Below are 82,276 nucleotides of genomic sequence, written 5' to 3'. Positions count from 1 at the left end.
CCCGGTGCCGGGCGCCCGCCCCCCGGGCGAGGCGCCGCCGCCCGACGCCGCCCCCCGGCCCGCGCCGGCGCCGCCGGCGCCGCCGAAGCCCGTGGTGCTGAAGACCCCCAACGACGACGCGGTCCTCGGCCAGGACCTGCAGCAGAACGGCAATGCCGGGTCCTTGCGCCTGGAGCGGGCGGGCGGCGGCTTGACCGCGCGTCTGACGCTCGCCGGCACCAAGGTCTCTCAGCCGACCGAGGCCTGCAAGGTCGCGATCGGTGACGGGCAGCCGCTGGCGCTGTCCGACCAGGGCAAGCCCAACGGCGTCACCCAGCTCGCCTCCTCGGGCGCCTCCTGCCCGCTGCGGTTCGAGATCCTGGAGGGCAGCGTGATGGTCACGCCGCTGGCCGAGGCCGATTCGTGCGTGTTCACGGCCTCCGACTGCGCCACCACCCCTAAGGGCCTGTGGGGACCGGGCGCCGCCGCGCTGCTGCCGCGGGCGCAGGAATTCGACACGGCCCGCGGCGTCGCCGACAAGGCGGTGCGCGAGAACTACAAGGTGATGACCCGGCGCGCCTCGCGCGAGGACGTGCGGCCGATCGTGACCGAGCAGGCCGCCTTCTCGGCCGACCGGGAGCAGTTCTGCCGCGCCTACGTGCGCGAGGGCTCGCACGGCTTCTGCCACCTGCGCTTCTCGGAAGCGCGGGCCCTGTCGCTCGCCACCCGCCTCGGCCTGTCGGGCGCCGCCCCGACCGCCAGCAACGCGCCGCGTCCCGCCGCCCGCAAGCGCCCCGCCCCGGCCGTCGACGGGATGAACCCGGGCTTCGAGGCCGGCGCGCAGGACCAGTAGCGGGCGATCCGCCGGATCCGTCGCCGGTCAGGCGTGGCCGGCGGTGGCCGAGAGCATGGCGGGCTCGATGCCGATGCCGCGCAGCGCCCGGTCGTACTTGGTCTCGAGCGCGCTGTTGAAGATCAGCTCGGGGTCGGCCGGGCAGTGCAGCCAGCCATTGGCCTGGATCTCGCTCTCGAGCTGGCCGGCCTGCCAGCCGGCATAGCCGAGCGCCAGCACGGCGCTCGCCGGTCCCTTGCCGATCGCGATCGCCCGCAGGATCTCGATCGTCGCGGTGAGGCAGATGCCGTCGTCGATCAGCAGGGTCGACTGGTCGATGTGGAAGTCGGGCGAGTGCAGGACGAAACCCCGGCTCGCCTCGACCGGCCCGCCCATCAGTACCGGCATGTGGCCGATCCGGCTCGGCAGCCGGATCGCGTCGTCCTGGCCGATGATGTCGAGCTGGACCAGGAGGTCCGGCATGTTGAGGTCGGCGGCCGGCTTGTTGACGATGATCCCCATCGCCCCCTCCGCCGAATGCGCGCAGAGATAGATCACCGAGCGCGAGAACCGCTCGTCGGCCATGCCCGGCATCGCCACCAGCAGCTGCCCGTCGAGGTAGCTCGGCCCACCGCCGGCCGGCTCCTCCCGGTCGCCGTGGCCGGGGTCCGGGGAGAGGAGGTCCTGTGGAAATCTGCTGCGCATGAAGCCCATGCTACGCTCCGCCCCGGCGTTGTCCATAGTGTGCCTGAGCGGGAACGCCCGGGGAGGCCGCGGGGTCCCGTCGCCCTCGTCGCGGGGCGGGATGGCCGGGGGTGCGACCGTCTCCCTCAATCCGGGCTCGCCGGGGCCGCCGCACCGGAGCATTGTCCGACGAAGCGGGTTCCGGTTCGTCGAAGAAAATGCGGAAAATCAAAGACCTAGAGCACTTCCCGATTGCAACGTGATCGGGAAGTGCTCTAGACCCCGCCCGACTTCCTGCGCGAGGAGAGCCACGATGACGATCCAGGTCGGCGATCACCTGCCCCAGGCGACCTTCCGGGTCATGGGCCCCGACGGCCCGACGGCGAAGACCACCGACGACGTGTTCAAGGGCCGCCGCGTGGTGCTGGTGGCGGTGCCGGGCGCATTCACGCCGACCTGCCACCGCAACCACCTGCCGGGCTACGTCACCCACCGCGGCGACATCCTGGCCCGCGGCATCGACGCGATCGCGGTGACCTCGGTCAACGACGTGTTCGTGCTCGACGCCTGGTCGAAGGCCGCCGGTGCCGAGGGCATCGAGTTCCTGGCCGACGGCAACGGCGACTTCGCCAAGGCGATCGGCCTCGACATGGACGGCACCGGCTTCGGCCTCGGCGTGCGCTCGAAGCGCTACGCCATGGTTGTCGAGGACGGGGTGGTGCGGGTGCTCAACGTCGAGGACACGCCATCGAAGGCGGATCATTCGGGTGCCGAGACGCTGCTGAAGGCCCTGTGAGCCAGGGACCGGAGGACGTCCGGATCCTGGCTCGCTAGCCCTCACGGCGCCCGAGCTGCGGAACGGCGGCGGCGCCGTCACCGCCGCGCGGTCGACCCCCGGGCGATCAGCCGCCCGCTGAGCACCACCTTGCGCACCGGCTGGCCGGGGGTCTTCAGCCGGTCGAACAGCAGCCCGATCGCCTGGGCGCCGATCTCGGCGACGGGCTGCTCGATCACCGTCAGGCCGGGCTCGACCAGCTCGGTCCAGGGCTCGTTGTCGAAGCCCGCGAGCGCAATCCCGCCGGGCCAGGCGATGCCCGCCGCGCGGGCCGCCCGCACCGCCCCCATCAGGATCAGGCCGTTCGAGACGATCAGGGCCTCGGGGACCCCGGGCTCTCCGAGCCAGCGCGCCACCTCGGCTTGCGCCGGCTCGGCCTCGGGCGGCACGGTGCGCATCTGCGGTTCCAGCCCGTGCCGGCGCATCGCCGAGAGATAGCCGTCGCGGCGCTCCTCGGCGGTCGAGCTCGTCGAGCCGAACAGGCCGGCGATGCGGGAATAGCCCTGCTCCACCAGGTGGTCGACCAGAGCCGCGCCGGCCGCGACGTTGTCGAGCACCACCCCGTCATGGCCGCCGGGCGGGCCGGTACGGTCGATCAGCACCAGGGGGAACGAGAAATCCTCCGGCCGCAGCCGCTCGGCGGTGCGGCGGGTCGGCGCGAAGACGACGCCGGTGACCCGCTCCTCCTGCATCAGGCGCAGGTACAGCGCCTCGCGCTCGGGGTCCTCGCCGGTGTTGCACAGGATCAGCCGCATCCCGGCCTGGTAGGCCGCATCCTCGACGGCCCGGCTGACCGCGGTGAAGAACGGGTTGCGGATGTCGGCGACGATGAGACCGATGGTCTGGGCCGATTGCGAGCGCAGGCGGCGGGCCGACAGGTTCGGCCGGTAGCCGGTCGCCCGCACCGCCGCCTCGACCTGCTCGCGGAGGGCGTCGCTGACCGGGCCTTTCCCCAGGGCCCGCGACACGGTCGCGGTGGAAACGCCCGCGGCGCGGGCGACGTCACGGATGCCGACGGTCATCGCCTCGAAAACGTTTTCAGACTCGTTCCATCATTTGTGACAGCCGGACGCCTCCCGTGCAAGCCCTGACACTCACCAGCAGTCGATGATCGCTTGACGTAACGACTGAAAACGTTTTCATAAGCGTCAAGGAAAACTCGATCGCCTTCCCGGAGGAAGCCCCATGCTCGCGCCGACACCGCCGCTGACGCCGCGCATCCTGATCCGCACCGCCGCCGCGCCCGCGACGAAGGAGGCCGCGATCCGCGAGGCGGCCCAGCTCCTCGTCGCCGCCGGCTGCATCGACCCGGCCTACGAGGCGAGCATGCTGCGCCGGGAGAACGTGGCCAACACCTATCTCGGCCACGGCGTGGTGATCCCGCACGGCATGGTCGACGATCGCGCGCTCGTCCGCGAGAGCGGGCTCGCCGTGCTCCAGGTCCCCGGCGGCGTCGCCTGGCACGACGGGCAGGACGCCCACCTCGTGGTGGCGATCGCCGCCCAGTCCGACACCCACATCACGGTCCTGCGCCGCCTCACCCGCCTGATCCAGGACGAGGCCCGGCTGGAGCGCCTGCGCACCACGACCGACGCGGGCGAAATCGCCGCGGCGCTCGCCGAGGATGCCGCCGCTCCCGGCCGCGCCGGCCCGGCCGCAGACCTCGGCCAGAGCTTTGCCTGGACCGTCGACTACCCGACCGGCCTGCACGCCCGCCCGGCCTCCGCCTGGGTCGAGGCGGCGCGGTCGAGCCCCGCCCGGATCCAAGTCCGCCACGGCGCCGAGGTGGCGGACGCCAAGAACCTGATCGCCCTGCTCCAGCTCGGACTGCGGCCCGGGGACGAGGCGGTGATCTCCGCCGAGGGTGAAGACGCGCCCGCAGCGCTCGCCCGGCTCAAGGCCGTGGTCACCGGTCTCTCGGCCGGCGAGAAGGCGGCGGCCGCCCGCGCGGCGGAGGCCGCCGCCAGGGCCGCGGCTCCGGTCGCGGGCTGGAACCCGGCCGATCCCTGCCAGGTCATCCCGGGCATCGGCGCGAGCCCGGGCCTCGCCATCGGGCCGATCCACGTGCTCGGGCCCACCGAGGTCGCGGTGCCGGACGAGCCCGAGCCGCTGACCCGCGGCGGCGACCGGCTGCACGCGGCGCTCGAATCGACGACGGCGCAGCTCAAGGCACTCGCCGACGATACCGGCCGGCGCCTCGGCAAGGCCGATGCGGGGATCTTCAAGGCGCAAGCCGACCTCATCGCCGACACCGACCTCATCACGCTCGCCTGCCAGCTGATGGTCGAGGGCCACGGCGTCGCCTTCGCCTGGCACCGGGCGGTGGAGCGGATGGCGGGCCAGCTCTCGGCGCTCGGCAACCCGGTGCTCGCCGCCCGCGCGGCGGACCTGCGCGACGTCGGCCGCCGGGTGCTGGCGCAGATCGACCCTGCGCTCCAGTCCGGCCACGCCCTGCCGGACGAGCCCTGCATCCTGCTCAGCCCCGACCTCGCGCCCTCCGACACCGCCGGGCTCGACCCCGCCCGGGTGCTCGGGCTCGCGACGGCGCAGGGCGGTCCGACCTCCCACACCGCGATCCTCGCTCGCACCCTGGGTATCCCCTCGGTGGTGGCGGCCGGTCCCGGGCTCCTCGCGCTGGCCGCCGGCAAGACGGCGATCCTCGACGGCTCCGCCGGGCGGCTCTACGTCGATCCGAGCGAGCGCGACCTCGCCTCGGCGCGAGGCTGGCGCGAATCGCTGCGGGCGACGCAGGAGGCCGAGGCGCGCGAGCGCGGCCTGCCGGCCCGCACCCGCGACGGTCACGCGCTCGCCATCGGCGCCAACGTCAACACGCCCGACCAGGTGCCCTTCGCCCTGTCGCAGGGCGCCGAGGGCGTCGGCCTGATGCGCACCGAGTTCCTGTTCCTGGAGCGCGGCGACACCCCGGACGAGGACGACCAGTACGCCACCTACCGGGCGATGCTGGAGGCGCTCGGGGGCCGCCCGCTGATCGTGCGCGCTCTCGACATCGGCGGCGACAAGCAGGTGCCCCACCTCGCCCTGCCGAAGGAGGAGAACCCCTTCCTCGGCGTGCGCGGCGCCCGGCTGCTCCTGCGCCGGCCCGACCTGATGGAGCCGCAGCTGCGCGCCCTCTACCGCGCCGCCAGGGACTGCGTGCCGGCGGACGCCCCGACCGGCAAGGACGCCCCCCTCTCGATCATGTTCCCGATGATCACCTCGGTTCCCGAGGTCACGGCCCTGCGCGCGGCCTGCGAGCGGATCCGGGCCGAGATCGGCGCCCCGCAAGTGCCGCTCGGCATCATGATCGAGGTGCCGGCCGCGGCGATCCAGGCCGACGCCCTGGCTGCCCATTGCGACTTCTTCTCGATCGGCACCAACGACCTGACTCAGTACGCGCTCGCCATCGACCGCCAGAACACCGAACTGGCGCCCGAGGCCGATTCGCTCCACCCGGCGGTCCTGCGCCTGGTGCGGATGACCTGCGAGGGCGCGGCCCGGCACGGGCGCTACGTCGGGGTCTGCGGCGGCATTGCCGGCGATCCGTTCGGGGCCGGGCTGCTCGCTGGCCTCGGCGTGCACGAACTGTCGATGACGCCCCGCGACCTGCCGGCGGTGAAGGCGCGGCTGCGCGCCGCATCCCTCGCCGACCTCAAGGCGCTCGCCCTCGAGGCTTGCGCACAGCCCGACGCGGCTTCGGTGCGGGCCCTCGACCGTTCGGAGACCCACCGGTGACCCGCGTCCTCACCCTCACCCTCAACCCGGCGATCGACCGCACCGTCACCCTCGACCGGCTGGCGCCGGGCGAGGTCCACCGCGCCCGCGCCGTGCGGGACGATGCCGGCGGCAAGGGCATCAACGTGGCGAGCTGCCTTGCCGACTGGGGCTTGCCAGTCGCCGCCGCCGGGGTGCTCGGCTCCGGCAACGCCGCCGCCTTCGAGGCTTTGTTCGCCGCCAAGGGCATCGAGGATCGCTTCGTCTGGGTGCCGGGCGAGACCCGCACCAATCTCAAGCTCGTCGATCCCGCCGGCACCACCGACGTCAACCTGCCGGGCCTCGCCCTCGAGCCAGCGACCCTGCGGGCGGTACGGGCGCTGATCGCCGAGGCGGCCGGTCCCGATACCCTCGCCGTTCTGGCCGGCAGCCTGCCGGCGGGGGCGGCACCGAGCCTCTACGCCGAGCTGACGGCGGAGCTGAAGGCCCGCGGCACCCGGGTGCTCCTCGACGCCTCAGGCCCGGCTCTCACCGCCGCCCTCGCGGCAGACACCCTGCCCGACGCGGTCAAGCCCAACCGGCACGAGCTGGAGGAATGGGCCGGACGCCCCCTCCCCGTCCTCGCCGACGTGGTCGCGGCGGCAAGCGGCCTGGTGCGCCGCGGCATCCCGCTCGTGGCGGTGTCGCTCGGGGCCGAGGGCGCGGTGTTCGTCCGCGGTGCGGAAGCCCTGCACGCGCTCGCCCCGGCGATCGACGTGGCGAGCACCGTCGGCGCCGGCGACGCCCTGGTGGCCGGGCTCGTGGCCGGGCTCTGCGCAAACTCGAGCCTCGCCGACACCGCCCGCCTGGCGCTCGCCTTCGCGGCCGGCAAGCTGACGCGGGCCGGGGCCAACCTGCCGGGGCGCGAGCCGGTCGAGGCGATCGCCAGGACGATCGAGGTTCGCGCGCTGCCCACTCGATGAGGCTTGGCGTACCGCCCCGGCCAGTCGATCCGACCACAGTTCCGCTTCTCCGGGTCATCCCGGGGCTCGTCGAAGGCGAGAGCCCGGGATCCAGAACCGCAGGTGGTGCAGGACGCAGCGGAATGCTTTCCGCTTCATTCTGAACGTCCCGAGGTTCTGGATTCCGGGCTCCGCTGTCGCGGTCCCGGAATGACGATGGAGGGAGTCAAGACCAGCAGCCAGATCAAGCAGAAGATCCCAGGAGGAACACCCCATGACCCACTTGGTGGCCGTCGTCGGCAGCGATCTCAGCACCCACGCGGTGCTGGCGGCCGAGGCCCTGCGCCGGGCGGCGGGCCGGCGCAACCAGCGCCTCGACCTCGAACTGCGCGGCCGCGGCGCGACCGGCGCGCCGTTGAGCGAGGGCGCGATCCAGGGCGCCGACGCGGTGCTCCTCGTCGGCACCGGCGATCTCGGCGAGGGCCGGTTCGGCGCTTTGCGCCGCGCCAAGGCGGCGATCGAGGACGTGCTCACCGACGTCGACGGGGTGATCGACCGGGCGCTGGCCGGCAAGGGACTCGGAGCATCCGGGCTCGGAGCATCCGGGCTCGGTGGCGAGAAGCCGGGCGCCGCGCCGGAGATTGACGCTCCTCAGCGCATCGTCGCCATCACCTCCTGCCCGACCGGCATCGCCCACACCTTCATGGCGGCGGAAGGGATCCAGGCCGCCGCGCAGGCGCTCGGCCACGCGGTGCGGGTCGAGACCCAAGGCTCGGTCGGCGCCCGCGACGCGCTGACGCCGGACGAGATCGCCGCGGCCGACATCGTGCTGATCGCCGCCGATACCGGGGTCGACCGCGCGCGCTTCTCCGGCAAGCGGGTCTACGCCACCACCACCAAGGCGGCGATCCGCGACGGCAAGGGGCTTATCGCCATCGCCCTCAAGGACGCCGAGCTGCAAGGGGCCGAGGCGACGCAGGCCGGCCCCGCCCGCCCGGCCGCCGCCGAGACGAAGGCCGGCGCCTACAAGCACCTGATGACCGGCGTGTCGTTCATGCTGCCCTTCGTGGTGGCGGGCGGCCTCCTGATCGCGCTCGCCTTCGCCTTCGGGGGCATCGACGCGATGGCGCCGGAGAACAAGGGGACCCTCGGCTTCGCGCTCGGCGAGATCGGCGCCAAGGCGGCCTTCGCGCTGATCGTGCCGGCGCTCGCCGGCTACATCGCCTACTCGATCGCCGACCGGCCCGGGATCGCACCCGGCATGATCGGCGGGATGCTGGCGGCGAACCTCAATGCGGGCTTCCTCGGCGGCATCGTGGCGGGCTTCATCGCCGGCTACACCGTCTCCACCTTGAGCCGCACGATCCGCCTGCCGAAGAACCTGGAGGGCCTGAAGCCCGTCCTGATCCTTCCGCTGCTGGGCACGCTCGTGACCGGCCTCCTGATGGTCTACGTCGTCGGCGTGCCGGTGGCGGCGCTTCTCGCCGCGCTCACCGGCTGGCTCAAGGGCATGCAGGGCGCGAGCGCGCTGCTGCTCGGCCTGATCCTCGGCGCGATGATGGCGATCGACATGGGCGGACCGATCAACAAGGCGGCCTACGCCTCCTCCGCCGCCCTGATCTCGTCGGGGATCTACGCCCCGATGGCCGCCGTGATGCTCGCCGGCATGACCCCGCCGCTCGGCATCGCGCTCGCCACCCGGCTCTTCCCGGGCCGCTTCAGCGCCGCCGAGCGCGAGGCCGGCAGCGCCGCGGCGGTGCTGGGCGCCGCCTTCATCACCGAGGGCGCGATCCCCTTCGCGGCCGCCGATCCCTTGCGGGTGATCCCGGCGCTGGTGGCCGGCTCGGCGGTGGCGGGCGCCCTGTCGATGACCCTCGGGGTGGCGCTGCGAGTCCCCCATGGCGGGCTGTTCGTGCTGCCGATTCCCAACGCCATCACGCCGGTGCTCGGCGCCGTGGTGGCCCTCGTCGCCGGCACCGTCATCACGGCCGTGCTGGTCGGCGTGTTCAAGAAGCGGGCGGCCTGAGGGGCCGTCCCGCGGCGGCGATTCGGCACGGTTTCGACCATCCCGATCATCGCCGCCCGCGAGATTTCCTGCTAGACGTCGGGGCTCGCCCGCGAATCCCGCGGGTGGTTCGATTGACTTCTCGTCGGAATGGACTGCGCGGCGGCATGACGATGATCGGGCAGGTCACGCTGGACCTGGTCAAGGAAGTGAAGGCGGCACGCGAGCCGGACGAGATCGTCGCTGTGCTGACCCGCGCCGGCCGGATCTTCGGCTACGAGCACTTCGCCATCGCGGGCCTGCCGCGGAGCGCCGGCGAGAACCTGCCCGGGCGGCCGCTGGTGATGCACTGGCCGGCGGAATGGGCGTCGCGCTACGTCGCGCGGGGTTACGTCCGGCACGATCCGGTGGTGGCCGAGGCGCGGCGCACCACCGCGCCGTTCCTGTGGTCGGAGATCGCGATCGACCGCGACGCGGCCCGACGGATCATGGACGAGGCCCGCGCCTTCGGCCTCGGCGATGGCTTCTGCGTGCCGATCCACGACCTCGACGGCACCGAGAGCGTCGTCTCGTTCGGGGCGCCGCGGATCGACCTGTCGGAGGAGGCCAGGTCCGGGCTGCACCTGCTCGGGATCTACGCCCATCTCGCCGCGCGCCGCCTCGGCCCCGCCGGCCCGGCGACGCAGGCCCGTCCGGGCGGTAGTACCCGGGCTTGAGGGCAAGGCCGCGCCGCGTGGCGGCCTACTCGACCCCGGCCGGGGGCTTGAGCGTCGCGCCGATGCGCGAGGAGACGATCACCGCCTGGGTGCGGCTCTCGACACCGAGCTTCTGGAGAATCGCCGAGACGTGCGCCTTCACGGTGGCCTCCGAGACACCGAGCTCGTAGGCGATCTGCTTGTTGAGCAGGCCCTCGGACAGCATCATCAGCACCCGCACCTGCTGCGGCGTCAGGGTGGCCAGCCGCCGCATCAGGTCGGCCGTTTCCTTGTCCTCGGAGGCGTTGAGTTCAATGTCCGGCGGCGACCAGTTGCCGCCGGCGAGCACCTGGCCGATCGCCTCGCCGATGCGGTCGACCTCGAGGGATTTCGGGATGAAGCCGGCGGCGCCGAAATCGAGGGCGCGGCGGATCACCACCGGGTCCTCGTTGGCCGAGACGATCACCACGGGGATCGCCGGGTGCTGCGCCCGCAGGTAGATCAGGCCGGAGAAGCCCTGCACCCCCGGCATCGTGAGATCGAGGAGCACGAGGTCGATCTCGGGCTCCCGGTCGAGGATCGCCGTCAGCGGCTCGAGCCCGCTCGCCTCGATGATCCGGGCGCCGGGCATGATCGCCGTCACGGCGCCGCGCAGCGCACCGCGAAAGAGCGGGTGGTCGTCCGCGACGACGATGGTGGTCTCGGAACCCAACTCACTCCCCGCCACGGCACCCGCGCTCCTTCGGCGCTTCTCGGCCTGCTTTTGTCTCTATAGCTTTTTTTGGGCGGGTTGAAACCAAAGCGCGTGCGCTATCCACGCCGGTGCGAGGACCGGCAGACTGCGCAGGGGGAGACCGGTCTCCGCTGCGGTGCCGCCGTCGCCGGGAGCGGGCCGGCGCGGCGAACCCGACCATGCTCATCGATGGCGCGTCGGAAATGACCCTGATCTTAAGTCCAGATTAACCATACCTGCAATTTATTCGCGGTGAGCCAACCAGCGTCCGAGGCACCCGTGAAATCTTTTCTCGTCGTGGTTCCGGCCCTCGCCGCTCAGGTCGCGGTCGCGAGCGCGGCGGACCTCCCGTTCCGCGAGGCCGTGCTGCGGCCGGCCCTGCCAGTCGAGACGGTCGCAGGTCCCGACTGGACCGGCGTGTATGTCGGCGCGCAGGTGGGGGCGGCGGTCGACGGCGGCTTCCAGGGCCGGACGCTGGCTCCCCTGCCGGCGGTGAGCGTGCGCACCTCGCTCGGCGGGTTCACCGGTGGCGGCACGGTCGGCTTCAACTACATGCTCGCGCGCGACCTGCTGCCCGGCCTGTTCGGCGGCGGCGGCCTCGTGGTCGGCATCGAGGCCGACGGCGGCTACGCGTCGTTCCGCTCGCAAACGTCGGTCTCGGTCCCGAAGCCCGGCTTCTCGGCGGAGGGCGGACTCGGCACCGACACCTACTTCGCGACCCTGCGCGGGCGGCTCGGCTACGCCTTCGGCCCACTCCTCGTCTACGCGACCGGCGGCTGGGCCGCCTCCGAGATCGGCGTGAACGCCGGCGTCACCGTCCCGGGCTTCTCCGTGCCGCTGCCGGTCAACAAGCTGCCCGCCGGCCTGCCGGTCGACAAGCTGCCGTTCGCGATCCCGAGCGCGGTGTCGTTCCCCGGCTTCTCGACCGCGGCTGCCCGCTCGATGCCGGTCGACGGCTACGTCGTGGGTGCGGGCCTCGAATACGCCGTGCGGCCGAACTGGACCATCAAGTCGGAATACCTCTACGCCGACCTCGACCGCACGGTCACGGTGCGGGCCGGGCCGTACAACGCCCGCTTCAACGCCGGCTTCGACGTGCATCAGCTCCGCATCGGCGTGAACCACCGTCTCAGCTGGCTGTGAGCCGGCGCGCGGGGCGTGCTGCCGGCCGGTCGCCTCAGCCGCCGACGAGGTGCAGCACGATCTCGCGCCGGTGCGGCCGGTCGCGGTGCTCGATCAGGTAGACCCCCTGCCAGGTGCCGAGCGCGAGCCGCCCTTCGACCAGCGGGATCGTCAGCGCCGCGTCGGTGAGCAGCGTGCGGATATGCGCCGGCATGTCGTCCGGCCCCTCGATGCCGTGGACGTAACCGGCGTCCCGCGGCGCCAGGCGGTCGAGGGCGGTCATCAGGTCGGTGCGCACGTCAGGGTCGGCATTCTCCTGGATCGTCAGCGAGGCCGAGGTGTGGCGGCAGAACACCGTGAGCAATCCGTGCCGCAGGCCCGCCTCGCGCACGAAGCCCGCGACCTCGGCGGTGATCTCGGTGAAGCCCGGCCCCTTCGTGTCGACCACGAGGCGCCCGCTGGCCTGGCGGGCGAGCGGTCCTTGCGCGATCATCTCGACGCGTCTCATCCGGCGATCTCCCGTCCGGGGTGAACCTCTGTCTCGCCGCGGGCCAGGATGCGCTCAAGCGCCTCGATCCGGTCGGCCTCGGCCGGCGGCTTGTCCCAGCGGATGCGGCTGACGCGGGGAAACCGCATCGCCACGCCCGACTTGTGCCGGGTCGAGCGCTGCACGCCCTCGAAGGCGATCTCGAGCACCAGCCCCTTGCCGATGCCGTACTCGACCTCGCGCACCGGGCCGAAGCGCTTGGTGGTGTGGTTGCGGACGTAGCGGTCGAGCTTGGCCAGCTCCTCGTCGGTGAAGCCGTGATAGGCCTTGCCCACCGGCACCAGCTCCTCGGCCCCGTCCGGCGCCTCGCGCCAGACCCCGAACGTGTAGTCGGAATAGAACGACGAGCGCTTCCCGTGCCCGCGCTGGGCGTACATCATCACCGCGTCGACGAGGTAGGGCTCGCGCTTCCACTTCCACCACGGGCCCTTCGGGCGGCCGGGCTGGTAGGGGCTGGTGACGCGCTTCAGCATCACGCCCTCGATCGCGTCCGCGTCCGGCCCGGCGCCGACGGAAGCCGGATCGGCGCGGGCCGCGGCGAGCGCCGGCCAGTCGGCGAAGGGGACCACGGGCGAGAGGTCGATGCGGGCGTGGTCGAGCCCGGCGACGAAGCGCTCCAGCCGGGCCCGGCGCTCGGAGAAGCCCAAGGGGCGCAGGTCCTCCCCGTCCTCGGCCAAGAGGTCGTAGGCGCGGACATGGGCCGGGAAATCCTGGAGCAGTTTCGGCGTCACCGCCTTCCGGTTGAGGCGCTGCTGGAGCACGTTGAAGCTCTGCACCCGCCCCTCGCGCAGGATCAGCAATTCACCATCGAGCGCCCCCGAGAAGGTGATCGCCTCGGCGAGATCGGGAAAGGCGCCGGAGATATCCTCGCCCGTGCGCGAGTAGATTTTCTGGACCTGCCTGCCGTCGCCGTCGCGTCCGCCGGCGAGCTGGACCCGGATGCCGTCCCACTTCCACTCGGCCGAGAACGCGTCGGGATCGAGCTTGTCGAGGTCCGCCTCCTCCTCGATCGGGTGGGAGAGCATGGGCGGCCGGAACGGCGCCGGGTTGACCGATTCCGGCGGACCCGCCCGGCCCTCGACCCAGGCGAACAGCTCGGGGTACGGCGCGGCGAGCCCGTGCCAGACCTCCTCGACCGCGTCGGCCTCGTGCCCGCCGAGGCTCGCGACTGCGGTCTTGGCGAGTCGCGCCGAGACGCCGACCCGCAACTCCCCGGTGATGAGCTTGAGGAGCGCCCAGCGCCCGGTCTCGTCGAGGGCATCGAGCCAGGCGGCGAGGCGGGCCGGCAATTCGCCCTTGCCGATGGTGCGCAAGCCCTCCACCACCTCGGACAGGGTCGGCACCGGCGGGTTGTTGTGGCCGGGGCCCGGCGCATCCCCTCTCCCGGGCCAGATCAGCGCCGTCGATTCGGCGAGGTCGCCGACGTAATTGTGCGACATCCGAAACAGCACCGGATCGACCCGCTCCTCGACGAGGCCGCGGATCAGGCCGGGCTTGGCTTCGCGAAAGCTCAAGGAGCCGGTCATGGCGGCGAGCGCGTAGCCGCGGTCCGGGTCGGGGGTGTGGCGGAAGAAGTCCTGGAGCAGGCGCAGCTTGGCGTTGCGGCGCGGCTCGTAGGCGAGGCGGTCGAGGAGATGGGCGAAGTCGTTCACGCGGCCGTCTCCGCACCTTTGCTTTCCGCTTCCTGGACTTCCGGCTCGGCCTCGCCCTCGTCGCCGTAGCCCAGCATGTGCAGGGGCTTGGCGCGGATGCCTTGCGTGCCGCACCAATGCACCAGGGCGTCCTCCTGGCCGTGGGTGACCCAGACCTCGCCGGCGCCGGTCTCCTGGATGGTGCGGCAGAGGTCGTCCCAGTCCGAGTGGTCGGAGATGACGAGGGGCAGCTCGACGCCCTTCTGGCGGGCGCGGGCCCGCACCCGCATCCAGCCCGAGGCGAAGCCGGTGACCGGATCGGGGAATTTGCGCGACCACAGGTCCTGGATCGCGGAGGGCGGGCAGATCACGATCCTGCCCCCTAACTTCGGCCGCTCCGCCGCCACGACCTTGATCGTCTCGCCCAGCGGGATGCCCTCGCGCCGGTAGAGCTCGGTCAGCTTCTCCATCGCGCCGTGGAGATAGATCGGCTCGGAAAACCCCTCCTCGCGCAGAAGCGCCATCACCCGCTGCGCCTTGCCGAGCGCGTAGGCGCCGACGATGTGGGTGCGCTCGGGGAATAGCCGGACCGAATCGAGCAGCTTCTTCACCTCGTCGCGGGCGACCGGATGGCGGAAGACCGGCAGGCCGAAGGTCGCCTCGGTGATGAACACGTCGCAGGGCACGACCTCGAACGCTGAGCAGGTCGGGTCGCGCGCCCGCTTGTAGTCGCCCGAATTGACGATCCGGCAGCCGCCCTGCTCGATCGCGATCTGGGCCGAGCCCAGCACGTGGCCGGCAGGATGGAAGCGCACCGTGACGCCGCCCATACGGATCGCCTCGCCGAGCCGCGCCTCCTGGCGGGTCTCGCAGAAATCCTCGCCGTAGCGCACCGCCATGATGCGCAGGGTCTCTGGGGTCGCCAGCACCGCGCCGTGGCCGGCCCGGGCGTGGTCGGCGTGTCCGTGGGTGATGAGCGCGCGCGGCACCGGGCGGACCGGATCGACGTGGAAGTCGCCCGAGGGGCAGTACAGCCCCTCGCGGGTCAGGGTGAGCAGGTCGGTGGGGCGCGGCGCCATTGCGTCTCGTCGGCGGACGAAGCCTCTCGACGGAGGCGGAGGGGGGTATATAGGCGGCCTGGTCCGTCCGTCCCGCCCCGGAAAATCCCCCGATGCCCGCCCCCGCCCGCTCCTCCGGCGACCTCCTCGCCGACCGCCGCTACGCCTGGGCCGAGGCCGCCCTGGCCGAGGGCGACGCGGGCGCCGCCGCCGACCTCGCGGCCCAGGTGCTGGAGCGCGCCCCCGGCTACGCCCCGGCCTGGCTGCTGCTCGGCCGCGCCCGCGCCGCCGATCCGGCCGCGCGGATGCAGGCCGCCCAGGCGTTCCGGGCAGCCCTCGCCCACGACCCGGAGGATTCGCTCGGCGCCCGCCTGCACCTGGCCGAACTCGGCGAGGGTCTCGAGGAGGCGATCTCGACGGCCTATGTCCGGGCGCTGTTCGACGGCTATGCCGGCCGCTTCGAGCGCCATCTGGTGGAGGGGTTGGGCTATTGCGGCCCGGCGCTGATCCGCGCCGCCCTGGAGCGGCTGCGCGGGGCGGAGGTATTCTTCCCGCGCGTACTCGACCTCGGCTGCGGCACCGGCCTGATGGCCCGGGCCCTCGACGGGATCGCCGGCACGCTCGCCGGCATCGACCTTTCGCCCGGGATGCTGGCCGAGGCCCGCCGCACCGGCCTCTACGCCCGCCTGCACGAGGGCGACCTGCGCGACATCCTGCGGGCCGAGCCGCCGTCGAGCGCCGACCTCGCGGTGGCGGCGGACGTGTTCATCTACCTGCGCGAGATCGGCCCGGTGCTGCGCGAGACCGCCCGGGTGCTGGCCACCGGCGGCCTGTTCGCCTTCACGGTGCAGGGCCATCCGGGCGCGCACGGCGCGGTGCTCGGGGCGGATGGCCGCTACGCCCACGGGGTCGAGACTGTGCGGGAGGATGCGGCAGCGGCGGGCTTGGCGGTCGCGCTGCTGGAGCCGGCGGAGATCCGGCGGCAGAACGGGGCGGGCGTGCCGGGGTGGCTGGCGGTCCTGGCGCGGTAGCGCAAGTCAGGCCCTGAACGGCAGAACGCCGCGGATCGTCCCCGGTCCGCGGCGCAGGATCTCAAGTTTTCGAAAGGTTACGCCGCCTGGCGGCCCAGATGGGCCGCAACGGTCGAGACCCGCGAGCCGACCAGCTTGACGGCGCTGCGCAGTTCATCGCCGCTCACGCCGAAATGCCCGGCCCAGTAGGCGCGGTCATCGGGGCAGTGGATGTCGATGTGCTGCGCGAAGCGCGGCTTGAGAGCGTCCTGGGAAGCGGACATGATCGGTTCCTGAACTGTCGAGTGTACCAGTCACCGCTGGCACGGGACGCATCGCGTCATGTAACAGGAGAACGCTTGATTCTTGGAAAAGTTGCCGGCCCGGCCGCCGCACCGCTGCGGCAATCCTGCGCCCGAACGCTGGCGGGGGACGCGCGAGGCTGGTACCCGCTCCAGGCCTCGATTCCTCATCGGAAGGACCCGACCATGCGCCGTCCCGGCCCTGCACTCCTGCCCGCCCTCGCGGCCGTGATGCTCGCGAGCGTGCCGCTCGCCGGCCCCGCCACCGCCCGCGAGATGCCGACGACCGCCACGACGGCGCCGGCCGCGGCCCGAAAGGCCAACGTGGTGATCCTCGCCACCGGCGGTACCATCGCGGGTGCAGGCGCCGACGCCAGCAACAGCGCCACCTACCAGGCCGCCAAGGTGCCGGTGGACAAGCTGATCGCCGCGGTGCCGTCCTTGGGCGAGCTTGCCAACGTGCGCGGCGAGCAGGTGTTCCAGATCGCCTCCGAGAGCTTCACCAACGCGCAGCTGGTGCAGCTCGGCAAGCGGATCTCGGCGCTCCTGAAGCAGGACGACGTCGACGGCGTAGTGGTCACCCACGGCACCGACACCCTGGAGGAGACCGCGCTCTTTCTCGACCTCGTGGTGAAGAGCGACAAGCCGATCGTGGTCGTCGGCTCGATGCGGCCCTCGACCGCGATCTCGGCCGACGGCGCCCTCAACCTCGCCGACGCGGTCGCCACCGCGGCAAGCCCGGCCTCCCGGGGCAAGGGCGTGCTGGTGACGATGAACGACGAGATCCAGGCCGGCCGCGACGTGACGAAGCGCGTCAACATCAAGCCGAGCGCGTTCTTCAGCCAGTGGGGCCCGCTCGGCATGGTGGTCGAGGGCAAGACCTACTGGTTCCGCGCCCCCGTCAAGCGCCACGGCACGTCGTCGGAGTTCGACATCGACACGATCGATACCCTGCCAGAGGTCGCGATCGTCTACGGCTCGGGCAACATGAACCCGGCGCCCTACACCGCCGCCGTGCAGGCGGGCGCCAAGGCGATCGTGCATGCCGGCACCGGCAACGGCTCGGTGGCGGGCTACCTCGTCGATACGCTGAAGGACCTGCGCGCCAAGGGCACGATCGTCATCCGCTCCTCGCGCGTCGGCGACGGCTTCGTGCTGCGCAACGCCGAGCAGCCCGACGACCAGTACGACTGGGTCGTCGCCCACGACCTCAACCCGCAGAAGGCCAAGATTCTGGCCGCGGTCGCGCTCACCAAGACCAGCGACACCAAGGAATTGCAGCGGATCTTCTGGGAGTATTGAGCGAATTACCAAATTACTTTGCGTTCATTCCCATCCCTAGCCTCATCCTGAGGCGTCAGTCGATCTAAAATCGACTGACCTCGAAGGAGGGCTCCAGAGATCTCGACGATTTCTGGAGCCCTCCTTCGAGGCTCCCGCTGGTCGCACCTCAGGATGAGGTCGCAGGTGGGAGGCAAGCTTCGCGTCCAGTGGAACCCCAGCCATCGGACGCCGATGCCCTCCACTGAATCCCGACCCCCGATCATGGCACGGCCACCGCCCCCGTCGAGCCACGCGGGCAGCGCACCTCCGATGCGCGATCGAAGCTGGACAAGCCCCGGCCCGCCCTGCCACTCTCCCGCGAAATAACGTTTCGCAGGGTGGAAACTCCAATGATCAATGCGGATCTACGCGGGCGTCGCGTGCTCGTCACCGGCGGCGCCTCGGGCATCGGGCTCGCCGCCGTCACGCTGTTTGCCCGCTGCGGCGCCGAGGTGGCGCTCAACCACCTCGCCGATGATGCCCGCGGGCCCGATGCCGCCGCGCGGCTCTCCGCCGAGGGGCTGAAGGTCCGGGCGCTGCCCGGCACCGTCTCGGTGCCCGGCGAGGCCGAAGCCATGGTGGCGCGCGGGATCGACGCCCTCGGCGGCCTCGACGTGCTCATCAACAATGCCGGCACCCCGGCCACGACCACGCCGATCGCCTTCTCGGACCTCGACGCGATGACCGAGGAGTTCTGGCAGACGATCCTCGCGACCAACCTGATCGGCCCCTTCCGCTGTGCCCACGCGGCGGCGCCCGCCCTGCGCCAGGCCAAGGGCGCCATCGTCAACACCGCCTCGGTGGCCGGGCTCGGGCAGCGCGGCTCCAGCCTCGCCTATTCGGCGAGCAAGGCGGGGCTGGTGAACCTCACCCGCAGCCTCGCCCGGGCGCTCGCCCCGGAGGTCCGGGTCAACGCCGTGGCGCCGGGCCTGGTCGAGACGCCGTGGACGGAGCAATGGTCGGCCGAGCGCAAGGCCGAATCGGTGGCGCGCACCCTGCTGGCGCGGATGGCAAAGCCCGAGGACATCGCCCAGGCGATGCTGTTCCTCGCCGCCGGCGCTGCTTACGTCACCGGCGAGACCCTGGTGGTCGACGGCGGCATGCTCTGAAGCGGGAGGCACCCATGTCACGCAAGACCGTCATCACCTGCGCCCTCACCGGCTCGTTCGACACCGCCTCGAAGAACCCGGCGGTGCCGGTGAGCCCGCAGGCCATCGCGCAATCGGCCCTGGAGGCGGCGGGAGCCGGCGCGGCGATCGTCCACATCCACGTGCGCGACCCCGCCACGGCCAAGCCCAGCATGGAGCTGTCGCTCTACCGCGAGGTGGTGGAGCGGATCCGCGAGAAGAACGCCGACGTCGTCCTCAACCTCACCACCGGCGCGGGCGGGCGCTACGTCGCCGGCGATCCCGACCCGGCGGTCGCGGGCCCCGGCACCACGCTGGCCTCGCCGGAGGCGCGCACCCGGCACGTCACGGCGTTGCGTCCCGAGATCTGCACCCTCGACGTCGCGACGATGAATTTCGGCGAGCACGCCTTCATGAACACGCCCGCGCACCTGCGGGCGATGGCGGCGCTGATCCGCGAGGCTGGGGCGAAGCCGGAGATCGAGGTGTTCGACCTCGGCCAGATCGAGCTCGCCCGCCACCTCCTGGCGGAGGGGCACCTCGACTCGCCGCCGATGTTCCAGATCTGCCTCGGCATCCCGTGGGGCGCGCCGGCGACGCCCGAAACCCTGCTTCAGATGCGCGACCGCCTGCCCAGGGACGCGGTGTGGTCGGCCTTCGGTATCTCGCGGGCCGAGTTCCCGATGGTGGCGCTCGCCGCCACTGCCGGCGGACACGTCCGGGTCGGGCTCGAGGACAACCTCTACCTGTCGCGCGGGCAGCTCGCCCCGAGCAACGCCGCCCTGGTCGAGAAGGCCGTGAGCCTGCTGGCCCATCTCGACTGCGTCCCCGCCAGCCCGGCCGAGGCGCGGACGATCTTCGGGCTCTCGGCGTGATCCGGTCGCGTGGCTGAGCGCCACGCACGCTGATCCGTCAGCGTGGCCTTTCGGCCACGCTCGCGGATCGTTTTCCTGTCGCGGCCGCCCTCGCCCTACATGTCGATCGACGAATCCGGCCCCGCTCGCGGGTGAAAGGCCGGAATCGGCGCACGTTGCAGTTCCGCCTTAAAGATTCCGCAGACGGCGGCCCTGTAGCGTCGCCCCACGGGCAGGCATGGATTGCCGGTAATGGGAGCCGCGGCGGCCCGACGTCCCGAGGCCTGCGGCTCCGAGGGAGTGTAGTTCGATGATCGGAAGCGGTTACGGGAGGGCCCTGATCGCCGCGGGTCTCGCGGTGCTGGCCGGCGGCGCTCAAGGAGCGCAATGCGGCAACTCGGCCGCCGGGTTCGAGGCCTGGAAGCGGGAATTCGCCGACGAGGCCCGCGGGCGCGCCAGCCCCGCCGCCATCTCGGCCCTGATGGGCACCTCGTACTCGTCGGCGACCATCGCGGCGGACCGGGGCCAGAAGAGCTTCAAGCTCTCCCTCGATCAGTTCATGGCCAAGCGCGGCGCCGCGTCGATCATCTCCCGCGGCCGGGCGATGAAGCGCTCGCAAGGCGCGCTGTTCGACTCGATCGAGCAGCGATACGGCGTGCCGCCGGGCCCGCTGCTCGCGATCTGGGGCATGGAGACGGCGTTCGGCGCCGTGAAGGGCAACGTCAACACCCTCTCGGCGGTGGCGACCCTGGCCTATGATTGCCGCCGCTCGGCCTACTTCACCGACCAGCTCTACGCGGCCCTGACCCTGGTCGACCGCGGCGTGCTGAGCCCCAGCACCCGCGGCGCCGCCCACGGCGAGATCGGCCACACCCAGTTCCTGCCGAAGAACGTGCTGAACTACGGCACCGGCGGCAGCCTCGACAACGCCTCGGTCGCGCTGAACTCGACCGCGAACTTCCTCAAGGCCCATGGCTGGCGCGCCGGCGCCGGCTACCAGCCCGGCGAGCCGAACTTCGCGGCGATCCAGGGTTGGAACGCCGCCTCGGTCTACCAGCGCGCCATCGCGATCATCGGCGCGAAGATCGACGGCGAATGATCGCGACGTGAGCACAGGGCCTCCGGGAGTTCCGGCTTCCGGGGGTCGAAGCAACCTCGATGGAACGCGCGGAGAGGCGTGCACTGCGTCTCGTCCCACCCGCGACCTCATCCTGAGGTGCCGCGTGAAACGAGCCTCGAAGGAGGCCTCCTTCGAGGCCAATGACCTCCGGTTGGCCGGCACCTCGGGATGAGGCCGCGGGCAGACCAGGGTGCCCGGACCGGGTCTCGAACTACCGTCAGCCCCGCGTCGCCCGATCCGACGGCCCACCGCGACCGATCCGCGGCAGGTCGCTCGCGCCGCTGCCCGGCACCACGACGAGGCGGCGGACCTCGCCGCGCAGGAAGGCCTGCAGGAAGCGGTCGTAGTTGCGGAACGAGACGCAGCCGTTCGAGGCGCCGCTCGGGCCCAGCATGTAGGTATGGGCGAGGAGCCCGACGCGGTTGTGGATGGCGCCGCTGCCGCCGACCGGGTTGAGCCGGATCGCCCGCACGCCGTGGAACAGCGCCTCGCGCTCGGTGAGGTCGTAGGTGCCGGGCGGCGTGGCGCCGCGCATCTTCAGGTGGACGTTGCGCGGATCGTCCATGTGCGGCCCGAGGCCGGAATGCGCCTCGAGCGACTCGCCGCTCGGCAGGGTCACGGTGCGGGCGCTGATGTCGTAGACCGCGATGCCGGGGCTGGCGCTCAGGCGCGGGCGCGGGCTCGGATCGAGGCCGCCGGGAGCCGCGTAGGCGAGGGTCTGCGACGGGGCGCTCGTTCCCCCGCCTCCGAAGATCCGGTCGAACAGCGACGGCTCCTCCGGCAGCGCCGCCTTGAACACGCTCTGGGTCGAGGCCATCGCCTGGACCGGGCGCCGCGGCACGCGGGTCGCCAGCACGGTCGGCGCGGGCCGCAGCTCGGGCGGGCGCGGCACCGGCAGGGGAACGGCGACGAGCGGCGTGGTGGCGGGCTGCACCGCGGCCGAGGGCTCGGCTGCGGCCGGGTCGGCCTCGGGGCGCAGGGCCGCGAGCGGGGAGAGGTCGCGGTCGACGAGGGCCGCCGGTGCGGCCCCGGCGAGGCGCTGCGGCCCCGGGACCGGGATCGCGGCCGCAGCGAGCGGGTTCGCCTCGACCGGGGCCTCGCGGGTGAAGCCCGCCGCGTCGCGCCCGTAGGTCGGCAGCGGCGCGAGCATCCAGCCGAGCTCGGCCGGGGAGATGCGGGCCTCGCGCAGTCCCGGGCCTTCGGGCGCAGCCGGACCCGCCGCGAGGCCCGCCACCGGCGGTCGGGCCTCCTCGCGCGGCATCAGACCGGCGGCGGCCCCGATGCCGCCGAGCAGCGCGGCGATGCCGAGGAGCCGCCGGTTGCGACGGCGGCGGCGGAGGGAGCCCGGGGCGAGGCGACCGGACGAATACGCGACGAGGTCCATGCGGCCTGTACTCGATGGCTTGTCCCGCACGGACCCGCCCGGCCGGCCGCCGACGCGCGAGCGCAGGACGGGCCGGTGAGTTCGGCCGTTTAGGAAAGGATCAACCTTAAGCCCTCGTATTGAGCGGCCTCTTGGTTAATCCCGACTAAATGACCTCGGCAGAATTAAAAGAATTCGTGGCACGCTGATGGCGGGCAGGCCCGAGCCTCGGGCGGGGCGGGAGGATCGCGGCCGCACGACGTCCCTGCGCAGGGCGCGACGGGTTGTCAGGGGATGAATCGCGGGTGTGGGTGCAAGCCCCGCCACGCCGGAGGTGCGCCCTCCGGCGGTCGGGGTGCGATTATCCGGGCAGGACATGCATCCCGGCGACGTCCGCTTCGCCTGGTTGCTGGAAGAGGCCTCGATCGCCGGGAGACCACCTCGCGCGTCGCTCGCGACGGGGGCCGGCGCCTGCGAGGAAGGCCTCCCGTCCCGGGATCACCATCTCCGCCTGGCCCGGTCCCGCCGCCAAGCCTGCTCGGCCCGGACGCAGCCTGGAACGCCGATGCGGCGGCCCATCCCCCACCTCGTCCGCGCCCTGCCGTCGGGGGGAAAGTCCGCGAATCGGGATGCGTGAACACGCCGGCTGCCCGCGGGGAGAGAGGACACCCGCGCCGTGATCGTGTTCGGGCCGCCCTACGCCACCAACCCGCCCACCGGCCGCAACGCCTCGGTCCCCGGGAACACGCTGCGGCCGAGGACCGCCGGCGACAGCCCGAACAGGTCCGCCGCCACCCCCTTGGCGACCGCCCGCACGTCGGTGGTCGGGGCGAGGTCGCGGCCCTCGTGGAGCTGGGCTGGGCCGAGGCCCGGCCAGTCGGCCAGCACCCGGCCGCCGCGCACCGCGCCGCCGAGGAGGAACGCCACCGTGCCGGTGCCGTGATCGGTGCCGGTGGTGCCGTTGACCCGGGCGGTGCGGCCGAACTCGGTGACGACGAGCACCGCGGTATCGGCCCAGCGCGGGGCCAGGATCTCGGAAAAGGCTGAGAAGACGCCGTCGAGGCCGCCGAGCAGACCGGCGAGGCGGCCGGTGGCGCCGCCCTCGTCGGCGTGGGTGTCCCAGCCGTCGAGGGCGAGCGCCGCGATGCGCGGTCCGTCATCGGCGGCGATCAGCCGGGCGGCGCCCTCGGCGATGCCGCGCACGCCGCCCGCGCCCTTCGGCCCGCCCTTCGCCAGGGCATCGGCATCGAGGCCGCGGGCGAGGGAGGAGGCGAGCGCCGGATCGCGGGCCTCGTAGAGGCCGAGCACCCGGCGGGCGAGCTCGTCGCTCGCCCGCGGCAGGCGCGGCGGCGCCCAGCCGAGGACCGGGGCCGGACCGCGCAGGATCAGGGGCGGCACCACCCCGACGCCGAGAGCGGTGCGGGGCGCGACGCCCTCCCCCGCCGGCAGGGCGGCGACAAGGCGGTTGAGCCAGCCGCTCGCGGTGTGGCCCGGTCCGGGCTGGCCGCTCTCCAGCACGTCCTGCCCGTCGAAATGCGAGCGCTCGCGGTAGCCGGTACTCGCGGCGTGCACCACCATCGCCTGGCGGGCGGCGTAGAGCCGCGCGAAGGTCGGCAGCGCCGGATGCAGGGCGAAGAAGCCGTCGAGGGGGAGCGCCGCCCCCGGCCCGTCGCGGGTGAGCGCGATGCGGGGGCGAAGATCCGCGTAGGCCGGATCGCCGAGGGGCGCCACCGCCGAGAGCCCGTCGAGGGCGCCGCGCAGGATCACCACGACGAGGCGGGCGTCACGGGCGCCCGGCGCCGCGTAGGCGGTGCGCGGAATCGCGCCCCAGGCGAACAGGGCCCCGGCGGTGCCGAGGATCGCCCGGCGGCTCGGATGGGCTTGGCAGAGATCGCTCATCGGGACGTCCTCGTGGGTTTCACCGCCGCTGGAATTCGGGGGCCATCAGCACGAGGGCGATGGCCTGCGCCCGGCTCTCGGCCCGGCGGATCGCCGTGCGGGTCTCGTCGGTCGCGAGCGGCCCGAGCACGGCGTCGGCGAAGGCGGCCGGGTCGGTGCCGGCGGCGAGCTGGCCGGTCCGGGCGGCGAGGTCGAGGCGGGCGTGCAGGCCCTCCGGCGAGGCCCAGGCCTCGGCCTCGTCGGGATAGCCGTTCGGCGCCGGCGCCGACCAGTACGGCTGGCCTAGCGCCGCGAGCGCGCCCATCACCATCCGGGGATCCGGCGCGAGGGAGAGGCCGCGCATCGCCGCGACCACGAATTCCTGCGGCGAGCGGATCTTGCGCTGCACTGGGTCCCAGGCCTCCGGCGCCTCGACGAGCGCCAGCGCCACCCGCGACAGGTCCCCGTCCTGGTCGAGGAAGGTCCGGGCGAGGCGCGCCACCAGGGCGGGAGGCGGATCGTCGGCGACGAAGTGGCGGGCGAGCCGCAAGGCGACGTGGCGGGCGGTCGCGGGGTGGCCTGCGAGGTCGTCGAGGGCCATGCGCAGCTGCTCGGGCCCGACGTCGAGATAGGTTCGGCCGAGGAGCGTCACGGCGCCGGGCTCGTGGGCGCCTCGCCGGAAGGTGGTCGTGCCGGGCAGGCCCTCGGCATTGCCGTCGCGCTGGAGCGACCAGCCGGTGAGGATGCGGGCGAGCGCCGTCACGTCGGCTTGCGTGTAGCCGCCATCCGCCCCGAGGGTGTGCAGCTCCAGCAGCTCGCGGCCGAGATTCTCGTTGAGGCCCTTGCCCTGGCGCTGGCCCGCCGGCGAGTTCGGGCCGACCGAGGCGACGTTGTCGAGGTAGATCAGCATCGCCGGATGGGTGGCGGCGGCGAGCAGCAGGTCGCGAAAGCGGCCGAGCACGTGCGGGCGGATCGCCTCGCGCTCGAAGGCGCCGGCGCTGACCCGCAGGCGCGGCCCCCGCGCCGCCGAGACGGTGAAGTGGTTGGCCCAGAACCAGACCAGGCGCTCGACGACCCCGAGGGGGGCGTGTTGCGCCAGGGCGAGGCGGGCGGCCACCTCGGCCCGGTAGACGCGCTCCTGGATTGGCGGCGCCGGCGGGCCCTCCGGCATCGGCGCGTCCGGATTGCCGGCCCGGGCGAGCTTGCGGCCCTGCTCCTCGCTCTGGAGGGCGGTGAGCAGGGTCGGGGCGGGGGCGAGGTCCGGCCCGCCCGGCAACGGGACGGTGCCGGCCAGGATCTCGCGGCGCAGGGCCTCCTCGACCGGCTCCTCGCGCGCGAGGTCGCCCGGCCGGGCGCCGAGCCCGAACCGCCCGAGGCCGAGCGCCGTCCGACGCGGATCGACCGCCATGCCCGTGCCCTCCCCTTTCGTCAGCCACCATGACGCGCCGGCATGACACGCTCTGCGGGCTTAACCGATGCTGAGCGGGAGATGACGGTTTCGTAAGGTGAGCCCGGCTCGACGGGCGGTGACCGAGGCGATAGGGTGCGCCGACCTCGCGTGACTGACGCTGGAGATGGGGCACCATCGGGGAGCGCGGGCGATCGGAGCCGCGCGTCTGGGCATCCTCCTGCAAGGGAACGGCGATGCCTGACCTCGGCAACCTCCTGGCCTTCGCGGCGATCGCGCTCGGCATGGCCCTGACGCCCGGGCCGAACATGATCTACCTGATCTCGCGCTCGATCTGCCAGGGCAGCAGGGCGGGCCTCGTCTCGCTCGGCGGCGTCGCCCTCGGCTTCGTCGTCTACATGCTGTGCGCGGCGCTCGGCCTCACCGCGCTCGTCCTCGCGGTGCCTTACGCCTACGACGCGATCCGGTTCGGCGGCGCGCTCTACCTGCTCTGGCTCGCCTGGCAGGCCGTCCGGCCCGGCGGCCGCTCGCCGTTCCAGGTCAAGGACCTGCCGCAGGACGGCCCGCGCAAGCTTTTCCTGATGGGCTTCCTGACCAACCTGCTCAACCCGAAGATCGCGGTCGTGTACCTGTCGCTGCTGCCGCAATTCATCGATCCGGCGGCCGGCGACGTACTCGGCCAGGCGCTGGTGCTTGGCACGGTACAGATCGCCATCAGCGTCCTGGTCAACGCGACGATCGCGGTCTCGGCCGGATCGATCGCGCTGTTCCTGGTCCGGCGGCCGTCCTTCGCGGTGGTCCAGCGCTGGGTGATGGGAACGGTGCTGGCCGCCCTCGCCGTCCGGATGGCGACGGAGGCCCGGCGCTGAGGCGCCGCTCAGCGCCGGGCGCTGCCCGCCAGAGCCAGCAGCCGGTCGCAATCGACATGCGCCTCGAGGTGGTCGGCGAGCCGGTCGAGCACGCGCTCGATCACCGCCTCGTAGGCCTCCGGCCCCGGCGCGGCACCGAGGCGGGAGAGCCATAGGCCCCGCTGGCCCTCGTCGGCGAACAGGCCGTGGACGTAGGTGCCGCAGACGAGCCCGTCGGCCGAGACCGCGCCGTCGGGGCGCCCGTCGGCGAGGCGCAGGAGCGGCCGGGCAGCGTCGGGCCCGTCGGTCTCGCCGACATGCATCTCGTAGCCGGTGAACGGGGTCTCGTCCGGCAAGCTCACGCCCGTCGCCGCGGCGAGCCGCTTCTCGGCGGTCAGCACCGTCGCGACGTCGAGGAGGCCCAAACCCGCCACCGTGCCGGGCGGTCCCTCGATGCCGCGCGGGTCGCTCAAGGTGGTGCCGAGCATCTGGTAGCCGCCGCACAGGCCGAGCACCCGCCCGCCGCGGCGGCGATGGGCCAGGATGTCGATGTCCCAGCCCTGCTCGCGCAGGAAGGCGAGGTCGGGGATCGTGGTCTTCGAGCCCGGCAGAAGCACGAGGTCGGCCTCGGCGGGAATCGGCTGGCCGGGCTCGACCAGCACAACGCTCACCCTGGGCTCGGCCCGCAGGGGATCGAGGTCGTCGAAATTGGCGATGCGAGGCAGGACCGGCACCGCCACGACCTTGCCGCCGGGCCGCTCGGCGCCCTTCAATCCCAGCACGTCCTCCGCCGGCAGGCGCGCGGCCTCGGGAAAGTGCGGGATCAGCCCCAGCGCCTCCCAGCCGGTGCGCTCCGCGATCAGGCTCATGCCGTCGGAGAACAGCGCGGGATCGCCGCGGAAGCGGTTGACGAGGAAGCCGCGCACCATCGCGGCATCCTCCGGGTCGATCACGGCCCGCGTGCCGACGAGGCTCGCGATCACCCCGCCGCGGTCGATGTCGCCGAGCAGCACCACCGGCGTGCCGGTGGCGCGGGCAAACCCCATATTGGCGATGTCGCCCCGGCGCAGGTTGACCTCTGAGGCCGAGCCGGCGCCCTCGACCAGTACCAGGTCGGATTCCGCCCGCAATCGCCCAAAGCTCTCGACCACCGCCGCGAGGAGCCGCGGCTTCCAGGCCTGGTACTCGCGCGCCCGCGCGGTGCCGACCATCCGCCCCTGCACCACCACCTGCGAGCCGGTCTCGCTCTGGGGCTTGAGCAGCACCGGGTTCATGTGCACCGAGGGCGCCACCCCGGCGGCCCGGGCCTGGAGCGCCTGCGCGCGGCCGATCTCGCCACCATCACTGGTGACGGCGGCGTTGTTCGACATGTTCTGCGGCTTGAACGGCCGCACCCGCAGGCCCCTTCGCGCGAAGGCACGCGCGAGACCGGCGACGATCAGCGACTTGCCGACGTCCGAGCCGGTGCCCTGGATCATCAGGGCCCTGGCCCCCTCTCCTTCGGGCATGGCGCCTCACCCCCACGTCGACCGCCCTGTGCGGCAGCGCACGGAAAAAATTCGGAAACCCGGCCGGTCCGCGGCCAGGTGTGGCGCGGCGGTCATAGGCGCCCGGTCACGCTCAAGCTAGCCTGCGGCCACAATTTCGCTCAACCGGGGCGTCCTCCAGTGCTCAAGAAGTTCATGCTCGCCGGCGCCGCCACGTCGCTCCTCGCCGGGGCGGCCTCGGCCGCAGACCTGCCGCGCCGCGTCGCCCCGCCGCCGGTCTTCACGCCGGTGCCGGTCTTCACCTGGACCGGCTTCTACGCCGGCCTGCACACCGACTACACCTTCACCGACCGCCAGCGCATCACCACGATCGGCAACGACCTCGTGCCGACCAACACGATCGGCAACGTCGCGACCCTGCGTCGCCCGCCGGTGGTCCGCAACGAGCAGGACGGCCTCGCCAACATCGGCGGCGGCTTCGGCTACAACTACCAGTTCACGCCGGGCTCGGGCTTCGTGGTCGGCGTCCAGGCCGACTGGGCCTGGACCGACATCCACAAGAACACCTTCTACCTTGGCCCGCAGCTCGCCGCGAACGGCGGCTTCCCCGACCCGAGCGCCTTCCGTCAGGAGCTGTCCTGGCTCGGCACCGTCGTCGGCCGCGCCGGCTACGCCTTCGATCGCCTCTTCGTCTACGGCATGGGCGGCTTCGCCTATGGCGGCGTCGACTACCGCGCCAACTTCTACACCACGGCCGGCGCCACCCCGCCGCTGGCGCTGGCCTATACCGGCCGCTACAACGACATCGCGACCGGCTACGCCTATGGCGGCGGCATCGAGTACGCCCTGCCGACCGACTCGTTCCTGGCCCGCTACAGCCTGCTGGGGCTGCTGGGCATCCAGTCCCAGGCCGTGACGATCAAGGCGGAGTACCTGCATTACGACCTCGGCAGCCGCAACGTGCAGGTGAACAACACTGCGCTCCTGGTGAACGGCGGCGTCGGCGCCCAGCCGCGCGGCTCCTACACCTCGCGCTTCACCACCGAGGGCAACCTCGTCCGCGCCGGGTTCAGCTACAAGTTCAACGGCCTCTGATCCTCGGATCGGCTGAGCCGGCATCGGCGGGCCGCACAGGCCCGCCTCTCTCGACGGCCGCGGGGCAGATGCCCGGCGGCCGTTTTTCGTTGCCGGACGGGTTGCAACGGTCGGCGGGCGATCGCGTCGGGGGCCGATACCGGGGAGCGATCCATTCCGCAGGAGAGAATCATGCAGGACGAGCCCGTCCGCGCAGCGGTCGTCCGTCGCGCCGTCCCGGGTGACGCGGAGGCGCTGGCCGGGCTGATCGGCCAGCTGGCCGCGCATCACGGCGACCGCGCGACGACCGATGCGGATAGCCTGCGGGCCGACCTGTTCGGGTCACTCCCCTGGGCCACCGCCCTGGTGGCGGAGGATGCGGGAAAACTCGTCGGCTACGCTCTGCTCGTGCGTCTGTACCGCGGACAATACGCGGCCCGCGCCCTGGACCTGCACCATCTCTTCGTCGTGCCCGAGGCGCGGAACGCGGGCATCGGGCGAGCCCTGGTGCGGGCCGCGCGGGCGGAGGCCGAGGCACAGGGGTGCGACCGGCTGATGGTCGGCACCCATCCCGACAACCGCCGCGCGCAATCCTTCTACCGGACGCTGGGTTTCGCGGACCGCCCGCCTGGAGGTCCGCAATTCGAGCTTCCGCTCGGCGGGGATCGGGTCGTCGTGCGGGAGCCGTCCTGACGTCGCAATTCAGAGCACCAATAGGACGCGCGGCGACAGCGGCGAATTCCTCGTCTACTCCCGCCCCGCCTCGCGCAGGTGGCGCACGATGCCCGAGAAGTCGGTGCCCCCCTGCCCCGCCGCCTCGAAGGCGGCGTAGATCGCCTCAGCGTGGGCCCCGAGCGGCGTCGCGGCGCCGGCATCCGCGGCGGCCTCCTGCGCCAGGCGCAGGTCCTTCAGCATTAGGGCGGCGGCGAAGCCCGGCTTGTAGTCGTTGTTGGCCGGCGAGGCCGGGACCGGGCCGGGAACCGGGCAGTAGGTGGTCAGCGACCAGCACTGGCCCGACGAGGTCGAGGCGACGTCGAACAGAGCCTGGTGCGACAGGCCGAGCTTTTCGGCCAGCACGAAGGCCTCGGCGACGCCGATCATCGAGATGCCGAGGATCATGTTGTTGCAGATCTTGGCCGCCTGGCCGGCACCGGCCTCGCCGCAATGCACCACCTTGCGGCCCATCTTCGCGAGCACCGGCTCCGCGCGGGCGAAGGCCTCGGGAGTTCCGCCCGCCATGAAGGTCAGGGTCGCGGCCCTGGCGCCGCCGACGCCGCCCGAGACCGGCGCATCGAGGCCCGCGAGCCCCTTGGCGCGCGCCTTCTCGTGCGCCCCCCGGGCGCTGGCGACGTCGATGGTCGAGCAGTCGATCATCAGGGCGCCTGGCGCGACGTGCGGCAGCACCGCGTCGTAGACCGAGAGCACGTGACGGCCCGCCGGCAGCATGGTGACGACGATCTTGGCTCCCGCCACCGCGGCCTCGGCACTCGACGCCACCGCGACGCCGGCGGCGCGGGCGGCGTCGAGCGCCTCCGGCACCAGGTCGAAGCCCGTCACCGCGTGACCCGCCGCGACGAGGTTGGCGGCCATCGGCCCGCCCATGTTGCCGAGGCCCAGGAAGGCGATCTGCGTCATCGTTGTATTCCTTCTTGCCCTATGGTTGGTTGAACCGCCTGCGGAGCATCCGTACATCCATGGCAGAGCGCTTCAGCTGGGATGAGCGGAAGGCGGCATCGAATCTGCGCCGTCACGGCATCACTTTCGAAACCGCGCTGAAAGCTTTTCGGGACCCCTTCGCCGTCGAGCAGATCGACGACAGGGAAGCCTACGGAGAGGAGCGCATCAACATGCTCGGCATGTGCGACGGCGTCATCCCGTTCGTGACCTATACTGAGCGAGGCGAGGCGATCCGGCTGATCTCCGCGCGACGGGCAGAGCGACATGAGCGAGACCATTATTTCCGCGAGAATTCGCCCTGACGGCACCATCGTGCGGTGCCATCCGGATGGAAGCGAGGCGCCGTTCGCACCGACACCGCCGCGACCGATGACCGACGCGGACGTCGCAGCCGCTGCGGCGACCGATCCCGACGCGCAACCGACCACTCCAGACGGCTTGGCCGGCGCCCGACGCCTGCCCCGCATCCGAACCTTGCGGCGGGCCCTCGCGCTGACCCAGAAGGAGTTCGCCGCACGCTACCACATCCCGCTCGATACCCTGCGGGACTGGGAGCAGGGCCGTACCGTCCCCGACCAGCCCGCCCAGGCCTATCTCACGGTCATTGCGCACGATCCCGAGGGGGTCCGCCGGGCCCTCGCGGCGCGCCTGGCGTGACGCAGCCACGTCTCAGCTCCCCACCAGACCCCGCGCCACGATCACCCGCATGATCTCGTTGGTGCCCTCCAGGATCTGGTGCACCCGCAGGTCGCGGACGATCTTCTCGATCCCGTATTCCGACAGGTAGCCGTAGCCGCCGTGGAGCTGGAGCGCCTCGTTGGCGACCCGGAAGCCGGTATCGGTGGCGAAGCGCTTGGCCATCGCCGAGCGCTGGGTCGCGTCGGGGTCCTTCCGGTCGAGGCTGGCTGCCGCGCCGTAGAGGAGCGCGCGGGCGGCCTCGAGCTCGGTCGCCATGTCGGCGAGGCGGAATTGCAGCGCCTGGAACGAATCGAGCCGCTTCCCGAACGCCTTGCGCTCGGCCATGTAGGCGAGGCTCCTGTCGAGGGCGGCCTGCGCGCCCCCGAGCGAGCAGGCGCCGATGTTGAGCCGTCCGCCGTCGAGCCCCGCCATGGCGATGCGGAACCCGATCCCCTCCTCGCCGAGGCGGTTCTCGACTGGCACCCGGCACTCCTCGAAGATCACCTGGCGGGTCGGCTGGGCGTTCCAGCCCATCTTGCGCTCGTTCGGCCCGAAGGACAGGCCGGGCGCGTCGGAGGGCACCACCAGGGTCGAGACGCCCTTCGGCCCCGCCTCGCCGGTGCGCACCATCGTGACGTAGAGGTCGGCGGCGCCGGCGCCGGAGATGAACTGCTTGGCGCCGTTGAGGACGTAATGGTCGCCCTCGCGCCGGGCGGTGGTGCGGAGCGCCGCGGCGTCCGAACCCGAGCCCGGCTCGGTCAGGCAATAGGCCGCGACCGTGTCCATCCGGCAGAGCGAGGGCAGGAAGCGCTCGCGCTGGGCGTCCGAGCCGAACCTGTCGATCATCCAGGCGGCCATGTTGTGGATCGACAGGAACGCCGCGACCGTCGGGCAGCCGAGGCTCAGGGCCTCGAAGATCAGCGCGGCGTCGAGCCGGGTCAGCCCCGAGCCGCCATGCTCCTCCGCGATATAGATCCCGCCCATGCCGAGGCTTGCTGCCTCCCGCAGCACGTCGAGGGGGAAGTGCTTGCGCTCGTCCCAGTCGAGGGCATGCGGCGCGATCCGCTCGGCCGCGAAGCTGCGCGCCATGTCGCGGATGGCGACCTGGTCCTCGGGCAGGGTGAACAGGGTCATGGCGGCTCCTCCGAACTTCTCTCCTCCCCCTTGTGGGGAGGAGCCGGAGGTGGGGGTGGTGCCGGATGAGGCTCAGTGGTGCCTCCTGAACCACCCCCACCCCTGACCCCTCCCCACAAGGGGGAGGGGAAATGGTGCTTACTGCATCACCGGCATCGAGAACTGCGCGCCTTCCTTCACGCCCGACGGCCAGCGCTGCGTGACCGTCTTGGTCTTGGTGTAGAAGCGCACCGCGTCCGGCCCGTGCTGGTTGAGGTCGCCGAAGCCCGAGCGCTTCCAGCCGCCGAAGGTGTAGTAGGCCAGCGGCACCGGGATCGGCACGTTGATGCCGACCATGCCGACCTGCACCTTGGCGGCGAAGTCGCGCGCCGCGTCGCCGTCGCGGGTGAAGATCGCGACGCCGTTGCCGTATTCGTGCTCGTTGGGCAGCCGCAGGGCCTCGGCGTAGTCCTTGGCCCGCACCACCGACAGCACGGGGCCGAAGATCTCCTCCTTGTAGATCCGCATCTCCGGCGTCACGTGGTCGAATAGGCAGCCGCCCATGTAGAAGCCGTTCTCGTAGCCCTGCATCCTGAAGGCCCGGCCGTCGACCGCGAGCTTGGCGCCCTCGTTGACGCCGATCTCGACGTAGTTGCGCACCCGCTCCAGCGCCGCCTTCGTCACCAGCGGGCCGTAATCGGCGCTCGGGTCGGTCGAGGGGCCGATCTTCAGGCTCTCGACCCGCGGGATCAGCTTGCTCATCAGCGCGTCGGCGGTCTTCTCGCCGACCGGCACCGCCACCGAGACCGCCATGCAGCGCTCGCCGGCCGAGCCGAAGCCGGCGCCCATCAGGGCATCGACGGCCTGGTCCATGTCGGCGTCCGGCATGATGATCATGTGGTTCTTGGCGCCGCCGAAGCACTGGGCGCGCTTTCCGGTCGCGGTCGCCCGGGCGTAGACGTACTGGGCGATGTCGGAGGAGCCGACGAAGCCGACTGCCTGAATGATGTCGTCGTCGAGGATCGCGTCGACCGCCTCCTTGTCGCCGTTGACGACGTTGAGGATGCCGGCCGGGAGCCCGGCCTCGATCATCAGCTCGGCGAGCCGCATCGGCACGCCCGGGTCGCGCTCCGACGGCTTGAGGATGAAGGCGTTGCCGCAGGCGATGGCCGGCGCGAACTTCCACATCGGGATCATCGCCGGGAAGTTGAACGGCGTGATGCCGGCGACCACGCCGAGCGGCTGGCGCATCGAGTAGATGTCGATGCCGGGGCCGGCGCCTTCCGTGTACTCGCCCTTCTGGAGGTGCGGGATGCCGCAGGCGAACTCCACCACCTCGACGCCGCGCTGGATGTCGCCCTTGGCGTCGGGAATGGTCTTGCCGTGCTCGCGCGCCAGGAGGTCGGCGAGGCTGTCCATCTCGCGGGCAACGAGGTCGAGGAAGCGCATCATCACCCGCGCGCGGCGCTGCGGGTTGGTGGCGGCCCACGCCACCTGCGCCTTGGCGGCGTTCTCGATGGCGGCGCGCATCTCGTCCCGGCTCGCCAGCGCCAGGCGCCCGATCACCTCGCCGGTCATCGGCTGGTAGATGTCGGAATACCGGCCCGAACGGCCGGGAACGTGCTCGCCGCCGATGAAGTGCCCGACTTCGCGCGCCATGAGGGATCCTCCCTGGATCGATCGTGTGTTGGGGCCACCTTGCCCTGGCGAACCGCATAGCGGAAGGGGCGTGGGAGCGGAACGGGTGTGCGCGGATGCGGGAACCGGATGGGCCGAGAGGCGACGTGTGGGACGATTACCGGTTCGTGCTGGCGGTGCACCGGGCCGGCACGGTCTCGGCGGCCTCGCGCCGGCTCGGGGTCGACCACGCGACGGTGATCCGGCGCATCGACCGGCTGGAGCGGCGCCTCTGCGAAAAGCTCTTCCATCGCCGCGCCTCCGGCTACACCGCGACGCAGGCGGGCCTCGCGCTGGTCGCCACCGCCGACGCGATCGAATCGGCGATCATCCACGGCGAGGCGGCGATCGGCCGCGCGGGCTCGGGGCTCGTCGGCACGGTACGGATCGGCGCGCCGGACGGATTCGGCAGCGCCTTCCTGGCGCCCCGCCTCACCGCGCTCATCGAGCGCCATCCCGAGCTCGACATCGAGCTCGTCGCCACAGCCCGGCTGTTCAGCCTGTCGAAGCGCGAGGCCGACATCGCGATCGGCCTGAGCCTGCCGCCGGAGGGCCGCATCGTCGGGCGCAAGCTCACCGACTACACGCTCAAGCTCTACGCCGCCCCGGCCTATCTCGCCCGGCACCCGCCGATCGCCGAGCGCCGCGACCTCGCCGGTCACCGCTTCATCGGCTACATCGACGAATTGCTGTACTCGCCGGAACTCGACTACCTGCACCAGGTGGCGCCCGGCGCCGGCGCGCGGCTGCGCAGCGCCAACCTGAACGCGCAGTTGCAGGCGACGGTGGCGGGTCTCGGCCTGGCGGTGCTGCCCTGCTTCATGGCCTCCGGGCGCCCGGACCTCGTCTGCGTGCTGCCGGACGAGATCACCCTCACCCGCAGCTTCTGGCTGATGATGCACGCCGACAGCCGCGACCTCGCCCGCATCCGCGCGGTGGCGGAGCACATCTACGCGGTGGTGGAGGCGGAGCGGGAGTTGTTCGCCCCCGGGGGGTGAGGCTGCCTCGCACATCGCGCAACGCGCGTCAGAGAGCAGGCCGCGCCGGACCTTGCCTCAAGCTCCGCCCCTTTCCCGGACGATCGGAGCGACAGCGGAGGGAGATCCGGGATCCAGCACGAGAACTCGCGAAGCGACCGCCTGTCTGCAACGTTGCAAGAGGCAGAGCCGCTTCGCGGCACTTCTCTCCTGGATCCCGGATCTCCTTCCGCTTCGCTCCAGTCGTCCGGGAAAGGGCGGAGGTGCTGATCGAAGGCGGCTCTGCGGCACAGGCCGGACGCCTTACACCGGATGCCACCACCGCCCGCGCAGCACCACGCCCTCCGAGGTGATCCGCCGGTTCCCCGTCATGTGCTCACCGAGCACGTCGACGTAGTCGAACTCGCCCTCGCGCACGGCCAGCACCGTCGCGTCGCCGAGCGAGCCGACCTTCAGGCTGCCGTACTCCATGCGCTGGAGCGCCACCGCGGCGTTCACCGTCGAGGCGGCGATGACCTCGTTCAGGGACATGCCGAGGCAGAGCATCTTCGACATCGTGGTGACCTGGTCGAAGGCCGGGCCGTCGATGCAGAGCGCGTGGACGTCGGACGAGATCGTGTCCGGCAGGAAGCCGCCGGCCATCATGGCGCGGGCGGTCTTGAACGCGAAGGAGCCCTTGCCGTGGCCGATGTCGAACAGGATGCCGCGCGCGCGCGCCTCGCGCACCGCCGGCTTCACCGCGCCCTGCGCCGTCACCGGCGAGTTCGGGAACGGCCGGAAGGCGTGGGTGAGCACGTCGCCGGGACGCAGCATCGCCAGCACCGCCTCGTAGCTCGGCGGCGGCTCGTCGATATGGGCCATCAGCGGCAGGCCGGTTTCCTCCGCGACCTGGAGGGCGATCTCCAGCGGCGCCGTCCCTTGCGTGCCCGAGGCGTGGGCGCCGACCCGGACCTTGATGCCGATGACGACGTCGCGGTTGGCCTCGGCCACCGCCACCGCCTCTCGGGGCGCCATCAGGCGCATGTCCTGGCTCTCGCCGACCATCACGGTCTTCGAGAAGCCGTAGATGCCGGCGAACGAGACGTGCAGGTAGGCGAGGATGCGGGCCTCGGACCGCTCGATCACGTGCTTGCGGAAGCCCGGAAAATTGCCGGGCCCGGCGCTGCCGGTATCGACCGATGTGGTGACGCCGGACAGCCGGCAGAACTCGTCGGCGTCGATCCCGAGCGAGGTGCCGCCCCAGTAGACGTGGGTGTGCAGGTCTATGAGGCCCGGGGTGACGATCGCCCCGTTCATCTCGCGCACCACCGTGCCCTCCCCCGCCGGCAGGTCGCGGCCGAAGCCCGAGACGCGACCGTCGCGGAAGGCGACGTCGGCGATGCCGTCGTGGTTCTGCGACGGATCGATGATGCGGGCGCCCCGCAGGATCAGCTCGTGCTGCATGGTTTCTTCCTTCTCGAACGGGGGCGAAGCACAGGTCAGGCGGCCTGCGCCGGCGTGGCGGCGCCGTCGAGGTGGCAGGCGGCGAAATGATGGTCGGCGCCGACCGGGTCGAGCCGCGGCTCCTCGGTGCGGCAGCGCTCGAAGGCGTGCGGGCAGCGGGTGTGGAAGCGGCAGCCGCTCGGCGGATCGATCGGGCTCGGCACGTCGCCGCGCAGCACGATGCGGGTGCGTCCGGCACCGGGCTCGGGGATCGGCACGGCGGAGAGCAGGGCCTGGGTGTACGGGTGCCGCGGCGCAAGGAAGATGTTTTTCCGCGGGCCGATCTCGACGATCTTGCCGAGATACATCACCGCGACGCGATGGGTCATGTGCTCGACGATGGCGAGGTCGTGCGAGATGAACAGCAAGGCCAGGTCCAGCTCGCGCTGCAGGTCCTGGAGCAGGTTGACGATCTGCGCCTTGACCGAGACGTCGAGCGCCGAGACCGCCTCGTCGCAGATGATCAGGTCCGGCTCGGCGGCGAGCGCCCGGGCGATGCCGATGCGCTGGCGCTGGCCGCCGGAGAACTCGTGCGGAAACCGCGACAGGGCCTCCCGCGGCAGGCCGACACGCTCCATCAGGGCGGCAAGGCGCCCGTCGAGATCGGCGCGATTCTTCGCGAGGCCGAAATTGCGGATCGGCTCGGCCAGGATGTCGCGCACCCGCATCCGCGGGTTGAGCGAGGAGAACGGGTCCTGGAACACCATCTGGATCCGCCGGCGCAAGGGACGCAGCGCACCGGCCGAAAGGTCGTCGATGCGCTTGCCGCCCAGCACCACCTGGCCGGAGGTCGGCGGGAACAGCCGCATCAGGCTGCGGGCGACCGTCGACTTGCCGCAGCCGGACTCGCCGACGAGGGACAGGGTCTCGCCCTTCTCCAGGGTGAAGGAGACGCCGTCCACCGCCTTCAGGCTGCGGGCATTGCGGCCGAGGAGGCCGCCGCCGAGGGTGAAGTGCTTGCGCAGGTCGTTGACGGCGAGCAGGGGCTGGCTCACGCGGCGAGCGCGTCCTTCGGCGCGTAGTGGCAGGCGGCGAGGTGGCCCGGCGCCTTCGGCTCCAGGGCCGGCGCGTGGCTGCGGCAGAGGTCGGTGACGGACGGGCAGCGGCCGGCGAAGACGCAGCCGTCGATGCGGGTCTTCAGGCTCGGCACCATGCCGGGGATCTCGGCGAGCCGCTGCGGCGCACCCGGCAGCTCGGCGGCACCGAGCCGCGGCACCGCGCCCATCAGGCCGCGCGTGTAGGGGTGGCGTGGTGCGCGGAAGAGGTCGCGGACCGCCGCCTCCTCGACCTTGCGGCCGGCATACATGACGACCACCCGGTCGGCGACCTCCGCCACCACGCCGAGATCGTGGGTGATGAGCATGATCGCCGCGCCGACCCGGCGCTTGAGGTCGCGCATCAGGTCGAGGATCTGGGCCTGGATCGTCACGTCGAGCGCCGTCGTCGGCTCGTCGGCGATCAGGAGCTTGGGCGAGCAGGCGAGCGCGATGGCGATCATCACCCGCTGGCGCATGCCGCCCGACAGCTGGTGCGGGTATTCCCGCACCCGCCGCCGCGGCTCCGGGATGCCGACGAGGGCCAGCATCTCGACCGCCCGCTCCTCGGCCTGCTTGCGCGACAGGCCCTGGTGCAGGCGCAGGGTCTCGCCGATCTGGCGGCCGACGCTGAGAACCGGGTTAAGCGAGGTCATCGGCTCCTGGAAGATCACACTGATGGCGTTGCCGCGGATGCGGCGCATCTCGCGCTCGGGGACCTGGAGGAGGTCGCGGCCCTCGAACCGGATCGCGCCGGCGAGCCGCGCCGGCGGCTCGGGCAGGAGCCGCAGGATCGACATCGAGGTCACCGACTTGCCGCAGCCGGATTCGCCGACGATCGCCAGGGTCTCGCCGGACCGGATCGCGAAGGACACGCCGTCGACGGCGCGGTTGACCCCGTCGGGGGCGCGGAAATGAACCTGGAGGTTCTCGACGGAGAGGAGCGTCATGGGCGTCGTCTCCGGGGGAGGTTCTCGGACAGGAACAGGATGTGACGATCCCCGGACCTGCCACCCTCCGCGTCATCCCGGGGCTCGGCGCAGCCGAGAACCCGGGATCCATAACCGCTGACGGAGCAGGATGAGGTGGATCGCGTTCCGGTCTCTTCCAGGACCTCGGCGGTTATGGATCCCGGGTTCCGCTGCGCGGCCCCGGGATGACGGCGGAGGGTGGCAGAGCCATCGGCGGAGACGCAATGCTCACGCATCCTTCGCCATCCGCGGATCGAGGGCGTCGCGCAGGCCGTCGCCGACGAGGTTCACGGCGAGCACGGTGAGCGACAGGAAGATCGCCGGGAACAGGATGATGTAGAACTTCACCTGCCAGAGCGCCCGGCCCTCGGCCATGATGTTGCCCCAGGACGGGGTCGCGGGCGGCACGCCGGCGCCGATGAACGACAGGATCGATTCGGCGATCATCGCGGACGCGCAGATGTAGGTCGCCTGCACCGTCATCGGCGCGAGGGTATTGGGCAGGATGTGGCGCCAGATGATCATCGGCATGCGGGTGCCGGTCGTCACCGCCGCCTCGACGTAGGGCTGCTCGCGCAACGAGAGCACCACGCCACGCACCAGCCGGGCGACGCGGGGGATCTCCGCCACCGTGATCGCCAGGATGACGTTCTCGACCGAGCCGCGGGTCAGCGCCATCAGGGCGATGGCGAGCAGGATCGGCGGGATCGACATCAGCCCGTCGACGATCCGCATGATGATCCCGTCGGCCCAGCGCACCATGCCGGAGACGAGGCCGATGGCGAGGCCCGCGAGCGAGGCGAGCAACGCCACCGCGAAGCCGACGAGGAGCGAGACACGGGCGCCGTAGACGACGCGGGAATAGATGTCGCGCCCGAGCATGTCGGTGCCGAACCAGTAGAGCGCCGAGGGGACCCGCGTGCGCCGCGACGGGCTGATCGCCGTCGGGTCGACGGTCCAGAGGAACGGCGCGAGGATCGCCATCAGGGCGACGAGCACCAGGATCGCGCCGCCGATCACGATGGTCGGGTGGCGCTTCCAGGTCCGGCGGATCGGCCCGAGCGCCTTGCGCGGCGGGTAGAGGTCGGGCAGCGGCGCGGCGACCGCGAGGCCCGCCTCCGGACCCAGAGGTTGGGCGGCGCTCAATAGCGGATCCTCGGGTCGATGAGGGTGTAGAGGAGGTCGATCGCGAGGTTCACCAGCACGTAGGTGAAGCTGAACAGCAGCACGACGCCCTGGATCACCGGGTAGTCGCGCCGCAGGATCGCGTCGACGGTGAGGCGGCCGAGGCCGGGGATCGCGAACACCGTCTCGGTGACGACGGCGCCGCCGATCAGGAGCGCGATGCCGATGCCGATCACCGTGACGATCGGCACCGCGGCGTTCTTCAGCGCGTGGACGAACAGCACGCCGCCCTGCGCCACGCCCTTCGCCCGCGCGGTGCGGACGTAATCCTGCTGGAGCACGTCGAGCATCGTCGCTCGCGTCACCCGGGCGATGAGCGCGATGTAGACGAGGCCGAGGGTCAGCGCCGGCAGGACGAGGTTGGCGAGCCAGGGCCCCACCCCCTGCTCGATCGGCGTGTAGCCTTGCGCCGGCAGCCAGCCGAGCTCGAGGGCGAAGACGTAGGCAAGGAGATACCCGACGACGAAGACCGGCACCGAGAAGCCGAGCACCGCCGCCCCCATCACCAGCCGGTCGACGAGGCGCCCCGCCTTCCAGGCCGCGACGACGCCAAGCGGCACCGCCACCAGCACGGCGAAGATCAGCGTGACGAGCATCAGGGACACGGTCGGCTGCACCCGCTGGCCGATCATGGTGGTGACCGGCAGGTTGGTGAAGATCGAGGTGCCGAGATCCCCGTGCAGGATGCGCCAGGCCCACTCGCCGAAGCGGACCAGGAACGGCCGGTCGAGGCCGAGCGAGGCGCGGATGCGCTCGATATCGGCCGGCGAGGCCTGGTCGCCGGCGATCAGGGCTGCCGGATCGCCCGGCGCCAGCGACAGCAGGCTGAACACGAACAATCCGACCACCGCCATCACCGGGATGACGGCGAGGACGCGCCTGACGAGGAATCCGAACACGGGAGGATCCTTCAGGCCTTGGACACGCCCCAGGTGAAGGGCAGCGGTCCCTTGCCGACGCCGGTCACGGTCTTGCGCCAGGCCTGGTAGCCGAGGAAGTAGCCGGTCGGCACGTAGACGCCGCCACTCACCGCCGCCGCGTTCACCTTGTCGATCGCCGCCTTCTCGGCCGCCGGATCGGCGGCGTCGAACCACTCGGTGATGCCGGCCTCGACCGGCGGCAGGTCGGGCCAGCCGAACCAGGCCTTGTCGCCGTTGGCGCGGATCGCCGGGTAGACCGCCGGGTTGATGCAGTCGGCACCCGCGTGCCAGGTGTGGAACATGTTCCAGCCCCCCTGCGAGGGCGGCGCCTTCGAGGCGCGGCGCGTGCCGACGGTACCCCAGTCGGTGGCGACGAAATCGACCTTCATGCCCATCTGCTTGAGCAGGTCGGCGGTCACGTCGCCCATGTTCTTGGTGATCGGCTGGTCCTGCGCCACCACGCAGACCACCGGCTCGCCCTTGTAGCCGGCCTCGGCCAGGAGCTTCTTCGCCGCCGCGATGTCGCCCTTGCCGATTTTCTGGCCGCCCGCCTCGCTGTAGAGCGGCGTGCCGGGCGTGAAGAAGCCGGGCAGCGGCTTCCACAACTTGTCGTCGTCGCCGATCAGCGCCCGCATGTAGTCCTCCTGGTTCATGCCCATGAGGACGGCCTGGCGCACCTTCGGATTGTCGAAGGGCGGGTGCAGGTGGTTCATCCGGAACGCGCCGATATTGCCGAGCGGATCGGCGATATCGACGTTGATGTTGGAATTCTTGCGCAGCAGCGGGACGAGATCGGGGATGGGGTTCTCCCACCAGTCGACCTCACCGTTCTGGAGCGCCGCCGAGGCGGTGGCGGGATCGGGCATGATCACCCACTCGACCCGGTCGAGCAGCATCCGCTTGCCGCCGGCGAGCCACGACGAGGGCTCGTCGCGCGGCTTGTAGTCGGCGAACTTCTCGAACACCGCGCGGGCGCCGGGCACCCATTCGGAGCGGGCGAACTTCATCGGGCCCGAGCCGACATACTCGGTGATCTGCGTGAACGGGTCGGTCCTGGCGATCCGCTCCGGCATGATGAAGGCGCAAGGGGCGTTGTTCTTGCCCAGGGCGAGCAGGAGCTTGGGGAACGGCTTCTTCAGCTGCCAGCGGAAGGTGCGGTCGTCGACCGGCGCCAGCTCGGCCTGGATCGCCCGGATCATGATCCCCATCGGGTCGCGGGCCATCCAGCGGGTCAGGCTCGCCACCACGTCCTTCGACAGCACCGGCTCGCCGTCGTGGAACTTGAGGCCGGGCCGCAGGCGGAAGGTCCAGGTCAGGCCGTCGGACGAGACCTCCTCCGACTCGACCATCTGGCGCTGCGGCTTCAGCTGCGCGTCGACGCCGTAGAGCATGTCCCAGACGAGGGCGGCGGCGTTGCGGACGACGTACTGCGTCCCCCAGATCGGGTCGAAATTGGCGAGGTTCGCTTGCGGCACGAAGCGCAGCACCTTGGCCGGCTGCGCCAGCGCCGGGGCGGCGAGCTGGGGCGCCATGCCGGCAGCACCAAGCGCGGCCGAGCCTTTCAGAAACGTCCTGCGGTCCATGGCGTGTCCTGCCTGCGGGGCCTGTGGTCGTGAGCCGTGCCCGGGCCCCGTGAGGGCCGGCTCTCCCGCGAGGTTCGCCCCGGTCCGATCCCTCGGTCAAGGCGGTTCGCGGGTTGTCAACGGTCACGCTCGGCCGGGGAGCAAGCTTCGCGCCAGACGCGGCGCAGTGGAGATGCGCATTGGTACGACGGCGCGGAGCCAGGCGCCTTAAGCCCTCGTGCCTATCGCCTTCGGTCGATGTTCGGGCACGAGCAATCGGTCATGTTGAGCAATCATCGCTCTTCGTGTGAGAGTCCGGAAGCTGACTATGGATGTGTCTTCGGCATCGATGGCTGGGCCGATGGGACGCGACGGTGAGATCATCCTCGATGCCCCGTCGCCTGCGGTCGATTGTCGGGTCTCGAACATTACGGCAGCCGGCGCCGTGCTCACGATGCCGGCCGGGCTCGCGGTGCCGGACGCGTTCACGCTGGCGATCGCCGGCGAGTTCGTGATGCGCCGCTGCCGCGTGGTGTGGCGCCGGCGCGGCCGCGTCGGCGTGGCGTTCGAGATGCCGGCCTGACCCCGCGCGAGATGTCCTCGTGTCCGGCCTCACGCGAACCGGCCTAGAATCGGCACGTTGAGGCCGGCGCGATCAACCGATCCCGCCGGGTGAACACAGGACATCCGGCGGGTCTCGAGCGACGCGCGAGCGCGAGGATCGTCGATTTACCTTGACCATGACCGTATCTCACGCCCGACGAGCGAGCCCGATGCGGCGCGCTCCCGCCGACCCGACGCGAAGCACGCCCCGATGCTGAGCCAATCCGACGACACCGCGACCGAGATCCGGACGTTTCCGGTATTCGAGCGGCGCTGGAACTGGTTCCAGACCGGCGTGCAGAGCCTGATCGGCTTGGTGATCGCCGCCGGCCTCGCCGGCCTGTTCGGCGACGGGCCCCTGGCGCATGTCGAGCGCGCGGTGCCGGGCACGCCGATCGTGCTGCGCTACGACCGCTTCCTGCGCGCCGGCTTCCCCTCGCGGATGCGGATCGGGATCACCCGGCCGCTCGACGCGGAGCACGTCTCGATCGACCTCGACGCCGATTTCCTCGCTCACGTCTCGATCGACGCGACCCAGCCGCGGGCCGAGGCAGTGGACGCAACGCCCGCCGGCGTCACCTACCGCTTCCGCCTCGGGCCCGAGCGCCGGGGCGACATCAGCCTGATGCTGTCGCCGCGCGAGATCGGCCCGGTCGCGGCCCGGGTCTCGGCCCTCGGCCGGCCGGTCGACGTGCCGCTGCTGATCTATCCCTAGAGCACCGCCCGAGCGCACTGCGATCAGGCGGCGCTCCAGGCCATTGATTTTGCTGCATTTTCTACCACGAACCGGCATCCGCTTCGTCGGAAAACGCTGTAGCCCGAGGTTCCGCGATGCGCACCGTGCTGACCGCCGCCCTGATGTACGGGGTCGTCCTGCTCCTGCTGCGGGTCACCACGCGGCGCATCATGCGCTCGGCCACGCCGCTCGACATGGCGGTGGTGTTCCTGTTCGGCGGCATGGCGGTGCAGCCGATCCTCGGCGCCGACCGCTCGATCACCGGGGCGCTCCTCGCCGCCTGCACGGTCGCGGGCATGCACCTGGCGGTCTCGCGGCTGAAGCTGTGGTGGCCGGTGGTCGGGCAGGTGGCGGAGGGCACGCCGGTGGTGATCTACTCCAACGGCACCTGGGACTGGAACCAGATGCACCGCCTGCGCATCGACGAGCGCGACGTGGTCGCCGAGATGCGCCAGAACGGCGTCCGCAGCTTCTCCGAGGTGCAATCGGCAATCATCGAGCACACGGGTGGCATCACCATCGTGCCGAAGGAGAAGCCGTGACGCCTGGAATCAGGGCAGATGACGGGACCGCGACGGCGGAATCCGGGATTCTTCACCGCTGAGATCCCGGGACGAAGCGGTGGTCCGGCGCGCCACGACCGCGAAACGCCGGAGCCCCCTGCACCGGCAGCGCTTGTCGCGACCCCGTCCCCGTGCTCCGCTGCCGCGATGCCGCTCCAGGACGCCTCGATGCCCGCCACCTCCGATCTCGTGACGATGCGCGCCACCGACCTCGCGCGGGCGATCCGCGACCGGGCGGTCTCGGCGCGCGAGGTGATGCAGGCCCATCTCGACCAGATCGCCCGCCACAACCCGGCGGTGAACGCGGTCGTCTCGCTGCGCGATCCCGACGCGCTCCTCGCGGAGGCCGAGGCCGCCGACCGGGACCTGGCGGCGAACGGCCCGCGCGGGCCGCTCCACGGCCTGCCGCACGCGGTGAAGGACCTCTCGGCCACCGCGGGCATCCGCACCACGCAAGGCTCGCCGCTGTTCCGCGACACGGTGCCCGAGACGGACGCGCTCCACGTCGCGCGGCTTAAACGCGCGGGCGCGATCCTGATCGGCAAGACCAACGTGCCGGAATTCGGCCTCGGCTCGCATAGCCACAACCCGGTCTTCGGCACGACCCGCAACGCCTACGACCCAGCGAAGGCCGGCGGCGGCTCGAGCGGCGGGGCGGCGGTGGCGCTGGCCTTGCGCATGGTGCCGCTCGCCGACGGCAGCGACCATGGCGGCTCGCTGCGCAACCCGGCCGCCTGGAACAACGTGCTGGGCCTGCGCCCCGCCGCCGGCCGGGTGCCGGGCCAGACCGACGAGGTGTTCCTGCCCGCGCTCGGCGTCAACGGGCCGATGGCGCGCTGCACCGCCGATCTCGGCCTGCTGCTCTCGGTCCAGGCCGGGTACGATCCCCGCACCCCGACCGCGATCCGCCAGGATCCGGCGGTGTTCGCCTCGGTCCGGCCGCGGGAGCTGAAGGGGCTGCACATCGGCTGGATCGGGGATTTCGGCGGTCACCTGCCGTTCGAGCCAGGCGTGCTCGATCTCTGCGAGGCGGGCCTGAGCGTGTTCTCCGCCCACGGCGCCGCGGTCGAGCCGGTGCTCCCCGCCTTCGATCCGGAGGCGATCTGGCACGCCTGGCGCGTGATGCGCCAGTGGATCACCGGCGCGACCCTCTCGGCGCATTGGGGCGACCCGGGCAAGCGCGCCCTGATGAAACCGGAGGCGGTCTGGGAGGTCGAGCAGGGCCAACGGCTCTCGGCCTTCGACGTGCACGCCGCCAGCGTCACCCGTACCGCCTGGTACCATTGCGTGCGCGGCCTCTTCGAGCGCTTCGACGTGCTGGCTCTGCCCAGCGCGCAAGTCTTCCCGTTCGACGCCGGCGAGACCTGGCCGCGCCACGTCAACGGGCGAGAGATGGACACCTACCACCGCTGGATGGAGGTGGTGGTGCCGGGCACGATGTCCGGCTGCCCGGTGATCAGCCTGCCGGTCGGCTTCAACCCGGCCGGGCTGCCGATGGGCATCCAGCTCATCGCCCCGAACCAGGCCGAGGCCGAGCTGCTGGCCATCGCGGCGGCCTACGAGGCGGTGACGGGCTTCGACCGGATCGTCCCGCCGGCCCTGCGCGGCTGAGCCTTTCGCCGATCACGCCGGCGTGATCGGCCTAGGCGTCCTGCCGTGCTTGCCGGTCGCGGGGGCTGGCGGCATACATGGCGGGCAACAAGCTCGGCCACGCCACAACCGGCCGACACCCGAGGAGACCCCGATGAAGCCCTTCCTGATGGCGGCGCTCGCCGCCAGCGTGTCCTTCGCAGGCGTCGCCTTCGCCCAGGACACCACCGCCGGCGACACCAAGGCCAAGGTCGACAACCTGGAGAAGCTCGGCAGCTTCAAGCAGACCGGCGTCGCCGAGCCGCCGCCGATTCCGCAGACCGGCCGGCGCGCCGACGCGATCAACCGCACGCTCCAGAAGATCAAGGTGCCGGACGGGTTCAAGATCGAGCTCTACGCCGTGGTGCCGGATGCCCGCGCCATGGCGGTCGGCCCGAATGCCGGCGTGGTCTTCGTCGGCACCCGCAAGTCGAAGGTCTACACCGTCACCGACCGCGACAAGGACCGCGTCGCCGACGAGGTCAAGGTCTACGCGCCGGGCGTCGACTTCAAGATCCCGAACGCCGTCTGCTTCTCCCGCGACGGGGTGCTCACCATCGTCGAGCAGAACCGCGTGCTGGCCTTCCCGGCGGCCGAGTTCTTCTACGAGGGCACGGACGGCCCGGCGGTCGTCGTGGTCAAGCAGGGCGAGCTGATCCCCCCTAGCGAGGAGAGCTACAACCACACCGCCCGGATCTGCCGCATCGGGCCTGACGGCAAGCTCTACGTCTCGCTTGGCCAGCCCTACAACGTGCCGCCGAAGGACAAGGCCGACCTCTACGCCAAGACCGGCATCGGCGGCATCATCCGCATGGACGCCGACGGCAAGAACCGCGAGGTCTACGCCACCGGCATCCGCAACTCGGTCGGCATGGACTTCGCCCCCGACAAGACCCTGTGGTTCACCGACAACCAGGTCGACGGCATGGGCGACGACCAGCCGCCGGGCGAGTTGAACCAGATCACCAAGCCCGGCCAGAACTTCGGCTTCCCGTATTACGGCGGCGGCAACGTGCGCACCGTCGAGTACAAGGACGACAAGGTCCCGGCCGACGTGGTGCCGCCGAAGGCGGAGCTGCCGCCCCACGCCGCCGATCTCGGCATGATCGTCTACAAGGGCAAGCAGTTCCCCGAGAAGTTCCGCGGCGGGATCTTCACCGCCGAGCACGGCTCCTGGAACCGCACCACGCCGATCGGCGCCCGGGTGATGTTCGTGCCGGTCAACAAGGACGGCACCGCCGGCAAGCCCGAGCCCTTCGCCGAGGGCTGGCTGACGGAAGGCGGCGAGTATCTCGGCCGCCCGGTCGACGTCGCGACCCTGCCCGACGGCTCGCTGCTCGTCTCCGACGACACGGCCGGCGCGATCTACCGCATCTCCTACGAGAAGTAGGTTCTTTGGAAGGGGGCGGCCGCTGCCGCCCCCTTCCCTTCAGGAGACGTCCATGACCCGCGCGCTTGCCCTCCTGCTCCTCCTCGCCGCGACCGCACCGGCCGCGGCCGGCGACGCCAAGGCCGGCCGGGCCAAGGCGGTCGGCTGCCAGGCCTGCCACGGCCTCGACGGCCTCTCGAAGCTGCCCGACGCCCCCAACCTCGCCGGCCAGGTCGAGCCCTACCTCGTCAAGGCGCTGACCGAGTTCCGCAACGGGACGCGCAAGAACGAGGTGATGTCGGTGGCGGCGCAGGACCTGTCGGATGCCGACATCGCGAACCTGGCGGCGTATTACAGCGGGATCCAGATCGACGTGATTCCGCCGGGCTGAGGGTTGTTGGCCGCGAGCCCTATCGATCGACCTCCGCGGACCTACCATGCTCCGCATCTCGTAGCCCGCTTCCCTGGGCCAGGAGAATGGAGGGGAAGAGAGCGGGAAGGAAGAGAACGACGAGCCGGACGGGATCAAGCCCCCACCCGCCCGATCACTGCCACCGGCCCGCCCCCATCCGGCCCCTGGTGCTCGGCTCCCCCTGAGATGAACAGGTCCGTCCGCCCGATCGCCGCCGCCGCGACGCCCCCGACCAGCGCCCGGGCGTGGCGGGTGGCGTTGATGTCGCTGTCGTCGTTCATGATGTGGCGCTGCCCGCGGATCAGGCCGTCGCCCGAGGGCTCGGCCTTGGCGAGCAGGGCGACCACCCGGGCGGCGGCCTCCGGCGGGAGCTGGCCGGTCGCGGGAAAGCCGAGATCGGCGAGCGCCCCCTGGATCGCCGGGAGGTCGATGCCGTCGCGCATCACCCGGTGGGCGATGCGCAAGGGGCCGTTCCAGCCGGGCGCGTTGCCGAGCACGATGACCTCGTTGCGCATCAGCTCGATCCCCGCCGAGGCGCTGGCGCGGCCGGAATAGAGGTCGCTGCGGGTGCCGATCACCGCGTCGTCGAGCACGGATTCCGGGATCTCGCCGAGCGCCAGCCCGATCCCCAGCGCCGAGGCGCCGCGCGACAGGCCCATCGAGGCGTAGGTGTCGTGGGTGGCCACGGTCTCGCCCCGGGCGGCCGCCTCCTGGATGCGGGCGCTGGTGAGAAGCGGGCACTTCACCTGCACGAAGTGCACGTCGGACGCCTCCTCCAGGCCCGCCGCCGCCATGGCGCGGCGCACGGCGGAGGCGGTGGCGCGCACCTGCGCCATCCGGCCGATCTCCTCGGGGAGAAAATCGTCGGTAAAGGCGGTGCCGACCGCGAGCGCCCGGCCGGTCCCCGCCGGTCCCTCGCGCCGGGCGAGGACCAGGAGGTGGGGCGAGAGCCCGCCCTCGGTGCCGCCCGACATCACCAGGGCGACCCGGGCGCCGATCGCCGCCGGCGGGACCCCGAGCCGGGCGCCGAGCGAGGCCTCCAGCGCCATCACGGCGAGCGAGCGGGTGAAATCGTTGACGCAGCCGTTGCCCTCGGTCTTGCCGAACACCGCCACGATCTCGTGCGGAGCGACCGCGCCGGACTCGATCAGGGCGTCGAGGCCCGAGACGTCGGCGGGGTGCCGGGTCGGCACGCGAAAGACGAGGCATTCGGGCATCGGGGACTCCGTGGAACCATCTCGCCGTCCCAGGGACATTCGGCCGGGGAGCGGCGGGGCCGCCCTTGCAAATGCGCCGCCAACCCAGGCCCTGGTGCCGCGCCGCCACAAGCCTGGCCATAACTGCCCGGGCCCGGGTAGCCGGGCCGGGGGCGGATGCGCTAGTCTAGGCTCCCGCGCCCGGGAGGTCGACAACCCGATGCCGATACCGTTGAGCCGCACCCGGCCCGCCGTGTCCGCACGGGCCTCCCTGTTCGTCCGGGCCGGAATGCCCGCCCGGATCGAAGCGTCCGCCGGATGAGTTTCGTCTCGCCCGTGCCCGGCGGCGCCCCGCAGCGGGTGCTGATCTACTCGCACGACACGTTCGGGCTCGGCCACCTGCGTCGGGCGCGGGCGATCGCGCACGCCCTGGTGGCGGAGGCGCCGGAGCGGCGGGTGGTGATCCTGTCGGGCTCGCCGGTGAGCCACGCCTTCCGCTTCGCCCCCGGGGTGAGCTGCCGGCGCCTGCCGGGCGTGACCAAGCTCGCCAGCGGCGAGTACCAGAGCCTTGGCCCCGGCCACGGCCTCGACGAGGTGGTGGCGACCCGCGCCGCCCTGATCCGCCACGTCGCCGAGCGCTTCGATCCCGACCTGTTCCTCGTCGACAAGGAGCCGGCGGGCTTCCACGGCGAGGTGCTGCCGGCGCTCCACCGCCTCAAGGCCCGGGGCTGCCGGCTGGTGCTGGGCCTGCGCGACGTGCTCGACGCGCCGGAGCTGCTGGCGCCGGAATGGGAGCGGAAAGGGGCGCTCGCGGTGCTGCCGCTCTACGACTCGCTCTGGGTCTACGGCCTGGAGGAGATCTACGCCCCCCTCGACGGGCTGGCGCTGCCCGCCGGCGTCGGGAGCCGCCTGACCTATACCGGGTACCTGCGCCGCGAGGCGCCCGATGCGGGCCCGCCCGACGAGCCGGTGGAGGAGCCGTTCCTCCTCGTCACCCCGGGCGGCGGCGGCGACGGGGTCGAGCTGGTCGAGGCGGTGGTGCGGGCCTACGAGGCGCAGTCGCTTGAGCACCGGGCGCTCGTGGTGTTCGGCCCGTTCTTCCCGGCCGCCGAGCAGGCGCACCTGCGCGCCCGCATCGCGGCGCATCCGCGCCTCGCCTCCCTCGATTTCGATGCGCGGCTGGAGCGGCTGATGCGCCGCGCCGCCGGCGTGGTGGCGATGGGCGGCTACAACACGTTTTGCGAGATCCTGTCCTTCGACCGCCCGGCCCTGATCCTGCCGCGGGTGCGGCCGCGGCGCGAGCAGCTGATCCGCGCCCGCGCCGCCGCGCGGCTCGGCCTCGTCGGCGTCATCGAGCCCGGGGCGGACGAGGATACCGCCCGCATGGCCGCGGCGCTCGACGCCCTGCCGCAGCAGCCGCCCCCCTCGTCCCGGCCGATCCCCGGCCTCCTCGACGGCCTGCCGGCAATCCGTCGCCTCACCGCCGCATCGGACGCGGCTTGCGTGGCCGCCGAGTAAGCCAGTCCCTCTATGCCCCCGCTCCGCATCGCCGTCCTCGTCAAGGGCTACCCGCGCCTGTCCGAGACCTTCATCGCCCAGGAACTCCTCGGGCTCGAGGCGCGGGGCCTCGACCTCGCGATCTGGTCGCTACGCCAGCCGCATGACGGCGCGGTGCACCCGATGCACCGCCAGATCCGCGCCCCCGTCGCCTACCTGCCGGAATACCTCCACCAGGCGCCGCTGCGGGTGCTGCGCGGCGCGCTCGCGGCGTTGCGCCGGCCGGGCCTGTGGGCGCTGCTCGCCCTCGTGCGGCGCGACCTCGCCCGCGACTTCACCCCCAACCGGGGCCGGCGCCTCGGCCAAGCCCTGGTGCTCGCCCGTGAGCTGCCGGCCGGGATCGGGCACATCCACGTCCATTACCTGCACACCCCGGCCTCGGTGGCGCGCTACGCCGCGCTCCTGAGCGGGCGGAGCTGGAGCGCCTCGGCGCATGCCAAGGACATCTGGACCACGCCGGACTGGGAGCTCGCCGAGAAGCTGGACGACCCGCGGCTCGCCTTCGCGGTCACCTGCACGGCGGCGGGTGCGGCGCGCCTGCGCGAGGTCGCGACGGATCCGGGGCGGGTCTCGCTCGTCTATCACGGCCTCGACCTGTCGCGGTTTCCCGCGCCGCCGGAATCACGCCCGCCCCGCGACGGCTCGGACCCGGCCGATCCCCTGAGGATCGTGACGGTCGGCCGGGCCGTGGCGAAGAAGGGATTCGACGACCTCCTCGACGCGCTCGCCGCCCTGCCCCCGGACCTGCACTGGCGCCTCGCCCATGTCGGCGGCGGCGAGGCGCTGGCGGCGCTGCGCGCGAAGGCGGCGGCGCTCGGCCTGTCGCAGCGGGTGATCTTTCTCGGCGCGAAGCCCCAGCCGGAGGTGGTGGCGCTCCTGCGCGAGGCCGACCTGTTCGTGCTGCCGGCCAAGCGCGCGCCGTCCGGCGACCGCGACGGGCTGCCCAACGTCATCATGGAGGCGGCCTCGCAGGGCCTGGCCGTCGTCGCCACCGACTTCGCCGGCATCCCGGAATTTCTCCGCGACGGGGTCGAGGGCCGGCTGGTGCCGCCGGGCGACTGGGGGGCGCTGTCGAACGCCGTCAACCTGCTCGCCCGCGATCCCGCCGAGCGAGCGCGCCTCGCGGCGGCGGCGCTCGCCCGGCTGCGATCCGAGTTCGGTGCCGAGGCCGGGTTCGCGACCGTGGCGCGCCTGCTCGCGGATGCGGCCAAAGGTGCGGCGATGCGATGAGCCGGGTCGCCTTCTACGCCCCCCTCAAGGCCCCCGACCACCCGGTGCCCTCCGGCGAGCGCACGATGGCCCGGCTGCTGCTGCGGGCGCTGGCCGTCGCCGGGTTCGCGCCGGAACTCGCCAGTTCCTTGCGCACCCGCGATCCCGACGGGTCGCGGCATCCGGCGTTGCGGGCCGAGTCGCGGGCCGAGGTCGGGCGGATGCTCGCGGCCTACCGGGACGACCCGCCCGCCCTGTGGTTCACCTATCACGTCTACTACAAGGCGCCGGACTGGATCGGCCCGGCGGTGTCCCGGGCGCTGGGGATTCCCTACGTGGTGGCGGAGGGCTCGCGGGCGCCCCGGCGCGCCTCCGGCCCGCACGCGCTCGGCCATGCCGGGGCCGAGGCCGCCCTCGACGCCGCCGACCTGATCCTCGTCATGAACCGCCGCGACCGGCCGGCGCTCGAGGCGGCGCGGCCAGGGCGGCAGGTGCTCGCCGACCTGCCGCCGTTTCTCGACCCGGCGGAGTGGCCGCTATCTGGCATCGAGCCGGGCTTCTCAGGAATAAGCCCTGGAAGAGAATGGCGGGGGATCCCCTCTCCAGGCGATGCCGGGCCTGCCCGGTATCGCTACAAGGTTTGGGAGGGGGGTAGGGGTGAGGGTGACACGGTTCCGATCGAAACACTGACCGTCCCGCTACCAGCACGACCGCCACAGCTTTTCGCGGAAGCGTGTCACCCTCACCCCCGACCCCTCTCCCACACGGGAGTGGGGGGATCCCGCGCCTCTTCCTTTCATCGATCACCTCTGCAGCCCGCATCCTCACCCGCTCCCCTGCGCCTCCTCACCGTCGCGATGATGCGCGAAGGCGACAAGCTCGCCTCCTACCGCCTTCTCGCCGAGGCGCTGGCGCAACTCGGCGACCGGCCCTGGACCCTCGACGTCGCCGGCGACGGCCCGGCATCGGCGGAGGTGGATTCCCTGCTCGCACCGTTCGGCGACCGGGTGCGCCGCCACGGCGCCGTCGCGCCCGCCGCCCTCTCGACCCTCTACGCCACCGCCGACCTCCTGGTCTGGCCGGCGGTCAACGAGGCCTACGGCATGGCGCTCCTGGAGGCGCAGGCCCATGGCTGCCCGGTGGTGGCCGGCGGCTACGGCGGCGTGCCGGACGTGGTGCAGGACGGCGCGACGGGCCGGGTGACGCCGCCGGGCGATGCCGCCGCGCTCGCCGCCGCGATCCGCGACTTCGCCGGGGCACCCGCAACCCTCGCGGCGATGCGGAGCACCGCCCTCGCCTTCGCCCGCGAGGAGCGCGGCCTCGACAAGGCGGCCGCCCGCCTGCGCGCGGCGCTCGGCCCGCTCGTGCGGAGGCATGCGTGAGCCGGATCCTGATCGCCGTCACGCATCTCCTCGGCGCCGGGCATCTCACCCGGGCGGCGGCCCTGGCGCGGGCCTTCGCGGGCGCCGGACACACGGTCACGCTCGTCTCCGGCGGCATGCCTGCGGCCCTGCCCCGCCTCGACGGCATCCGCCTGGTGCAACTGCCCCCGGTGCGGATCACCGGCACCGCCTTCACGGCGCTCCTCGACCCCGACGGCGCGCCGGTGACGGCCGAGCGGCTGGCGGCGCGCCGCGACGCACTCGTCGCCACCTTCGCGCAGACCATCCCCGACGCGGTCATCACCGAGCTCTACCCCTTCGGCCGCCGGGTTCTGGCGCCGGAATTCGAGCCGCTGGTCGAGGCCGTCCGCGCCGCCGCGCCGCGCCCGCTGCTCCTCGCCTCGATCCGCGACATCCTCGCGACCCCGAGCCGCCCGGATCGGATCGCCGCCACCCACGCCCGCCTGGACGCCTACGACGCCGTGCTGGTCCACGGCGATCCCGCCTTCCTGCCGCTCGACGCGTCCTGGCCGGTCGATGCGAGAATCGCGCGGCGGCTGCGCTACACCGGCTACGTCGACGACGCCGAGGCGATCCCCGCCCCGGATCGTCCCCGCGCCGGCATCGTGGTCTCGGGCGGGTCCAGCGCCGCGGGATTGCCGCTCCAGGAGGCGGCGGTCGGCGCGGCGCTCCTCACCCCCGGCCTGTCCTGGCGCATCCTCGTCGGTCGCGCCGTGCCCGAGCCCGCCTTCGCGGCGCTGGCCGCGGCGGCACCCGGGAACGCGGTCGTCCAGCGGGCGCGGCCGGACTTTCGCGCGCTCCTGACCGGCGCCGCCCTGTCGGTGAGCCAGGCCGGCTACAATACGGTGCTCGACCTGCTGCATGGCGGCTGTCCGGCCCTGCTGGTGCCGTTCGAGGCCGGCCACGAGACCGAGCAGCGCCTGCGGGCCGAGACCCTGGCCGCCCACGGCCTCGCCCGGGTGCTGCCGGAGAGCGAGCTCACGGCCGAACGCCTGGCAGAGGCGGTCCGGGCCGCACCCCCGCCGGGCGCGGACCACGCCATCGCGCGGGACGGGGCGCGGCGGAGCGTGGCGATCGTGGAGGCGATGCTACGAGATGCCGGCCTGCCCGCATCCTTATCGGATGAAGCGCTGATCTCCCCTCTCCCCGACAGATCCCGGGCTTGCCCGGGATCTGCAGGCGACAGACGAAGTCGGGCAAGCCCGACTTCTCGCGGGGAGAGGCCTGAGCTCCGAAGGGGCTCAGGGAGCAGCGAACCGCAGGTTCGCCGCGAGGGTGAGGGGGTCTCGACGCGTGAGACTCCTCCGGGCGCCCCCCCTCACCCTCGCTCCGGCTTCGCCTCCGCTCGCTGCGTTCCCTGGACGGGAACGCAGCCCTCTCCCCGCCCGCCGGGAGAGGGGGAATCCGCGCATGCTGAATTGCGACCGGAGACAAGAAGCCCGGCCGTACTCGCCGCCCCTCTCGACCTCACCCCCCTCACCGATGCCCTCGCCCGCGCCGCGGACGAGGGCCGCATCACCACCTTCTGGTGGCGCGACGACGACGCGACCGCCCATACCCCCGCCCTCGACCGCCTGCTCGCCCTCGCCGCCAGGACCGGCTGGCCGGTGGCGCTCGCGGCGATCCCGGCCCGGGCCGAGCCGTCGCTGGCGGCGCGCATAGCCGACGAACCGGGCGTGGACCTCCTCGTCCACGGCCTCGCCCACGCCGACCACGCGCCGCCTGAGGCCAAGAAGGCGGAGTTCGGCCCGCACCGCGCCCTCGCGGCGCTGCGATCCGACGCCGCGGAAGCGCTGGGACTCGCGAAAATCCGCCTCGGCCCCCGCCTGCTGCCGGTGCTGGTGCCGCCCTGGAACCGCCTCGCCCCCGACCTGCCGGCGGTCCTGCCGGCCCTCGGCTATCGCGGCGTCTCGGCGGCCCATCCCCTGCCCCCGGTCCCCGGCCTCGCCCAGGCCCACGCCGCGGTCGACCCGGTCGCCTGGCGCGCCGGCGGCGGGCTCGCCGATCCGGAAAAAATCGTCGCCCGCGCCGCTCGGGCGGTGGCGGAGGGCGGTCCGGTCGGGCTCCTGACCCACCACCTCGTGCAGGACGCGGCGACCTGGGCGTTCTGCGAGCGCCTGCTCGACCATCTCGCCGCCCACGCAGCGGCGGACCGGGGATCAAGAATATCGCGTGCCGCCGCTTTGTTTGCGCCCGCGACGTCGCCCGTGTCACAAACGGACCCTATCTTCCCGTGAAGATCCGGGGACGCTCGCCCCGAGAGGACCGCACGGCACCAGGATGACGGCACCGCTCCTGTCGATCCGCGACCTCACGGTCGACTTCACGACCGATTCCGGCTCGTTCCGGGCAGTCGACGGCCTGTCCCTCGACGTGCCGGCGGGCCGCACCGTCGCCCTCGTCGGCGAATCGGGCTCGGGCAAGTCGGTCACCGCGCAGGCGATCCTGCAGATCCTGCCCAAGGTCGCCGGGATCACCGGCGGCCAGATCCGCTTCGCCGACCCCTCGGGACCTCCCGGCGGCACCGACATCGCGGCGCTCAAGGCCGATTCGTCGCGGATGCAGGCTCTCCGCGGCGGGCGGATCGCGATGATCTTCCAGGAGCCGATGACCTCGCTGTCACCGCTCCACACCGTCGGCGACCAGGTCACCGAGGCGCTGCGGCTGCACGCCGACGTGTCGGCCGAGCAGGCGAAGGCCCGGGCGATCGAGGTGTTCGAGCGCGTCGGCTTCCCGGACCCGAAGCGGGCGCTCGTCACCTACCCGTTCGAATTGTCGGGGGGCCTGCGCCAGCGCGCGATGATCGCGATGGCGCTCATCACCCGCCCCGCCCTCCTCATCGCCGACGAGCCGACCACGGCGCTCGACGTCACCACCCAGGCGCAGATCCTGGAGCTGATGCGCGACCTCCAGGCCGAGACCGGCATGGCGATGCTGCTCATCACCCACGATCTCGGCGTGGTCGCCAACATGGCCGACGACGTGGTGGTGATGTATCGCGGCCGGGTGATGGAGGCGGGCTCCCGCGAAGAAATCTTTCGCCGCCCCGGCCACCCCTACCTCAAGGCGCTGATGCGGGCGGTGCCGCGCTTCCACATGGCGCCCGGCGAGCGCCTGACCCCGATCCGCGAGGTCAAGAGCGCGGTGCTCGCCCGCAAGGCCGGCGAGCCGCACCGGCCCGATCCGGCCGGACCGCTGCTCGCCATCGAGGGGGTGCGCAAGTCCTTCACCCTGCGCTCGGGCTGGTTCAAGGGGAAGACCCGCACCATCAACGCCGTCAACGGCGTGTCGCTCCAGCTGCATCCGGGCCGCACGCTCGGCCTCGTCGGCGAGTCGGGCTGCGGCAAGACCACGCTCTCGAAGGTGGTGATGCGGGCGCTTCGCCCCGATTCCGGCACCGTCACCTTCGACGACGGATCGGGGAGAGGGCCCCGCGACGTCTTCGCCCTCAAGGACCGCGAGCTGAAGGATTTTCGTCGCGCGGTGCAGTTCGTGTTCCAGGACCCGTTCTCGTCGCTCAACCCGCGCATGACGGTCTACGAGCTCCTGACTGAGCCCCTGCGCATCCACGGCGTCGGTTCGTCGGACGAGCGCTACGAGCGGGCGAAGGAACTTTTGGACATGGTCGGGCTCGACCAGTCGTCCCTGCGGCGCTACCCCCACGCCTTCTCGGGCGGCCAGCGCCAGCGCCTCGGCATCGCCCGGGCGCTCGCCCTGAAGCCCCGGGTGCTGCTCTGCGACGAGCCGGTCTCAGCCCTCGACGTGTCGGTGCAGGCCCAGGTGCTCAACCTCCTGAAAGATTTGCAGGCGAGCCTCGGCGTCTCCTACCTGTTCGTCTCCCACAACCTCGCGGTGGTCGACTACATCGCCGACACGATCGCGGTGATGTGCCGTGGGTACATCGTCGAGGAGGCGCCGAAGGCCGCCCTGTTCAAGAATCCAGCCCATCCCTACACGCGGGCGCTGCTCGCCGCCGTCCCCGAGCCGGACCTCGACCATCCCCTCGACCTGAAGCTCCTGATGAGCGACCGCTTCTCCGACCCGGCGAGCTGGCCCGAGCCCTACCGCCTCGTCGGCGGCGCGGCCGGCACCATGACCGAGATCGAGCCCGGGCATTGCGTCCGGGTCGCCGGGCCGGTGCTCCGGCAGGCCGCCTGACCTTCTCCAAGAGATACTGATTTCCAAGAGACCCCGATGTCCCACGGCGCCGCCCTCCGTCCCCACCCCTTCGTCGAGCGGCTGCGCCGCCGCTTCCTCGGCCGCCTGTTCGACCGGCTCGGCTACGACCTCGTCCCGGCCGTCTCCGACTGGAACCACCGCCCGCTCTCGGGGCCGGAGACCGACGCGCTGATCGCGGCGGCGGCCGCGCGCCTCGACCACGACCTCGCGGAATCGGGGCTCAGCCTGCCGGGCGGTGCCGCGCCCGCGGTCGCGACCTTCTGGGACCTGATCGCCTCGGCCCCGGTGGCGCAGAAGCGCGGCGGCAACGGCTTCAACGGTGCGCTCCAGCTCTACGTGCTGATGCGGGCGCTCTCGCCGGAGGTGATCGTCGAGTCCGGGGTGTTTCGTGGGCTCACGACCTGGGTAATGCGCCAGGCTTGTCCCGAGGCCGAGATCTTCTGCTTCGACCCCGACCTCTCGGGCCTGCGCTACCGCGATGCACGCGCCCGCTACCACGCCGGCGACTGGTCGGCGGCGAGCCTGCCGCGGCTCGAGGCGGACCGGGCGGTCGGCTTCTTTGACGACCATATCAGCCAGGCCCGACGGGTGCTGGAGGCGCGCGAGCGCGGCCTGACCCGGCTCGTCTTCGACGACGATGCCGCGGCCCACCGTCTCCACGCCCACGGCGGACCGGCCTTCCCGACTATCGCGATGCTGACCGCGCCCCGCTTCGGCGAGCCGGTGCGCTGGCGCCGCAACGGCCGGGAATTCGTCTACCGGCCCGACGACCCGGAGGCGATGGCCGCGCGCGCGGCCATCGCCGTCAGCCACGCCTTCGACGACCTGCACGCCGCGACCGGCTACTCGCCCACCCGCCTGACCTGGGTGCGCCTGCACGGGAGGGACGGGACATGACGGTTCGGTTCGGACGTTTCTTCACGGGCGCGACGGTCGACCCCTCCCCCCTCTGCGGGGGAGTGTGGCCCCCGGAGGGGGCCGGGAGAGGGGACCGCGACGTTGATCCAGGTGGCGGCCTTCCCGACGGTCGCGACCTTTTCGGAAGCGGCGTCCCCTCTCCCGACCCGGCCTCACGGCCGGGCCACCCTCCCCCGCAGAGGGGGGAGGGTTGGTGGCGCGTCGCCGTCCTGACCTCGCTGCTGCCCCTGCTCGCCTCCCCCGCCCTCTCTGCCGAACCCTCCGACCGTCTCCCCAAGCAACCCCTGGTCGTCGACTCCACCGCGCAGGGGCGCCAGGTCGGCAAGCCCGGCGGCGACATCGTCACCCTGGTCTCCAAGGCCCGGGACATCCGCTACATCTCGACCTACAGCTACACCCGCCTCGTCGGCTACGACGAGACCCTGGCGCTCAAGCCTGACATCCTGGAAAATTTCGAGAACGACAGCGACCGGATCTACACCTTCACCTTGCGCGAGGGCCATCGCTGGTCCGACGGCCAGCCCTTCACCGCGGAGGACATCCGCTACTGGTGGGAGGACGTCGCCCTCAACAAGGAGCTGAGCCCCTCCGGCCCGCCGGAATTCATGGTGGTCGACGGAAAGCCGCCGCGCTTCGAGGTGATCGACCCGCTCCATGTTCGCTTCACCTGGGACAAGCCGAATCCCCGCTTCCTGCCGGAACTGGCCTCGCCGCGCGATCCGTTCATCTACCGCCCGGCGCACTACCTGAAGAAATTTCACGCCAAGTACGCCTCGAAGGCCGAGATCGAGCCGCTGGTGAAGCAGGCCAAGGTCAAGGGTTGGGCGGCGCTCCATAACCGGCTCGACGCGATGTTCGAGCAGACCAACCCCGACCTGCCGACGCTCCAGCCCTGGCGCGTCACCAACACTGCCCCGGCGGCCCGCTTCGTCTTCGTGCGCAATCCCTACTACCATCGGGTCGACGCGAACGGACAACAGCTCCCCTACATCGACAGGGTCAACATGGATGTCGCGGCCGGGGGCCTGCTCGCCGCCAAGGCCAATGCCGGCGAGGTCGACCTCCTGTTTCGCGGCCTCAACATGGAGGACATCCCGATCCTGCGGGAAGGCGAGCGCGCCAAGGGCTACCGCACCCATCTCTGGCCGACCGCCCGCGGCTCGGAACTGGCTCTCTACCCCAACCTCACCGTCACCGATCCGGTCTGGCGCACTCTCAACCGCGACCTGCGCTACCGCCGGGCGCTCTCGCTCGCCATCGACCGGCGCACGCTCAACAACGCGCTGCTGTTCGGGCTCGGCACCGAGGGCAACGACACCGTCGTCGAGAAAAGCCCGCTCTACAAACCCGAATACCGCACCCTCAACGCCGGCTACGACCCGGCCGAGGCCTCCCGCCTCCTCGACGAGGTCGGGCTGACCCAGCGCAACGGCGCCGGCATCCGCCTGCTGCCCGACGGGCGCGAGCTCGAGATCGTGGTCGAGACCGACGGCGAGAGCAGCATGCTCACCGACGGGCTGACCCTGATCTCGGAGTTCTGGCGCGAGGTCGGCGTCAAGCTGTTCGTCAAGCCGCAGGACCGCACGGTGCTTCGCAACCGCGCCTATTCCGGCGCCGCCGTGATGGTGGCCGCGCAAGGGCTCGACCTCGCGATGCCGACCGCCGAGATGTCGCCCGACGAGCTCGCGCCGGTCCACCAGGACACCTACGCCTGGCCGAAATGGGGCCAGTACGTCGAGACGAGGGGCAAGGAGGGCGAGCCCTGCGACATCCCCGAGGCGAAGGTCCTGATCGACCTCAACGCCCGCTGGATGGCGACCGCCGACAACGCCGAGCAGGCGCGGATCTGGGCCGAGATGCTGAAGAACCGGGCCGAGAACCAGTGGGTGATCGGCACCGTCTCGGGCGCGCTCCAGCCGGTCGTGGCCAAGACCCGGCTCCTCAACGTGCCCGACAAGCAGACCTACAGCTGGAAGCCGACGGCGTTGATCGGGATCTACCGCATGGACCAGTTCTTCTGGGGCCCGAACCCGAAGGAGGCGTCGCGGTGATCCGCTACCTCGCCCGCCGCCTCCTCACCATGGCGGTCACGCTGCTCATCATCTCCGCCCTCGTCTTCCTCATCATCAAGCTGCCGCCGGGCGACTTCCTCACCAACCAGATCGCCGAGTTGCGCTCGCAGGGCGAGGCGGCCTCGGTCGCCAAGGCGCAGTTCCTGATGCAGCAATACGGCCTCGACCGCCCGGTCTGGGAGCAGTACCTGCGCTGGATCGGGCTGTGGCCCAACCCGGAAGGCGCCTTCAACGGGCTGATCCAGGGCAACTGGGGCTGGTCGTTCGAGTACGACCGCCCGGTGCGCGAGGTGGTCGGCGACGCGCTCTGGCTCACCCTCGTCGTCAACCTCGCGGTGGTGATCTTCGTCCACCTGGTGTCGATCCCGATCGCGATCTACTCGGCGACGCGGCAATACTCGATCGGCGACTACGTCGCGACCTTCATCGGCTATATCGGCCTTGCCACCCCGTCCTTCCTGCTGGCGCTGGTGATGCTGTTCTACGCCAACCGCTGGTTCGAGGTCTCGATCGGCGGGCTCTACGACAGCGCCTATTCGGGCCTGCCCTGGACCTGGGAGAAGATCCGCTCGCTCTTGGCCCACCTCGTCGTCCCGACGCTGGTGATCGGCTTGGGCGGCACCGCCGCGATGATCCGGCGGATGCGCGCCAACCTGCTCGACGAGCTCGGCAAGCAGTACGTCGTCACCGCGCGGGCCAAGGGCCTGCCGCCGACCCGGGCGCTGATCAAGTACCCGTTCCGGATGTCGCTCAACCCGTTCATCGCCGATATCGGCAACCTGCTGCCGCATCTGATCTCGGGCTCGGTGCTGGTGTCGCTGGTGCTGAGCCTGCCGACCGTCGGGCCGATCCTGCTCGCCGCGCTCAAGAGCCAGGACCAGTTCCTGGCCGGCTTCATCCTGATGTTCGTGGCGATGCTCACGGTGATCGGCATGCTGATCTCCGACCTGCTGCTCGCCTGGCTCGATCCGCGCATCCGCCTCGGAGGGGACGGTCGATGAGTCTCGAGTTGCGCGACCGGCCGCAGCACTTCGTCGACGCCGCCCCCTTCGATCCCGGCCGCACCGAGCCGGTGGGGGCGGAGAGCAGCGCCGTCGACCGCGCCTCGTCCTGGCGCCTGACCTGGTGGAAGTTCCGCAAGCACCGGGTCGCGGTGGCGGCGGGGCTGATCCTGCTCGTCTTCTACGCGCTGATCCCGTTCGTCGAGGTGATCGCGCCCTACAACCCGGCCAAGCGCCACGGCGACTACCTCTACGCGCCGCCGCAATCGATCCACCTGTTCCACGAGGGGCGGTTCGTCGGGCCCTACACCCATCCCTATCACTTCACCTTCAACATCGAGACCTTCCACCGCGACTACACGGTCGACCGGACGAAGGTGCAGCCGCTCCGCTTCTTCTGCCGCGACGAGGGCTACTCGTTCTGGGGCATGGTCGACACCGACTGGCACCTGGTCTGCCCGCCGAAGGACGGGACGATGTTCCTGCTCGGCACCGACCGGCTCGGGCGCGACCTGCTCTCGCGGATCATCACCGGCACCCGGATCTCGCTCACCGTCGGCCTCGTCGGCATCGCGGTGTCGTTCGCGCTCGGGCTCTTCTTCGGCGGGCTCGCCGGCTATCTCGGCGGCTGGGTCGACAACGTGATCCAGCGCCTGATCGAGATCCTGCGCTCGCTGCCCGAATTGCCGCTCTGGCTCGCCCTCTCGGCGGCGCTGCCGCCGAACTGGAGCCCGATCCTGGTCTTCTTCGGCATCACGCTGATCCTCGGCCTCCTCGACTGGCCGGGCCTCGCCCGCGCCGTGCGCTCGAAGCTGCTGGCACTCCGCGAGGAGGATTACGTCCGCGCCGCCGAGCTGATGGGTGCCTCGAAGACCCGGATCATCGCCCGGCACCTGATCCCGAACTTCATGAGCCACCTGATCGCCTCGGCGACCCTGTCGATCCCCTCGATGATCCTCGGCGAGACGGCGCTGTCGTTCCTCGGCTTGGGCCTGCGCCCGCCGGTGACGAGCTGGGGCGTGCTCCTGAACGAGGCGCAGAACCTCGCGGCGGTGCAGCTCCACCCCTGGCTGCTGGCGCCGATCCTGCCGGTGGTGATCGTGGTGCTGGCCTTCAACTTCCTCGGCGACGGCCTGCGGGACGCGGCCGATCCGTATCACTGAGGGGTGGATGGTGCGGCAGCCGGACTGGGATCACCCGGTCCGGCCGTCTCGATGATCGACGCCCTTCTCGCGGAATCGCGCTCCGGTGCCGCCCCGGCCCGTACCAGCGGTCGCTTCCGGCGAGCGTCGGGTTACCCCACCGTCTCGCCCCGCCGCCGCCGCTCGGCATCGTCCCAGGCGGTGAGCGGCTGGTAGTCGGGCACGAAGCCGAGGCCCTTGCGGGCGTCCGACGACACCGCGACCTGCGAGGTGGTGACGTCGATGAGCGCCGGGGCGTTGGCGAGCGCCCGCTCGATCGCCGCGGGCAGGTCCTCCGGCCGCTCGACCCGCTCGCCGTGGGCGCCGAGCGCCCGGGCCATCGCGGCATAGTCGGAATCGGCGAGCAGCGTCCCGACGACCCGGCCGCCGTAATTGAACTCCTGGTCGTAGCGCTCGATGTTCCAGGCGGCGTTGTTCGACACGATGATGACCGGCTTGGCGCCGTGGCGGACCGCGGTGTCGATCTCCATCGCGTTGATGCCGAAGGCCCCGTCGCCGGTGACGCAGATCACCTGCCGGTCCGGATAGGCGAGCGAGGCGGCCGTCGCGTAGGGCACGCCGATGCCGAGGCAGCCGAAGGCGCCCGCATCCATGTAGGTCCGCGCCTCCAGGCCGACCCGGGCGAAGCTCAGAAGGTCGCCGCCATCGGCCACCGCGATGTAGTCGGGGTCCGCGACCTGCCGGATCGCCTCGAAGATCGCCGCCGGGTGGATGCGCCCGTCCTCGCCGGTCTGCGGCACGGATCCGCCGGTCGACCGCTTGACGTGGCGCGCCCGCAGGCCCTCCGCCCACGCCCTGTCGAGGGCGGGCGCCCGGTTGCCGGCCGCCTCGACGATCGCCGAGAGGGCCAGCGCCGGCGTCGCCAGCAGCTCCGGCTCGCCGCGGCGGTTGTCGACGAGCTCGCCGGCGGTGTCGGCGATGCGCACGAAGCGGGCGTTCGGAAACACCGCCGGCGAGCCGTAGCCGAGCTGGTAGTCGAGCTTGCGGCCGACCACCAGGACGACGTCGGCCTCTGTCATCGCGGCGGCGCGCATCGCCCCGACCGTGGCGGGATGATCGGCCGGCACCAGGCCGCGGCTCTCCTGGGTGTCGAGATAGACCGCGCCGAGCGCGTCGAGGAGCCGGACCAGCTCCGGCCCGGCGGCGCGCGCGCCGCGGCCGCTCACCACGAGCGGGCGACGCGCGCCCCACAGCACCTCGACGGCCTTCGCGACCCCGGCCGGTTCGGGCGGCAGCCGGCGCGGCGCCTTGGGCCGCATCCAGTCGTCGAGCACTAGCTGCGGCGGCACGTGGGCGCGCAGCACGTCGGTCGGGATCTCGATGTAGACCGGGCCCGGCTCAGCCAGATCGCCCATGGCGCGGGCCACCGCCTCGTCGAGCTCGCGGATGACCTGGTCGGCGACGCGGGCGGTGCGCGACTGGCGGGTGACCGGGCGCAGGATGTCGACGTGCGGAATGTCCTGGAGCGGCCCGAGATTGGCCTGCGGCCGCGAGGTGCAGCCGCCGATCAGCAGCACCGGCACCCGGGCGAGCGAGGCGTTGGCGATGCCGGTGACGCAGTTGGTGACGCCCGGCCCGGCGGTCGCCATGCAGACCCCGAGCTCGCCGGTCAGCTCGGCATGCGCGTGGGCCATGTGGACGGCCGCGCCCTCGTCGCGCACGTCGACGATGCGGATGCCGAGGCGGGCGCAATGGTCCCAGATCGGCTGGATGTGGCCGCCCTGGAGCCCGAACACCCGGTCGACGCCCCGCGCCTTCAGGAACTGGGCGATCCAGGCGGCGCAGGATTGCGCGTCGGCGTTGAGATCCTGGACGGTGGCCTGCTGGCTCATGGTATTTCCTCCCGTTATGTCGTTGTTCGCGCCGTCGGCGCGTCGTGCCCGCCTCGGGATTCGTTCCGGGCGAGACAGGCGTCGTCGCAGATCACGTTTCCCGGATCCGCTGCGGCACCAGAATAGCGCGCCTTTCCCCTCCCCCCTCTGCGGGGGAGGGTGGCCTACGGAGTAGGCCGGGCGAGGGCCAGCGCGACGCTTCTTCAGGTGGCGCCCGTCATGAAGTGCGCGACCTCTCCGGAAGCGGCGTCCCCTCTCCCGGCTCGCTTCGCTCGCCACCCTCCCCCGCAGAGGGGGGAGGGATCATGCTCTCGACCCCCTACCCCTCCCCCCGTACCAGCCGCTCCTTCAGCTTCCGGTGCAGGTTCTTCCCCGTGGCGGTCCGGGGCATCGCCTGATCCTCCATGAACGAGACCGTGCGCGGTCGCTTGAAGCCGGCGAGGCGGTCCTTGCACCAGCCGAGGATGTCCGCTTCGCTGACTGTCGCGCCGTCGCGCAGGACGATCACCGCGTGGACGCGCTCGCCCCAGGTCTCGTCGGGAAGACCCACCACCGCCACGTCGTGCACCGCCGGGTGGCCGCCGAGCAGGGCCTCGACCTCGGAGGGATAGATGTTCTCGCCGCCCGAGATGATCATGTTGCTCTTGCGGTCGACGAGGTGGATGAAGCCGTCCGCATCGCGCCGCGCCATGTCGCCGACGGTGCAGTACTCGCCGCGGAACGCCTCCCTCGTCTTCTCCGGCAGCTTCCAGTAGCCGTCGAACAGGTAGGGGTTCGAGCAGAACAGCTCGCCGGCCTGGCCGTCCGGCACCTCTTGGCCGGCCTCGTCCAGCAGCTTGATCGGCGCCGAGCCGACGCATTCGCGGCCGACAGAACCGAGCTTGGTGAACTGCTCGGGCGGGTGCAGCATCGTCGCCCAGCCGACCTCGGTGGCGCCGTAGAGCTCGTAGAGCCCGGAATTCGGGAAGAACTCCATCACCGCCCGCTTGGTGTCGGGCCGGGCCGGCGCCGAGGAGATCATCAGGCGGGTGATGCGGGTGAGGTCGTAGCGCGATGTCGCCTGCTGGCTTAAGCCCAGCATCATCGCGTAGTGCGTCGGCACGAGCGAGGTGAAGCTCGCTCCCCCTTCCGAGAGCGCCCGCACGCAATGCTCCGGATCGAAGCTCTTGCGCGAGTAGACGCTGGTGACGCCGCCGCAATAGCTGAACGCGCCGAAGAAGTAGAGCGAGTTGGCGTGGCACAGCGGCATGACCAGCAGCGCCGAATCGCGCCGGTGGATGCCAAGCTCGATCTCGGTGATCATCGACAGCATGGCGGCGCCGCGATGCGAGCGGATCGCGCCCTTCGGCTTGCCGGTGGTGCCGGACGTGTACATCAGCATCCACGGGTCGGCCGGGTCGATCGCCGTGCCCGGCTCGTCCTCGCGCGCCCGTCCGATCAGATCCTCGTAGGACGAGAACCCCGCCGGGCACGGGGTCGCGCCGAACCACACCACCCGCGATTCCGCGACCGGCAGGTCGGCGCGAATCTCCTCGACCGTGCCGGCCAGCTCGTCCTGAAGGATCAGGGCGGAGACCTCGGCATCCTCCAGGATGTAGCGCACCTCCGCACCGACCAGCCGGAAGTTGATCGGCACCGCGACGAGGCCGGCCTTCGCCATGGCCGGATAGATCTCCAGCCACTCGACGCAATTGTAGGCCAGCACCGCCACCCGGTCGCCCTTCGTCAGGCCGAGGCCGAGGAGGCCGTTGGCCAGCCGGCAGGCGCGAGCGTTCCACTGCCGGAAGGTCATCGCGCGCTCGAGGTCGCGCGCGCCGATCCGGTCGGGTTGCAGGCGCGCCTGGACGGCGAGCATCTGCCCGGGCGTGAGCACATCCCTCATCGTGGTGGTCCTTCGCTTCCTCGTTCAATCCGGGCTCGTGCGACATCGATTCTCAGGTCACACCGACGATACGTCTCCCTCCATCGTCATTCCGGGGCCGCGCAGCGGAGCCCGGAATCCAGACACTCAGGTGGAGAAGAATGACGCGGAACGCTGACCGCCTTTGATTGAACCCTTAGCGGTTCTGGATTCCGGGCTCCGCTGCGCGGCCCCGGAATGACGCGATGGGTGTCAGGTTCGCGGCGGGAGAACTGTGATCCGCGAGAATCACCCGATATCCCCGGCATATTTCTGCACCAGCGCCCAGGCCTCCGGCCCGAACTTGTCGCGCCACTGGCCGTAGAACTTCGTCGCCTTGAGCGCGGACTGGAAGGCGGCGGGGTCGGTGGCGTTGAACACGAGGCCCCTGCCCTCCAGCTCCTTCTGGGTATCGCGGTTGGCCTGGGCGATGTCGTCGCGCTCCTTCAACGCCGCGGCGTTGAGGTGCTTCTCCATGATGCCCCGCACGTCCGCCGGCACGCCCTTCCAGACGCGGCCGCTCGCCATCATCCAGAAGCCGTCCCAGGCGTGGTTGGTGAGCGAGCAGTATTTCTGCACCTCGTAGAACTTGGCGAAGTTGATGAGCGCCAGCGGGTTCTCCTGCCCGTCGGCGATCCGGGTCTGGAGCGCCGAATAGGCCTCGCTCAACGGGATGCTGACCGGCGCGGCGCCGAGCGCCGAGAACATCGAGACCCAGAGCGGCACCACCGGCACGCGGATCTTGAAGTTCTTGAGGTCGTCGGGGGTGCGGATCGGCTTGGTGCTGGTGGTGATCTGGCGAAAGCCGTTGTCCCAGGTCGTCTCGAAGGGCACGAGGTTCGCTTTCTCGATCGCCCGGCGGATGTAGCCGCCGACCTCGCCGTCCATCGCGGCCCAGACCTTGTCGTAGCTCGTGAAGGCGAAGCCGATGCCGGTGAGCGAAGTCGCCGGCACGAGCGTCGAGACCACGGTGCCCGGGAAGGTCGCGAGTTCGAGCGCGCCGGAGCGGATCTGGGACAGCATGTCCGAGTCGCTCCCCAGCTGGTTCGACGGAAACAGGCTGATCTCGACCGCGCCGTTCGTGTCCTGGCCGATCGCCGCGATCGCCTCCTTCAGGCGCACGTTGACCGGGTGCGGCACCGGCAGGTCGGTGCCGAGCTTGAAGGCGAGCTTGGCGCCTTGCGCCAGCGCCGGCTTCGGGAAGCCGGCGGCCAGAGCGGCGGCGGAACCGAGGCCCGTGGCCAGCAGATGGCGCCGGTGAAGACCCGTGGGGCGGGCATGAGCCATGGCGTTTCTCCCTCGCGAATTCCTGCGCCGTCGGTCTTTGCCGCCGCGGCATTTATTGAATTCAGAATTCGAATTTCGAATTCGGTATTGCACGAGGGTCCGGTTTGCGCAACACGTCGCCGGAGAGTTTTTGCGTGAGAGGGGGTCCGGCCATGGCCGGCGAGTCTGATGCCCGCGGCCCGACGCGTCACCGGCTCGTCGAGCAGGTCTACGGGGCGATCTTCAGCGAGATCACGGAAGGCAGGCTGGCGCCGAACACGCGGCTGATCCAGGACGAGCTGGCCGATGCCTACGGCGTCTCGCGCCAGCCGGTGCAGCAGGCGCTGCTGCTGTTGCGCAACCACGGCATCGTGCGCGACGCGCCGCGCCGCGGGCTGGTGGTGGCGCCGCTCGAAGCCTCGTTCGTGCAGAACCTCTACGAGGTGCGCGGGGTGCTGGAGGGCCTGACGAGCCGGCTCGCCGCCGAGCGCAACCCGGCGCGGGCGCGGGCGGAGGGCCCTCCCCTCGTGACGGCGGGGCGCGCGGCGGCGAAGACGGGATCAGTCGCGGAGCTGATCGCCGCCGACATCGCCTTCCACCGCTTCCTCGGCGAGATCGCCGAGAACCCGATCATCGTCGAGACCGCCGCGCCGCACTTCAACCACCTGCGGCGGATCATGGGCGAGGTGTTGCGCGAGGACGAGGCGATGCCGGCCCGGATCTGGGACGAGCACGCGGCGATCCTCGAGGCCGTCGCGGCGGGCGAGGCCGAGACCGCCGACCGGCTGTCGCGCCAGCACATCGCCCGGGCGGCGACGGTGTTCGTCGACCGGCTGCGGGCGCAGGAGGATGTGTTTGCCCAGGAAGCGCGGAGCCGGCGGGTGCGGCGCTAGCACACCCTTCCTGACATTCTCTCCTTTCCCGGACGCCTGAAACGAAGTGGAAGGAGATCCGGGATCCAGCGCAGAAAGTCGCGAAGCGTCCGCCTGTTTGCAACGGCGCAGATATGGAGCTGCTTCGCAGCACGTCTCTCCTGGATCCCGGATCTCTTTCCGCTCTCGCTTCAGTCGTCCGGGAAAGGACGTGGAGGTAGACGAGAAACCGGCGTGCCGGCGGATATGGCCGTACACCGATGAGGGCTGGCCGACGTTAGGCGCCGGCCATCCTCCATGCTCACCCGCGCGCAAACACCCGCGCCGCGCCCACCGCCAGCGCTACCCGGTCGCCCGGCTCGTAGACCTCCGTCACCTTCACCTCGACCGGCGCCTCGGCGCCATCGAGCAGGATCTCCGCCACCGTGCCGCGGCCGGTGCGGCGCCACTCGCGCACGGTGCCGGGCAGCGTGCCCGCCCCCTGCCCGACCGTGAGGTCCCAGGGCCGCAGGCAGAGATCGACCGGGCCTTGCGGCCAGCCCGGCTCCGCCGCGATGACGGGGCGGCCCGCGACGCGGACCTCGCCGCCCGATACCTCTGCGGCTAAGCGCGCGGTCTCGCCGACGAAGGACATCACGAAGCGCGAGGCCGGGTGGTCCTGGACCTCGTGCGGCGCGCCGACCTGCTCGATGCGGCCCTTGTTGAGGATCGCGATCCGGTCGGCGAGCTCCAGCGCCTCGTCCTGGTCGTGGGTGACGAAGATCGTGGTCTGGCCGGTCTCGCGGTGGATCTCGCGCAGCCAGCGCCGCAGGTCCTTGCGCACCTGGGCGTCGAGGGCCCCGAACGGCTCGTCGAGGAGCAGCACCGAGGGCTCGACGGCGAGCGCACGCGCCAGCGCGACGCGCTGGCGCTGGCCGCCCGACAGCTGGCCGGGATAGCGCTTGGCGAGATCGGGCAGCTGCACCAGCTCCAGCAGGCGCTCGACCCGGCGGCGGATCTCGTCCTCCTTCGGGCGGTGGGCGCGGGGGCGCGAGCGCAGGCCGTAGGCGATGTTCTCGAACACCGTGAGGTGGCGGAACAGGGCGTAGTGCTGGAACACGAAGCCGACGCCGCGGCGCTGCACCGGGAGATCGGTGGTGTCCTGCGAGCCGAAGAACACCCGGCCGCCATCGGGAATCTCGAGCCCGGCGATGACGCGCAACAGCGTCGTCTTGCCGGACCCCGAGGGGCCGAGCAGCGCCAGGAGCTCGCCGGGCTCGATCGCCAGGCTGACACCTTCCAGCGCCGCCGGGCCGCCGCCGCCGTAGCGCTTGACGATCCCGTCGACGCGCACCGACGTACCGGCGTGGCGCAGGCGCTCGGGCGAGACGGCCTCGATCGGCCGGGCCTGCGCGTCGCGGCGCAAGGACAGGGCTGTGGGAGCGAATCCTGCCGTCATCTCAGTGGGCTCCGCGTCCGGCCAGCGCATCGGCGTGGCGCCATTCGAGGAAAGTCTTGCCCGCCAGGGTGACGAGCGCCAGGAGCGCCAACAGCGAGGCGATCCCGAACGCCGCCACGTAGTTGTACTCGTTGTACAGGATCTCGACGTGCAGCGGCATGGTGTTGGTGAGCCCCCGGATGCGACCCGACACGACCGACACGGCGCCGAACTCGCCCATCGCGCGCGCATTGCACAGCAGCACGCCGTAGAGCAGCGCCCAGCGCACGTTGGGCAGCGTCACGGTCCGGAACACCCGCCAGGGGCTGGCCCCGAGGGTCAACGCGGCCTCCTCGTCGGTGGTGCCCTGGTCCTGCATCAGCGGGATCAGCTCTCTGGCCACGAACGGGAAGGTGACGAACACGGTGGCGAGCACGATGCCCGGCACCGCGAAGATGATCTCGATGCCGTGGCGCTGGAGGAACGGCCCGAACAGCCCCTGGGCCCCGAAGATCAGCACGTAGATCAGGCCCGCCACCACCGGCGAGACCGAGAACGGCAGGTCGATGAGGGTGATCAGCAGGTTACGGCCGCGGAAGTCGAACTTGGCGATGGCCCAGGAGGCGCACAGCCCGAACACCACGTTGAGCGGCACCGCGATCACCGCGACGAGGAGCGTCAGGCGGATCGCGGCCAGCGCGTCCGGCTCGGCGAAGGTGGCGAGGTAGGCCCCCACACCCTTGCTCAGCGCCTCGACGAACACCACCGCCAGCGGCAGCAGCAGGAACAGCCCCAGGAAGGCGACCGCCAGGAGCGTCAGCGCGATGCGGACCGGGCGCGGCTCGGTCAGCGCCGCGTGCGGACCGCGGGTGCCGGGGCGGATCGACGGAACGGTGCTCTCAGACATGCCCGAACCTGCGGCGGCTGAAATCCTGGACGAGGTTGATGGCGAGGAGCGCGGTGAAGGACATCAGCAGCATCACGGCCGCGACGGCGGTCGCGCCCGCATAGTTGAACTCCTCGAGCTTGATCACGATCAGGAGCGGGGCGATCTCCGAGACGTAGGGCAGGTTGCCGGCGACGAAGATCACCGAGCCGTACTCGCCGACGGCGCGGGCGAAGGCGAGCGCGAAGCCCGTGAGCATCGCGGGGATCAGCGGCGGCAGGATCACCGTGACGATCGCCCGGAAGCGCGAGGCGCCGAGGATCGCCGCGGCCTCCTCGCTCGACTTGTCGATCTCGGCCACCAGCGGCTGCACCGTGCGGACGCAGAACGGCAGGCCGACGAAGACCAGCGCCACCAGGATGCCGAGCGGCGTGTAGGCGACCTTGATGCCGACCGCCATCAAGGGCTCGCCGAGCCAGCCGTTCGGCGCGTAGAGACTGGCGAGCGCGATGCCCGCCACGGCGGTGGGAAGCGCGAAGGGAAGATCGACGAGCGCGTCGATGATCCGCCGGCCCGGAAACCGGTAGCGGGTCAGCACCCAGGCGATCAGCAGCCCGAACACCGCGTCGATCGCGGCGGCGGCCAGCGACAGGCCGAACGAGGTCTTGAGGGCGGCAAGGTTGCGGGCGTCGGTGACGAGCGCCCACAGGCCGGCCGGGCCGACGCTCGCGGCGCGCAGAAGCAGCACGGCGAGCGGCAGCAGCACCAGCAGGGTCAGGTATGTGAGCGTGATGCCGAAGGTCAGGCGGAAGCCCGGCAGCGCGCTCGGGCGGCGGAAGCGGGGTGCGGCCCGCCCCGCGGGCAGGGCCGCGGCGCCGCTCATTGGCGGGACTTCAGGATGGCGTCGAACACGCCGCCATCGTCGAAGTGCGTCTTCTGGGCCTTGGCCCAGCCGCCGAAGGTGTCGTCGATGGTGACGAGCTTCAGCTTCGGGAACCGCGCCAGGTCCTCCTTGGCCGCCGCCGCTTCGTTGCGCGGGCGGTAGAAGTTCTTGGCGATGATGGCTTGCGCCTCGGGCGTGTAGAGGAACTGCAGGTAGGCTTCCGCCTGCTTGCGGGTGCCCTTCTGGTCGACGTTGGCGTCGACGAGCGCCACCGGCGGCTCGGCCAGGATCGAGATCGACGGCACGACGATGTCGAACTTGCCCTTGCCGAATTCCTCGTCGGCGAGGAAGGCCTCGTTCTCCCAGGCGATCAGCACGTCGCCGAGGCCCCGCTGCACGAAGGTGGTGGTGGCGCCGCGCGCGCCCGTGTCGAGCACCGGCACGTTCTTGAACAGGGCGGTGACGAAGTCCTTCGCCTTGGCGTCGTCGCCGTTGTTCTTCGACAGGGCGTAGGCGTAGGCGCCGAGGTAGTTCCAGCGCGCGCCGCCCGAGGTCTTGGGGTTCGGGGTGATGACCTGGATCCCCGGCTTCACCAGGTCGTCCCAGTCCTTCACGCCCTTCGGGTTGCCCTTGCGGACCAGGAACACGATGGTCGAGGTGTAGGGCGTCGAGTTGTTCGGCAGCCGCGTCTGCCAGTCGGCCGGCAGCTTCTTCGAGCGGGCGGCGATGGCGTCGATGTCGCTGGCGAGCGCCAGCGTCACCACGTCGGCCGGCAGCCCGTCGATCACCGAGCGGGCCTGGGCGCCGGAGCCGCCATGCGAGGCGCGCACCGTCACGGTCTCGCCGGTCTTGGCCTTCCACTCCTTGGCGAAGGCCGCGTCGATCGCCCGGTACAGCTCCCGGGTCGGGTCGTAGGAGACGTTCAGCAGCTGCTGCGCCTTCGCCGGGGCGGGCGCCCCGGCGATCGCCAGGAGCGAAGCGCCGGCGACGAGCGCCAGGGACGAGCCGCGGAACAGCCGCTTCAGCGAGCCGAGGAGGCCGCCGCCGGTCGGAGCCGGCTCGGCCTTGGTCTCGGCCGTCGCAGCCTCGGTCGTCGCGCCGCCCTGCGGAGCAGTCCGCGGTGCCTGGACGAGGCCGAGCGCCGCCGTGTCGGTGGTCGCCCGGTCGATCAGGATCAGGCTGCCGGTGTCGCGGTTCTGGCGGTAGGCGTCGACCGCGACCTTGCGATCGAGGCTCAAGCTCACGTCGCCGATGTCGTTGGCGCTCAAGGACTCGGCCGGCACGCCCTGCCCGGTCTCGGTGTCGATGCGCGCGCGCACGGCCTCGACCACGGCGTTCGCCGTCACCGTGCCGACCTTGGCGAGGTAGGTATCGCCCGGCTTCAGCTCGGCCTCGTTGGCCCAGAACAGCCGAACCTCGAGCCGATCGCTGACGATCGGCGGCTGGGCCGCGGCGGTGATGACGCTGCCGCGCGAGGCGTCGACCTCGTCGGCGAGCACCAGGGTCACCGACTGGCCGGCGATCGCGCGCTCTAGGTCGCCGTCATAGGTGTAGATCCGCGCCACCGTGGAGGGGGTGCCGGCGGGCGCCACCACCACCGCGTCGCCGACCGCGACCGCGCACGACGCGATCAGCCCCGAGAAGCCGCGGAAGTCGGAATTCGGCCGGTTGACCCACTGCACCGCCATACGGAAGGGGGCAGCTTCCTCCTCGACGTGGGCCGGCACCTCCTCGAGGTACTGGAGCAGCGGCGCGCCGGTGTACCAGGGCGCGGCCGTACCCGGCAGCACGACGTTGTCGCCGTTCGCCGCCGAGAGCGGGATGCCGGTGACGTCGGAGAAGTGCAGGTCCCTGGCGAAGGCCTCGAACTCGGCGACGATCGCCTCGAACCGGTCTTGCGACCAGCCGATCAGGTCCATCTTGTTGACCGCCAGCACGACGCGGCGGATGCCGAGCATCGAGACCAGCAGCGCGTGGCGCCGGGTCTGCGGGCTCAGACCCTTGCGGGCATCGACCAGCAGCACCGCGACCTCGGCGGTCGAGGCGCCGGTCGCCATGTTGCGGGTGTACTGGACGTGGCCGGGGGTGTCGGCGACGATGAACGAGCGCCGCTCGGTCGAGAAGAACCGGTAGGCGACGTCGATGGTGATGCCCTGCTCGCGCTCGGCCTGGAGGCCGTCGACGAGGAGCGCCAGGTCGAGTTCACCCCCGCGGGTTCCGTGGCGGCGCGAGTCGCGCTCCAGCGCGCTGACCTGGTCGTCGAAGATTTGCTTGGTGTCGTGCAGCAGGCGCCCGATCAGGGTCGACTTGCCGTCATCGACCGAGCCGCAGGTGATGAAGCGCAGCACTTCCTTGCGCTGGTGGGCGGCGAGGAACGCCTCGTAGCCGAAGGCGCGGGTGGATTGGTGCACGGTCATCAGAAGTAGCCTTCCTGCTTCTTGCGCTCCATGGCGCCGGCGCCGTCCTTGTCGATCACGCGGCCCTGCCGCTCGGAGGTGCGGGCGGCCAGCGTCTCGCCGATGATCTCTGGCAGGGTCGCGGCGTCGCTCTCCACCGCCCCGGTCAGCGGGTAGCAGCCGAGCGTCCGGAACCGCACCAGGCGCGTCTCGGGCGTCTCGCCGGGGTTCAGAGGCAGGCGCTCGTCGTCCACCATGATCAGCTGCCCGTCGCGGCTCACCACCGGGCGCTCGGCCGCGAAGTAGAGCGGCACGATCGGGATGTTCTCCTGCTCGATGTAGAGCCAGATATCGAGCTCGGTCCAGTTCGACAGCGGGAAGACGCGTAAAGATTCACCGCGCTGCTTGCGCATATTGTAGAGGTGCCAGGGCTCGGCGCGCTGGCGCTTCGGGTCCCAGCGGTGCTGGGCGGTGCGCAAGCTCACGATGCGCTCCTTGGCACGCGAGGCCTCCTCGTCGCGGCGCGCGCCGCCGAAGGCCGCGTCGAACTTGTGCTTGTCGAGGGCCTGGCGCAGGGCCTGGGTCTTCATCACGTCGGTATGGACCTCGGAGCCGTGGCTCACCGGCCCGATGCCGCGGGCGAGCCCGTCCGGGTTGGTGTGGACAATGAGATCCAGGCCGAGCTCCTTGGCGCGCTGGTCGCGAAACGCGATCATCTCGCGGAACTTCCAGGTCGTGTCGACGTGGAGCAGCGGGAACGGCAGCCGGCCCGGCGCGAAGGCCTTGAGCGCCAGGTGCAGCAGGACCGAGGAGTCCTTGCCGATCGAGTACAGCATCACCGGGTTCTCGGTCTCGGCGACCGTCTCCCGCATGATGTGGATGCTCTCGGCCTCCAGGCGCTGGAGGTGGGTCAGGCGGTCGAGGCCGTCGGTCCGGACTTTGAGGGCGGCGCTCATGCGACCAGCTCCGGGTTGGATGATGGGGAGGATGGGCCGGTCGAGGCCGGCTCGAAGGCGCGGGGCTCCTGCCCCGGCCGGATCTCTTGACCGGTGGGGATTTTTTGGCCGGGGGCGCCGGGAACGTGCAGGCCGCATTCCTGCTTGCCCGCCTGCTCCCACCACCAGCGGCCGGCCCGCTCGGGCTCGCCGAGCTTCACCGCGCGGGTACAGGGCGCGCAGCCGATCGACGGGAAGCCGCGGTCGTGCAGCACGTTGTAGGGCACGTAGTTCTGGTGGATCAGCTCGGCCAGGGCCTCGCGGGTCCAGTCGGCGAGCGGGTTGAGCTTGAGGAGCCCGCGGGCGTGGTCGGCCTCCGCGAGCGGGGTCTCGGCGCGGTTCGCCGACTGCCCGGCGCGCAGGCCCGTGAGCCAGCCGGCGGCCCCAGTCAGCGCGCGGCCGAGCGGTTCGACCTTGCGAAAGCCGCAGCAGGCCTGGCGCGCCGCCACCGAGTGACGAAAGCCGTTGATGCCGGCCTCGCTGACGAAGCGCTCCTCGGCCTCGCGCTCGGGCACGTAGGCGCGGATGCGGAAATTGTACGCGGCCTCCGTCTCGGCCCAGACGTCGTAGGTCTCGGGGAAGAGCCGGCCGGTATCGAGCGTCACGATCTCGGCGCGCGACTTCGCCATGCGCAGCGCGTGGGTGAGCGCCTGATCCTCGAGACCGAAGCTCGTGGTGAAGACCAGGCGGCCGTCCACCGTCGCGTCGATCAGCGCGAGGCGCTCCGGCAGGGCGAGGGGACGCAGGCGCGCGGCCAGCTCCTGCGCCGCGCGGTCGAGGGGAGAGGTCATGGAGAGCCCGGGATTGGCTGCTTGTGTGAGGGGGTAACTGTTCGCTATACCGAACACTGTCAAGGCATGGCTGGGGTGCGGTCCCGGTGTTTTTCGTCAGCCGCACGCCGCGATCTCGGGATATTCGCGACCCGGCCAACGGTCCGGTAGCAATTCCGTTCCCTGCCCGAGGGTCATCCTTGAAAGAATCTTCTCCAGAATCGGAGCCGCGCAGTGGATGCCATCGATCTGAAGATCCTCGCCCTGCTCCAGAACGACGCCACCCTGTCGATCGCGCAGATCGGGGAGCGCGTCGGCCTGTCGCAGACCCCGTGCTGGAAGCGCATCCAGCGCCTCGAAGCCGACGGGGTGATCGACCGCCGGGTGGCGGTGCTCGATCCCGTCAAACTGGGATTGGGGTTAACGGTCTTCGTCTCGATCGAGACCAGCGACCATTCCCGCGAGTGGCTGGAGCGCTTCGCCGCCACCGTATCGGGGATGCCCGAGGTGCTGGAATTCTACCGCATGGCCGGCGACGTGGATTACATGCTGCGCGTCGTGGTGGCGGACATGCAGGCCTACGACACCTTCTACAAGCGCCTCATCGCGGTGCTGCCCCTGAAGAACGTGACGTCGCGGTTCGCCATGGAGAAGGTGAAGAGCACCACTGCGTTGCCGCTCCCGACAGCACCCTTTGTCCAGCCTCTCGCGGCCGGCGGAAAATAATATTCTCTTTCCGGGCTTGCGGACGATAGCGATGATCTCCCGCGGGCCCGTTCTTCAAAAAGAACATTTCGGTTGACTCCGGCGCGGCGTGGGCACATCTGTGCGGGCATGTCTCGCCCCGCGCTTCTTCCCCGCACGGCTCCCTTCGGCGACGCCGAGCGGGCCCATCTCGATGCCGCCCTCGGCTCCACGACCGCGCTCCAGCGGGCGTGGCTGGCGGGCTTCCTCGCCGGCCTCGACGCCGCCGGCGGCACGGCCGCCGCCGAGGCGCCCGCCCCGGCCGCCCCGCCGCGGGCCGCCGAGCCGCTGACGATCCTGTTCGCCAGCGAGTCGGGCAACTCGGAGAAGCTCGCCGGCGACGTCTCCAAGCTCGCGCGCAAGAGCGGCTTCAAGCCGAAGGTCGTCGACTTCGCCGACCTCGACGTGGCGACTCTCGGGCGTGAGAAGCGCGTGGTCGTCATCGCCGCCACCTGGGGCGAGGGCGAGCCGCCGGCCCGGGCCGTGCGGGCCTACGGCGAGATCATGGGCGAGGGCGCGCCGCGCCTCGACGGGGTCGAGTTCGGCGTGCTGGCGCTCGGCGACACCTCCTACGCCGAGTTCTGCGCCATCGGAAAACGCCTCGACGAGCGCTTCGAGGCGCTGGGCGCCAAGCGCGTGCTGCCGAGGATCGATTGCGACCTCGACTTCGACAAGCCGGCCGCCGCCTGGATCAAGGATGCCCTCAAGGCGCTGGCCCCGGCGGAGCCCGCCGGCAACGTCGTGGCGGTCGATTTCGCTCGCACGGCCGGCGCCGACGAGGACGCCGAGGTCAGCCGCGAGCCGGTCACCGTCGAGGTGATCGAGCACGTCAACCTGAACTCCTCGCGCTCCGACAAGGAGACGATCCACCTGGCGCTCGCCTTCGAGGACGGCGCCCCTCCCTACGAGCCCGGCGACTCGCTGGAGCTCTATCCCGAGAACGACCCGGCGCTGGTCGACCAGATCCTCAAGGCCGCGGGCCTCGAGGGCGACGCCGCCTTGCGCCAGGCGCTGCTCGCCGAGCGCGACATCACCACCCTGTCGGCCGCGACGGTCGAGCGCTTCGTCAAGGCCACCGGCCACGAGGAGGCGCGCTGCCTGATCGACTCGAACGAGGTCCGGGCCTGGATCGAGGGCCGGCACCTGATCGACCTGATCGAGACCTACCCGGCCAAGCTCTCGGCTCAAGCCCTCACCGACATCACCCGGCCGCTGCCGCCGCGGGCCTACTCGATCGCCTCCTCGCGGGCCGAGGTCGGCGACGAGGCCCACCTCACCATCGCGGCGGTGCGCTACACCACCCACGACCGCCCCCGCACCGGCGTCGCCTCGGTCCACGTCGCCGACCGGATCCGCACCGGCGCCAAGCTGCGGGTGCGGGTGAAGCCGAACAAGCATTTCCGCCTGCCGAAGGATCCGGCGACCGACGTCGTCATGGTCGGCCCCGGCACCGGCGTGGCGCCGTTCCGCGCCTTCGTGCAGGAGCGCCGCGCCACCGAGGCGCCCGGCCGCAACTGGCTGTTCTTCGGTGACCGCCACTTCACCCACGACTTCCTGTACCAGCTCGAGTGGCAGGAAGCGCTGGAGGACGGGTCGCTCAAGCGCATCGACGTCGCCTTCTCCCGCGACCAGCCGGAAAAAATCTACGTCCAGGACCGGATCTGGGAGCAGCGGCGCGAGCTGGTGTCCTGGCTCGATGGCGGCGCCCATTTCTACGTCTGCGGCGACGCCAAGGCGATGGCGAAGGACGTGCGGGCGGCTCTGGTGCGGGCTTTCGCCGACGTGAAGGGCCTGGATGCCGCGGCCGCGGAAGCGGCTGTCGCCGGCCTGGAGCGCAGCCACCGCTACCAGCAGGACGTGTACTAGAGAACCTTACCGCCGGGTGCGATTTCCCCTCCCCCTTGCGGGGAGGGGTAGGGGTGGGGGTGGTGCCGCGTAGAGCGCGGCGCTCCATCCTGCACCACCCCCACCTCCAACTCCTCCCCACAAGGGGGAGGAGAGGCGCGCTCCCTCCGCAGGGCGAGAACAGCCAAACCGGGATTGGGTTTGCTGCGTCAGCCGCCCGCGGGGAGAGGATAAGGGAGCCGGGTCCGGTAACGGATCGGCTCTTCGCCGATAACCAGTTCCGAGGCGTCATACCCTCACCCCTGCCCCTCCCACCCGAGAGGGGTCCTCGCGTCTCATTCGGTGCTGTCAGGCGTCGGAGACGCTGGTAGATGATGCGCCGGACCCGGCGCCCGAACGGACATCACTCCCATGGCCGACCACAAGACCGCCGACTCTTCCACCGCCGAGCGCGTCTACGAGACGCCGCCGACCGAGCGCCCGATCACCGAGGCGGAGGCGGCGCGCGCCGCCAAGCTCTCGGCCAACGAGCACATCAAGATCGCCAGCGGCTACCTGCGCGGCACCCTGGCGGAAGGGCTCCTGAAGAACGCGACCGGCGCGATCTCCGACGATGACGGGCAGCTCGTGAAGTTCCACGGGATGTACCTGCAGGACGACCGCGACCTGCGGGCCGAGCGCACCAAGAAGAAGCTCGACAAGGCGTATTCCTTCATGATCCGCCTGCGCATCGCCGGCGGCGTCGTGACCCCGAAGCAGTGGCTGATCCTCGACGAGATCGCCCGCACCTACGCCAACGGCACCCTGCGCGCGACGACGCGCCAGACCTTCCAGTACCACGGCGTCATCAAGTCGAACCTCAAGCGCACGATGGCGGCGATCGATTCGGCCTTGCTCGACACGATCGCGGCCTGCGGCGACGTCAACCGCAACGTGATGGCGGCGACGAACCCGGCCCAGAAGGGTGCCCACGAGGCGGCCTACAAGCTGGCGAAGGACATCTCCGACAGCCTGCTGCCGAAGACCAATGCCTGGCGCGAGATCTGGCTCGACGGCGAGCGCGTGGTCGGCGGCGAGGACGCGGCCGAGGTCGAGCCGGTCTACGGCAAGACCTACCTGCCGCGGAAGTTCAAGACCATCGTGGCGGTGCCGCCCTCCAACGAGGTCGACGTCTACGCCCACGACCTCGGCTTCATCGCGATCCTCGACAAGAAGGGCAAGGTGACGGGCTGGAATGTCACCGTCGGCGGCGGCATGGGCATGACCCACGGCGAGACCGACACCTTCCCGCGCACCGCCGACGTGATGCTGTTTGCTGAGCCGGAATACGCCCTCAAGGTCGCCGAGGCGGTGATGACCGTGCAGCGCGACTGGGGCAACCGCAACGTCCGCAAGAACGCCCGCCTGAAGTACACGATCGAGCGCTACGGCCTGAAGGCCTTCCGCGCCGAGGTCGAGAAGCGGGTCGGCCGCGCCTTCCAGGACCCGAAGCCGTTCACCTTCACGGGCAACGGCGACCGCTACGGCTGGGTCGCCGGCGACGACGGCAAGCACCACCTGACGCTCTACGTGCCGTCGGGCCGGATCAAGGACGTCGAGGGCGGGCCGCAATTCCTCGCGGGGCTTCGCCGCATCGCCGAGGTCCACCAGGGCGATTTCCGTCTCACCGGCAACCAGAACGTCATCATCGCCAACGTCCCGGCGGACAGGAAGGCGGAGATCGACGCGCTGGTGCAGGAATACGGCCTCACCACCGGGGCGGGCGCTCTGCGCCGCAACAGCCTCGCCTGCGTGGCGCTGCCGACCTGCGGGCTGGCTCTCGCCGAGAGCGAGCGCTACCTGCCGAGCCTGATCGACGAGCTCGAGGAGAGCCTGGCCTCCCACGGCCTGTCTGATGACGACATCACCATCCGGATGACCGGCTGCCCGAACGGCTGCGCCCGCCCGTTCATCGCCGAGATCGGCCTCGTCGGCCGCGGCCCCGAGCGCTACAACCTCTATCTCGGCGCCGCCTTCGACGGCTCGCGGCTGAGCAAGCTCTACGCCGAGGACGTCACGGCCGCCGACATCCGCCCGAAGCTCGACCCGCTCTTTGCCGCCTACGCCAAGGATCGCCAGAAGGGCGAGCGCTTCGGCGACTTCGTCATCCGCGCCGGCTACGTGGCGAAGACCGGCAACGGGCCGGACTTCCACGCGCAGACCGGTGCGCAGAAGGCGGTGGCCTGATCAGCGCCGCGGCGGGGCCGCCTACCCCGCCGCGTCCAGCTCCCTGACGATCGCCGCGATCACCCGCGGATCGGTCGGCTCGACCGGCGTCGCGAAGACGGCGGCCACGTGGCCGTCGCGGCCGACCAGATACTTGTGGAAGTTCCAGCGCGGGGTCTCGGCCGGCTTCTCGGCGGCGGCCCAGCGGTAGAACGGGTGCGCCTGGGGGCCCGTCACGCTGGTCTTGGCGACCACCGGGAAGGTGACGCCGTGGTTCTTGCGCGCGGCCTCGGCGATCGCCACCCCGTCGAGGGGTTCCTGGTGCCCGAAATCCGGCGACGGCACCGCGATCACCGTCAGCCCGCGCGGGCCGAACCGGGTCCAGAGCTGCTGCAAGCCTGAGAATTGCGGGGCGTAGCCGCAGGCGGTCGCGGTGTTGACCACCAGGATCGGCTTGCCGGCAAGCTCGGCCAGCGCCAGGCTGCCGCCCTCGGGCTTGGCGAAGCTGAAGGCCGAGGCGGTCGCGCCGCTCTGGAGCGGCGCAGCCCGGGCCGGCACGGCGACCGCGCCGGCGATCAGGAACAGGGCCTCGCGGCGGACGACCGGCATCGGGGTGCCTCCCTCAACGGAACTCGCGCGATTGTCCCCCCGGCGCCGGAGGAGCGCAAGCGGCGGCGCATGGTCAAGCTTGCGCCAAGTCCGGCGGGCGGATGCAACTTCCCGTGAACTTCCCCCCGACTGTCACGTTGTCCGGCAGGATTGACCGGGAGAACGGATATGGGCGGGCACGAGATCCTGAACTGTTTCGAGCATCGCCGCGACGGGGCCTGGGTCTGCACCCGACCGGTCACGCTGACGACCACCCGCGAGAGCGTGGCGATCCGGCCCGGCATGCGGTTCGATTACGGCAAGAAGGTCGGCGGCGTCGATCTCGCCGAGTACCTGGAGCGGCTGGGCTCGCAGTTCGGCTCCTGATCCGCCTCGTGCCGGGTGACGCAGATGCCACACCCGGCGCGAAGGTCGCCGGTGCCTTTTGACCCGCACAGGATCAGCACGATAGGCTTTGCGGATGATCCCTGCCCTGTCCGCACCCTCACCGGTCGAGGAAACGTCGCCCACGACCCGCTGCCGCATCCTGGCGACGGCGGAGCGATTCTTTCGCGAGATCGGCTACCAGAAGACCACGGTGGCCGACATCGCCAAGACGTTGCGGATGAGCCCGGCCAACGTCTACCGGTTCTTCGACTCGAAGAAGGCGATCAACGAGGCGGTGGTCGCTCGCCTCATCGGCGAGGTCGAGGCTCAGATCGCAGGCCTCGCCGATCGGCCCGGCCTTCCCGCCGAAGCCCGCTTGCGCGAGATCATCGTCTTCCTGCACCACGACGCCGTCGGACGCTTCACCGGCCATCCGCGCATGCACGAGATGATCGAGGCGGCGATGTCGGAGAGCTGGGACGTCTGCCGCCATCACGTCGACCGGATCACCGCCGTGCTGGAGCGCGTGATCGCCGACGGTCTCGCCCGGGGCGAGTTCGCGATCGAGGACCCGGCGGTGGCGGCGCGCTGCGTCCATACGGCGATCGTGCGCTTCTGCCATCCGGTGCTGGTGGTGCAGTGCCCGGAGGATTTCGTGCCAGCGCTCGACGCGATGATCGCGTTCCTGATGGGAGCGCTGAAGGCGGGGCGCAGCGCTTAGAGCGTTGTCCGACGAAATGGATCCCGGTTCGTCGAAGGTATGCGGCAAAACAAGGACTTGGAGAGCTTCGCGACTGCAACGCGATCGTGACGTGCTCCAGAAGATCGGTCGCAGGACTACCGGCACGGCGCATCGGCTTTTGGCCCGAGGCGGGGATCCCGCAGGAGCCCCGCCCGAGGTCACGCGTCGCCGGTCAGAAGCGGCAGATCCGGCGCGGTCCGTACGGCGTCGGACGGACGAAGCAACGGCGGCCATAGACCCGCGGCGGACCGTAGAACGGGCGGCCGTACATCGGCCGGCAGCGGCCGTAGGGCCCGCGGGCGAAGCCCGGGCCGCAGCCCTGGGCGACCTGCGTCACCGGCGCCTCGGGGGCGAGCAGGCCGGCGAGGCCGGGCCCGGCTGGGGCGGCGCTCGCAGGCGCGGCCGCGAGACCGCCGAACGCCAGGGCAGCGAGACCGGCGAGCTTCCAACGCATCAGCATGGTGGATGGTCCTCCGTGTGGTCCTCGGACGTGTTCAGTCCTCGGGGCGGCCGGCACCGGGGGCCGGCGCCGCACCGAGCCGAAGCAACACGGTGCCCGCCGGCCGGTTCCGCCGACCGGCCGGGATCGGGCCGGAAAATCCCGGGTCGACGCGTGTCGACAAGCCGCGGCGGTTCCTGTAAGGAGCCGGCAACTC

General features: G+C 71.5%; 71 protein-coding genes, 2 pseudogenes and 1 riboswitch. Of the genes and pseudogenes, 40 read left to right on the top strand and 33 right to left on the bottom strand.

The annotated features are described in order from the left end of the window. Positions 1–832: hypothetical protein (locus tag ACS5PV_RS25610; RefSeq protein ID WP_455398164.1), on the top strand; the 832-nt coding region annotated here is incomplete at its 5' end. Between the two features lie 27 nt (positions 833–859). On the opposite strand, the gene ACS5PV_RS25605 is transcribed toward ACS5PV_RS25610, so the two are convergent. Continuing rightward, on the bottom strand, positions 860–1,516 hold the full coding sequence (locus tag ACS5PV_RS25605; RefSeq protein ID WP_455398163.1) for a YqgE/AlgH family protein: 657 nt from the start codon (positions 1,514–1,516) through the stop codon (positions 860–862). A 292-nt stretch (positions 1,517–1,808) separates the two neighbouring features. On the opposite strand from ACS5PV_RS25605, the gene ACS5PV_RS25600 reads away from it, so the two are divergent. Beyond that, on the top strand, positions 1,809–2,291 hold the full coding sequence (locus ACS5PV_RS25600; protein ID WP_455398162.1) for a redoxin family protein: 483 nt from the start codon (positions 1,809–1,811) through the stop codon (positions 2,289–2,291). 77 nt (positions 2,292–2,368) lie between these two features. On the opposite strand, the gene ACS5PV_RS25595 is transcribed toward ACS5PV_RS25600, so the two are convergent. Continuing rightward, entirely contained in the window at positions 2,369–3,352 is a 984-nt protein-coding gene (locus tag ACS5PV_RS25595; protein WP_455398161.1) for a LacI family DNA-binding transcriptional regulator, read from the bottom strand. Between the two features lie 163 nt (positions 3,353–3,515). Between ACS5PV_RS25595 and ptsP the strand changes: the two genes are divergently transcribed. The 5 genes and pseudogenes from ptsP (at position 3,516) to ACS5PV_RS25570 (ending at position 9,703) form a co-directional block, all read left to right on the top strand. Then, complete coding sequence (gene ptsP, locus ACS5PV_RS25590) at positions 3,516–6,062, top strand: phosphoenolpyruvate--protein phosphotransferase (RefSeq protein WP_455398160.1); 2,547 nt, start codon at positions 3,516–3,518, stop codon at positions 6,060–6,062. Next, complete coding sequence (pfkB, locus tag ACS5PV_RS25585; RefSeq protein ID WP_455398159.1) at positions 6,059–7,003, top strand: 1-phosphofructokinase; 945 nt, start codon at positions 6,059–6,061, stop codon at positions 7,001–7,003. Before ptsP ends, pfkB begins: the two co-directional genes overlap by 4 nt. A 253-nt stretch (positions 7,004–7,256) precedes the next feature. Continuing rightward, a pseudogene (locus ACS5PV_RS25580) lies at positions 7,257–7,901 on the top strand (PTS fructose transporter subunit IIB); the annotation flags it as partial. A 117-nt stretch (positions 7,902–8,018) separates the two neighbouring features. Continuing rightward, a complete protein-coding gene (locus ACS5PV_RS25575) occupies positions 8,019–9,008 on the top strand; it encodes a PTS fructose transporter subunit IIC (protein ID WP_455398169.1) in 990 nt (329 codons plus the stop codon). A 146-nt stretch (positions 9,009–9,154) separates the two neighbouring features. Then, positions 9,155–9,703, top strand: coding sequence for an autoinducer binding domain-containing protein (locus tag ACS5PV_RS25570; protein ID WP_455398158.1), 549 nt, complete (start codon positions 9,155–9,157; stop codon positions 9,701–9,703). Between the two features lie 25 nt (positions 9,704–9,728). Here ACS5PV_RS25570 and ACS5PV_RS25565 read toward each other — a convergent pair whose 3' ends face one another. Beyond that, complete coding sequence (locus ACS5PV_RS25565; protein ID WP_455398168.1) at positions 9,729–10,394, bottom strand: response regulator; 666 nt, start codon at positions 10,392–10,394, stop codon at positions 9,729–9,731. 300 nt (positions 10,395–10,694) lie between these two features. On the opposite strand from ACS5PV_RS25565, the gene ACS5PV_RS25560 reads away from it, so the two are divergent. Continuing rightward, complete coding sequence (locus ACS5PV_RS25560) at positions 10,695–11,558, top strand: outer membrane protein (protein ID WP_455398157.1); 864 nt, start codon at positions 10,695–10,697, stop codon at positions 11,556–11,558. Positions 11,559–11,592: 34 nt separating this feature from the next. Here ACS5PV_RS25560 and ACS5PV_RS25555 read toward each other — a convergent pair whose 3' ends face one another. Genes ACS5PV_RS25555 through ACS5PV_RS25545 form a run of 3 tightly spaced genes read right to left on the bottom strand, consistent with a single transcriptional unit; the run spans position 11,593 to position 14,794 of the window. Beyond that, positions 11,593–12,045, bottom strand: a complete 453-nt coding sequence (locus ACS5PV_RS25555) for a secondary thiamine-phosphate synthase enzyme YjbQ (RefSeq protein WP_455398156.1) — start codon at positions 12,043–12,045, stop codon at positions 11,593–11,595. Beyond that, a complete protein-coding gene (locus tag ACS5PV_RS25550) occupies positions 12,042–13,736 on the bottom strand; it encodes a cisplatin damage response ATP-dependent DNA ligase (RefSeq protein WP_455398155.1) in 1,695 nt (564 codons plus the stop codon). Before ACS5PV_RS25550 ends, ACS5PV_RS25555 begins: the two co-directional genes overlap by 4 nt. Further along, on the bottom strand, positions 13,733–14,794 hold the full coding sequence (locus tag ACS5PV_RS25545; RefSeq protein ID WP_455398154.1) for a ligase-associated DNA damage response exonuclease: 1,062 nt from the start codon (positions 14,792–14,794) through the stop codon (positions 13,733–13,735). Before ACS5PV_RS25545 ends, ACS5PV_RS25550 begins: the two co-directional genes overlap by 4 nt. 92 nt (positions 14,795–14,886) lie before the next feature. Between ACS5PV_RS25545 and ACS5PV_RS25540 the strand changes: the two genes are divergently transcribed. Then, positions 14,887–15,804, top strand: a complete 918-nt coding sequence (locus ACS5PV_RS25540) for a class I SAM-dependent DNA methyltransferase (protein ID WP_455398153.1) — start codon at positions 14,887–14,889, stop codon at positions 15,802–15,804. Positions 15,805–15,881: 77 nt separating this feature from the next. On the opposite strand, the gene ACS5PV_RS25535 is transcribed toward ACS5PV_RS25540, so the two are convergent. Then, on the bottom strand, positions 15,882–16,067 hold the full coding sequence (locus tag ACS5PV_RS25535; protein ID WP_455398152.1) for a DUF3606 domain-containing protein: 186 nt from the start codon (positions 16,065–16,067) through the stop codon (positions 15,882–15,884). 204 nt (positions 16,068–16,271) lie between these two features. Here ACS5PV_RS25535 and ACS5PV_RS25530 point away from each other — a divergent pair, with 204 nt between their 5' ends. The 4 genes from ACS5PV_RS25530 to ACS5PV_RS25515 all read left to right on the top strand — a co-directional run bounded on the left by ACS5PV_RS25530 (position 16,272) and on the right by ACS5PV_RS25515 (position 20,488). After that, the gene (locus ACS5PV_RS25530) at positions 16,272–17,387 is read left to right on the top strand and encodes an asparaginase (RefSeq protein ID WP_455398151.1); all 1,116 of its coding nucleotides are present in this window, start codon (positions 16,272–16,274) and stop codon (positions 17,385–17,387) included. 371 nt (positions 17,388–17,758) lie between these two features. Further along, on the top strand, positions 17,759–18,517 hold the full coding sequence (locus tag ACS5PV_RS25525; protein ID WP_455398150.1) for an SDR family NAD(P)-dependent oxidoreductase: 759 nt from the start codon (positions 17,759–17,761) through the stop codon (positions 18,515–18,517). 14 nt (positions 18,518–18,531) lie between these two features. Then, a complete protein-coding gene (locus tag ACS5PV_RS25520) occupies positions 18,532–19,410 on the top strand; it encodes a 3-keto-5-aminohexanoate cleavage protein (RefSeq protein ID WP_455398149.1) in 879 nt (292 codons plus the stop codon). A gap of 289 nt (positions 19,411–19,699) precedes the next feature. Continuing rightward, positions 19,700–20,488 carry a lytic murein transglycosylase gene (locus ACS5PV_RS25515; RefSeq protein WP_455398148.1) on the top strand — a complete coding sequence of 263 codons (789 nt, stop codon included), beginning with the start codon at positions 19,700–19,702 and terminating at the stop codon, positions 20,486–20,488. Positions 20,489–20,726: 238 nt separating this feature from the next. On the opposite strand, the gene ACS5PV_RS25510 is transcribed toward ACS5PV_RS25515, so the two are convergent. The 3 genes from ACS5PV_RS25510 to ACS5PV_RS25500 all read right to left on the bottom strand — a co-directional run bounded on the left by ACS5PV_RS25510 (position 20,727) and on the right by ACS5PV_RS25500 (position 25,158). Further along, positions 20,727–21,893 carry a tlde1 domain-containing protein gene (locus ACS5PV_RS25510; protein WP_455398147.1) on the bottom strand — a complete coding sequence of 389 codons (1,167 nt, stop codon included), beginning with the start codon at positions 21,891–21,893 and terminating at the stop codon, positions 20,727–20,729. A gap of 675 nt (positions 21,894–22,568) precedes the next feature. Then, the gene (locus tag ACS5PV_RS25505; RefSeq protein ID WP_455398146.1) at positions 22,569–23,771 is read right to left on the bottom strand and encodes a DUF1501 domain-containing protein; all 1,203 of its coding nucleotides are present in this window, start codon (positions 23,769–23,771) and stop codon (positions 22,569–22,571) included. A gap of 19 nt (positions 23,772–23,790) precedes the next feature. Continuing rightward, positions 23,791–25,158, bottom strand: coding sequence for a DUF1800 domain-containing protein (locus tag ACS5PV_RS25500; protein WP_455398145.1), 1,368 nt, complete (start codon positions 25,156–25,158; stop codon positions 23,791–23,793). A 140-nt stretch (positions 25,159–25,298) separates the two neighbouring features. Further along, positions 25,299–25,379: riboswitch (ZMP/ZTP riboswitch) on the top strand. A 15-nt stretch (positions 25,380–25,394) separates the two neighbouring features. Between ACS5PV_RS25500 and ACS5PV_RS25495 the strand changes: the two genes are divergently transcribed. Next, on the top strand, positions 25,395–26,027 hold the full coding sequence (locus tag ACS5PV_RS25495) for a LysE family translocator (RefSeq protein ID WP_455398144.1): 633 nt from the start codon (positions 25,395–25,397) through the stop codon (positions 26,025–26,027). 8 nt (positions 26,028–26,035) lie between these two features. Here ACS5PV_RS25495 and ACS5PV_RS25490 read toward each other — a convergent pair whose 3' ends face one another. Further along, positions 26,036–27,484 carry a cobyric acid synthase gene (locus tag ACS5PV_RS25490; RefSeq protein WP_455398167.1) on the bottom strand — a complete coding sequence of 483 codons (1,449 nt, stop codon included), beginning with the start codon at positions 27,482–27,484 and terminating at the stop codon, positions 26,036–26,038. 189 nt (positions 27,485–27,673) lie between these two features. On the opposite strand from ACS5PV_RS25490, the gene ACS5PV_RS25485 reads away from it, so the two are divergent. Both ACS5PV_RS25485 and ACS5PV_RS25480 read left to right on the top strand, forming a co-directional pair. Continuing rightward, positions 27,674–28,588: an outer membrane protein gene (locus ACS5PV_RS25485; RefSeq protein WP_455398143.1), complete on the top strand. Its 915-nt coding sequence runs from the start codon at positions 27,674–27,676 to the stop codon at positions 28,586–28,588. Positions 28,589–28,759: 171 nt separating this feature from the next. Continuing rightward, complete coding sequence (locus ACS5PV_RS25480; protein WP_455398142.1) at positions 28,760–29,260, top strand: N-acetyltransferase family protein; 501 nt, start codon at positions 28,760–28,762, stop codon at positions 29,258–29,260. Between the two features lie 54 nt (positions 29,261–29,314). Here ACS5PV_RS25480 and mmsB read toward each other — a convergent pair whose 3' ends face one another. Beyond that, on the bottom strand, positions 29,315–30,202 hold the full coding sequence (gene mmsB / locus ACS5PV_RS25475; protein WP_455398141.1) for a 3-hydroxyisobutyrate dehydrogenase: 888 nt from the start codon (positions 30,200–30,202) through the stop codon (positions 29,315–29,317). A gap of 59 nt (positions 30,203–30,261) precedes the next feature. Between mmsB and ACS5PV_RS25470 the strand changes: the two genes are divergently transcribed. Both ACS5PV_RS25470 and ACS5PV_RS25465 read left to right on the top strand, forming a co-directional pair. Beyond that, positions 30,262–30,546, top strand: a complete 285-nt coding sequence (locus ACS5PV_RS25470) for a BrnT family toxin (protein WP_455398140.1) — start codon at positions 30,262–30,264, stop codon at positions 30,544–30,546. Next, complete coding sequence (locus tag ACS5PV_RS25465; RefSeq protein ID WP_455398139.1) at positions 30,509–30,901, top strand: helix-turn-helix domain-containing protein; 393 nt, start codon at positions 30,509–30,511, stop codon at positions 30,899–30,901. The genes ACS5PV_RS25470 and ACS5PV_RS25465 overlap by 38 nt, the downstream gene beginning before the upstream one ends. A gap of 12 nt (positions 30,902–30,913) precedes the next feature. Here ACS5PV_RS25465 and ACS5PV_RS25460 read toward each other — a convergent pair whose 3' ends face one another. Then, positions 30,914–32,056: an isobutyryl-CoA dehydrogenase gene (locus ACS5PV_RS25460; RefSeq protein WP_455398138.1), complete on the bottom strand. Its 1,143-nt coding sequence runs from the start codon at positions 32,054–32,056 to the stop codon at positions 30,914–30,916. A 138-nt stretch (positions 32,057–32,194) separates the two neighbouring features. Beyond that, positions 32,195–33,694, bottom strand: a complete 1,500-nt coding sequence (locus ACS5PV_RS25455) for a CoA-acylating methylmalonate-semialdehyde dehydrogenase (RefSeq protein ID WP_455398137.1) — start codon at positions 33,692–33,694, stop codon at positions 32,195–32,197. Positions 33,695–33,789: 95 nt separating this feature from the next. Here ACS5PV_RS25455 and ACS5PV_RS25450 point away from each other — a divergent pair, with 95 nt between their 5' ends. Continuing rightward, positions 33,790–34,710: a LysR family transcriptional regulator gene (locus tag ACS5PV_RS25450; RefSeq protein ID WP_455398136.1), complete on the top strand. Its 921-nt coding sequence runs from the start codon at positions 33,790–33,792 to the stop codon at positions 34,708–34,710. Positions 34,711–34,992: 282 nt separating this feature from the next. On the opposite strand, the gene ACS5PV_RS25445 is transcribed toward ACS5PV_RS25450, so the two are convergent. From ACS5PV_RS25445 to ACS5PV_RS25420, 6 genes are all read right to left on the bottom strand, one after another. Continuing rightward, the gene (locus tag ACS5PV_RS25445; RefSeq protein ID WP_455398135.1) at positions 34,993–36,132 is read right to left on the bottom strand and encodes an amidohydrolase/deacetylase family metallohydrolase; all 1,140 of its coding nucleotides are present in this window, start codon (positions 36,130–36,132) and stop codon (positions 34,993–34,995) included. A 35-nt stretch (positions 36,133–36,167) separates the two neighbouring features. Further along, positions 36,168–37,166 carry an ABC transporter ATP-binding protein gene (locus tag ACS5PV_RS25440; protein WP_455398134.1) on the bottom strand — a complete coding sequence of 333 codons (999 nt, stop codon included), beginning with the start codon at positions 37,164–37,166 and terminating at the stop codon, positions 36,168–36,170. Then, positions 37,163–38,155, bottom strand: coding sequence for an ABC transporter ATP-binding protein (locus tag ACS5PV_RS25435; protein ID WP_455398133.1), 993 nt, complete (start codon positions 38,153–38,155; stop codon positions 37,163–37,165). The genes ACS5PV_RS25440 and ACS5PV_RS25435 overlap by 4 nt, the downstream gene beginning before the upstream one ends. Before the next feature lie 249 nt (positions 38,156–38,404). Next, positions 38,405–39,322: an ABC transporter permease gene (locus ACS5PV_RS25430; RefSeq protein WP_455398132.1), complete on the bottom strand. Its 918-nt coding sequence runs from the start codon at positions 39,320–39,322 to the stop codon at positions 38,405–38,407. Then, positions 39,319–40,260, bottom strand: coding sequence for an ABC transporter permease (locus ACS5PV_RS25425; RefSeq protein WP_455398131.1), 942 nt, complete (start codon positions 40,258–40,260; stop codon positions 39,319–39,321). The genes ACS5PV_RS25430 and ACS5PV_RS25425 overlap by 4 nt, the downstream gene beginning before the upstream one ends. Before the next feature lie 11 nt (positions 40,261–40,271). Further along, positions 40,272–41,864, bottom strand: a complete 1,593-nt coding sequence (locus ACS5PV_RS25420) for an ABC transporter substrate-binding protein (RefSeq protein WP_455398130.1) — start codon at positions 41,862–41,864, stop codon at positions 40,272–40,274. Positions 41,865–42,171: 307 nt separating this feature from the next. Between ACS5PV_RS25420 and ACS5PV_RS25415 the strand changes: the two genes are divergently transcribed. From ACS5PV_RS25415 to ACS5PV_RS25390, 6 genes are all read left to right on the top strand, one after another. Next, a complete protein-coding gene (locus tag ACS5PV_RS25415; RefSeq protein ID WP_455398129.1) occupies positions 42,172–42,426 on the top strand; it encodes a PilZ domain-containing protein in 255 nt (84 codons plus the stop codon). A gap of 231 nt (positions 42,427–42,657) precedes the next feature. After that, positions 42,658–43,161: a hypothetical protein gene (locus tag ACS5PV_RS25410; protein WP_455398128.1), complete on the top strand. Its 504-nt coding sequence runs from the start codon at positions 42,658–42,660 to the stop codon at positions 43,159–43,161. 116 nt (positions 43,162–43,277) lie between these two features. Beyond that, positions 43,278–43,724 (top strand): DUF421 domain-containing protein, encoded by a 447-nt coding sequence (locus ACS5PV_RS25405; protein ID WP_455398127.1) that lies wholly within the window; start codon positions 43,278–43,280, stop codon positions 43,722–43,724. A 189-nt stretch (positions 43,725–43,913) separates the two neighbouring features. Further along, positions 43,914–45,356 carry an amidase gene (locus ACS5PV_RS25400; RefSeq protein ID WP_455398126.1) on the top strand — a complete coding sequence of 481 codons (1,443 nt, stop codon included), beginning with the start codon at positions 43,914–43,916 and terminating at the stop codon, positions 45,354–45,356. A gap of 133 nt (positions 45,357–45,489) precedes the next feature. Continuing rightward, entirely contained in the window at positions 45,490–46,764 is a 1,275-nt protein-coding gene (locus tag ACS5PV_RS25395; RefSeq protein WP_455398125.1) for a PQQ-dependent sugar dehydrogenase, read from the top strand. Between the two features lie 52 nt (positions 46,765–46,816). Then, the gene (locus ACS5PV_RS25390; protein WP_109972401.1) at positions 46,817–47,134 is read left to right on the top strand and encodes a c-type cytochrome; all 318 of its coding nucleotides are present in this window, start codon (positions 46,817–46,819) and stop codon (positions 47,132–47,134) included. Between the two features lie 134 nt (positions 47,135–47,268). On the opposite strand, the gene atzD is transcribed toward ACS5PV_RS25390, so the two are convergent. Further along, complete coding sequence (gene atzD / locus ACS5PV_RS25385) at positions 47,269–48,372, bottom strand: cyanuric acid amidohydrolase (protein ID WP_455398124.1); 1,104 nt, start codon at positions 48,370–48,372, stop codon at positions 47,269–47,271. A gap of 297 nt (positions 48,373–48,669) precedes the next feature. Between atzD and ACS5PV_RS25380 the strand changes: the two genes are divergently transcribed. The 9 genes from ACS5PV_RS25380 to ACS5PV_RS25340 are packed head-to-tail and all read left to right on the top strand — an operon-like array spanning position 48,670 to position 61,853. Beyond that, positions 48,670–49,869 carry a glycosyltransferase family protein gene (locus tag ACS5PV_RS25380; RefSeq protein ID WP_455398123.1) on the top strand — a complete coding sequence of 400 codons (1,200 nt, stop codon included), beginning with the start codon at positions 48,670–48,672 and terminating at the stop codon, positions 49,867–49,869. A 12-nt stretch (positions 49,870–49,881) separates the two neighbouring features. Next, positions 49,882–51,138, top strand: coding sequence for a glycosyltransferase (locus ACS5PV_RS25375; RefSeq protein ID WP_455398122.1), 1,257 nt, complete (start codon positions 49,882–49,884; stop codon positions 51,136–51,138). Continuing rightward, positions 51,135–52,499 (top strand): glycosyltransferase family 4 protein, encoded by a 1,365-nt coding sequence (locus ACS5PV_RS25370; protein ID WP_455398121.1) that lies wholly within the window; start codon positions 51,135–51,137, stop codon positions 52,497–52,499. The genes ACS5PV_RS25375 and ACS5PV_RS25370 overlap by 4 nt, the downstream gene beginning before the upstream one ends. Next, entirely contained in the window at positions 52,496–54,757 is a 2,262-nt protein-coding gene (locus ACS5PV_RS25365; protein ID WP_455398120.1) for a glycosyltransferase, read from the top strand. The genes ACS5PV_RS25370 and ACS5PV_RS25365 overlap by 4 nt, the downstream gene beginning before the upstream one ends. Positions 54,758–54,800: 43 nt before the next feature. After that, the gene (locus ACS5PV_RS25360; protein ID WP_455398119.1) at positions 54,801–56,678 is read left to right on the top strand and encodes an ABC transporter ATP-binding protein; all 1,878 of its coding nucleotides are present in this window, start codon (positions 54,801–54,803) and stop codon (positions 56,676–56,678) included. Positions 56,679–56,714: 36 nt separating this feature from the next. Next, the gene (locus ACS5PV_RS25355; RefSeq protein WP_455398118.1) at positions 56,715–57,596 is read left to right on the top strand and encodes a hypothetical protein; all 882 of its coding nucleotides are present in this window, start codon (positions 56,715–56,717) and stop codon (positions 57,594–57,596) included. Then, a complete protein-coding gene (locus ACS5PV_RS25350) occupies positions 57,593–59,668 on the top strand; it encodes an ABC transporter substrate-binding protein (RefSeq protein ID WP_455398117.1) in 2,076 nt (691 codons plus the stop codon). Before ACS5PV_RS25355 ends, ACS5PV_RS25350 begins: the two co-directional genes overlap by 4 nt. Continuing rightward, a complete protein-coding gene (locus tag ACS5PV_RS25345; protein ID WP_455398116.1) occupies positions 59,665–60,690 on the top strand; it encodes an ABC transporter permease in 1,026 nt (341 codons plus the stop codon). The genes ACS5PV_RS25350 and ACS5PV_RS25345 overlap by 4 nt, the downstream gene beginning before the upstream one ends. Continuing rightward, a complete protein-coding gene (locus ACS5PV_RS25340; protein WP_455398115.1) occupies positions 60,687–61,853 on the top strand; it encodes an ABC transporter permease in 1,167 nt (388 codons plus the stop codon). Before ACS5PV_RS25345 ends, ACS5PV_RS25340 begins: the two co-directional genes overlap by 4 nt. A 131-nt stretch (positions 61,854–61,984) precedes the next feature. On the opposite strand, the gene ACS5PV_RS25335 is transcribed toward ACS5PV_RS25340, so the two are convergent. The 3 genes from ACS5PV_RS25335 to ACS5PV_RS25325 all read right to left on the bottom strand — a co-directional run bounded on the left by ACS5PV_RS25335 (position 61,985) and on the right by ACS5PV_RS25325 (position 66,911). Further along, on the bottom strand, positions 61,985–63,724 hold the full coding sequence (locus tag ACS5PV_RS25335; RefSeq protein ID WP_455398114.1) for a thiamine pyrophosphate-binding protein: 1,740 nt from the start codon (positions 63,722–63,724) through the stop codon (positions 61,985–61,987). Between the two features lie 319 nt (positions 63,725–64,043). Continuing rightward, positions 64,044–65,606, bottom strand: coding sequence for a class I adenylate-forming enzyme family protein (locus ACS5PV_RS25330; protein WP_455398113.1), 1,563 nt, complete (start codon positions 65,604–65,606; stop codon positions 64,044–64,046). Positions 65,607–65,873: 267 nt separating this feature from the next. Continuing rightward, on the bottom strand, positions 65,874–66,911 hold the full coding sequence (locus tag ACS5PV_RS25325; protein ID WP_455398112.1) for a TRAP transporter substrate-binding protein: 1,038 nt from the start codon (positions 66,909–66,911) through the stop codon (positions 65,874–65,876). A gap of 152 nt (positions 66,912–67,063) precedes the next feature. Between ACS5PV_RS25325 and ACS5PV_RS25320 the strand changes: the two genes are divergently transcribed. Further along, positions 67,064–67,783, top strand: coding sequence for a GntR family transcriptional regulator (locus ACS5PV_RS25320; RefSeq protein WP_455398111.1), 720 nt, complete (start codon positions 67,064–67,066; stop codon positions 67,781–67,783). A gap of 280 nt (positions 67,784–68,063) precedes the next feature. Here the strand turns inward: ACS5PV_RS25320 and ACS5PV_RS25315 are convergent, their stop codons facing one another. From ACS5PV_RS25315 to ACS5PV_RS25285, 7 genes and pseudogenes are all read right to left on the bottom strand, one after another. Further along, entirely contained in the window at positions 68,064–69,200 is a 1,137-nt protein-coding gene (locus ACS5PV_RS25315; protein ID WP_455398110.1) for a sulfate/molybdate ABC transporter ATP-binding protein, read from the bottom strand. A gap of 1 nt (position 69,201) precedes the next feature. Then, the gene (gene cysW / locus ACS5PV_RS25310) at positions 69,202–70,086 is read right to left on the bottom strand and encodes a sulfate ABC transporter permease subunit CysW (RefSeq protein WP_455398109.1); all 885 of its coding nucleotides are present in this window, start codon (positions 70,084–70,086) and stop codon (positions 69,202–69,204) included. Further along, positions 70,079–70,948: a sulfate ABC transporter permease subunit CysT gene (gene cysT, locus ACS5PV_RS25305; RefSeq protein ID WP_455398108.1), complete on the bottom strand. Its 870-nt coding sequence runs from the start codon at positions 70,946–70,948 to the stop codon at positions 70,079–70,081. The genes cysW and cysT overlap by 8 nt, the downstream gene beginning before the upstream one ends. Continuing rightward, entirely contained in the window at positions 70,945–71,913 is a 969-nt protein-coding gene (locus ACS5PV_RS25300) for a sulfate ABC transporter substrate-binding protein (protein WP_455398166.1), read from the bottom strand. Before ACS5PV_RS25300 ends, cysT begins: the two co-directional genes overlap by 4 nt. A 39-nt stretch (positions 71,914–71,952) precedes the next feature. Continuing rightward, positions 71,953–73,365: pseudogene (gene cysN / locus ACS5PV_RS25295) on the bottom strand (sulfate adenylyltransferase subunit CysN); the annotation flags it as partial. Further along, the gene (gene cysD, locus ACS5PV_RS25290; protein ID WP_455398107.1) at positions 73,365–74,300 is read right to left on the bottom strand and encodes a sulfate adenylyltransferase subunit CysD; all 936 of its coding nucleotides are present in this window, start codon (positions 74,298–74,300) and stop codon (positions 73,365–73,367) included. The pseudogene cysN and the gene cysD, both read right to left, overlap by 1 nt. Then, positions 74,297–75,130, bottom strand: a complete 834-nt coding sequence (locus ACS5PV_RS25285; RefSeq protein WP_455398106.1) for a phosphoadenylyl-sulfate reductase — start codon at positions 75,128–75,130, stop codon at positions 74,297–74,299. The genes cysD and ACS5PV_RS25285 overlap by 4 nt, the downstream gene beginning before the upstream one ends. A gap of 213 nt (positions 75,131–75,343) precedes the next feature. On the opposite strand from ACS5PV_RS25285, the gene ACS5PV_RS25280 reads away from it, so the two are divergent. From ACS5PV_RS25280 to ACS5PV_RS25270, 3 genes are all read left to right on the top strand, one after another. Then, positions 75,344–75,835 carry an Lrp/AsnC family transcriptional regulator gene (locus ACS5PV_RS25280; protein ID WP_455398105.1) on the top strand — a complete coding sequence of 164 codons (492 nt, stop codon included), beginning with the start codon at positions 75,344–75,346 and terminating at the stop codon, positions 75,833–75,835. 108 nt (positions 75,836–75,943) lie between these two features. Beyond that, the gene (locus tag ACS5PV_RS25275) at positions 75,944–77,719 is read left to right on the top strand and encodes a diflavin oxidoreductase (protein ID WP_455398104.1); all 1,776 of its coding nucleotides are present in this window, start codon (positions 75,944–75,946) and stop codon (positions 77,717–77,719) included. Between the two features lie 390 nt (positions 77,720–78,109). After that, positions 78,110–79,924, top strand: coding sequence for an NADPH-dependent assimilatory sulfite reductase hemoprotein subunit (locus tag ACS5PV_RS25270; RefSeq protein WP_455398103.1), 1,815 nt, complete (start codon positions 78,110–78,112; stop codon positions 79,922–79,924). Positions 79,925–79,945: 21 nt separating this feature from the next. Here the strand turns inward: ACS5PV_RS25270 and ACS5PV_RS25265 are convergent, their stop codons facing one another. Continuing rightward, positions 79,946–80,512: a glutathione peroxidase gene (locus ACS5PV_RS25265; RefSeq protein WP_455398102.1), complete on the bottom strand. Its 567-nt coding sequence runs from the start codon at positions 80,510–80,512 to the stop codon at positions 79,946–79,948. Between the two features lie 168 nt (positions 80,513–80,680). Here ACS5PV_RS25265 and ACS5PV_RS25260 point away from each other — a divergent pair, with 168 nt between their 5' ends. Both ACS5PV_RS25260 and ACS5PV_RS25255 read left to right on the top strand, forming a co-directional pair. After that, a complete protein-coding gene (locus ACS5PV_RS25260) occupies positions 80,681–80,878 on the top strand; it encodes a hypothetical protein (RefSeq protein ID WP_455398101.1) in 198 nt (65 codons plus the stop codon). A 94-nt stretch (positions 80,879–80,972) separates the two neighbouring features. Next, the gene (locus ACS5PV_RS25255) at positions 80,973–81,599 is read left to right on the top strand and encodes a TetR/AcrR family transcriptional regulator (RefSeq protein ID WP_455398100.1); all 627 of its coding nucleotides are present in this window, start codon (positions 80,973–80,975) and stop codon (positions 81,597–81,599) included. A gap of 193 nt (positions 81,600–81,792) precedes the next feature. Here the strand turns inward: ACS5PV_RS25255 and ACS5PV_RS25250 are convergent, their stop codons facing one another. Then, positions 81,793–82,080: a GCG_CRPN prefix-to-repeats domain-containing protein gene (locus ACS5PV_RS25250; protein WP_455398099.1), complete on the bottom strand. Its 288-nt coding sequence runs from the start codon at positions 82,078–82,080 to the stop codon at positions 81,793–81,795. Positions 82,081–82,276: the final 196 nt, after the last annotated feature.

This window comes from Methylobacterium sp. Gmos1 (genome assembly GCF_053764715.1).
The sequence above is the reverse complement of the archived record's forward strand: the minus strand, read 5'-3'. Positions and strand labels throughout refer to the sequence as shown.

Bases quoted from the DNA above. Each gene is read 5' to 3' on its own strand.
- ACS5PV_RS25605 (WP_455398163.1), bottom strand. From the start codon at position 1,516: ATGCGCAGCAGATTTCCACAGGACCTCCTCTCCCCGGACCCCGGCCAC.
- ACS5PV_RS25600 (WP_455398162.1), top strand. From the start codon at position 1,809: ATGACGATCCAGGTCGGCGATCACCTGCCCCAGGCGACCTTCCGGGTC.
- ACS5PV_RS25595 (WP_455398161.1), bottom strand. From the start codon at position 3,352: ATGACCGTCGGCATCCGTGACGTCGCCCGCGCCGCGGGCGTTTCCACC.
- ptsP (WP_455398160.1), top strand. From the start codon at position 3,516: ATGCTCGCGCCGACACCGCCGCTGACGCCGCGCATCCTGATCCGCACC.
- ACS5PV_RS25575 (WP_455398169.1), top strand. From the start codon at position 8,019: ATGACCGGCGTGTCGTTCATGCTGCCCTTCGTGGTGGCGGGCGGCCTC.
- ACS5PV_RS25570 (WP_455398158.1), top strand. From the start codon at position 9,155: ATGACGATGATCGGGCAGGTCACGCTGGACCTGGTCAAGGAAGTGAAG.
- ACS5PV_RS25555 (WP_455398156.1), bottom strand. From the start codon at position 12,045: ATGAGACGCGTCGAGATGATCGCGCAAGGACCGCTCGCCCGCCAGGCC.
- ACS5PV_RS25545 (WP_455398154.1), bottom strand. From the start codon at position 14,794: ATGGCGCCGCGCCCCACCGACCTGCTCACCCTGACCCGCGAGGGGCTG.
- ACS5PV_RS25540 (WP_455398153.1), top strand. From the start codon at position 14,887: ATGCCCGCCCCCGCCCGCTCCTCCGGCGACCTCCTCGCCGACCGCCGC.
- ACS5PV_RS25535 (WP_455398152.1), bottom strand. From the start codon at position 16,067: ATGTCCGCTTCCCAGGACGCTCTCAAGCCGCGCTTCGCGCAGCACATC.
- ACS5PV_RS25530 (WP_455398151.1), top strand. From the start codon at position 16,272: ATGCGCCGTCCCGGCCCTGCACTCCTGCCCGCCCTCGCGGCCGTGATG.
- ACS5PV_RS25525 (WP_455398150.1), top strand. From the start codon at position 17,759: ATGATCAATGCGGATCTACGCGGGCGTCGCGTGCTCGTCACCGGCGGC.
- ACS5PV_RS25520 (WP_455398149.1), top strand. From the start codon at position 18,532: ATGTCACGCAAGACCGTCATCACCTGCGCCCTCACCGGCTCGTTCGAC.
- ACS5PV_RS25515 (WP_455398148.1), top strand. From the start codon at position 19,700: ATGATCGGAAGCGGTTACGGGAGGGCCCTGATCGCCGCGGGTCTCGCG.
- ACS5PV_RS25510 (WP_455398147.1), bottom strand. From the start codon at position 21,893: ATGGACCTCGTCGCGTATTCGTCCGGTCGCCTCGCCCCGGGCTCCCTC.
- ACS5PV_RS25505 (WP_455398146.1), bottom strand. From the start codon at position 23,771: ATGAGCGATCTCTGCCAAGCCCATCCGAGCCGCCGGGCGATCCTCGGC.
- ACS5PV_RS25500 (WP_455398145.1), bottom strand. From the start codon at position 25,158: ATGGCGGTCGATCCGCGTCGGACGGCGCTCGGCCTCGGGCGGTTCGGG.
- ACS5PV_RS25495 (WP_455398144.1), top strand. From the start codon at position 25,395: ATGCCTGACCTCGGCAACCTCCTGGCCTTCGCGGCGATCGCGCTCGGC.
- ACS5PV_RS25490 (WP_455398167.1), bottom strand. From the start codon at position 27,484: ATGATCCAGGGCACCGGCTCGGACGTCGGCAAGTCGCTGATCGTCGCC.
- ACS5PV_RS25480 (WP_455398142.1), top strand. From the start codon at position 28,760: ATGCAGGACGAGCCCGTCCGCGCAGCGGTCGTCCGTCGCGCCGTCCCG.
- mmsB (WP_455398141.1), bottom strand. From the start codon at position 30,202: ATGACGCAGATCGCCTTCCTGGGCCTCGGCAACATGGGCGGGCCGATG.
- ACS5PV_RS25470 (WP_455398140.1), top strand. From the start codon at position 30,262: ATGGCAGAGCGCTTCAGCTGGGATGAGCGGAAGGCGGCATCGAATCTG.
- ACS5PV_RS25465 (WP_455398139.1), top strand. From the start codon at position 30,509: ATGAGCGAGACCATTATTTCCGCGAGAATTCGCCCTGACGGCACCATC.
- ACS5PV_RS25460 (WP_455398138.1), bottom strand. From the start codon at position 32,056: ATGACCCTGTTCACCCTGCCCGAGGACCAGGTCGCCATCCGCGACATG.
- ACS5PV_RS25455 (WP_455398137.1), bottom strand. From the start codon at position 33,694: ATGGCGCGCGAAGTCGGGCACTTCATCGGCGGCGAGCACGTTCCCGGC.
- ACS5PV_RS25450 (WP_455398136.1), top strand. From the start codon at position 33,790: ATGCGGGAACCGGATGGGCCGAGAGGCGACGTGTGGGACGATTACCGG.
- ACS5PV_RS25445 (WP_455398135.1), bottom strand. From the start codon at position 36,132: ATGCAGCACGAGCTGATCCTGCGGGGCGCCCGCATCATCGATCCGTCG.
- ACS5PV_RS25435 (WP_455398133.1), bottom strand. From the start codon at position 38,155: ATGACGCTCCTCTCCGTCGAGAACCTCCAGGTTCATTTCCGCGCCCCC.
- ACS5PV_RS25420 (WP_455398130.1), bottom strand. From the start codon at position 41,864: ATGGACCGCAGGACGTTTCTGAAAGGCTCGGCCGCGCTTGGTGCTGCC.
- ACS5PV_RS25415 (WP_455398129.1), top strand. From the start codon at position 42,172: ATGGATGTGTCTTCGGCATCGATGGCTGGGCCGATGGGACGCGACGGT.
- ACS5PV_RS25410 (WP_455398128.1), top strand. From the start codon at position 42,658: ATGCTGAGCCAATCCGACGACACCGCGACCGAGATCCGGACGTTTCCG.
- ACS5PV_RS25405 (WP_455398127.1), top strand. From the start codon at position 43,278: ATGCGCACCGTGCTGACCGCCGCCCTGATGTACGGGGTCGTCCTGCTC.
- ACS5PV_RS25400 (WP_455398126.1), top strand. From the start codon at position 43,914: ATGCCCGCCACCTCCGATCTCGTGACGATGCGCGCCACCGACCTCGCG.
- ACS5PV_RS25395 (WP_455398125.1), top strand. From the start codon at position 45,490: ATGAAGCCCTTCCTGATGGCGGCGCTCGCCGCCAGCGTGTCCTTCGCA.
- ACS5PV_RS25390 (WP_109972401.1), top strand. From the start codon at position 46,817: ATGACCCGCGCGCTTGCCCTCCTGCTCCTCCTCGCCGCGACCGCACCG.
- atzD (WP_455398124.1), bottom strand. From the start codon at position 48,372: ATGCCCGAATGCCTCGTCTTTCGCGTGCCGACCCGGCACCCCGCCGAC.
- ACS5PV_RS25380 (WP_455398123.1), top strand. From the start codon at position 48,670: ATGAGTTTCGTCTCGCCCGTGCCCGGCGGCGCCCCGCAGCGGGTGCTG.
- ACS5PV_RS25375 (WP_455398122.1), top strand. From the start codon at position 49,882: ATGCCCCCGCTCCGCATCGCCGTCCTCGTCAAGGGCTACCCGCGCCTG.
- ACS5PV_RS25370 (WP_455398121.1), top strand. From the start codon at position 51,135: ATGAGCCGGGTCGCCTTCTACGCCCCCCTCAAGGCCCCCGACCACCCG.
- ACS5PV_RS25360 (WP_455398119.1), top strand. From the start codon at position 54,801: ATGACGGCACCGCTCCTGTCGATCCGCGACCTCACGGTCGACTTCACG.
- ACS5PV_RS25355 (WP_455398118.1), top strand. From the start codon at position 56,715: ATGTCCCACGGCGCCGCCCTCCGTCCCCACCCCTTCGTCGAGCGGCTG.
- ACS5PV_RS25350 (WP_455398117.1), top strand. From the start codon at position 57,593: ATGACGGTTCGGTTCGGACGTTTCTTCACGGGCGCGACGGTCGACCCC.
- ACS5PV_RS25340 (WP_455398115.1), top strand. From the start codon at position 60,687: ATGAGTCTCGAGTTGCGCGACCGGCCGCAGCACTTCGTCGACGCCGCC.
- ACS5PV_RS25335 (WP_455398114.1), bottom strand. From the start codon at position 63,724: ATGAGCCAGCAGGCCACCGTCCAGGATCTCAACGCCGACGCGCAATCC.
- ACS5PV_RS25330 (WP_455398113.1), bottom strand. From the start codon at position 65,606: ATGAGGGATGTGCTCACGCCCGGGCAGATGCTCGCCGTCCAGGCGCGC.
- ACS5PV_RS25325 (WP_455398112.1), bottom strand. From the start codon at position 66,911: ATGGCTCATGCCCGCCCCACGGGTCTTCACCGGCGCCATCTGCTGGCC.
- ACS5PV_RS25320 (WP_455398111.1), top strand. From the start codon at position 67,064: ATGGCCGGCGAGTCTGATGCCCGCGGCCCGACGCGTCACCGGCTCGTC.
- ACS5PV_RS25315 (WP_455398110.1), bottom strand. From the start codon at position 69,200: ATGACGGCAGGATTCGCTCCCACAGCCCTGTCCTTGCGCCGCGACGCG.
- cysW (WP_455398109.1), bottom strand. From the start codon at position 70,086: ATGTCTGAGAGCACCGTTCCGTCGATCCGCCCCGGCACCCGCGGTCCG.
- cysT (WP_455398108.1), bottom strand. From the start codon at position 70,948: ATGAGCGGCGCCGCGGCCCTGCCCGCGGGGCGGGCCGCACCCCGCTTC.
- cysD (WP_455398107.1), bottom strand. From the start codon at position 74,300: ATGAGCGCCGCCCTCAAAGTCCGGACCGACGGCCTCGACCGCCTGACC.
- ACS5PV_RS25285 (WP_455398106.1), bottom strand. From the start codon at position 75,130: ATGACCTCTCCCCTCGACCGCGCGGCGCAGGAGCTGGCCGCGCGCCTG.
- ACS5PV_RS25275 (WP_455398104.1), top strand. From the start codon at position 75,944: ATGTCTCGCCCCGCGCTTCTTCCCCGCACGGCTCCCTTCGGCGACGCC.
- ACS5PV_RS25270 (WP_455398103.1), top strand. From the start codon at position 78,110: ATGGCCGACCACAAGACCGCCGACTCTTCCACCGCCGAGCGCGTCTAC.
- ACS5PV_RS25265 (WP_455398102.1), bottom strand. From the start codon at position 80,512: ATGCCGGTCGTCCGCCGCGAGGCCCTGTTCCTGATCGCCGGCGCGGTC.
- ACS5PV_RS25260 (WP_455398101.1), top strand. From the start codon at position 80,681: ATGGGCGGGCACGAGATCCTGAACTGTTTCGAGCATCGCCGCGACGGG.
- ACS5PV_RS25255 (WP_455398100.1), top strand. From the start codon at position 80,973: ATGATCCCTGCCCTGTCCGCACCCTCACCGGTCGAGGAAACGTCGCCC.
- ACS5PV_RS25250 (WP_455398099.1), bottom strand. From the start codon at position 82,080: ATGCTGATGCGTTGGAAGCTCGCCGGTCTCGCTGCCCTGGCGTTCGGC.